The following is a 115,343-nucleotide window of genomic DNA, read 5'->3' on the forward strand; positions in this document are numbered from 1 at the left end:
TACCAATCTTCGTCTCCCTGCAGGTTTTGCCCTCCAGGTGAATGGCAATTACGAAGCGCCAAAAGTTGGCGTTCAGGGTATACAACAGGAAGTGTACTGGCTGGATATTGCCCTCCGCAAAAACCTGTTGAATAACAGGGCTACCCTGGTGCTGAACGTTTCGGATATATTAAATACAAGGAAGTACACCACCGTCTACGATCAGGGTACCTTCCGACAGGATGTATACCGCGACAAAGAAACACGCATTGGCAACGTGACGTTTACTTACAGGTTTGGCAAATCGGAGCAAAAAGCTCCGGCCGGCGGCCGCCGCGGCAAGAATAATGCTCCTGTTCCTCAAAAAGATAGGAATAATTTAAAAACTGATGACAATAGCGAGCAAGCTGGCTTTTGATTTCGCATTATATTTGAAAACGCATAAAAACTAAAGTAAGTATGTATAAGGTGGTGAAGGTTGTTTTAATGGCAGGTATTGTGATGACTGGCGCACACAGCGCACAGGCCCAGTTTGGCGATGTGTTGAACAAGGCCAAAAAAGCTATGAACGATGCCGGTGTTAACACAGGTGGCAGAGGAGGAAGTTATACCAATACCGAAGCGGTAAGTGCGCTGAGGGAAGCGCTGAAAATAGGTACGCAAAACGCATCAGGCAGGTTGTCGACCGTGAACGGATTTTTTGGCAACCAGTTGATCAAGGTACTGATGCCACCTGAAGCTAAGAAAGTAGAGAATACACTTCGCAGCATAGGCATGGGCGACCAGGTGGATAAAGCCATCCTGTCGATGAACCGGGCGGCTGAAGATGCTTCGGGCAAGGCAGTACAAATATTTGTGAACGCTATCACCAGCATGTCGGTAAGCGATGGTATCGCTATCGTACGCGGTGGACAAGGCGCTGCTACCAACTACCTGAAAAACAGGACCACCGGCGAGTTGACCAATGCTTTCCGTCCGATAGTTAATAATTCGCTGAACAAGGTGAACGCAACGAAATACTGGGGCGATGTATTTACTGTTTACAATGCTTTGCCTACAACAAGGCAAAAGGTGAATACCGACCTGGTTGCTTATGTAACCGAGCGTGCCCTGAACGGATTGTTCGTTACCATTGCTGACGAAGAGAACAAGATCAGGACCAATCCGGCGGCGAGGATCACCGATATCTTAAAGAAAGTGTTTGGCGCAGTATAGAGCAAAGCGTCGTAATTTTATATAACAGGGCTTTTTAATTGTCACTTTATTCTAAATGGAAGAGATAATGACACAGGAAACTAACCAGGCTACCGCTTTGACTTCATGGTGGAACGAAGCTTCATTTGCAGGCAAAGAAATGTATTCGCTCAAAGACAACGGCGAACTTGTTTTACACATGGCGCCGGGCGAAGAGCGAACGGTAGCTACGGTTACGGCAGAAAATGCCGACATGGTGCTGAAAGTACTGTCGGACAAATTTTCTGAAGTGGAAGGCAGAATGAAGGAATTGCAAACCGAATGGGATGCAGCCGAGGACAAATTAAAAGTACTGGGTAAAGTAGAACGCATGCGCGAGTACCTGAAGCATACCAATGCCGTAGGTAATTTCAGCGCACTGCTGCAGCCACTGTCTGGTATGGAAAAAACCATTGGCGGACTGGCTGACGAAAACAATAAGCAACGCCTCGAGCTGGCTCAAAAAGCTGAAGAACTGGCCGGCGGCGAAAACTGGAAAGAAACGACGCAGGCATTTAAAGACCTGATAGAGCAGTGGAGAAAGCTGCCTACAGTTGATAAACACCGTAGCGACGAGCTGTGGAACAGGCTGGAAGCTGCCCGTACCAAATTCTACGAGCGCAAACAGCAACACAACGAAGACGTAAATAAAGAAATGCTGGCCAACCTCGACCTGAAACTCGAGCTGGTGGACAAAGCCGAAAAGCTGGCAGCTTCAGAAGACTGGAAGGCCACGACCGAAAGCTTCAAACAGCTGATGGAGGATTGGAAAAAGATCGGTCGCACTACTCCTGAAAAGAACGAAGAGTTGTGGAACCGTTTTATTGCCGCAAAAAACGTTTTCTACGACAGGAAGAAAGGACACTTTGAAACCATACAGGTAGAACAAGAAGGTAATTATAAACTGAAACTCGCCCTGCTGGAAAGAGCAGAGGGGATGAAGGATAGCACCGAATGGGGCAAGACCGCCCAGGCCTTTACCGACCTGATGGAAGAATGGAAAAACATTGGCCGTGTACCTTTGGAAAAAGCAGATGAAATGTGGGGCAGGCTGATAGCTGCCAAAGAGCAATTCTTCAATGCTAAAAAACACCATACGGAGACCATGCGTGTTACGCTCGACGATAACTACGCACAGAAGATGGCTCTGCTGAAACGTGCCGAAGCACTTCAGAATTCAAACCAATGGCGCGAAGCCACAGCCGAACTGAACGAGCTGATGGACGAGTGGAAAAAGATAGGCCCCGTACCCCGTGAGCATAGCAATAAGATATGGGAACAATTCATTGCCGCCCGTAAAAAATTCTTCGAGCGCAAAGATGCTAACCGCGAAAGGCGCCAACAGCGCATGGAGCAGGAAAAAGAATCACGCTCACGCCAAGCCTATGATTTCCGCTACAAGCTGGAAGAAGAACTGAGGGAAGAGGAAGAGCGCCTGGCTGATTTTAAGAATGGCATCGAAAACATCACTCCGGGTCGCAAGGCAGAGGAGCTGCGCGAGCACCTCACAAAACTGATCAAACAAACCGAACATAAGATCGAGCATAAAAAGGAGAAACTGGACGAGATCAACAAGCAGATCGCCCAGCGTGAGGCAGGTGGCCCGGACGCCGCAGCTGAAACTCCAGAACCCGCTGACAACAACATCCCCGGCGAATAAAACACATTATTTACCATACTCAAAAAGCCTGTCTGTGACAGGCTTTTTCTATTTAACTTTACTTCTTTCCGCGTACACATATGGTAGTCAACGAAGATGTTTTCCTGGGCAGGTACAATACCCTCAATGAGCAACAGCGAGCTGCTGTAGACGCTATTTACGGACCGGTAATGGTGATAGCCGGGCCGGGTACGGGTAAAACCGAAGTTCTGTCTATGCGCATTGCCAACCTGCTGCGCAGCGAAGCACAGGTGCAGCCCAGCGAGATACTCTGCCTGACGTATACCGAAGAAGCCACCAATGCAATGCGTAGGCGCCTGGTGCAGGTCATTGGCACTGCGGCGCACAAGGTGAACATCTGCACCTTCCATGGGTTTTGCAACAACGTCATCCAAAGCAACAGCAGCTATTTTAGTCTACGCTCGCTGCAGCCAATTACTGACCTGGAGCGCACAGAGTTGTTGTACGAGATCTTAGAGAAGCTACCATCGGGACACGCACTGCGCAAACTGAGTGGTAATATCTATTACGATGCCAGCCGCCTCAATCGCCTGTTCGATTTTATGAAGCGCGAGAACGTACGATGCGGAGACATTACCAACGCGGTAGACACATACCTTAATAGCCTTCCCGAACGCGAAGAGTACGTGTACAAGCGCGCAGGAAAGGGATATAAAAAAGGCGACCTGAAGCAGGCACTGATTGACGAAGAGACAAAGCGTATGAAAGACACTTGCGCTGCCGCGGAGCTGTTCGACGTTTATGAAGAACGCATGAAGGCGATCGGCAGGTATGATTTCAACGACATGATCATATGGGTGCTGGATGCATTCAAAAACAATGCGGCCCTTTTGCAAAGTTATCAGGAGCGTCACCAGTTCATCCTTGTCGATGAGTTCCAGGATACCAATGGTGCGCAAAGTGAATTGCTACAAATGCTCACGCAGTTCTGGGACGATCCCAACATCTTCGTGGTAGGCGACGACGATCAGTCCATCTACGAATTCCAGGGGGCGCGTATCCGCAATATCATCGACTTCTACCGTCAATACCAGGACGCTATCAAAGTAGTTGTATTGCCGCAAAACTATCGCTCGTCTCAAGCCATTCTCGATAAAGCGACTGCTACTATCGAGAACAATAAACAACGACTGATATACCAGCTGCAGGATCTGAAGCTGGATAAAAATATTATAGCGTCATTAGGCCGTTTCAAAGATGGCAACGATACGGTAATACCGACTATAGTTAGCTATACGAACAACCTGCACGAAGAAGCGGACATTGTTTTGCAGATAGAAAAGCTGCAGCAACAGAAAGTGCCACTGGCCGATGTTGCCGTACTATATGCGCAACACAAGCAGGCTGACAACATCATAAAGCTCCTCGAGCGTAAGGGCATTCCTTACACTGTAAAAAAACCTGTGAACATACTTGAACTCCCGCTCATAAAGCAGGTCATCAATGTATTGCAGTATATAGAAGAAGAACGCAAGGCACCTTTTACCGGTGAGAGCATGCTGTTCGAAATGATGCATGCCCCTTACTATGAAATTGCCCCGACCGATATTGCCTTACTGTCGATCTATATTCAGACGAACCGTCAACGCGACAAAAGCCTTGGCTTCTGGCGCCTGGTGCTAGGCAACGATCTGTTGCTCGAATCGCTGAACCTGAAATCAGCCACCGCTCTTCGCCGCCTCGGCCGGAACATAGACAACTGGGTACAACAACAGCTCAGTCACCCGCTACCATTGCTGGTTGAAAAGATCATCTATGAAAGTGGCATCGTGGCACACCTGGCGCAAGGTAAAGACCATCTTTGGGATATGCAGGTGCTGCACACTTTCTTCGATTTTGTGAAAGAGTGCTTCGATAAGAATGCCAACATCAAAGTAGCCGACCTGCTGATGATGATCGAAAAGATGCAGGACGAAGGCATCTCGCTGCCGGTACAAAAAGTGGTGCAGAATGAGAACGGCGTGCGTTTCTATACAGCACACGGTGCAAAAGGGCACGAGTTTGAATATGTATTCCTGGTAGGTTGCACCAAAAACTTCTGGGAGAACAAACGTGGTGCTAGCAGCGAATTTAAACTACCCGATACACTCACCAGCACCGACGACGATACCGACAAAACATATAAAACAGAAGTTGCCCGCAGGCTGTTTTATGTGGCACTCACCCGTGCTAAAAAACACTTGCATGTTTCGTTTGCAGGCAGCGACAACCAGGGCAAACCGCTGGAGCATTCTGTATTTATAGACGAAATAAGCAGTGCCGAAGAACGCTTACAAAAAGCAGTACCACAACATGAATTGTTGCAGCATATGCAATGGGCTATGGAACCGGTGTCTGATGTGCGAATAGAGCTGGCCAACCATCAATGGATAGAACGACTGTTATCGCAGTTCACGATGAGCTATACCACACTGAGTAAGTTCCTGAATTGCCCGCTGAGTTTCTACTATGAGAGTATACTACGCGTACCGTTTCAGAAAAACGACGCACTGGTATTCGGTAGCGCTGTGCACGCGGCACTCGAGCGTATGTTCGAGATCATGAAAGAGAACAAGGGTTTGTTCCCGCCAAAAGAAGACGTGACCCGCATCTTTGCTGCTGAAATGTACCGCGAACAGGGAAGCTTCACCAAAGTACAGTTCGAGCGCAGAATGGAACAGGGACTTACCGTGCTAAACGAATACTACGATAAATACATCAACGACTTCTGGAAAGAGGTAGAAATAGAACACAAGGTCAGCAGGTTTATGCTGGATGGTGTACCAGTTACTGGTAAAATAGATAAGATAGAAAACCACGAAGACGGCTGCGTGGTTATCGACTATAAGAGCGGCGATCCTGACAAGTCAGCCTCTGCTTATACTTCAGGCCCCAATGAGAAAGACCCGCTGGGTGGAGACTACTGGCGGCAGATGGTATTCTACAAACTGCTGCTCGAAAACAATCCTGACAAGACGTTCAAGTTCAAGACCGGTATTTTCGATTACATCGAGAAAGGAAAGAAAACCAATCAATACAAGCGTGTTGAAGTTCCGGTATTTGCTACCGACGAAGAAATAGTACGTAAGCAGCTGAAAGACGCCTACGTCAGGATCATGAACCACGACTTCGACAAAGGCTGTGGTGAAGAAGATTGTAACTGGTGCAATTTTGCTAAACAGTACCAGCTGGTGCGTCCTGCTGTTGGTGTTGAGCCGGCGGAGATCGATGTTTAAATATTGAAAAAGCAAAGGGGCGGTTATGAATAACCGCCCCTTTTTTATGATGATGACTATTGCACTTGTCCTGTGTTCGTTCCACCTGCTTGCAGCCTTTGCATCATCTGGCGTTCTTCATAACGCTGCTTGGCTACACGTTTACCGCGGAAGAATAGATAGAGATTGAAGAACAGCATTATGCCGAGGTAAATGCTGAACCCACCAATCTTATAGCTTAGTACTTCGATAGCTTCCTGTGTACCGGGTACCCAGGTGTTGATCTTGAGGATGTACAACGCAAAGCCGATGTTGAGTAAGTAGAATCCGATCTTGAACAGCGTATTGGTAGCAACCGCAATTTCCTCTCGCCCGAAGAAAATATCGCGCATGAAGACTAAACCATTCTTAAACAGCGTGTAGGCGACATACCATGTCAGCAACACTACTACTGGCAGATATATAAAATAGGCCGTAACGATAAATTGATTGTTGTTCATAATTGAAACGTTTATTTAGTGAAATAATGCTTGTCGTTTTGAGAGATAATAGATCAGCCACATGTTGAAGTAATGTGTCACCGCCAATATCAGTATCAGCACACCTATATTCGTCCCCAGGCTCGACACCAGCACTTCCACATCAGTCACGTTAGTCCAGAAACGCAACTTTAAAAACGCATACCCTATGTTGAACAGGTAGTACGCCACCAGCAATATCGTGTTCACATAATCAGTCTGCTCAACATTTCCTTTGAACAGTCCAAGAATAAATACCCTCCCGTTGTTGTAAAACAACCTTCCTACGTAAACAATGATATATACCATGATCGTGAGGTAGATCGTGTAGGCGAGGATATTGTAGTTCATGGCTATAAGAACATTTTCATCAACTTTAGTAATAACTCACCTTTAGGTGAAAGGAACAGTTTATCCGCCAGCTGTCCTACCTGGTTGGTAAAGACGCTCAGCTCCTTTACCTGCTTTTTGAATTCCTGCTCTTCTTCGCTCTTGCCGATCTCTTTGCTTGCTGACATCTCTTTGAGCATACCCAATACAGGATCCAGCTCGCGCTGTTTACGTATCGTGCCTATTTTGTGCGACCACTTCCATACATCCTTCTCTGCCACGAAATACTCTTTCCTGTCGCCGGCGATAGTCTTCTTATAAATGATGCCCCAGTCCAGTAGCTGCCTTAAGCTCATGTTGGCATTGCCTCGAGAGATGGTGAGCTCTTCCATGATCGCGTCTGTAGAAAGTGGATTGGGTGCTATCAGCAGCAGCGCCTGTATCTGCGCCATTGTCTTGTTAATGCCCCACTGACTGCCCAGTACGCCCCAAGTTTCTATGAACTGCTTCTTGGCCTCTTCGAATTTCATAACCTAAAGCTACACTACTATTTTGAATTTTCAATATTTTCTGAAAGTTTATTTTTGATCGAAATTTAGACTTGAATATCAGCAATAAAAAAAGCCGGCTTACGCCGGCTTTTCTCTCTGTTATGTGGAGGTTTGGTCTATTTCAGTTTCAGATCCATTGCTACGCGCCGATTCTTCGCACGGCCTGCAGCTGTTTTGTTGCTGGCTACTGGTTTAGCATCACCGAAACCTGCAGCGCTCAACCTGCTCGCATCAATGCCTTTAGAGATGAAGTAATCCCTAACAGCATTTGCACGGTTTTCAGACAGTTCCAGGTTCTTAGTAGCGTTACCTACGTTGTCTGAGTGACCTTCGATGGTCATGTTGTAGTCAGAGTATTCGTTCAGGATAGCTACGATCTCATCAAGGATCTTGTTAGATGTTTTCTTGATAGTTGCTTTACCCAGATCGAACTGGATAGCAGTTGCCGCAAAGGCCAGACGTTTCTTCACCTCAGCTTTCACTTCAGGACAACCTGAGTTAGCAGCGGTACCAGCAACCTGAGGACATTTATCCATGTTATCGGCTATGCCATCGTTGTCTGTATCAGGACAGCCTTGGTTAGCTATAGAACCTGCTGCATTCGGACATTTGTCTTCGTTATCAGCGATACCATCCTGGTCACTGTCAGCGCAACCTTTGAATTGCGCCAGACCAGCCTGGTCAGGACAAGCATCATCCATATTGGCAATACCATCTTTATCGCGGTCAGGGCAACCTTGCATAGCAACTTCACCAGCTTCTTGAGGACAACGGTCTTCAGCATCAGCTACGCCATCCATATCAGCATCAGGGCAACCTTGAGCAGTTTTAGAACCTGCTACGTCAGGGCAATTGTCTTCTTTATCAAGTACACCGTCACCATCTTTATCAGGATCAGGGCAGCCTTTCATTGCCCAAACACCTTTTTCGTGCTCGCACTTGTCACGTTTGTTCGACACCATGTCACCATCGCTGTCCCGTGGGCGTTTTTTGTTGAATGGTACATAAGCGCCCATATAGAAGTTGGCACTGTACCTGCCTCCAAAGCTTGCCACAAGATCATCGCTTCCTACAAAGAAACCACCAACACGAAGACCAAGGCCTACCCTGATATTTTCAGAAAGCATGCTGTAGGTAATAGGAAGGCTTGCTGTGAATATGCGGGTATCCCAACGCGGCGTAACAGTAAACTGGTTATAAAAGCTGTTACCTGCCATGTCATGCCTGCGCATGTTTGCAAAATAAGTTGCGTTTATATATAGGTTGCTTACAGCATGATAGTCAACACCAACTATCAACGTTGTCGGCATACCTACTTTTGTTTCACCAGCGCCACGTTTAGCAGTCATACCGCGCGATTCAAGGTATTGTGCAAATGCAGCAGTATCCTTAATTTTTTCCAATACTTCAGTTCCTGTTATTACTGTAGAGTCAGTGCTGTTTGTATTAAAATCAATCTTGGCGTCCGATTTATATTTAATAGAGCCAAGGTCGCTGATGGAAGCAGAGAAGCGCATTTTATATGGGTTTTTGCTTGCATCCAGGATACCTGTTTTGCCATCCATATCATAACGATAGTCGGCATGGTCAGGCCTCCATTCGTAAACAAAACCCAGGTCAGCCCCAATACCATTGCCCGCACTGCCACCAAAGAATTGGCTGAAGTCCACATCAGCAGTGGAATCTACAAGTATCTGCGATGCATTTTTTTGCGAATAGTGGAAGTCGGTGTTAGTAAGCGTCAAAAACGCGTCGCGGCTTTGTTCGTCTAACCTGTATTTCGCATTGATATTATTACTGAACACGCTGATATAGGCAGCACCCATCAGGTAACGCAGAGTAGCGCCGCCTTTTACCATGTGCTGGCCCTTGTCATAGATCACACCACCATAGGTGAGGCCTATCTCGCTCCAGCCATTCATGGTCCAGTTAAAATCTTTAACCACCAGCTGCTGGTCTTTTGAAAGGTCTGCAACGGCCGAATCCGTAAGTAGCTTGTAAAGGCCTTGGTTGAAATTGTGGAACTGGCTCATAGCTCGCATGCGCGTGGTCAGGGCGATACCATGTTTACCTTTAATATTTACGAAAACGCCTGGTAAACGAACCTCTGCGTAGGGTGCTAATATGCTGAACTTGTCACTTTTACCAAAAGTAAGACCATCCCTTACCGGCTCATCATTTCGGATGGCACTTATTACCTTGGTGAAGTCGACAGCGGCCAGGCTGTTGTCAGCACCAATGTTGGCGTTGAACAGGTCAATGCTGAATTTGTGCCTGCTGTCTGCAGCATTGGCCGGATTCAGGTATAGTGGGTTAGTGCCACCCCAATTGCTGGTAGCAATACCCATGTAGCGTTGTGCCTGGCCTGCCATTGGCAAGGTAGCAGCGAGCGCTAATGCGAGAGTAAATTTCTTCATAATTATTTGGTCGTTTTTGTAAGAGGTATATGTATGATATAGATCGCTATGGGGCAACTGTTATATTCAAACAAATCACCATCTTTGTAACATAGCGCAAAAGAAGTAAATATTTTCCAATTCCGGAAATACATAAATCATTGTCCTTACCGATTTTTGCTCATCATTATCTCAATCGGCAATAAAAAAGCCCTCCCGATCTGGGAGGGCTTTTATGGCATGCAAGATAATTATGCACCTACAGCTACACGCTTGAAAGCGGTAACGGTCAGGTCAGCTTCTACAGATTTCAGGTATTCGGCAACAGATTTACCGTTGTCTTTTACGAAAGCTTGTGGAAGCAGGGTATTTTCTTTGAAGAATTTGTTCAGTTTACCAGCTGCGATCTTTTCAGCCATATCAGCTGCTTTACCTTCAGCCATAACTTGTTCTACTGCGATAGCTTTTTCACGCTCTACCATTTCAGGAGAGATGCTATCAGCATCAACAGCCAGCGGATTCATCGCAGCAATTTGCATAGCTACGTCTTTACCGGCAGCGATCACGTTTTCGTTAGCAGCTTTGTTCAGGCCAACCAGAACACCGATACGGTAACCAGCGTGGATGTAAGGAACAACGGTAGCAGCGGTCATTGTTTCGAAACGGATAACGTCGATCTTCTCACCGATCTTAGCAACCATTTCCAGCAGTTTTTCTGCTACAGTAGCACCTTCCATAGAAGCAGCCTTCAGGTCTTCTACAGTTGTAGCTTTAGTTTGCAGTGCGATATCAGCGATTTGCTGTGCGAAAGCGATGAACTCAGCGTTCTTCGCTACGAAGTCAGTTTCAGAGCTCAGGTTAACGATAACACCGTAAGTGTTGTCGGCTGATGCTTTAGCCAGTACCACGCCTTCTTTAGCTTCGCGGTCGCTACGATTTGCAGCTACTTTCTGGCCTTTTTTACGCAGGTAGTCAATAGCTTTTTCGAAATCGCCATCGCTTTCCATCAGGGCTTTGCGGCAATCCATCATACCAGCGCCTGTTTGTTGGCGCAGTTTGTTCACGTCTGCTGCAGATATTGTTACGCTACTCATTGTAAGTATCCTTTTATAGTTTTATAAAATTCGTTTCGAAATTCAGGATTTAAGCCCAAAGCCCCAACAATGGGGCTTTGAACTTATTGTTATTTTAAGATCAGATCGATCTGAGGTTCAGACTACCTTTTGGTTGCACCTGTGCTTGGGCGTGTACCGCCACCACCAGGACCACGGCCTGCACCTGCAGGACGATTGCCACCACCAGGACGGTTACCAGCACCACCCGGACGGTTGCCACCACGGCCAGCACCACCACCAGCACCCTGGCGACCAGCGCCTGCGCCGGCACCGCGACCACGGCGTTCGCCTCTTTCTTTGTCACCGCCTTCTTCGTCGATGTCAAGACCATGCATCCTTTCAGTACCTTCTTCAGCAGCTTCATCTTCTTCTTTCACCTGAGAACGCTCCTGGAGACCTTCCATGATAGCAGCAGTCAGATATTGAACGATGATAGCGATAGATTTTGTCGCATCGTCGTTTGAAGGGATAGCGAAGTCAACTTTAGTAGGATCGCTGTTGGTATCAACCATAGCGAAAGTCATGATGCCCAGGCGTTTTGCTTCTGCCAGTGCAATGTGCTCGTGGCTGATATCAACCATGAACAGTGCAGCTGGAGTGCGGCCCATTTGAGAGATACCACCCAGTACTTTTTCCATTTTCTCCTTGCTACGGCTCAGGGTCAGGCGCTCTTTCTTAGTTACGCTGTCCATAGTACCGTCTTGCAGCATTTTTTCGATGCTCTGCATCTTCTTAACGCTCTTGCGGATAGTCTGGAAGTTGGTCAGCATACCACCCAGCCAACGTTCTGTAACGAATGGCATGTTTACTTTAGCAGCAGCTTCAGCAACTATTTCTTTAGCCTGTTTTTTAGTAGCTACGAACATGATCTTCTTACCGCTCTTCGCGATAGATTTCAGTGCAGCAGCAGCTTCATCAAGGCCTTCGATCGTTTTGTTCAGGTCAATTATATGGATGCCGTTCTTTTCAGCAAAGATGTACGGCAGCATTTTTGGATTCCACTTTTTCTTCAGGTGGCCAAAATGTACACCAGCTTCCAAAAGTTGCTGGTGCAGGCTTTTATTTTCTTCCATTGTTGTAATTTCTTGTGGTTTAAAAATAAACTGTGTAACCAGCGATTAACGTTTAGAGAACTGGAAGCTACGACGTGCTTTACGCTTACCGAATTTCTTACGCTCTACAGAACGTGGGTCACGGGTCATCAGGCCTTCCTTCTTCAGGGCAGGACGATATTCCGGATTCACTTCGCAAAGAGCACGAGAGATAGCCATTTTAATAGCTTCTGCCTGGCCTTTAGGACCACCACCCTGCACGTTCACAACGATATCAAAGCTGCTAACTGCGTCAACGGCTTTCAAAGGCAGCTCTACCTGATTTTGCAGGTACATCAGCGGAAAATATGCCTTGTATTCTTTGTCGTTTACCGTGATAGTACCGGTGCCTTTGCTCATGTACACACGTGCAACTGCTTCTTTACGGCGACCAACGGCGTTTTTTTGCTTTTCCATTTATTACTTAATGATTTGGAATTTGGAATTGATTACTTCGTGTTAAGGTTTAATTCCTTTGGTTGCTGTGCTTTATGTGGATGCTCAGCACCTTCGTAAACGAAGAGTTTCTTGTACATAGCACGGCCAAGGCGGTTTTTAGGAAGCATACCTTTTACAGCGCGCTCGATAACCACGTTTGGACGACGGCCCAGCAGTTCTTTTGCTGTTTCGCCTTTCTGGCCACCAGGATATCCTGAGTAGGTCAGGTATTCTTTATCTTCCAGTTTGTTGCCGGTAAACTTCACTTTGCCAGAGTTTACAACGATAACATAATCACCAGCGTCGAAGTGTGGCGTATAATAAGCTTTGTGCTTGCCGCGCAGTACTGACGCGATCCTGGTGCACATGCGGCCAACTGTTTGGTTAGTAGCATCTACTACATACCAGTCGCGTTTTACGATCTTCTCGTTGGCTGATTGTGTTTTAAAACTAAGATGTCTCATTTCTTTGGATTGCTTGTTTTCCCGAAAAAAATTTTGGGAATGCAAAGGTACGGGCACCCTTTAAATGCACCAAGAATTTCATTAACTTTTTTCAGGCTATCTTCATAACCAATTGATTTTCAATGAAATTTTTGGAAACTTTTTGTGCGAAGGTATCGAAATAGCCCGTTTTTCAGGCTTCCTGCCCGGCTCTGAAACCCCAAACCGCTATCTTTAGGCTCTTTCAAGCTGCCCATGAGCCAGAATTTTTACCTCGACCAGGCCTTTGACAATGCTACCGTAGCCGCTACGCTTGCAGAAAAAGCCGAGTACGAGAACTGCACTTTTAATAATTGCGACCTGTCCAACACCGACGTGTCCGGTATCATATATATAGACTGCACCTTCACCGGCTGCAACCTGAGTATGGCCAAACTGGTCAAAACCGCCTTTCGCGGGGTGAAGTTTGTGAACTGCAAGATGATGGGCCTGCAGCTGGGCGACTGTAGTGAGTTTGCCCTCGAGTTCAGCTTCGACGGTTGCACGCTCGACCATTCGTCGTTTTACCAGATGAAACTGAAGAAGACCAGCTTTAAAGACTGCCGCATGGTTGAGACCGACCTCACCAGCGCCGACCTGACCGAGGCCGTTTTCAACAACTGCGACCTCTCCGGCACCACCTTCGACAATACCACCCTCGAAAAAGCCGACCTCCGCACCGCCTATAACTATTCCATAGACCCGGAAAAGAACAAGATCAAAAAAGCCAAATTTTCCCTTGCCGGCATCCCCGGCCTGTTAGACAAGTACAACATAGATATCGAAGTATAGGCTTCCTTTCAAAAGCCATGAGTTCCCCATCCCCTCTTGAGAGGGGCGTGCGGCAGGAGTGTGCGCGAGCGGGGTGTGTCTTATAGGTAATTACGTAACTTAAAGTCGTGGACAAAAGCCAGATAGCCATCGACGTCTTCAACAAACGCGCCCAACAGTACCAGGAGAAATTCATGGACGTAAGCGCCTATGCTGTCATGCTCGATGCCTTCTGCGAACAACTACTACCAAATGCAAAACTCCTCGAGCTGGCCTGCGGCCCCGGCAATATCACCAAATACTTATTAAATAAACGTCCCGACCTCCAAATCCTCGCTACCGACTTAGCACCCAACATGCTGGAACTGGCCAAAGCCAACAACCCCGGTATCGAAACAAAACTGTTTGATTGCCGCGACATCAACACACTCGCAGAAAAATACGACGGTATCATGTGCAGCTTCTGCCTGCCTTATCTCTCTAAAGAGGAAGCGATACAACTAACAAAAGACGCGGCCCATCTACTCCATCCTAACGGGCTGCTCTACCTCAGCACCATGGAAGGCGATTACACTAGATCAGCCTGGCAGCAATCTTCCCAGGGTGACGAGTTGTTCATCTACATGCATGAAGCAGATTATTTATTGCAGGCGTTGCATGATCATGGCTTTGATACGGTGGATACACGGAGGGTGATCATTGAGGATGTGACGGATCTTGTTTTGCTGGCAGCGAAGTGGCCTCCTGCCTGCTCGTACTGAGGAAACTTACAAGACTTTTACAAAACTGCTATAGATATTTAGCACCTTTAACCTACCAAACCTATAATATGAAACCTTGCTTTCTCATCGCTTTGCTCCTGCTTGCGTTTATTATGCCTGCACACGCCCAGGGGCCTGACTGGAAATGGGCGATAACAGCAGGCGGTGTAGACGCGGCTACGGACAACGAGGGTAATATCTATCTTACAGGATACGTAATAGACTCAGTTATTATTGGAAGCACCGTGTTAAAAAACTCCGCGGGATATGCCGATATATACCTGGCCAAGATCGATCCTTCAGGTAAAGTAATCTGGGCAAAGACCACTCCCGGAAATAACAATGAGCTGGCATCTGGTATTGCGCTAGACAATGCCGGCAACATTTACCTGAATGCATCGGTAAAGATTTCGACCTTGCCATTTGTTTTTAATGCTACCACCCTGAACACGTTCGGCAGCGATGATTTTCTGTTTGCCAAATACGATAATAACGGCAACCTGCTATGGGCACGAACCGCGGGCGGCCCCGACCTCGATTTCACATTTGCCGATGGTATATCATGCGATGGAGCCGGCAATTTTGTAATTACGGGCAAGTTCGGAACCTACTGCGTTTTCGGAAATGACACCTTGTTTGATTCGGGGACTGAGGATATCGTTATTGCTAAGTATAATACCAACGGAGATGTTGTGTGGGCCAAAAGCGCTGGTGGAAAAAAATCTGACCGTGGCTTTAGCCTGACAAGCGACGCAGCAGGCAATGTGTATGCTACCGGTTACTATACCGACACCGCCTGGTTCGACAACACGATGGTTACTGCAGGTGATGGACTGGCACACACTTATATCGCGAAATACGGTGCAGCGGGGCAATTGCAGTGGGCAAAATCTACAGGAGGAGCATTTGGATCTAACATTGTTGTAGATGCGTCTGCGTTTATTTACCTCACAGGCAAGGCGGGCTCCAGCGATACGTTCGACGGTATCCATGCTACCGGCAACGGTTATTCATTTTTAGCCAAATGCGATAACACAGGCAAAGCCTTATGGGCCTACAGAAGCGGCAGAAACGGCAATGGCTTATCAGATATTGAAGTTGACCCCGACGGCAATATCTATTTTTCTGCAGATAGCATCGTCGTCCAAAAGTTTACTGGCTACGGACAGTCCCTCTGGGAAGTGATCAATCCCAAGCCAGACTATTCGGCTATTCTTACTTCCGATAACAATGGCAACATCTATGCTTCGGGGAATATTCATGCCAATATCTCTATCGGCTCACATACTGTAGCCGCTCCACATTACCTCGCACGGCTTTCACCATTTCCTGCATCAGTTCCCGAGGTTGCAGAGCGCAGTATCAATCTATACCCCAACCCAGCCAACACGCAGCTGCATATCGAAGGCACTACGCTGAAGACCTATTCCATAACCGAAGTGCTTGGCCGAAAAATACTCGAGGGTGAAACGATTGATAATGCAATCGATATTCACACACTGTCGCCGGGTAATTATATCCTTAACTTCCAGTTGGACGGGAAGGAAAGCCATGCAAAGTTTGTGAAGCAGTAATATCATTAAATTATCGTATCTTTGCTATTAATAATCCAGCCTCACAAAACCGGATTATCACCATAACCATGAAAAACTATCCATCTAAAAATTCGTTGCGTTCCAACAATTCTCAAAAAACACAACAAAAAGCAACAATCCACAACATCGGGTTTCCGTCTGTTGTCCTTGCTGCTGACACAAGATCGACAACAACCGACAACAACCGAGCGCAGCGAGACTCTTTGCCACCTTTGAAAAAGACTTCATGACGGCAAAAACTTGCGTTTTAAAAACAGTAACAAAAGGTAACATCTACCCCGGTTAACGCACACAAAACCAGCACATAAGAAAAAATCACGCAAGTGACATTACTATTGCGACTGTTACCCCGTTACTAAAATATCGGTTTGACTGTTCTTTCGGCAGACGAGAGCGTCTCACAATGTATGTTGAAGCAGAATTAGCACCCGGCCTCATTAGCATTCGAAATAAAAACACGTATCAAATGCTAACAAATTCAGCCCCAAAAGCAGCCTGGACAGCATATACCACCAGTAACATAATATGAGGGTGTAACAATTTGCATGAAAACGCACATCTGCCAATTAGTAGTAAATTAGCGCCAAATTTTACCGACCGATGAACAAAGTAGTCGCGAATGCTGACGAAGCGATAAAAGATATACAATCGGGTGCTACCCTGATGCTGGGCGGTTTTGGCCTCTGCGGCATACCCGAGAACTGCATTGCTGCCCTCGTTAAGAAGGGCGTCAACGACCTGACCTGCATTTCCAACAATGCCGGTGTAGACGATTTCGGCATAGGCCTGTTGTTACAGGGCAAACAGGTGAAGAAAATGATCTCTTCATATGTAGGCGAGAACGCTGAATTCGAGCGCCAACTGCTTAGCGGTGAGCTGAAAGTAGAATTAATCCCCCAGGGCACTTTAGCAACGCGCTGCATGGCAGCCGGTTATGGCATGCCTGCGGTGTACCTGCTGGCTGGTGTAGGTACTGAAGTAGCCGAAGGCAAAGAGACCCGCAACTTCAATGGCAAAGACTACCTGCTGGAATACGCTTTCGATGCAGACTTTGCTATTGTAAAAGCATGGAAAGGTGATACACAGGGTAACCTGGTGTTCAAAGAAACTGCCCGCAACTTCAACCCGATGATGGCTATGGCAGGTAAGATCACCATCGCTGAGGTAGAAGAGCTGGTACCTGTTGGTGAACTGGATCCTAACCAGATACACACACCAGGAGTATACGTACACCGCATATTTCAGGGTGCTAACTACGAGAAACGCATTGAACAACGCACTACAAGAAAACGCTCATAATTAATTAGACTAATGCCACTTAATAAAGAACAAATAGCGCAACGTATCGCGCAGGAGCTGCAGGACGGTTTTTACGTGAACCTCGGTATTGGCATACCGACACTTGTAGCCAACTATATTCCACAAGGTGTAAAAGTTGTACTGCAATCTGAAAACGGTTTGCTGGGCATGGGCCCCTTCCCCTTCGAAGGCGAAGAAAACCCTGACCTGATCAATGCGGGTAAGCAAACAATTACGACCGTTCCCGGCTCTGTATTTTTCGACAGCGCCATGAGCTTTGGTATGATCCGCGCCGGCAAAGTGGACCTGACAGTACTGGGCGCTATGGAAGTGGCAGACAACGGCGATATTGCCAACTGGAAGATACCCGGCAAAATGGTGAAGGGCATGGGTGGGGCCATGGACCTGGTAGCTGCCGCAAAGAACATCATCGTAGCCATGCAGCACACCAACCCTAAGGGTGAAAGTAAGCTCCTGCCAAAATGCAGCCTCCCACTGACTGGTGTAAAATGCGTGAAGAAGATCGTTTCAGACCTTGGTGTATTTGATGTTACCCCCGATGGTTTCCGTTGCCTGGAATATGCTCCTGGCGTAACTATAGACGAGATCAAAGCCAAAACCGCGGGCCGACTGACGATTGCTGACGATGTAAAGGAAATGGTTTTCAATGCCTAAGGTGACGATATACCACAACGGAGAGTGCAGTAAGTGTAAAGAGACCAATGAGCTGCTGCAAAGCAGGGGTTATGATATAGACTACCGTTTTTACCTGCTGGAGCCGCCTACGGAAGCTGAACTGCAAGGGGTTTTAGATAAGCTTCGCATGCAGCCTTCCCAGATATTGCGGCGCGGAGAACCGCTGTTTACTGAAAAGTTTGAAGGTAAAGATCTTACGGAAAACGAGTGGTTGAAAGTCATTGTTGACAACCCCATCCTGATGCAAAGGCCGATAGTGATCAACGGAGAAAGGGCCATCATTGCCCGCCCCCCGGAAAAAGTATTGGACATTATATAACCGCGAAACCTGCAACCATTGCAGGTTTTTTCTATTTTTAAGATATGAGGTGGATTTACCTGGTTCTGCTGGTATTGATCTTTTTGCTGGAACGCTGTTATGGCCAGGCCAACAGCGAAGAAATAGCTGTGGGCAGAATTCTTATTTGCCTGCAAAACGGTCAGCAGTCACAATACACCAGCCTGTTCCCGACATTTGACACACTCTGCACTACGCTACGTGAATACAAGGACGAGAACCAGAATGAGATGAGGAAAGTAATGCGTATGCAGCGCGATTCGCAGCAGTTGAAGCAGTTCGACCCGGTGTATAACACCCAAATATCAGACGATTTTGATCGCATACGCGCGAAGGGTCACGATTCTGGCCTCCATTGGACTGATATGGTAATGGCACGCTACGAACTGGAAAAAATGATGCTGCCGCGTGAGTTGATCGGGTTGCCTAAGATCATGCCGTTACGCTTACAGGGCTACATATTTGTGGAAGACATGCTTACCCGTCGCAGGTACGTGGTAGGGGTGAGGGATGTTTTCACTTTTAAAGACAAATGGTATGGCGGCCGGCTGGTAAATGTGTTCGAGGCCGATAACATAGATGAATACCTGGAAAAGTTTGCGCAGGAACGAAGGATAGAAAAAGAACGACTGCTGAACGAGATGTATGGCGTAGCTGAAGTAGCAGAAACAACACCCGTTGCAAAACCTGCGCCCGATCCGCTGGCGCAACAGCAGGACGATGACGATGAACAGGAAAAAGAAAAACCTACCAGGGAAATTGTAGAACGTAAATATTATAAGGGGACTTTTGATGAGACCCCGGTAGAACTTTATATCCGTGGCATGAAAGGACCTTGCCCCGAAACTGTTTGTACCTGGGAGGCTATGTACCGCTTCCAGGACATGGATGAATTCATTAAGCTCGAGGTGTTCAAGGGACCCGATGGCATCTGGCATTTTAACGAGGAACCTGAAGTAGGTGCTATGGAGCTGAAACTGCAGGGTGATAAATTTACCGGCGGATGGATGTCGCTAAAAGACAAGACTGAGTATGAAGTAACTCTGACCGAGCAGAAGGAAGTGCGTGGCAAAAAGCTGATGCAGATGGATACCATCCTGGAAAATGACCTGTTTTCGAACTAGTCTTATATTGCCATAATGAATACTGAACAGTTAGCGTTTCCCCAACACTTACCTTTATCAAAATTGATAAGAAGAGCATATGCAGCACCCGGCTATTAGCACTTTAGGACAACTTATAGAGGCAGGATATACAGCCAAAACGGTAAAGGAGGAAGTGCGTCATAACCTCATCCGCTCGATACAGGAGAAGCAGTCCCCGTTCAAAGGCATATTAGGTTATGAAGATTCGGTTATTCCTGATGTAGAAAGAGCGATCCTGTCGCGTCATAATATTTTATTCCTTGGTTTGCGTGGACAAGCGAAAACCCGCATGGCCCGCGAGATGGTTAGTCTGCTCGACGAATGGATACCGGTAATAGCGGGTAGCGAGATCAATGACAGTCCGTTTGCGCCCATTTCTTTATATGCCCGCAACCTGCTGGCAGAGAAGGGCAATGATACCCCTATTGCCTGGTTGCATCGCAGCGAACGTTATGGCGAGAAACTGGCAACTCCTGATGTTTCTGTAGCCGACCTGATAGGTGACGTAGATCCAATTAAAGCGGCCAACCTGCGTTTAAGTTTTGCAGATGAACAAGTGATACACTACGGTATCATACCACGCTCTCACCGCGGGATATTCGTGATCAATGAGCTGCCTGACCTGCAGGCCAGGATACAGGTATCGCTGTTCAATATTTTGCAGGAAGGTGATATACAGATACGCGGTTTTAAACTTAGGCTACCACTCGATATTCTGTTCGTGTTTACTGCCAATCCCGAAGACTATACCAACCGGGGCAGCATTGTTACACCGCTGAAAGACCGGATAGAAAGCCAGATCATCACACACTATCCGCGCACAGTAGAAGTATCAAAAGCTATTACCGAGCAAGAAGCTGATGTATTGGAAGAACAATTGGAAAAGGTAGATGTTCCGGACCTTGGCAAAATGCTGATAGAGCAGATAGCCATGGAAGCCCGTAAGAGCGAATACGTCGATCAGAAAAGCGGTGTATCTGCACGTCTTACCATATCTGCCTACGAAAACCTTGTAAGCACTGCCGAGCGTCGCGCGTTGAAGTATGGCAGCGACAAAACAATGATGCGGCTCGCCGATTTTGTTGGTGTGATCCCTTCTATTACCGGTAAGATAGAGCTGGTGTACGAAGGTGAACAGGAAGGTGCGCTCAACGTTGCCTACCGCTTGCTGGGATTGGCGATTCGTTCGGTCTTCACCCAATACTTTCCCGATCCGCAAAGTTTCAAAAAGGCTGGTGGACAAAAATCAAAACCTGTTGTTAATCCCTACCAATCAGTGATCGACTGGTTTGGGAAAGGCAATGAGCTGGTGCTCTTACAGGATTCAAATGATGAAACATACCGCCAGAAACTTTATGAAGTAGATGGTCTGTATGCTGCGGTGAAACAATATTATCCTAAAGCCGATGAAGTACAGGCGGCGTTGCTGATGGAGTTCCTGTTGCACGGACTGTCGGAGTTCTCATTGATCAGCAAAAAAGGTGTAGTGTCCGGAGGATACTCCTTTGCAGACATGCTGGGCAGCATGCTCAACATCCATTTGAGCGATGAAGATGATGAAGAAGAAGAGGAGGATTTTTAACGATGCACGACCTATCAATTGAAGTATTCTTCCGCACAGCGCGTAGCGGAGGCAAAGGCGGTCAGAATGTGAACAAGGTAGAGACCATGGCCGAAGCATGGTGGCATATCGATTCCTCACAAGCTGTTACCCAGGAAGAGAAAGAATGGATAAAAGATAAGCTGAAGAATCGTATCAATAAGGAAGGGTATCTTATTGTAAAAAGCAGTGAGACGCGTTCGCAGCTGGAGAATAAGCACATCGCGCTGCATAAACTTCAGGAGCTGGTCACACAGGCTACGATCAAACCAAAGAAACGCAAGCCAACGAAAGTCTCCAAGGCAGCAAAAGAAAGGCGCCTTGAGTCCAAGCGCCGTGATTCTGAAAAAAAGCAAATGAGGCGTAAAGACTGGTAACTAGTCTATACGTTTTATGTCTGCGCCAAGCGCCCGTAAACGCTCGTCGATTCGTTCGTATCCTCGATCGATCTGGTCGATGTTTTGGATGACACTCTTGCCTTGCGCCGATAGAGCAGCGATCAGTAGTGCCACACCAGCACGGATATCCGGAGATACCATTGGTATGCCACGTAGAGGTACCTGCCTGTTGAGGCCAATGACTACCGCACGGTGCGGATCGCAGAGCACGATCTGAGCACCCATTTCTATCAGCTTATCGACAAAGAACAAACGACTTTCAAACATCTTCTGGTGAACCAGCACAGTGCCTTTAGCTTGTGTTGCTACTACCAGCACAATACTTAGTAGATCGGGCGTAAAGCCTGGCCATGGATGATCATAGACAGTGAGTATTGATCCATCGATGAACGTATGAATCTTGTAATTCTCTTGTGCTGGTACATGGATATCATCGCCCTTGATCTCCAGTTGTATGCCTAACCGTTGAAAAGTTTCGGGTATGATGCCGAGGTGTTGAACCCCTGCATTCTTAATAGTGATCTCGCTCTTCGTCATGGCTGCAAGGCCAATAAAGGAACCAACTTCGATCATGTCTGCCAGCATCGTGTGCGTGCAGCCTCTCAGTTTTTTAACTCCTTCAATGGTCAGCATATTCGACCCGATACCGCTGATGCGTGCGCCCATGTTATTGAGCATACGCGCCAGTTGCTGCACATACGGTTCGCAGGCAGCGTTATAAATGGTGGTAATACCTTCGGCCATAACAGCTGCCATAATGATGTTGGCTGTACCTGTTACTGAAGGCTCTTCGAGCATGATATGGGCACCGGCCAAGTGATGCCCATCCAGGCTGAACATATACTCTTCTGCATCGTAATGGAACTTTACACCGAGCCTTTCGAAGCCACGGATATGGGTATCAAGCCTTCTGCGGCCTATTTTATCGCCACCCGGTTGCGGTATATGCGCTTTGCGGAAACGTGCCAGCATTGGGCCTGCAAGCATTACAGCACCACGCAGCTTGCCCGATTTCTTTTTGAAAGTTTTATCGGTAAAGTACTCGGTATTGATATCTCTTGCATGCAGTTTAACTGTATTAGGTGCCGGGCGTTCAACTTTTACGCCCATGTCGCCCAGCAATTCAATAAGCGTGTTGACATCCAGAATATCCGGAACGTTTTTAAATGTTACAGGTTCATCTGTGAGCAGTGCTGCACACAAAACCTGTAAGGCTTCGTTTTTAGCACCTTGAGGCGTAATGATGCCTTTAAGCGGATTACCGCCCCTTATCTCGAAAGCGCCCATCTAAGCTTATTTGTTCTTGTTTTTGAATTTACGGTTTTTATTGTAGTTACCACCACCACCGTAGTTGCCGCCCTGGCCGCCACCGCCGCGTTGGCCACCCTGGCTACCGCCACCACCTTTAAAGTTGCGGTTGCGATTGCCGCCACCCCCTCCCTGGTTTTGCTTAAAGTTACTGCGCGTATCGAAGTATACCTTGTATCCCCCTGGCTCATAATGCAGCTCACCATTGCTCAATTCGGCCAGTTCACTTTTGATCATATCGTCGTGAACAGGCTCTTTATGCCAGTTGGTGTACGCGAGCTTCATGTAATAACCGATGGCCTGTGTGAAGCCTTGCTTTTTCTCGGGGTCTGTTTCTGCCAAAGCTTTTTGTATCAGCGCATCCAGGTTCTTACCCATGTGGCGGTGTTTGATACTGGCTTGCGGATAAGGCAGTACTTCAGGTTTCCTGTATAGCTCTTCCGGTGTTGGTGGAGGATATGGTGCGTCAACGTCCAGTTTAAAGTCGGTCATCTGAACCAGGTGATCCCACAATTTATGCTTGTAGTCTTCAATGGTCTTTAGGTGTGGGTTCAGTGTGCCCATCAGTTCTATGATGGCCTCAGCATTTTTGCGGCGCTTATCGCGGTCTTCAATGGTCATCAGGTACTCTACCATCCTCTGCACATTCCGTCCGTATTCAGGCATCAGCAGTTTGCTGCGCGTAGTATTATATTCCATTACCAGAGTAAAAGTTTAAAATGTTGTAATAAAAAATCATTCCCTCTAACGAGGCGCGTGTAAGCGTATTGTTGGTTGAAAAACAAGTGGCAAGTCTTAAATCCTGGGGGAGGGGTGGACAATATTGCCGGGGTACGCTAAAGCAAATATAGGGATTTATATTTCAAAGCAATATTTGATCTCGAGCAGCCAATGACAGAGCTATTGCCAGATTATTTGCATTTTTACACGATGAACTGGGCCAGCCTCTACAGCGCCAAAAGAACCGGGGACAGACAAGGGAAGACCTTCAATCCGGACCAGGTGCGCAACTCATTTTTAAGGGATTACGACCGTATAATATTCTCTTCGGCCTTTCGCAGGCTGCAGAATAAGACGCAGGTGTTTCCCTTACCGCGTGCAGTTTTTGTGCACAATAGGCTGACGCACAGCCTGGAGGTGGCCTCTGTTGGCCGTTCTTTAGGTAAATCTGCTGGTGATGCCCTAGCTGAGAAATACGGACCGGTCAATGAAACGTTTGCTGAGTTTTATAAATATGAGTTGCCATCTGTAATAGCTGCTGCCTGCTTAGCGCACGATATCGGTAATCCACCTTTTGGGCATTCGGGTGAGGACGCGATACGTACCTATTTTACCACCCTTGAAGGCGATAGCCGGAAGATGGTACACGATGCACTTAGCGAGAACCAGCTGAAAGACCTGGAAAAGTTTGAAGGTAACTCGAATGCATTCAGGATACTTACCAACAATTTCAATGAGATCGATCCCGGAGGATACCGCCTAACATACGCTACCCTTGCCTCGATCGTTAAATACCCCTGTGCATCGGTCGAGGGCTTCAACAAGAGTACCGGACTGATAGCTACGAAGAAATCCGGCTTTTTCGATAGCGAACTAGATGTATACAAGCAAATAGCTGCGGAACTGGAGATACCTAAAACCGAAGGCTTTGAACATGTATACTCTCGACATCCATTCGTTTTCCTGACCGAAGCAGCTGACGACATATGCTACCGTATCATCGATATGGAAGATGCACATCGCCTCCACATCTTAACACTGTATACGATCAAGGAGCTTTTTTACCCATTCTTTGAAAAAGAATCCGAATATTATAACACCCTGGAATATCTCGATAAGAAAGTAAACAGCCTTGTAGACGATAATCAGAAGGTGCAATTCATTCGCGCTAAGTGGATAGGCCTGATGACAGAGAAGCTGTCGAAGGCGTTTATGGATAATGAAGAAGCACTTTTAGCGGGTACTTTGCAAAAGGACCTGATGAAATGCCTGCCTAAACATGAGCAGGAGCTGATTGACCGGATCAATGATTTCTCGTACAAGTATATTTACAATTATAAGTCAGTTGTAGAGATAGAAATTGCAGGTTACAATGTAATAGGTGGTTTGCTGAAAGAGTTTGTGCATGCCGTGTTGTATCATGGCCAAGCCAAGTCGGGCAAACTCCTGCAACTGGTATCAAAACAGTTCCCACTTAAGTTGACAGCAGACAGTTTGTATAGCGATATACAGTCGATAGTTGACTTTATATCTGGCATGACCGATCTGTATGCAATAGACATGTACCGCAAGATCACTGGTATTAACGTGCCTGAAATAAGATAGTATGCACCCGTCGCAGTTAAGAATAGAAGATTTTACCTACAACCTTCCTGATGAGAAGGTGGCGCAGTACCCTTTGGCAGAACGGGATAGTTCGAAACTACTGGTATATAAAAGCGGCCAAATATCAGATTCTTCTTACAGCAAGTTGCCGGATCACCTCCCGTCAAACGCACTCTTGGTATTCAACCAGACCAAGGTTATACACGCGCGGCTGCTGTTTAAGAAAGAAACCGGTGGTGTCATAGAAGTTTTTTGCCTGGAACCGCATCAGCAATATGCTGATGTGCAAACGGCTATGCTGCAAAGTGGCAAGGTTTGGTGGAAATGCATGATTGGCGGCGCCAGCAAGTGGAAATACGGGATGGTGCTGAGTATCCACCATAATGGTCCCGATTTCACCCTGAGCGCAACGATCGTGGAGCGGGAGCAAAGTACGTTCACTCTGGAGCTCACTTGGGATTCGGAACTGACATTTGCTGAAGTCTTACATCATGTTGGTAAGGTACCCTTGCCCCCCTATCTGCATCGCGAAGCTGAGCAAGGCGATGAATCTACTTACCAGACCGTTTACGCCAAAGTAGAAGGCAGCGTCGCGGCCCCTACGGCAGGTCTGCATTTTACCGAGCAGCTGCTCAATAGACTTAGCGAAAAAGGTATCACCAAAGAGTATGTGACCTTGCACGTAGGTGCGGGAACCTTCAAGCCGGTAAAGTCTGAAACCATGAAGGAGCACGAGATGCATGCAGAGTGGATAGATGTGTCTATAGAGACCTTACAGAACCTCATATCTAATCTTGGCAAACATGTCGTCGCCGTAGGAACCACCTCTATGCGCACGTTGGAAAGCTTGTACTGGATAGGTGCTAAGCTGCTACAGGGTTTAACGCCTGATTTCGCGGAAATCGCAGTTCACCAGTGGGATCCCTATGAGTTGACGGCCGATATACCAACTGAAAAGGCGCTTCGGGCGGTTATAGATTACTTGTTACTGGCCAAACAATCCAAACTGGTTACCAGAACACAAATACTCATAGCGCCAGGTTATACACCAAGGGTTGTAAAAGGCCTTATTACCAATTTCCATCAGCCGCAATCTACCCTCTTGCTGCTCGTGGCGGCTCTTATCGGTAATGATTGGCGAAAGGTCTATGATCATGCACTGGCGAACGACTATCGCTTTCTCAGCTATGGAGATGGTTGTTTATTAATGCCTTAAGTCACGATTATTAAGGAATTATTATCTCCGGCGCGTCCGGTAGCTATTTACTAGATTTGTCGGTAAATTTCGACACTTTGACCACGAAAGAGTTTATAGCTGCGGCATTGAAAGAAGATATTGGTTCTGGCGATCATTCTACACTGGCCGCCATTCCGAAAGACGCAAAAGGTAAGGCGGTTCTGAAAGTAAAGGAGAACGGCATATTGGCTGGCGTGGACCTTGCTCAGGAAATATTTCGTTTCCTGGAACCTGATACCAGTTTTTCTATCTATAAACACGACGGCGACGTAGTAGCACATGGCGATGTGGCATTTGAAGTAGCGGCTGACGTTCATACCATTCTACAAGCAGAGCGCCTTACGCTCAATTGCATGCAGCGCATGAGTGGTATTGCAACGCTGACTCGCAAATACGTTGATAAGATCAAAGACTATAAAACCAAAATACTCGACACCCGAAAGACAACTCCGCTATTCCGTACATTTGAAAAGCAGGCAGTGCTTATTGGAGGCGGGCAGAATCACCGGATAGGTCTGTATGATATGGTGATGCTCAAAGACAACCATATCGATTTTTGTGGCGGTATCGAAAAAGCCATAGAGCGCACTAATGAATACCTCAAAGCAAATGAGCTGGATCTGAAGATAGAAGTCGAAACCCGTTCGCTTGACGATGTAAGAAGAATACTGGCGGTAGGTGGCGTACACCGTATTATGCTTGATAATTACAACCCTGAGTTGTTGAAACAAGCTGTAGAACTGATTGCCGGCAAATATGAAACGGAAGCATCGGGGGGTATCAACCTCAACAATATAGTAGACTACGCAAAAACAGGTGTCGATTACATTTCTGTTGGAGCGATCATTCACCACGCAGTAAGCATGGATCTCAGCCTGAAAGCGCAAATTCTATGAGTAAACAGCACCTGGTCTTCGTGATCAATCAAAAGTCGGGAGTAGACAGAAGAAAAAGTGTACAGCAGGCGATAGACAAGAGACTTGATCTGAACAGGTTCAGTTATGAAATAGTTCACACCGAATATCCCAAACACGGAACATTCATTGCCCGTGAAGCTGCTGCAAAAAAAGCTTATGCTGTGGTAGCTGTCGGCGGAGATGGTTCCGTAAACGATATAACCGCCGGGCTTTGGGGCTCAGACACCGCGCTGGCTATTGTTCCTAAAGGTTCGGGTAATGGTATGGCGCGTACGCTGGGCATTCCCCGAAACACCGAGCAAGCCATCGACATTATCAACAAAGGCAACCTTACTAAAATAGATATTGGCTTTGCTAATGGCGTGCCTTTTATCAGCAATGCGGGTGTGGCATTTGACGTGTTGATCTCTAACGAATTTGCTAAAAGCACTCGCCGTGGATTTGCTATTTACAGCTGGTTGGTCACCAAACATCTTTGGATGTACAAAGAGAACGACTGGACCATCAAGATAGACGGCAACGAAGTAAAAGAGAAAGCTTTTATCATCAGTGTCGCCAATGGCAAGCAGTTTGGTTACAATTTCCAGATTGCCCCTGAAGCTAGCTGGACAGATGGGCTTTTCGATATAATCGTGATCCGTAAATTCCCCAAAATGCTTGGCGGACAATTAGTGATAAAGGCAATGAATGGATCGCTCACCCAGAGCAAGTATGTTCAACACTACCGGGGTAAAGAGGTGGTTATTTCTCATCCATTATTGAACATGATGCAGTTGGATGGTGATGCGCGACCTTGTGAACATACCGTGCGGTTCCACCTGGAGCAATGTGCTCAGAAAGTGGTTGTTCCTTAGCTTCTTTTGTGCTTCCAACGCTTGTGCGTCCATAGCCAGTTGGCTGGCTGACTATGCAACTGCTGCACCATGAACTGCACATACTGCTGCATTACGAAACCATTTTCGGTATGGCTCGCGTCTTCAGTCAATAGATGTAAATGGATATTGTAATAACCACGTTTCACCTTATTAATGCCGGCGAATACTACAGCTGCCTTCGCTCTACGGGCAAGCTTTTCAGGGCCGTTAAAGAAAGCCGTTTCGCGGTTCATAAAGTTCAGCCATACTGCATGTTGTAATGCCGAGGGGTTTTGGTCGGCAACCAGTCCAACAATGTACCGGACACCTTCAAGTCGTTGCATTGCTTTTTTCGCTTTCATTGATATCAGCCATGCTCCACTCCTGGTCCTGGCTTTTATCATTAGTTTGTCGAATGCTTCGCTGGTTGCCGGCATATAGAAGCCCACGAATTGCTGAGCCACGTTATATTGGCAAACTACATTGGCCCATTCCCAGTTGAAAGTGTGACCTAGCAGGGCATAGGTGTTCTTTTCTTTAGCGTCTACCTGGTGAAACACTTCCCAGTTGCCAGTTACGCGCTTATTAAGTTCTTTCTGAGAGATAGAAAGTAGTTTGATCGTCTCTATCCACTGGTCGCAGAAATTGCGGTAGAACTCTTTGCGTATAGCCAGCAGTTCCTGTTCGGTCTTCTGCGGAAAGGCATGTTGGAGGTTATCCATAACAATAGCCTTCCGATAACCGACAAGGTGGTATACGATGATATAAAAAAGATCGGACAACAGGTATAATACCTGCAGTGGAAGTAATGATATTGGATAAAGAAGGACTAACAGCAAATAATACATGCCGCCACAATATTACTGTGCTGACTAATGCGACCCTGTAAGGTTATATATCTTCTGGATCTGCTTCAATACGGCTTCAAAATCTATATTCAGATCTTTCAGTAACCCTGTTTTCAGATCAAAGACCCAACCGTGAACAACAGGATAGCCATTCTCCGCATACGATTTCTGAACCACTGCAGTTTTGATCACATTCCTGCACTGTTCCACTACGTTCAATTCTACCAGCCTGTTGTATTTCTCATGCTCGTCCTTTATTCCATCTAGCTCATCTTCGTGGAGGCGGTATACATCCCTGATATTTCGTAACCATGGATTGAGAATACCCATGTCTTTTGGCGTCATGGCAGCCTTTACGCCGCCACAGTTATAATGACCACAAACAATAATGTGTTTTACGTGCAGGTTCGCCACCGCATAGTTGATCACCGACATTACATTCAAATCGATGTTGGCCACAAGGTTGGCAATGTTCCGGTGCACAAACACCTCTCCCGGCTCCAGGCCCATGATCTCATTGGCCGGAACGCGGCTGTCGGAACAGCCTATATACAAGTAATCAGGTTCCTGGTCACTGGCGAGTTTTGCAAGGAAGTCCTTATCAGTTGCCACTTTTTCGGCTACCCATTTCCTGTTGTTCTCGAAGAGCTGTTCGTATGTTGCCATGGTGCAATATTACGCAAGCAGGCTTGAAATAAAGATTTATAATAACCACCATATCCGTTAATTTTACGCCCTCAAATCAAGCAAATGAAACTGGTTACATATTCTAAGCAAGGCACAGAGCAGCTTGCTTTCCTGGTAGACAATTTACTGTACGACACTAATGCAGTTAACGCTGCGTTGCCTACTACAATGAAAGAGCTGCTGAATAACTGGGAGCAGCTTATTGGCACAGCTCGTGAAGCAGAGCAGCAAGTAAAAGCTGGTAAGAGTAGCGTGCAAGGCATGCCGTATGAAACTGCCACCGTGTTAGCGCCAGTCCCTAATCCTACGTCGTGCCGCGATGGCTATGCGTTCAGGCAGCACGTGGCCGCGGCCCGTCGCAACCGTAAGGTAGATATGATAGCTGAATTCGACCAGTATCCTATCTTCTACTTCACCAATCACAACGCCATACAGGGGCCGGGGGAAATACGTTGCATGCCCGATCATTTCCAGAAACTGGATTTTGAACTGGAATCATCGATTGTCTTGTGCAAAAAAGGTAGGAACATCAAAGCTGAAGAAGCGGACGAATATATAGCCGGCTACATGATCATGAATGACATGAGCGCCCGTACACTGCAAATGGAAGAAATGTTACTAAACCTCGGACCTGCAAAAGGAAAGGACTTCAGTACGGTAATAGGCCCAATGCTGGTTACACCAGATGAGCTGGAGCCGTATAAAGTGCCTGCTAAAGAAGGCCATGTTGGTAATAACTACAGCTTGAAAATGCGTTGCTGGGTGAATGGTGTGTTGGTAAGCGAAGGCAATACAGCTGACATGGACTGGACTTATGCTGAGATTGTTGAACGTTGTGCTTATGGTGCTGACATTCTTCCGGGCGATGTTATTGGTAGTGGTACTGTAGGTACAGGTTGTTTCCTCGAGCTGAACGGGACAGGGCTGCTCAACGATCCTAACTACAAAGTGCAATGGCTGCAGCCTGGTGATGTTGTAGAAATGGAGATCGATGGCCTAGGCAAGCTTAAGAATACTATAGTTGCTGAAAACACTGACTGGAGCATTTTGAACCTGAAAAAGAAATAACAACCAATGAGTTTTTCGAAAAGTTCGGTAATAGGTGTAGTGGGTGCGGGCGCTATGGGTGCAGGTATTGCTCAAGTCGCTGCGATGGCCGGGCATTCTGTAGTATTGTATGATACCAACCATGCCGCGCTTGAAAAGGCTAAAGCTAACCTGCAGCAAAGCCTGCAAAAGCTTGTTGAGAAAGGTAAGATCAGCAACGCGCAGGAAATACTTGACCGCTATACCTACGCTACAGAACTAACGGAGTTCGCAACCTGCAAGCTGATCATTGAAGCGATCATTGAAAATCTGGAGGTTAAAAAGAAACTCTTTGGTGCTATTGAGCAAATAGTAAAAGAGGACTGCGTGCTTGCTAGTAACACATCTTCTCTTTCTGTCACGTCGATAGCGGCAGCCTGCCATAGGCCGGACCGCGTATTGGGTTTGCACTTCTTCAATCCGGCACCGCTGATGGCGCTGGTAGAGGTGATTCCAGCCGTACAAACTGACGAGGCTCTTATAACAGAAGCAAAAGAGTTAATGACTGCATGGGGCAAAGTGCCGGTTATTACAAAAGATACTCCTGGCTTTATTGTAAACCGTGTAGCCCGTCCGTTTTATGGCGAAGCAATTCGTATCTATGAAGAAGGCGTTGCTGATATAGCAACGATTGACTGGGCAATGACGTCGCTCGGTGGTTTCAAAATGGGGCCATTTACATTGATGGACTACATTGGGCATGATGTGAACTATGTAGTTACTGAAACTGTTTTCCAATCGTTCTTCTTCGATCCGCGTTATAAACCTTCGTTCTCTCAAAAGCGCTTGCTGGAGGCAGGATGGCTGGGGCGTAAAACCGGACGTGGTTTTTACAATTATACAGAAGGTGCCGTTCTGCCCGAACCAACTAAAGACGAAACGCTTGGCCGTAAAATTGTTGAGCGTATAGTAGTCATGCTGATCAACGAAGCAGTAGAAGCATTGCACCTGAATATCGCATCCGCAAAAGATCTCGACCTCGCGATGACCAAAGGCGTAAATTATCCCAAAGGTTTATTGCAGTGGTGCGACGAATGGGACACGAAAAATGTATTGAATATCCTCGATGGCCTGTATGCAGAATACCACGAAGACCGCTACAGGGCCAGCGCACTGCTTCGCAAAGCAGTAGCTAACGATCAAAAATTATCAGCTTAAATACTTCCGATAAATAGTTGTGGGGCAACACCCATAGCTATTACCAGAGCGCAGGTAAAGCCCAGCAGGACTTTATCTGTGCTGCTGACTTCGGTAGACAGTTCAGGATTACCGTCCTTGAAGTACATAGCCATGATAACGCGGAAGTAGTAGTATACGCTTATCGCTGCCATCAGCAATCCGAAAATTACCAGCCAGAACAGTTGTCCATTTTCTACAGCAGCTAGTAGTACAAAGTACTTAGCCATAAAGCCACCTGTCAGTGGTATACCAGCCAGGGAAAGAATGAATATCGTCGTAAAGAATGCCAGGGCAGGTTCGCGCTTAGCCAGGCCGTTGAAACCATCGTAAGTGTTGTCTTTCAGTTTCATCAGAACGGCAAACACACCGATAGTCGCAACACTATAAGCAACTGCATAAATGGTCATACCCTGCCATGAAGTAGCATTAACTGCTACTACAGCAAACAGCATAAAACCAGCTTGTGCTATAGATGAATAAGCCAGCATACGTTTTACGCTCTGCTGGAATACGGCAGTGACGTTACCTACCAACAAAGTAGCTGCTGCTACGATAGCAAGTATCATCATCCAATGGTTGCTGAGTCCTGCGAACGAAACTGCGAAAAGGCGAAGGAAACCGACGAAAGCACCTGCCTTAACAATAGTAGACATGTAAGCAGTAAACGGAGTAGGAGCGCCGTCATAAACGTCAGGGGTCCACATGTGCATAGGTGCTGCAGAAACCTTGAAGCCAAACGCGATGAGCAGGAACATGATACCTGCCAGTGCCATTGGGTTCAACATGTTAGACTGCATGAAAGTGAAAGCAGTAACATTGAATGAGCCTGTAGCGCCATATAGCAGGGTGATACCCATCATCAGGATGCCTGTTGAGAAAGCACCCATCAGGAAGTATTTCAGAGAAGCTTCACTGCTTTTCAGGTTACGTTTGTCGCTGCCAGCCAGTATGTACTGGGGTATAGACATGATCTCGATGCCGAGGAACAACATCAGCAGGTTGTTATATCCTGCCAACAGGTAGACCCCAACCAGTATGAACGAAATAAGAGCAAAGTATTCAGCAACGTGTACACCCACCTTCCGCACTTCTTTATGCACCAACAGTGCATATAATACAGTGCAGCCGGTCATCAGCATACCGAACCAAAGAGAGTAGCGATCGATGCGCAGCATGTTATTGAACAAGATCTGAGGTTCATCACCAGCTTCCATCAGTTCCCATATGTTCACGCCAAACAGCAGCAGGAAGAGAACGATGGCAAAAGTTACCACAGACTTTTTGTCCTTTACCAGGAAGCCCGCGAACATCAAAAGAACACCTATTATCGTTGCAGCAATAATTGCTTTCATTGCAATTCAAAAATTAAAGTAAAATCAATAACTATGGAACGATCACACTTGCGGCAGTTGCCGTCATATCCAGCAATGGTGCCGGATACACACCCAGAACAATGATCAGCGCTATCACTATGGCCAGTCCTATATATTCGTTAACCGTCAGATCTTTAGAAACTACGGCAGCAACAGCATTGCCATACGCTGTCCGCTGCACCATGTTCAGTGTGTATACTGCACCCAGGATGATACCCAGACCTGCAATAACCATGAACACCATGCTATAGCTCGAAGCCGATTGGAACAAACCGTTGAAAAGCATGAACTCACCGATAAATCCGTTTGTCAGTGGCAGGGCGATATTGGCCAGCGAAATGATCACCAGCGATATTGCCATCAGAGGTGCGGTGATCGCCATGCCACCCAATTTGGTCATATCGCGTGTGCCCCAGCGCTGCTCTACCATGCTTACAATAAGCCAGAGACCAGCGATATTAATACCGTGGTTGAACATTTGCACCATCAGGCCATGAACACCTACCTGCGTCTGTGAGAATGCAGCGGCACTCATCAGTCCCATGTGCGCAATAGAAGAATAAGCTATCAGGCGCTTCAGGTCTGTTTGTACTATCGCCAGGCAAGAAGCGTATACAATTCCGATGATAGAAAGGATAATAACTGTTTCAGACCAGAAGGCAACACCTTCAGGCACTACCGGGATCAGCCAGCGCAGAGTTGCGAACATACCCATCTTCACCATCAGTGCACTCAGTATGATCGTTACCGGCGTTGGAGATTGTTCGTAAGTATCAGGCTGCCAGGTGTGAAACGGGAAGATCGGCATTTTGATAGCGAAGGCTATAAAAATGAGCCAGAACACCCATTGCTGCTGCTCAGCAGGTAACGAAGAACCTGCGCGTACGATATTTGCCCATGAATAAGCATCAGCACCCGGAGTTTGGAGCGACAGGTAGATCAAACCTGCCAGCATCATCAAGCTGCCTACAAACGTATAAACAAAGAACTTAAAGGTAACTGGTACGCGCCTTTCGCCACCCCATTGAGAGCAGAGGAAGTAAACAGGTATCAGGGCCAGTTCCCAGAAGAAGTAGAACAATAATGCGTCGTTTGCCAGGAAAACACCAGTGATACCAGCTTGTGAAAGTAGCATCAGTCCGTAAAAGGCCCCTGGTTTTTCAACTTCTTTATTCCAATTCACAATAAATACTACCAGCATTACAATAGCAGTTAGCAGACACAGCATTGCCCCCATACCATCTGCCATCAAGCTGAGTTGAGTTCCCAGCCTTGGTATCCATTCCATGCTCCACTGTGTAGTATCGCAGCAACTATAAGCACTTAAATAACCAGCAATGCCCAATGTTACCAGAGAGCTGACAAGCGCCAGGGTTTTACCATTATTGCCTGCTGCAAAGCTGAAAATACCAGCTAGCAAAGGCACCACTATGAGAAATATCAAGATCATAACGCTAATGCAATGTTTTGCAGTTGCTGTTTATACTACAGATTCCAGAAAAAACTTAAAGCAAATAATACCGTAATACCGATAACCATCACGAAGATATAGAAACCAACCTGGCCTGTTTGCAACATGCGCATACGGTCGCTACCCCAACGTACTGTTTTACCAACACCGTTTACCATACCGTCAATACCTGCTTTTTCTACGAAGCGGTTGAACGCGTTCGATACGCCGTTCAGCGGACGAACAATGATGATATCGTACAGTTCATCTACATACCATTTGTTTTCCAATACGGCAGCAAAACCTGTGTTCGGAATAAAGTTTGGACGTTTGGTAACACTGTATGCCACGATAATCATAACAATAACCAGCGTTGTCGAAACACCCATCAGCATCCATTCAGTAGCGTGTTCCAGGTGATGAACATTGAAATTGCTCACAACAGGCGCCAGATAGGTATTAAATGTATGATGTTCGCTAATAACTGGAGGCAGGCCAACATAACCACCTACAACCGATAGGATAGCCAGAACGATCAAAGGAATTGTGATAGCTGCGGGGCTTTCGTGTAAATGATGTTCTTGGTCATGTGTACCGCGGAAAGGACCGGTAAATGTCAGGAAGTACAGGCGGAACATATAGAAAGCAGTCATCATTGCACCTGCGAGCGCGAGGTAGAACAGCACGGGGTTGTGCGCGAATGCCGAAGCCAGGATCTCGTCTTTAGAGAAGAAACCAGAGAAGCCAGGAATACCTGCGATAGCCAAACAACCGATCAGGAAAGTGATCTGCGTGATTCGCATATGTTTACCCAGGCCACCCATTTTGCGGATGTCTTGTTCACCGCCCATAGCGTGAATAACACTGCCACTACCGAGGAACAGCAACGCCTTGAAGAACGCATGCGTCATCACGTGGAATACCGCGGTAGTATATGCGCCTACACCGAGTGCCAGGAACATAAAGCCAAGCTGGCTAACAGTAGAATAGGCCAGTACTTTTTTGATATCGTATTGCCTCATAGCGATGGTAGCCGCTAGTAAAGCTGTAGCCAGGCCGATGTAAGCAACAAGATTAAGAGCGAAAGGAGCGAGGTTATAAAGTGCTGAACTGCGAGCGATCATATAGATACCGGCGGTCACCATCGTCGCAGCGTGGATCAGGGCCGATACCGGGGTAGGACCCGCCATTGCGTCTGGAAGCCAGGTGTACAGAGGTATCTGAGCACTCTTACCGGTAGCGCCGATAAAGAAGCAGATAGCGATCCACGTATAAATGCTGTCGCCCGATGACGCGCCTTGCAGCTGGCCGAAGAAATCAGCGTAGGTCAGGGTGCCGAAGTGGAACAGCACCATCAGCATACCCACCAGGAAACCAAGGTCACCAATGCGGTTCATTACGAACGCTTTCTTTGCAGCGTTTGTGTAGTCGCGGTTCTTGAACCAGAAGCCAATGAGCAGGTAAGAACAAAGACCAACACCCTCCCAACCAATGAACATGATCAGGTAGTTGGCGCCCAATACCAGCAAAAGCATTGAGAACACGAACAGGTTCAGGTAGGCGAAATATTTCACCATGCCCTCGTCTTCGTGCATATAAGATGTAGAATACACGTGTATCAGGAAACCAATACCAGTGATAATAAGCAGGAACAAAGACGAAAGTGCATCTACCTGGAAGGCAAATGGGATGATCAGTTTACCCGAACGGATAAAATCGAACAGGTGTACCGTAGTAGCTGTACCTGCATTTTTTACTTCGAAGAAAATACCGAGCGACACCGCAAAAGAAGCCAGGATAGCCAGGCTACCAATAACGCCACCAGCAGTTTTAGGAATTCTCCTCCAACCGATACCATTGATCAGGAAACCGATAAGGGGGAATAAAGGAACTAAGTAAACTAAGTTAGTCAACGCTTAGTGTTTTAATCTGTTCAGAATATTAATGTCTACTGAATGCACTTTCCTGTACATCATCACGATGATTGCCAGGCCCACCGCAACTTCGGCAGCAGCCACCACCATGTTGAAGAATACGAAGATCTGTGCTGAGGAATCGCCGTACATTTTAGAAAATGCAACCAGCAGCAGGTTCACTGCATTCAGCATCATCTCGATGCACATGAAAATGATAATAGCATTGCGGCGCATCAAGGTACCCATGATACCAATGCAAAACAACGCCATGCTTAAAAACAAATAGTATTGTATCGGCATAATTACTTAGTTATTAGTGCTGGCCTCTTCTTTTTTACCAATCACTATCGCACCTATCATTGCACTCAGGAAAAGGACGCTGCTTATTTCAAATGGCAGCACAAACTGGGTAAACAGCGTTTTGCCAAGGTTTTTGATCAATCCGATATCAGTTGATGTTTGCTCCAGTTCACCGCGTGAGGACGATTTCAGCGCAGCCAATACTACCAGGAACAGCACGCCGCCCGAAATAACGCCAGCCAGCTGTACCAACCTGTTTTTCTGCGGTTCGGTGTCTGCATTCAGATTCATCAACATGATAACGAACAGGAACAGTACCATGATAGCGCCCGCGTAAACGATAATGTTTACGATAGCCAGGAACTGTGCGTTCATTAATATATAATGGCCGGAAATGGCAAAGAATGTCAGGATCAGGAACAGTACGCTGTTCACAGGGTTGCGGCTGAGGATTACGCCAAGTGCACAGCTTAGGGCAACAACTGTAAGAAACCAGAATAATACTTCGTAAATGCTCATAAATACTATTTGCCGCTATCCTGTTTTTTAGGATGCTGAATAAGCAGGTCTTCTTTTTTATAAATGAAGTGGTCGCGGGTGTAGCTTACCGGCATAACTGTTTCGCTTAGGTAAACTGCATCTTTCGGACAAGCTTCTTCGCAGTAGCCGCAGAAAATGCAACGCAGCATGTTTATCTCGTACTTCGCAGCATATTTCTCTTCACGATACAGATGTTCTTCTCCCGGTTTGCGTTCAGCTGCTTCCATTGTAATAGCTTCAGCAGGGCAGGCAAGGGCGCAAAGACCGCAGGCTGTACAGCGCTCACGTCCTTCTTCATCACGGTTCAAAACGTGCAGGCCACGGAAAACCGGGCTGAACGGACGCTTTTGTTCCGGATAGTTTACGGTAGCTTTCTTCTTGAATATGTGGCTAAGCGTTATGCTCAAGCCTTTAGCGATCGACGGCAAATAGATCCGCTCGCTGAAAGTCATCGGGCTACGGTCTATCTGTACTGATCTATTTGTTAGTTTCATTCTTAATCCTACGATTTAAATATCCACAGTATCGCAATACCAGTCAGCAGCATGTTTGCCAGCGCCAGGGGTATCAGCGAAGTCCAACCTATGCGCATCAGCTGGTCGTACCTGAAACGAGGCAGGGTCCAGCGAACGAACATGAAAAACAATATAAATCCAACAACTTTAGTCAACAGAACGCCTACGCAGATAAGCGTAAACAGAAGTGGGTGAACCGCTGCTGCTACCTGGTCCATGAACGGGAAGTTATAACCGCCAAAGAAAAGCGTAGACAAGATAGCCGAGCTGATAAACATATTAATGTACTCGGCAAACAGGTAGAAACCAAGCTTCATTGAAGAATACTCCTGGTGGTAACCCATGTTTAGTTCGCTTTCTGCTTCCGGAAGATCGAAAGGAGCGCGGTTCAACTCAGCGAAGGTGCAGATCAGGAATATCAGGAAGCCGAGAGGTTGCTTGAAGAAGTTCCACGTAAAATAGCCGTTATCCCAAAAGCCGTGCTGTTGCGCAACGATCTCCCTAAGAGACAGTGTACCAGTCAGCATCAGCAGGGCGATCAGGCTGATACCCAGAGCCAGCTCGTAAGAGATAGCTTGTGATGCAGCGCGGATACTACTTAACAGGGAAAATTTATTGTTAGAAGCCCAGCCTCCCAGCATCACACCGTAGACACCAAGGCTCACTACACCAAACACAAAGAGGATACCTATATTAATATCTGCAACCTGCAATGATACAACGTGTCCGTTGTCCATTACATAATCTGGCCCCCAGGGAATGATAGCACTGGTCATAGTTGCTGTAAGCATAGCCAGGCATGGCCCTAATATAAACAGGAAACGTGTAGAGCGGTCTGGGATGATCTCTTCTTTAAAGAAGAGTTTCAAACCATCGGCCAATGGTTGCAGCAAACCCAGCGGGCCCGCGCGGTTGGGTCCACGGCGATCCTGCATGACAGCAGCTACCTTACGCTCGGCCCAGGTGGCGTACATCGCAATACCCAGTGAGCCCATCAAAATAACGGTAATGAGAATGATCTTCTCCAGTACGAGCGCTGTATCAACTTGCAGTAACAGCATAATGGCGCAAAAGTAATTAGTTCGTTAAATTTTTACTTGTCTTTCTTTTCGAAGTCGTCCGAGTGGGCAGGGCCGTCAATTTTCGATAGTTCTATCTCTGGCCTATTCACATCGCTCACCCGGTGAATGTCCATCAGCAACTTAGGATCTTTGCCAATTACTTCGGGCAGAACGTTTTGTGGTTTCTTCGCATTCACATAGTGGTTTTGCGATATAACACTTTGGCGGCTCACTTTGGTAGGACCTTCGATCACCCAATCTTTCACTTCCTTCGTATCAAAGCGGCAGGTGTTACAAATCCAGTCTTCTACCTCGTTCCACTCGTCTTTGCGGGCCGTGACACGGTAAACTTCATCGCCACGCATCCAGAGCCTCACTTTACCAGAGCACGTCGGGCAATCGCGATGAGCATCTACAGCTTTGGTAAACCATACACGGTTTTTGAAGCGGAAGGTCTTATCAGTCAGGGCGCCTACCGGGCAAACATCTATCACGTTGCCGATAAACTCGTTGTCCAGTGATTTGCCGAGCAGCGTACTGATCTCAGATTTGTCACCGCGGTCCAGGATACCGTGTTCGCGTCGCTGGGTCAGTTGTTCTGCTGTAAATACGCAACGGTAACACAGGATGCAACGCGTCATGTGCAACTGTATCTTATCTCCAATATCTTCTTTGTCGAATGTTCGGCGGTTGAACTCGTAACGGGTGCCCGCGCTACCGTGTTCGTAGCTCAGATCCTGCAGGTCGCACTCGCCGGCCTGGTCGCACACTGGGCAATCCAGCGGGTGGTTCAGCAGCAGGAATTCTACAACGCCTTTACGCGCATCCAGCACTTTTTCAGAAGTGATGCTTTTCACTTCCATGCCATCCATAACGGTAGTACGGCAGCTGGCTACCAGCTTAGGCATGGGGCGTGGGTCCTTTTCAGAGCCCTTGCTCACCTCTACCAGGCAGGTGCGGCATTTACCACCGCTGCCTTCAAGCTTGCTGTAATAGCACATAGCAGGCGGTGTAACGTCGCCGCCTATCAGGCGTGCTGCATTCAGGATGGAAGTACCTGCAGGCACTTCTACCGTTATATTATCAATTGTTACTTTCAGTTTTGGTGTTTCAGACATAAGTCAAAATCATTCAGATTGTTAAGCTGATGCAGGAACATGGATAGGGTCAGCATAATGTGCCAGGCCATAGTTCCTTCTTTGCGCTTCATCGGGATTTAGCACGTGCCATTCAAATTCATCGCGGAAGTGGCGGATGGCAGCGGCTACCGGCCATGCTGCTGCGTCGCCCAACGGACAGATGGTGTTACCTTCTATCTTACGCTGGATATCCCACAGCAGGTCGATGTCGCTCATCTTTCCTTTTCCGTATTCGAGGTTCTTCAGTATTTTATACATCCAGCCGGTACCTTCACGGCAAGGGCTGCACTGACCGCAACTTTCGTGGTTGTAGAAATGCGCCAGAGACATAGTGTGACGCACCACGCACTGGTCTTCGTCCATTACAATAAAGCCGCCTGAACCCATCATGGTACCAGTTGCGAACCCTCCGTCGGCCAGGCTCTCGTAACTCATGGTACGCGTTTCGCCTTTAGCTGTTTTCAGAAGTAGATTCGCCGGTAATATGGGTACTGATGAACCGCCCGGTATGCACGCTTTCAGGCGTTTACCTTTAGGGATGCCGCCGCAGTATTCATCAGAGAAGATGAATTCTTCAACTGATTGAGTCATGTCGATCTCGTAGATACCCGGCTTGTTGATGTTGCCGCAAGCAGAGATCAGTTTAGTACCTGTTGATCTACCGACACCTATTTTAGCATATTCGTCGCCGCCCATATTGATGATGGGTACCACCGCCGCAAGTGTTTCAACATTATTTACCACAGTAGGGCGCATCCATACACCTTGAACCGCCGGGAATGGTGGTTTGATACGGGGGTTACCTCGTTTACCTTCCAGGCTTTCTATAAGAGCAGTTTCTTCACCACAGATGTAGGCACCAGCACCACGCTGTACATATATTTCGCAATCGAAACCTGAGCCAAGGATGTTCTTTCCAAGAAAGCCATTAGCTTTTGCTTCGCCGATAGCTTCTTCCAGGATGTCCACGATCCAGGCGTACTCTCCACGTATATATATATAGGTAGCGTGGCTACCCAGGGCAAAGCTGCTCACGATCAAGCCTTCGATCAGCAGGTGCGGAAGGAACTCCATCAGATAGCGATCTTTGAAAGTACCGGGCTCTGATTCATCCGCATTACAGACCAGGTGACGGGGAACTCCTTCCGGTTTGGCCAGGAAGCTCCATTTCATACCTGTAGGGAAACCCGCACCACCGCGACCACGAAGACCGCTTTTCTTTACTTCTTCAACGATCTCATCGGGTGTCATTTTAAAGGCCTTCTCCACAGAACGGTAACCACCGTGTTTGCGGTAGGCTTCGTAATAACGAATACCTTCTTTATCTGCGTGCTCTAATAAAAGTTTCATATGACGCTAAACCCCTTGCAGGGCTTTTGTGTTTTTAAATTTTAGTACTCTGTCGACTCAATAATTGCCAACGATTGCCGGTTTTCACCCAAACTTGCAACACATGCAGTTTTAGCTCCAGCACTTTGCCATCCATTACTACTGTGATGTCAGGATTTGTCCTAACGCAGGCAATATTGCCGTAAAACGTAAATACCGGCTCGTACGAGTCTATCCTCTTATAGTCCAGAACTCCGTCACGCAAGTCATTGATCACATCCTGCTTCTTTTCTATCCAGCCATTCGAATGTCCATATTTCAGGTCATCGTGCAGCACCATTTTAAGATAGAACGAGTCTTTCCGGAGCATGGCCTGATCCATAGCTACCATGGTGTTTTTCAAAACCACGGTATCTGACTGTGCGAAAACGGTTCCGCAAACAAAGAGCAAAACTATAATGAGCAGTTGGCGCATACTAGTTATTTAAGGCTGCGCTTTTCCGGCATTCATCAATTATCTGGTCAACTTTTTCTTTGGTGAGGTGTTCTTTATAGTATTTGCCAAGCTGCATCATAGGTGCATATCCGCATGCACCCAAGCATTCTGCCGGCTTCAGTGTAAACAGGCCGTCGGTTGTTGTCTCTCCTTCACCGATGCTCAGTTTTTCTTTAATGTATGCGATTATATCATCGCTGCCATTCAGCATACAGGGCCCTGTACGACAAACTTCAAAAACGTATTTGCCTACGGGCTTCAGGTTGTACATGGTATAGAAGCTGGCTACTTCGTACACCTCAATAGGTAGTATGTTAAGCAATTCTGCCACATAATCCATTACCGGCACATCCAGCCAGCCGTTGTTAGCATCCTGCGCCATGTGAAGCAAAGGGATCAACGCACTTTTTTGCTTTCCATCAGGGTAGCGGGCGATGATCTCATTTACTTTTTGCTGATCCAGTTTGTTCATATTTCAAACCCCTTGAGGGCTTACTTTATTATTAGAATTATTAAGCGTCGAGTTCTCCGGCAATAACGTTCAAGCTACTCAGTGCAATGACCGCATCGCTCAATAAGCCATTTTTGATCATTTCAGGGTAAGCCTGGTAATAGATAAAGCATGGCCTGCGGAAGTGCAACCTGTACGGAGAACGTCCACCATCACTTATTAAGTAGTATCCTAATTCGCCGTTAGCACCTTCTACAGCATGGTAAATCTCGCCGGCTGGTACGTTGATCTCGCCCATCACCATCTTGAAGTGGTAGATCAGCGCTTCCATCTTCGTGTACACATCTTCTTTTGCAGGGAAATGGTAATGGTCTGACTCAGGCGCATAGAACAGGTTTTTTTGAGCAGGATCGTCTTTTTCCAACTGTGCGATCTTAGCCATCGCCTGTTTTACGATGCTAAAGCTTTCCCAGATCTCACCGTTCCGTACCATGAAGCGATCGTACACGTCGCCGGTAGTACCAACAGGTATCTTAAAGTCGAAATCTTCGTAAGAACAGTATGGTTGAGCAACACGGACATCATAGTCAACGCCGGCTGCACGGAGGTTTGGTCCGGTGAAGCCGTAGTTCAGTGCACGTTCAGCACTGATAGGACCTGCACCGATGCAACGCTCCATAAAGATGCGGTTGCGATTGAGCAGCGCCTCGAATTCCTCCATTACCTTCGGGAAACCATCAAGGAACTTGTTGATCTTCTGCCACGCAACTTCTGAGAAATTGCGTTCAAAACCACCAACACGACCCATATTTGTTGTAAGACGTGACCCACAGATCTCTTCGTAGATCTCGTATATAAGCTCGCGCCACTGAAATACATAAGTAAAGGCTGTCAACGCACCGGTGTCTACCGCAATAACTGAGTTGCAGACCAGGTGATCGGCAATACGTGCCAGCTCCATAACCAGCACACGCATGTAGTCTACGCGTTTCGGTGTCTTGATGCCTATTAGCTTTTCGAGCGTCATGTGCCAGCCCATGTTGTTGATAGGTGCTGAGCAATAATTCAGACGATCGGTAAGTGGAGTGATCTGGTAGTACGGACGACGTTCGGCTATTTTTTCGAAAGCACGGTGGATGTAGCCTATGGTAGGCACCGCATCTAGTACTTTCTCTCCGTCTATCTCCAGGATATTTTGGAACACACCGTGCGTGGCCGGGTGCGTAGGACCCAGGTTTAGCGTGGTGGTTTGCTTTTGTAATGACTCTTCAGCAAGCGTGATGTGCTGTTGCTGATGTTTTTGTAATTCAGACATTGCTAGTCCCCCTTTTAGTTATGCTACTGTACCGCCGCGGCCAAACATTTCGTCATCCTTGTCCACACGGGTAGGATCTTCCATTGCGTATTCTTTACGCATCGGGAAGTAATCCATTTCGTCGACATTGAGGATGCGAGTAAGGTTCGGGTGGCCAATAAAGTTTACTCCATAGAAATCATAGCTTTCACGCTCCATCCAGTTAGCGCCCGAAAACAGCGGCGTAGCACTGGCTACATCGGGCCTCTCGATGGGTATATATACTTTAAGGCGTAGACGGATGTTATCAACCAGGTTGTGCAGGTGATATACGATGCACAGTTCTTCGCCTTTCCTGTCAGGGTAGTGAACCGCAGTCAGGTCTGTAAGGAAACGGAACTTCAGTTGCTCGTCGTCGTGCAGGAACTGCAGAATCTGCATGTTCATTTCAGCAGGCGCAGTAACCGCAAGCATTCCAAAGGACTCGTCGAATCCGGCAAGCTGCTCTCCAAATTTCTCCGACAGGCGTTGTTTTACTATTTCGTTGGTCATAAACCTTTCCCCAAAGGGATTTATTATTGTATACCGTAGCTTTCCAGTAACGCTTTATACTGCGGGCTTGTACGCCTGCGCAGGCTTTCATTGTGAACAAGGTCCTGAATTTTCAGGATGCCTTCAAGGATGCCTTCCGGGCGGGGAGGGCAGCCAGAAACATATACATCTACAGGAATAACCTGGTCGATTCCCTGCAGTACAGAATAAGAATCGAATATACCGCCGCTAGAAGCACAAGCGCCAATGGCTACTACCCAGCGCGGTTCTGCCATCTGCAGATACACCTGGCGCAGGATCGGTGCCATCTTCTTAGCGATGGTACCAGCCACCAGCAGAATATCGCATTGGCGTGGCGTAAAACCCATACGTTCTGATCCGAAACGGGCCAGATCGTAGTTGGCACCCATGGTGGCCATGAACTCAATACCACAGCAAGAGGTTGCAAATGGCAGAGGCCACAGAGAATTAGCACGGGCCAAGCCTATCACTTTATCAAAGGATGTAGCAAAAAAACCTTCTCCCTGATAGCCTTCAGGCATCTGGGAGATCTTTACGTTTGTATTAAACTGAACCGGACGAGACATAATAACACCCTCCTAACTTCTTTTGAAGTTTTTAGTCTTTAGGTTAGAAATTAATAATCCACTCATCATCATTAGTCTTCCCATTTCAAAGCGCCTTTCTTGACGATGTATATAAAACCACAAAGAAAGAATGCCACGAACATGACAACAGCGAGGAAACCTTCCGTGCCAAGTTCTTTGAAGTTTACAGCATATGGATAAAAGAAAATAACCTCAACGTCAAACAAAACGAACAGGATAGCCACTAGGAAGTATTTAATGGCCATTGGCTGACGCGCATTACCTACCGATGGGATACCGCTTTCGAAGTTTACGAGTTTGTCCTTGGTCCTTCTTTTTGGTCCAAGTAAGTGGGTTACCCCCATCATTACAATAACAAATCCTATCGCAACCACTAATTGAAGGGCTACAGGGAAATAATTGAAAGGCGTGTTCTGGTCAGCCGCCAGGAGTATAAAGTTCATAAATAGTGTTACTATACCCTCTGTTAAAATTTGGACACAAAGGTAAAGGTATGGGGTGAATTTACAAGTGTCGGAGATAGCACTACAGAGGTATTTTTCCCGGAAAGGGATAGATATATCCCCGTATTCTGAAAATATTGTACTTTAGGCATAATTAATATAATATGAAGCGCATATATACCCTATTGCTGCTTTTGTCATGTACTAGTTTGTATGGACAAGGTTATAACGGATTGGTGGCCCGGTGGCCGTTCAACGGCAATGCCAATGATGTAAGCGGCCATGCACTTCATGGAACTGTGTTCGGGGCAGTCTCGGACACCGGTTACAATGGGCAGCCGAATAATGCCTATAAATTCGATGGCGTTGATGATTACATCTTAGTCAACGCTGACAGCTCACTAAACATATCCGAATTTTCTATTTGTGCCTTAGTTCAGCCGATGGGATTTTACGCTGGGCCTTGTCAGGCTAACACGGTTTTATATCGAAACTACCAGACGGCCAACGACCATTATGGGCTACAATATTATGACAATGCCTACGATGACAATTGCAATGTATTCACACCCACACATGAGGTGTTTGCGGTAAATTCTTCAGGCACCATGCCGTTGCCGACAACGATATGGAACGATACTCAATATATAAATGAGGATCAATGGTATTGCGTTGTTGGTACCTTTTCAAAGGATACCTTGTGTTTATATGTGGATGGTGTTCTAAGAAAGAAACTGCCTTGGGCGAACGAGCCAATAAGCTCGAATAATGGTTTGAGCATTGGTGCCAAATTTCATGGCGGATTAGGATATTTTATGAATGGGCGGATCGATGAACTTAGATTGTACGACAGAGCACTTACAATTAATGAAGTAAATGAGATCAAGTTATTTTGCGATTCGGCAAAGGCACCCGTAAAAGTTGCTGATTGGCACTCGGATCCGAAAATACTAATGTACCCTAATCCGGTAACGGATATACTAAACATTCAAATTCCGTCGGGCCAAGCTAATATTGAAATCCTTGATATTCATGGAAAAAAGACAATGTCTGAAACACATGTTTCAAGCGGCAAGCTAGACCTACGTGATTTGCCAACTGGCCTTTATTTTATCAAACTGACACTTGAGGACCACGTTGTTCTACACAAGTTCCATAAACTATAGCCGGGATGCTCTCTAGGCATAGAACAGAGATATTTCAATTTGCCGAGTATCAGGAATAATTTCTGCATCTTTGCGGGTATAGGTTATAAAATACCTGCTATGTTTAGACTGTTAGGCTCCCTTATATATAAAGTTTTTAGAGTTGAAGTCCGCTATCGCGGTGATTGGAAAAAGGACAATCGGTGGCTGCTGAATTATAATTTCAATACCATTATCGATGTCGGTGCAAACGAAGGCCAGTTTGCAATGAAAATGAGAAAGTTTTTCCCGGCTGCAACAATAATCTCCTTCGAGCCAATACCTGAGGTTTTTGATAAGTTAAATGCAAATTTTGCAGGCGATAGCAGGTTTCTCTCCTACTGTTACGGATTGGGTGAGGAGGAGCAGGAGGCAAGTTTTTTTTTAAATGAGTATAGCCCGTCTTCGTCTCTTTTAAAAATGGCCGATCATACAAAGCATTTTGACGCTGCTGTAAAAGACAAGGAGATAAAAGTGAAGATCGCCCGGCTGGACGACATATTAAAGAAAACCGAGTTAAAGGCGCCGATTTTAGTGAAACTGGACGTTCAAGGTTACGAGGACAAAGTAATAGGCGGTGGGAATAACACTATCAAGTGTGCAGACGTTGTGATCTCCGAGGTGTCCTTCGCCAGCCTTTACCAGGATCAAAAGTTGTTTGACGATATTTATACGGCATTATCACGCCTCGGGTTTAAGTACAAAGGCAATTTTGACCAATTGCGTTCACCTGTAGACAATTCAGTACTTCAGGCTGATGCCATTTTTATTAAAGAAAAGAATTAATGCTGCCAAGGATCTCTGTAATCATCCCTGTATTTAATGGTGAGCACACAATTGAAGCGGCAGTACTAAGTGTTGCAACTCAAACGTATGACAATATTGAGCTGTTGGTGATGGACGGTGGTTCAAAAGACGGTACTGTTTTAATGCTTGAGCGTCTTTCGAAGATTTATCGGCTGCAATACATGTCTGAAAAGGATAAAGGGGTATACGACGCAATGAATAAAGGTATTGCCAGGGCAACAGGTGAATGGATTTTCTTTTTGGGGGCGGATGACGTGTTATACGACAAGGATGTTTTCAAAGATATTTTTTTGGGGGGGGGATTGGATGTCAAAAACCTTGACATAATATATGGAGACGTATTGCTGAAAGAGCAAAACAAAATTTACGGGGGGGCATTCAACAAATGGCGTATCCTTTCTAAAAATATCTCGCATCAGGCTATTTTTTACAACAGAGCTTTATTTGATAAAAACGGCCATTATGATTTGAAATATTCCATTTTAGCTGACTACGTCTTTAATTTAAAATTGTTTGCGGACAAAAGCTTCCGGGCTCAGCACATCAGTAAAATCGTGACTGTGTTTGCGGAAGAAGGATTATCCAGCACGAAAAGAGATATGGCTTTCAAAAAGGATAGGAATAGCCTTATCTGGAGCCAATATTCGCTCTTACATTATTTATATGGCGCGATCATTGTACCGTTTGTCGATTTGATACAAAAGAAAGTACTGGCTGGTGTTCGAAAAAAGATGTCTTAAGATCTTACATCTTCCGACCTAAAAAAATCGTAGGTCAATTTTAAGCCTTCAGCCAACGACTTTTGATGTCTCCATCCCAATGCCTTTATTCTTGAACTGTCCATTAACTTGCGCGGTGTACCATCCGGCTTGGTTGCGTCCATTTTAATATCCCCCTCAAATCCGACCACTTCCTTTACAAGGCTAGCCAGTTCCATAATGCTTACTTCTTCACCGGTGCCGATGTTGATAAACTGTTTTTGGTCATAGTTGAGCATTAGGAAAACGCAGCCGTCGGCTAAGTCGTCAACGTACATAAACTCACGCAATGGCCTCCCAGATCCCCATATTTCAACCACCGGCGTTCCATTAACTTTTGCTTCGTGGAATTTTCTTATCAGTGCGGGAACGACGTGAGAATTTTGGAGGTGATAGTTATCACCCGGGCCATACAAATTTGTCGGCATAGCGGCGATGAAGTTGCACCCGAATTGATCATAATAGCTTTCGCAGAGTTTTATTCCGGCAATTTTAGCTATAGCATACGGCTCGTTCGTGTATTCAAGCGACCCGGTCAACAACGCGTCTTCATTCATAGGTTGGGTTGCAAGCTTTGGATAGATACAGGAGCTACCCAAAAACAAAAGCTTTTTTACATCATATAGTTTAGCAGCATGAATGACGTTGGCTTCAATAATAAGGTTGTCATAAAGAAATTCTCCCCTGTAAGTATTGTTAGCCACAATACCTCCCACCTTCGCAGCAGCCAAAAAAACGTATTCTGGCCTCTCGGTTTCAAAAAACAGGTGAACGGCTTTTTGATCACGGAGGTCAAGCTCTTTGGAAGTTTTGGCTATTATATTGTTATATCCTTTTTCCCGTAGTTTTCTAGTTATTGCAGAACCCGCCATCCCTCTGTGTCCCGCTACATATATCTTACTGCTATGCTCCATTATTCGAACTGATTAAGTGTATTATAACCATGCGTTTTAAGAAGAATTGTTTTTTTGAAAAGTTCGATGTCTGCATCAACCATTTCATTAACCAATTCCTGGAGGCTATATTCCGGTTCCCAATTCAGTTGCTTTTTAGCTTTTGAGGCATCGCCAAGAAGAATGTCAACCTCTGTAGGCCTAAAATAGCGTTCATCTATTTCAACAACCACGTCGCCGGGTTTTAGCGAATCGATTCCTGCTTGAACGCTCGTGACAATACCTCTTTCATTAATTCCTTCTCCCTGGAAAGCGATCTCAATACCCGCACGTGCAAAAGCCAGCTTTACAAAATCACGAACGGAAGTGGTAATTCCGGTGGCGATAACATAGTCTTGCGCAGTGTTCTGTTGCAGCATTAACCACATCGCTTTCACAAAATCTTTGGCGTGCCCCCAATCGCGTTTAGCGTCAAGGTTACCTAGCCATATCTTACTTTTTAGCCCCAAAACAATTTCGGCAACGCCACGGGTTATTTTACGTGTTACGAATGTTTCTCCGCGTACAGGGCTTTCGTGGTTAAATAATATTCCATTGCAGGCATACATTCCATATGCTTCACGATAGTTTACAGTGATCCAATAGGCATACAATTTAGCAACTCCATATGGAGACCGAGGATAAAACGGGGTCGTTTCGGATTGAGGAATTTCACGCACGAGACCATATAACTCGGAAGTTGACGCTTGGTAAACCCTACATTTTTTCTCATATCCTAATATTCGGATTGCCTCTAATATTCTCAATGTGCCTAATCCATCCACATTGCCTACGTACTCGGGCTCGTCGAAACTCACCTGCACGTGGCTCATTGCGCCCAGGTTATATATTTCATCGGGCTTCACCTGTTGGATAATCCTAATGATATTGGTCGAATCTGACAAATCGCCATAATGCAAGACCATTTTAAGGTTAGCCTCATGAGGATCCTGGTACATTCTATCAATTCTCTGGGTATTGATTAAAGATGTTCTTCTTTTTATACCATGCACCTCGTAACCCTTGTGCAGTAAGAACTCTGCCAGATAGGATCCGTCTTGGCCAGTGATACCGGTAATTAAGGCTTTCTTCATTAAAGCGTTTTTCGCAAATGTAATCGATTTTGCTTTCTAGGTATTGGCCTTATATTAGTCATCTTTGATGCCCGTGATATTATAACTTTGCAACACCTGGCGCTCTCTATCGATTCTTAAATAATGCTTGTATCTGTTATTATAATAAACTACAATACATTCAGGGTGACCTGTGAATGTATTGAAAGCGTTATGCGCCACACGACCCGTGTTGCGTACGAGATAATTTTGGTCGACAATGCATCAACAGAAACCGACCCATTGGAGTTTCAAAAGAGATTTCCAAGCATAACACTAATTCGCAATCACGAAAATAGCGGTTTCGCGAAGGGAAACAATCTGGGTATTGCGCATGCGTCTGGAAATATTCTGCTATTATTAAACTCCGATACAATGCTGACAGAAGACAGTATCAGCGTGGCAGCCGAAGAATTAAGCAGAAATAAACAGCTTGGCGCGCTTGGTGTTCATCTTACTTACCAGGATGGACAGTATCAGAACAATGCCAGAAAATTTAGAAGTATTCGCAATGAATTGTTAGATCTATTTAGACCCCTACTTTTTCTTTTGCCTTATAGGAGACGCGCCTCTCTAATGTTAAATCAATATTTTAAAGGGGATTTTGACACGGTTGTGGATTGGGTTTCGGGTGCCTTTATGATGTTTACACAAGAGTTAGTGGCGCAACTTCCGGAAAGAAAGCTTGACGAACGTTTTTTCATGTATGGAGAAGACCAGCTGTGGTGTTATCAGATTGCTCAGTTGGGGTATGATAACATGTTTATTGGAAGCACCAGCGTAATTCACATTGCGAACGCAAGCACCGAGCCGGCTAAGCAGCTTAGGCTATTAAAACTAAACACCTCGCGTGAACTTGAGATCATGCGCTATCGCAAAGGAGCATCATTATATTACTATGTATTCAAAGCTATATTTTGCGCTAAAGAGGGTTTGCGTTACCTGATCAAATCGCTAGTATTTAGGCTATTTAAATATCGTATTAGGTAAGCACATGGGAATAGTATTTCGCCAATCGATAAAGTCGTCCCTGGTTATATTTTTTGGTGCTTTTTTAGGGGCGGTAAGTAACCTCATTTACCCATACGTGCTTTCGCAAACACAATTAGGCTTTTTTACCAATATCATATACTGGAGTGCCTTATTGCAGGTATTTATGTTGTTGGGCACAGGATCGGTATTGGCCGTGTTTATTCAAAAATATCCGGAGGACGACGAGAAGCGAAAGGTGCTGATCACAATAGGTATGCTAGCCACATTTTTAACGACTGTGATGTTTTCAGTGGGTTATCTCTTTTGTAAGGAATATATCATCTCACAATATCAGCCAGCCGATCAGACATTGGTCAGGGAATACTTCTACTGGACGCCGTTGCTACTACTTCTTATGAGCTTAGGTACTCTGTTCGAAATGTATCTTCTTTCTCAAACAAAAACAGCGATCTCTGCTTTTTCAAAAGAAGTACTGGTCAGACTTGTTAACCTTGCGCTGATTGGACTGTTGGCAACAGGTGCTTTAAGTTTTAAAGCATTTATCATCACTAATATTTTCGTGTATTTACTCCCGGCAATCATGCTTATGTATGTTTCTTCTACGACATCCGGGTTTGGGATTAGTACAAACTGGAAGGTGTTTAGCAGAACGGAATATGCGGAGATATTGAGGTTTGCCTGGTATCATTTGCTACTCGGCGTGTCGCTCAATATCATGGGTTATTTGGACACACTCATGCTTGCTACGCTGGACACACGCGGGATGGAAACTGTGGCGCCTTACCGAATAGCGGTCTTTATTATAAGCGTAGCTATTATTCCTTACAGGGCAATGTCGACATCGTCAATTTCGACACTTAACAAGGCATATATCGACAATGATATACCGCATTTGAGAAATTTGTTCCAGCGGGCGGGCAGTAATATCCTGCTTGTAACTGCGGGTGTTTTCTTGCTTATAGTGTGTAACCTGGATAATATCGTCAAGATTTTGCCAGCTGGCTATGATGTAGTGAAACCGATCGTTTTAATATTAGCGTTGGGCCGTCTGTTGGACATTGCCACCGGCGTTAATAGTGAACTCATTAACCTATCAAAATATTATAAATTTAATTTTAAAGTATCCGCTCTTCTTATAATACTATTATACAGCTTCAATAGGCTGTTAATTCCATCATGGGGTATTCATGGCGCTGCCTGGAGTGCTACAATTACACTGGTGCTTTTTAATCTGGCAAAAACGTTCTTTTTATGGCGCACAATGAACCTTCACCCTTTCACTCGCAATAATATTCTGATTCTTTTAATTGCCCTGTGCGTGGGAGTTGTTGGCTATATTCTTCCAGTTTTCGTAAATGTCGGTAGCGCGATCACCACAGCGTGTGTTGATCTGCTGATTAGAAGCTCCATTATAGGTGGCCTTTACTTCCTCCTTTTGATGTGGGTTAAGCCGTCGGAAGATCTTAAAACCTATCTGGCCTCTGTAAAAAGGGACAGAAGGCTTTTCTAGCCTTTGTTTGTCACGAAACTGACATAATCACATTTTCCCAACATTTTGGGCCCTATACACGTCTTAACAAAGGGCTGATACATTAAAAAGGTCTAATTTTACTTAAATTTTAATTAAAAATTTTAATCTATATATATCCCTTATGAAGCGACATTTACAAAGTGTTGTAGTTCTGCTGTTTTGTTTGTTGGGAACGTCAGCTAAAGCCTCCCACTTTTATGGCGCTGATCTTAACTACACCCATGTAAGCGGGAATACATATACGATAACCTTCACCGTGTATGCGGACTGTAACCTGTCAAACCCACCATTTTTATCTCTTCCTAGCGCCACTCCTGAAATTGAGATATGGGACGGAACAACACAGATAAATTCAATAATTCTCGCCATTCAAAGTCCAAGTTCAGGCACTGAGGTAACACCGGTGTGCGCAACGCAGCTGAACAATACAACTTGTGTGTCAACTACAGGTACCATTCCTGGAGTAAAAAAGTTTGTTTATACCGGCACCGTAAGCTTGGGTTGGACGTCGACCAACTGGCGCTTTTTATTTAATGGTATAATGGGTAGCAGCCAGGCCGGGCGTAGTAATACGATCACTAATATTCAGATTCCGGCAATGAGTGGCAGTCTTATGGGGCTGGAAGCTACATTAAACAACTCGGGTGGGCCTAACTCCTCTCCTACCTACACAACAATACCCACTCCATTCTTTTGCATCAATAAGGCAGCTAGCTATAATCCTGGTACTGTTGACGCAAACAATGACGCACTCACATATAGCCTTGTTCCCGGTATCGAGGTGACTACATCCAGCACCGTAACCTACTTGACCGGCTATTCGGCTACGGCACCTTTGGCTGCCGCCACCGGTACATTCAATTTCAACACAACAAACGGCCAATTGAATTTTACACCTAATCTTGTACAACGTTCGCTTGTTGTTACTAAGGTTTCTGAATTCAGAGGCTCAACCCTTGTGGGTACTAGTATGCGCGAGATGACGTTTGTTGTCCTTAATAACTGCAACAACAATCCTCCCGGCGGTGGTATCAGCAATGTATCGGGCGGCACACTTGTCAACTCAACGACTGTATCAGTTTGCCAGGGACAGGGCAGCTTTGCTTTTAGTATTAATCCGACCGACCTGGATGGAAATAGCATTAATGTATCAGCATCAGGTATCCCGACAGGAGCATCGTTTACAATAACAAATAATAATACTATAGCACCCATAGGCAGTTTTTCATGGAACCTTGTTGGGGTAACCCCAGGTACCTATAACTTTTTTATTACTTACACGGACGATGGCTGCCCACTGTCAAGCAAACAAACACAGGCGTATACCATCAACGTGTTGCCTCAACCTAAAATAACGTTCGGCCTGGTGTCGGCGGCTACCTGTACTAAGAAGGCCAAATTCAATGTTACGCCGTCAATAGCACCGTCTCCCTGGGTGCTGACTGTATTGCAGGGCACTACCACTGTTCACACTATTACGGGTATTACCGCCACACAATTGGATAGCCTGGATCCCGGCACGTATACTCTGAGAATATCATCCACCAATACGTGTATCAAAGATACGACGATCACCATTGCTCCTCCGCCGGTCATAATTCCATCGGTGTCAATGGTAAAACCCATCTGTTTTGGTGGTAATGATGGTAGCATCACAATAACAGCGAGCGGCGGCCTTGCGCCTTTTCAATACGCCATTGGTGCAGGGACTTTTTCTTCAACAAATACCTTTACAGGCTTAGCGGCAGGTACATATACTTTACATATTAAGGATGCCAACGACTGTTTAAAAGATACAACCGTTCAATTATTAGATCCATTGGCGATAACGGCGGCAGTTACCTTTACGTCTCCACCCTGCAACTTTTATAATAGTGGAGTGATTACGGTTACTGCAAACAATGGTACTGCTCCGTACCAGTATGCGTTGAACACCGGCAGTTTTAGCACTACCAATACTTTCACAGGTCTCTACTCCGGCAACTACACCTTACATATAAAGGATGCGAATAACTGTCTAAAGGATACGATCGTTAATCTACCGGATTCTATCGCAGTGCACGCTACTGCGGTGCTTACACATATACTTTGTCACGGTGATAGCACTGGTGCGATTACGATAACCGCCAATTCTGCTACACCTCCATATTTGTATAAGCTGGGAGGCGGTACATTAGGTACAACAAATACATTCCCAAACCTTTGGGCGGGAAACCATACGATACATATCGAGGATTCCAATAAATGTTATCTCGACACGATAATTACCCTTAATGAACCTACGGCGATTACCAGTACTTCAGTTGTGACAAATGTGTCGTGCTTTGGTCTGTCAGACGGATCTGTTACGATCACGGCCGCAGGCGGCACCAGCCCGTATAATTATGCCCTTGGAGCCGGACCCTATGGCTCTACAGGTGTTTTTGGCGGACTTGCAGCAGGTAGCTATACCATTCATATTAAAGACGCAAATGGCTGCCTGAAGGATACCACGATCACGGTCACCCAGCCAGCTGTATTAGCATTTAACAACATTGCAAAGCAGGAGCCGAATTGCTTCAGTTTCTCCGATGGGTCGATAACAATTACAGCTGCCGGTGGAACAACTCCATATACCTATGCAATAGATGCCGGACTTTTTAACAGCAGTAACGTCTTTTCAAGTCTCGCTGCGGGAACATATGTATTGCATATAAAGGACGACCACGGTTGTGCAGTCGATTCTACAGTTACTTTAACACAGCCACCGGCCGTACAGGCCTTTGCACAAGTCACTAACTCAGTTTGTGCTACACTAAGCAATGGTAAAGTCGTCCTGAGTGCCACAGGTGGTGTTCCGCCATACCAATATGCGGTTGGTTTGGGAGCGTATTCATCAACGCCGACTTTTACCGGTCTTGCGGCAGGCACTTATTTTTTTCACATAAGGGATAGCCGTAACTGTCAGAAAGACACTGGCATTACCATAATCGATTCGTTTGTATTGAAGATGACTGCTTCTGTAACGAACGTATCCTGTTTTGGGGATAGCACTGGATCAATAACAGTAACAGCAAGTGGCGGTACCTCTCCCTACACGTATGCTAAAGGCATATTTGGTACATACAATTCTTCTAATGTATTCCCCACCTTAAAGGCCCTTACTTATCTCATTAAGATAAAGGATGCCAACGGCTGTATCAAAGACAGCAATATTGCAGTGACTGAACCACCAATCCTTAAAGCCTTTATCACGCCTCAGAACGTTTCTTGTTTTGGGTTTAATGATGGTAAGATCACAGTGAATGGTACAGGTGGTACAACACCATACTCATACGCCATGGGAGCCGGAACGTTTGGAAGCCTGAATCTTTTCCAGACCCTGCCAATAGGTACTTATTTAGTGCATGTAAAAGACGGCAAAGGTTGCATGTTTGATACGTCTATAATACTCACACAGCCCCCTGCCATGGGCATCGCATTATCTGTCGCTGACGTTTTATGCTTTGGCGATAGCACTGGCCAGGTAACAGTGACCGGATCAGGCGGTGTCTTGCCATATGACTATCGTTGGGATTACGGTGTTTATCAAGTGAGTAACATATTGACCAAAATAAACTCAGGTCCTCACGTGATTCGCGTGCGAGATGCCAATGGATGCTTTAAGGACAGCAATATCGTGGTGAATCAACCGACGAAGCTCGAGATAACTGAGTTGACAATAGTGCACCCGACTTGCGAGGGCTTCACAGATGGCCGAATAACAATTGCAGCGGCAGGAGGCATTACACCTTATCAATATGCCGCGGGTGGCAATACGTTCACTGGAAGTGCTGCAAAAACAAATCTTGGCGCAGGAAGCCAGGTAGTTCAAGTGAAGGACAATAACGGCTGTATAAAAGACACCGTCGTGGTACTTACCGGTTATCCGGCGATCATTCTGGACGAGATCACTCCTAAAGATGTAAGTTGCTTTGGGATGCAGGATGGCACCATCGAGGTGTCAGCTCATGGAGGCGTGCAGCCTCTTGCCTATTCAATAGGCAGTATGATACCTGATGAAAAAATATTTAGGAATCTAAAACCGTCGTCTTACACTGTTACCGTAACCGATAGCAAGAATTGTACAAAAGACACGACTGTTTCTGTAGGCTCACCTGATAAAATAGTTATAGCACTGACCGCCAATAAAAACGATTGCGAAGGATTTGACGACGGTGGTGCAATCGTTTCAAAGGTTATTGGTGGTACGCTGCCTTATAACTATGCCTGGAATACCAAACCAGAACGCTTCAGTGCGGATCTGACGGGAGTAGCAAATGGCACATATCGTCTTGCGATCATTGACGCTAATGATTGTACTGATACCGCTGAGGCAACTATTCTTTATGATAATTGCTGCAAACCATTCATTCCTGATGCCTTTACACCCAATAATGACGGAAAGAATGATAAGGCACGTATTCTGTTTAAAGGCGATATGACCCTTAAGATCTTCTCTATATTCAATAGGTTTGGCGAGGTTGTATTTACTACTGCCAACATCAACGACGGGTGGGATGGCATATACAATGGAGAACCGCAGGATATTGGCACATATAACTATTATGTTAAGGCGATATGCGGTAACGGTGGCAATAATGAGGTGGAGTATAAAGGCACAATTACCCTTATAAGGTAGGCTGTTATATATTTACATTTTAAATTTAAAAAACTCATCATTTTAAAAAGGCAGGGCAGATTGTTGTAAAAACTTTATTTTTGCTCCCCTTCAAATTTCTAAAATGGAATACAGAGAAATCGTTGCCGTAACAGGATTGGGTGGTCTTTTTCAACTGCTCGCGACAAAAAGTGATGGTGCTATCGTGCGTAACCTTAGCGACAAGTCAACTAAGTTTATTTCAGCTCGTTTGCACAATGTAACCCCGCTGGAAAGCATCGAGGTGTACACCACAGGTGACAACGTTCGCTTACACGAGGTGTTTAAAAAGATGCAGGACAACGAAGGCAGCATTGCTATCGTTGACGGCAAAACTGCCGATAATGCTGCTATCAAAAACTATTTCAAATCGATCTTCCCTGATTTTGATGAGGAGCGCGTGTACGTAAGCGACATGAAGAAGATGCTGAAATGGTATGACCTGTTGAAAGGAAACGATCTGCTGAAATTTGAAGAGGTTGCTGAAGAAGCACTGGTTGAAGAAGCTATAGAAGCTCCCGCAAAAGCAAGCAAGGCAAAGGCGACTGCAGCTGCGGAAGCAACGGCTGAAGAGGGCCCGGCAGAAAAGCCTGCAAAGAAAGCGCGTGCAAAGAAAGCAGCTGAACCAGCTGAAGCTGGCGAAGAAAAGCCTGCAAAGAAAACAGCGCGTAAAAAGAAAACAGAAGAATAGTATATATACCTATTTAAGAATAGCCGGCTTATACAAGCCGGCTATTTTTTTTGCGCAGGCGAAAGATCTTTCAGGCTACTTTTGCTTTAAACTCCCCAGCTACAACTATGACGCGCACCTCGTTGATCATTTTTTTCAGTTTTCTCGTTCAAACCGTATTCGCACAAAGCCCCAAACGTGAGTTTAGGGCAGCATGGATTGCAACTGTATCTAATATCGACTGGCCTTCCAAGCCTGGGTTACCGGCCAACCAACAACAACAAGAATTTATCCGGCGGCTCGACCAACTGCAGTCTGTAGGATGCAATGCGGTAATCGTGCAGGTGCGGCCGGCGGCTGATGCATTCTACGAGTCGGCTTTCGAGCCATGGAGCCGGTATCTCACTGGCAAGCAAGGGCTGCCACCTAGCCCATATTACGACCCCCTGCAGTTCATGATCAACGAAACGCACAAGCGCAATATGGAATTTCACGCCTGGTTTAATCCTTACCGGGTGCTGACTGACAGCAAAAAGAATCCCAACCCTCCCGGCCATGTATCGCGTACGCATCCCGACTGGTTAATTTCATACGGTGGAAAGACGCAGTTTGATCCGGGTATTCCGGAAGTAAGGGAGTATGTGCTCAGCATCATCATGGATGTGGTAAAACGTTACGATATTGACGCAGTGCATCTTGACGACTATTTCTATCCCTATCGTATAGCAGGTCAGGAGTTTGGCGATGCAAAAAGTTATGCCCGCTATAAGGGCAACCTGACCAATAAAGATGACTGGCGCCGCAATAATGTAAGCATGTTTATATTGGCTCTTCACAACCAGGTTAGAGCTGTAAAACCCTATGTGAAGATCGGCATCAGCCCATTTGGGGTTTGGCGCAATGCCAGCAAAGATCCGGAGGGGTCGCCAACTAGAGGCGGCCAAACAAACTATGACGATCTGTATGCCGACGTATTGTTTTGGATGAAGAAAGGATGGATCGATTATTTGCTGCCGCAATTGTATTGGGAACATGGACACAGGGCCGCCGCGTTTGAAGTGTTATTGCCTTGGTGGGAACGGCATAGCTATGGCAGGCATGTGTACTATGGTCTGGGCCTCTATCGGATGGTAGACGCAACGAGCGGCGTTTGGTCGGGTACCCGGGAATTGTTGTCTCAGATACACGACATAAGGCGCCTCGCTAACAATCCGGGATACTCTCTGTATAGTAGTTCTAATTTCGACAAAATTCGCGTTCCTATAAAAGACAGCCTGGCGAAGTATACAGCATATCCGGCATTCCCGCCGCAAATGAAATGGTTAGATAGCATAGCGCCGCAGCCACCAGTGTTGAAGCTGGCAAAATCAAAAAGCGGTAATCTACTGGAATGGAAAGTGCCGAAAAATGACGATGCCGTTTGTTTCGCTGTATACAAGTTCATCAATAACGAACCTATCAACCTGGAGCGTACAGACCGCATCATCAAAGTACAGTCTGCACCGGCTCTGCTGGACTTCAATATGGATGACGTGCCGACTGTAAAATATGCGGTAACTGCCTTTGATCGGTTATGGAATGAGAGCCCTCCAAGTAATGTGATAGAAATTTCACGCAAGCATTGATATTTTTGAGCTGGAAAGGCCTTGAGAATGGATTATTTATAAACGTTTTGTATCTTCAAAGCCGCTAAATTTCTTTTTCATGAAGATTACCTGGTTGTACGCCGCTGTTTTAGGCCTGTTCTCTGTTGCAATGGTTGCCTGCGATAAAGACGATGACAATGTTACCGTACCCGGCAACAATCCTGTTATTGGCGGTAAAGGCGGCCTCGCTACATTGAAGATCACAGCGATGGACGATACCTTGGCTATTGACAGTTGTAAAATATACATAAAGTATAACGCTATACAGATGCCAACCTCGTTTGACGACTCAGCTGTTTGCACTTTCAGTGACCAAAAACCTCCGGTTGTAACATTCCCTGGCCTGAAAAAGGGCAGCTATTATTTGTATGCAAAAGGTTGGAATATCTATGAGTCTCAGACTGTTCACGGTGGTATCCCCTATACCATCGTTAATGACACAATGGCAACGTATACACTACAAATACCGGTTCAACCAATTAAATAAAAAATTTTCAATTATTTATATGCCCGCTTCTCACTGAAGTGGGCATTTTTCTTTTATGTGAATTACCTGTGCATTTTTACAGTGCGTTAACATAGCCATCTTACTATTGGCATGCTAATTTGCTAACTTTGGTTAAACGGTTGAATATGTTTGATGACGATTACCTGGACGAAGATTGGAGCTCGATGGATGATTTGCTTCGCAGGTATGAGGAGGTGAAAAATGGTGAGGCTGCTAACATACTGGACGAAGAAGAGTTTGAACGTGTGATCGAGTATTATTCCCAGAACAGCAACGAAGAGCAGGCCTTGCTCGCCTGTGATATTGCCCGCACTTATTATCCTTTTTCCGGCTCTGTATTGCTTTTAAAAGCAGAAATATTGACCCAGTCCCAGAAATACGGACAGGCTCTGAAAGCGCTGGACGAAATGGAACAGTACGATCAGAATAATCTCGACGGCGCTCTGTTGCGATCAGATATTTTGCTCGGTCAGTTTAAGTACGATCAGGCCGCATTGTGGCTCGAGCAAAAATCAAAAGAATTTGGTGGCAAAGAGAAGATAGAGATATTGCTGGAGCTATCTGATGTATACGATGAATGTGAAGAGTTCGATGCCGTGTTTGACACGTTGAAACGTGTGATCAAGATCGACAAGCGCAACGAAGAGGCGCTTCAGAAAATATGCTTCTGGGCTGAGTTTACTGAACGGCTGGAAGAAAGCGTAACACTTCATACGCAGTTGACTGAGGAAGATCCTTACAATGCGCTGGCCTGGTTTAACCTCGGCGCTGCATACCAAGGACTGAAGTTGTATGAAAAGGCTATCGATTCATATGAGTTCTGCGTAGCGATCGATGAGAAATTCGAGTTTGCTTACAGGAACATGGCCGATGCTTACATGCGATTGAAATGGTATGAACGCGCCATAGAAGTGTTAGAAAAACACCTGGAGATAGCCAAACCTGAAGACGTCATCTTCGAGGCTATGGGTTTTTGCTGGGAGAAGCAGAAGAACTTTCAGCGCGCAAGATATTATTACCGCCAGGCATCGCAATTGAGTCCGCAGGACGATTCTATCTTTTTCAAGATAGGCGAAACGTACGCCCGCGAAAAACAATGGGAGAAGGCCGTTAAGTCGTATTCTGTAGCATTGCACCTGAATAAAGACAACGCATCGTACTGCATGGCTATTGGCAACTGCCTTATGGAAATGGATGTAAAAAGCGAAGCCTTGGTATGCTACCTGAACGCCGTACGCCTGAAACCCGGCAATAAGACTACCTGGGTTGCTTTGGTAAAAGGTCTTTACTTATCCGGGTACTACGACGAAGGACTTACGCAGATCGAAGTAGCTCGTGAGCATTGCGGTGATAAGCCTGACTTCAGGTATTACCAGGCGGCTTTATTGTTCGAAATGGGCAAAAGCAAGGAAGGATTGGTACAACTGGAACGCGCGCTTAAACTCGCGCCAAACAGGGTTAAGTTGTTTACTGATCTGAATCCGGAATATCTGCGGAGAAGTTCAGTATCTGATCTAATAGCTAAGTATAAAACAAAAAAGAAGTAACGCTATTGTGGCGAGATCTTCACTCGTTTCAGATCGATAAGATTCATGGGATTCGCCGTCATTCCGCTGATCCTGTTCTGAGTGAAGTGAAGTAGCTGATCATAGTATAAAGGAACTAAGGGAGCCTGGCTAATAGCCAGGCTATCTAGTTTTTTGTACAGTTCCCATCGGGTGGTATCGGGAGTATTCATGCTTTCGTCATACAATCGATCGAAAGCAGCATTATTGAATCTTGTATAGTTTGGAGGAGCAGGCATACGGCTGTTGAATACGGTAAGATATGTTTCTGCATCGGGATAATCGGCTATCCACTGGGCCCGGAAAAACATGGCCTGTGAACGGCTCATTTCCTGTTTCAGGATATTGGGTTGTATCACTTCTACCTGTATCGGTATGCCTACTTCCTGTAGCTGCGTGGCAACGAAATTGATAACGTCAGACCAATTGTCGGGCGTAAGTATTTTGATCGGCGTGAGACCCTTTCCATTCGGGAATCCAGCCTTTTTTAGCAGGTCTATGGACTTTGCCGGATCGTAGGTATAGCCATAGCGGCCTGAAGTATCATAACCCGGCATACCTGCGGGAATGAAGCCAGAAGTTGCAGGTATACCAATACCATTGCGGAAATAAGTAACGATTTTTTCTCTGTCTATAGCATAATTGATCGCCTGACGAACGAGTACGTTTTTTATCGAACTAGTTTTAATAACAGGACTGGTGCTATCGGTCAAAAAGCCGAGATATTCCGTATCGAGATAAGTGCCTTTGCGAAGCTTGAATTTCCCTTTGAATTCATTTTTTAGCTCTCCATTCTTTGAAAGGATCAAGTCTTTAAATGATCCGTCCAATCCGTTTACGAAGTCCAGCTTGCCTTGTAAGAAAAGGAAGAATTCAGTGGCTTTACTGTCCACACAGCTAATATGCACGGCGTCTATATAAGGAAGTCTCTTACCTGTGTTGTCTTTTTCCCAGTATTGGGGATTCTTATGCAGGATAATGATGTTGCCTTCGTCCCAATGCTTTAGCTGAAAAGGGCCGGTGCCACAAGGGTGTGAACGGAAATCTTTGCCCCAGTGCTCAGCAACCTCGCGAGGAACAATGCTGCAATAAGGCATACTTAAGATAGCGGGCAGCGGCCTGAATGGGGCGATGAGTTTAATTTGTACAGTCGTATCATTTACTGCGACAAATGGTTCTTGTCCAGCTACCCGGCCATTGAATATCCAGGCTCCTGTCGATGCAACTTTAGGATCAATAAGCCTGTTGAAACTATAAACAACATCATCGGCTGTCATCTTCCTGCCCTTGCCTGACGGGAACTGCGGAGCGTTGTGAAAATAGACATCATTGCGCAAATAAAAGGTGTACACCAGCCCGCTAGGGTCTACTTCCCAGCTTTTAGCCAGTGATGGCACAAGGTGCAGGTTTGAGTCTGTTTCAACCAGCGTATTATAGAGCATGTGACTGGCCCACATCATGTACAACGCTTTAGCAAAGGCCGGGTCCATTGATTCAAGCACACCGCTTGACAAGTTCAGGTAAAAGATATTTTCCGCCTGTTGTTTTTGGGCTGACCGGCAGCTCTGGAAGGCTGAGCTTGAAATAAAGCACAGCCAAAGGAGCGCAGCAAATATTTTGACCCGGTTATACATTCCCTGCAAATTAGCGGAATAGCCTTTAATTTTGACGAAAACCAAACTAATGCCAACAAAGCTCTCTGTCAACATCAATAAGATCGCAACATTACGCAACAGCAGAGGAGGTAATAATCCTGACGTGCTGCAAGTAGCGATAGATTGCCAGAAGTTTGGTGCCGATGGCATTACTGTTCATCCCCGTCCCGACGAGAGACATATCAGGTATAGCGATGTACATGCTATCAAGCCGATCATCACTACTGAGTTTAACATAGAGGGCAATCCGCTGGAGGACAAGTTTGTAGACCTTGTCTTAGCTGTAAAACCTGCCCAAGTAACCCTGGTACCCGATGATCCCGGACAATTGACATCCAATCATGGTTGGGATACGATCAATAAGCAGGATTACCTCAGAACTATCATTTCCACTTTCAAGAAAGCCGGCATCAGGGTATCGATATTTGTAGATCCGGTAGAGAATCTGGTGGCTGCGGCAGCAGATACCGGTACTGACAGAATAGAACTTTATACTGAAGCCTACGCAAAGACCTTTCATAAGAATCCCGAAGAGGCCATTGCGGATTATGTAAAAGCTGCGGTGGTGGCCCAACAGAAGAACCTCGGTTTGAACGCTGGTCACGATCTTGATTTAAAAAACTTAGCATACTTTGCAAAGAATATTCCCGGATTGTTAGAGGTTTCTATCGGTCATGCCTTGATCTCTGACGCCTTGTATTATGGCTTGGAGAACACAATACAGCTATACAAGCGACAGTTACATATATCATCTAACAAATAATTAACAGGAAAATCATATCTTCGGTTAACGAGCACTTAACAATGTGTTTAAAGTTGTTATAACTTTGCTGCCGCAATGCCTAAATGTTAATAAATGAGACATTTAGGGTGTTGTATTAAGTTCCTTTATTTATTTAAGTGATTAGAGTGATGTCGAGGAGTCTGTACAGTTTTTTGTGCTTGGTGGCTATTCTTTTGCCCGGTTTAACAATAGCACAACCGGTAGCCAGTTTTTCTGCCAATGTAGTTTCAGGGTGTTCCCCAATCGTTGTTCAATTTACCGATCAGAGTACTGGAGGCCCATCTTCCTGGACATGGAATCTTGGTAACGGAAGTAATTCGACGCTTCAAAATCCGTCGACTACTTATATCAATCCTGGTACGTATACCATTACATTGACCGTTTCAAATGCAGGTGGAACTAACACCAAAACAGTAACCAACTACATTACTGTATTTGCTTCGCCCGTAGTGAATTTCACCGCAGACTCCACTCCTTCGTGTCCACCGAAGTCAGTTCTATTTAACAACCTTACGATTCCGGGCGCAAGCGGCACGACAACTTATTTATGGGATTTCGGCAATGGCCAAACCTCAAATGCAGTCAATCCGATCTTTACTTACAATTCAGTATCTAATTATACAATCACTTTATTGGCTACTAATAGTAACGGATGTAGCAACTCGCTTACGAAACCAGGCTACATTCAACTGACCGCTAAGCCACAAGCTGCTTTTACAGCTTCATCTATTATTGGTTGTTCAGCTCCTTTTACTACTACATTTAATAATTCCAGTACGAGTGCCATTTCTTACAATTGGGATTTTGGCGACGGACAAACTTCAACCCTGACAAATCCGAGCCATACTTATAATACTTCGGGTAATTATAACGTCCGCCTTATATCCACAAATGCAGCTGGTTGTAAGGACACAATGCTAAAAACCGCTTATGTTTCGGTTGGTACTATGCAGGCATTGTTTAACGTGAGCGATAGTACTGTGTGTGCTAACGAAGTAGTGAATTTTTTAAACACATCTACACCTTCTTCTGCAACTGTAACCTGGCTGTTTGGCGATGGCAACAGTTCATCGGTTGGTACGCCAACCCATGGTTATACTGCAGCCGGCACTTATACTGCAAAGCTGGTCATCACACAGAATGGATGTTCAGATACAGCACAAAAAACGATCGTAGTATCAGCTAAACCAACAAGCCAATTTACGGTTAACAATACGCAAAGCTGTACGTTGCCTTTTACCACGCAGTTTACCAACGGATCTTCAGGCGCATCATCGTACCTGTGGATATTTGGAGATGGTACAACGTCTACTCAACAGAGCCCGTCAAAAACCTATAATGCGGCCGGACAGTTTACCGTAAAACTCGTGTCATACAATGCTACGGGTTGTACCGACACTTATACAGTTAACAACCTGATCAAGATTCAGCCTTTAACTGCTGGATTGTTTAACAACGTTACTCTAGATCCAGCGCTTGGATGCGCACCGGCAACTACAACCTTTTTTGGTGGTACGTCGCCTTCCCTTTTGTTTGGCGTGACAAGTTATGCATGGAATTTTGGTAACGGCAATACAACTACAACCGCTGTGTCCTCGGCTTTGCAAACATTCAATACAGCAGGTACGTATACTGTATCATTAACCTATAATACTATACCCGGCTGCTCGTTTACCAAGCAAACAACATTCACTATCGGAGCAAAACCAACCGCTTCTTTTTCGCCGGGACCAGATACGGTGTGCCCGAATACTGCAGTGTCTTTTACAAATACTTCAACAGGTGCTTCTTCTTATAAGTGGTATTTCGGAGACGGAGATTCCAGCACCGTGACCAATCCAAGTCATGCCTATCAATTAGCCGGTAATTTCGCTGTTACTCTTGTTGCGTTCAACGGTACTTGCAGCGACACGTTTATCATTCCTAATAGAGTACATGTCGAATATCCTACTGCCTGGTTTATTCCATCGTTTAATTGTAGTAACCGGCTGCAGTTTACATTTACTGATGGTTCTATTGGAGGCTATACCTACTCATGGAATTTTGGTGATGGTCAAACCTCAACACAAGTTGGTACCGTTACCCACACATTCGCATCATACGGAACTTATCACGTACTGCTCACAATAACCAATACCGCTACCGGCTGCAGCGATTTTTACGGGATGAATGTCTACGCATATCCTTTAACTGCACAGTTCAGCGCAAATGATACAGCTATTTGTAAAGGGAATGTGACGGTATTCACTGCAACGGCAGTTCCACATGCGGCAAATTATGCATGGTATCCCGGCGACGGAGGCCTTACGTACAGTGGTTTCCATGTTAACTCTTACACATATTTGACTTCGGGTATCTATAATGTAAAGCTGGTAGTAACCGATTCGAACGGATGTAAGGATAGCCTTAGCAAGCCAAACTACATGCACGTAGGTGGACCAAATCCAAACTTTACGGCAACGCCGGTTTCCGGTTGTGCGCCGCTAAATGTTACTCTTACCGATCAGTCAACATCGGGTGTGGGAGCGATCAATAACCGCACATGGCAATTTGGAGACAATACTTCACAAACGACGACATCTTCATTCGTATCGCATACATATCCCGCCGGAACGTATACCGTTAAGCTCAAGGTTGCCGACGTTCTCGGTTGCCAGGATTCGATCACTAAAGTGAACCATATTACTGCATACACAGCCTTCGCATCGTTCTCATCACTCGATACAAATGTGTGTATTGGACAGCTGGTAAATTTTGTCAACGGCTCTAATTCGGCCAGCGGCACATGGTATTTTGGAGATGGGCAAACGTCAACGTCTTATGCCGCCAGCCACGCATACAGCGCGCCGGGCAACTACACTGTTAAGTTGATTGTTGATGCCAATGGCTGTAAGGATTCAATGATTCGAACCACTTATATCAAGGTTCAGCCGTTGAACGTCAACTTTTCTATGAGCGACAGCTTTGAGGCCTGTCCACCATTAACTGTAAATTTTGCAGCGGGAGCCGGACTTACTAACTATAGTTGGTCATTTGGAAACAATAGTCAGTCAACAATAGCAAATCCTACTACAATATATACCTACCCTGGCGTTTACACTATTAAGCTTAAAGCGCAGAATTCAGTTGGCTGTGCCGATTCAGCGACTAAAACGGTTACTGTTCTCGGTCCAACGGGTACACTGTCTTACACCCCTATCAGTGGGTGTAAGCCGCTCACAGTTTCATTCACATCTACCAATAGCAATACCCAATCGCTGATTTGGGATATGAGTAATGGTGTTACTCAAAGTACTCCCGCATCATCGGGACTTACTTATACATATACGCAGGCAGGTAAGTTTGTGCCCAAATTGATTTTAAGCGATGGCGCATCATGTCTTGTGCCGATAACCGGAGCTGATACTATCCGTGTAGATTCACTCGGTGCTGATTTCACATTTGCTCCGGGTGCCTTGTGCCAAACTGGTACCATCCAGTTTATCGACACTGTTTACTACTCTTTGTCGGCTGCCAGCACGCATAGCTGGACCTTTGGTGACGGCGGAATCAGTACTGCACATAATCCGTCGCATACATATATGGCGCCGGGCACTTACCAGGTAAAGTTGGTGCTTGCCAATAATTCAGGTTGTAGCGATACTGTGATCAAAACAGTAACGGTGCATGCACAGCCTACTGTGAACGCTGGCAACAATATTGCCATTTGCCAGGGACAAACAACACCGGTGCAATTGCTGGCAACGGGTGCAACATCTTATGTGTGGAGCCCTGCTACCAATTTGTCGTGCACTACTTGCGCTAACCCCACTACAATTCCGGCAGCGACAACTACTTATACCGTTATCGGTACAGACAATAACGGTTGCAAGGATACGAATACGGTTACTGTAACTGTTGATCCGCTGCCATCGGTGACTGCAGGCCTTAACCAGGCTATCTGTCTTGGCGACTCTGCTCAGATCCAGGCAACCGGGGCAACCACATATTCATGGTCTCCAGCTACGGGATTGTCATGTACTAACTGCGCGAACCCCAAAGCGAGTCCGGCGGTAACAACACAATATGTTGTTACCGGTATTAATAGTAATGGATGTTCTGATACCGGCATTGTTACGGTAGCTGTAAATGGTTTACCCAACGTATCGGCGGGCGCTAATAACATAATATGTGCAGGAGATTCTACGCAGCTGCAAGCATCTGGAGCTGTGTCTTATACATGGAGCCCTGTTACAGGTCTGTCTTGCGTTAGTTGTTCCAATCCTAAGACTAGTCCGGCAACAACTACAACTTATGTGGTTACAGGAACAAATGCCAGTGGCTGTGTTGACACAGGTATAGTTACCGTTACGGTTAATTCACTGCCGAATGTTACAGCAAGTAACAATCAAAGCATTTGTATCGGTGGCTCAGCTCAATTGCAGGCTTCTGGTGCTACTTCGTTCAGCTGGAGTCCGGCAACAGGGTTGTCGTGTACAACTTGTGCTAATCCTACCGCTACACCAACTACAACTACAACGTACGTAGTTACTGGTACTAACGCGTCTGGTTGTATAGATACAGCACATGTAACGGTAACCGTTAACGCACTGCCAACTGTCAGCGCGGGAGCTGATCAGAGTATTTGCATCGGTTCATCAGCTCAGCTGCAAGCCACAGGAGCTACTACATATGTATGGTCGCCTGCGACAGGCTTATCGTGCACTACTTGCTCTAACCCTGTCGCTAATCCTACTGCAACTACGACCTATACTGTTACCGGTACAAATGCCAACGGTTGTGTGAATACAAGCCAGGTAACTATAACCGTTAAACCGCAGCCAACTGTTGGTGCAGGTGCCAACACATCAGTATGTGTTGGTAAATCTACACAGCTGCAGGCAACCGGGGCAGCTACATTTGTGTGGTCGCCAACGAGCGGGTTGTCATGTACTACATGCCCTAATCCAACTGCGGCGCCAACTGCAACAACAACATATGCGGTGATCGGTACTGGAGCTAACGGATGTACGGATACCGCACAGGTAACGGTAACTGTTGATCCGTTGCCAACCGTAAGCGCAGGCCCTAATCAAAATATTTGTGCAGGCAGTTCAACGCAACTACAGGCATCTGGTACTGCGACCTATGTATGGAGCCCGGCGACCGGCCTGTCATGTACTACATGTGCAAATCCTGTAGCAACACCTGCAACAACCACAATTTATACAGTTACTGGTGCCAATGCTAATGGTTGTACAAATACTTCCACTGTAACGATAACAGTTAACGCAATACCTGTAGTGACGGCGACTGCTACTAACAAAACAATATGCGCCGGTACATCAACACCACTGCAAGCTTCAGGAGCTACTTCTTATAGCTGGACACCAGCGACAGGACTTTCCTGCATAAGCTGTCCCAATCCTGTAGCGACACCTGGATCGACTACTACCTACGTGGTGACAGGCATGGTAAACGGCTGCCAGGACACGGCTCATGTGACTATAAATGTATTGCCGAAGCCAAATGTTAGTGCAGGCAACAATGCTGGCATATGTGTCGGAAATTCGGTTACGCTTCACGGAACCGGCGCGCAAAACTATGTATGGTCTCCGGCTAAGGGATTGTCATGCACATCGTGCCCTGATCCTGTAGCCAACCCATCCGCTACTACCACATACACATTGACAGGTACTGACGCAAATGGATGTACAAACAATGCATCGGTAACTGTTACTATTCATCCTGTTCCTAATATTGATGCCGGTGAAGACAAGACAGTTTGTGCCGGTTCTTCAGTTAAGTTGGTGGCGAATGGCGGCGCCAGTTATATGTGGTCACCTGGCCAAACTCTTGACTGCACCAACTGTAGTTCACCCATAGCTAAGCCAGTTGCGAACAGCACGTATAAGGTAGTCGGCATCGATGCTTTTGGTTGTTCTGACTCTGACGAGATCAATGTTACGGTGATAGAAAAACAACCAGTAAGTGTTGGTCCTGACGCATCGATATGTGAAGGCGGTTCTGCCCAACTCTCAGCGACTGGTGGCACTTCATATCTATGGTTCCCGTCTTACGGATTGAGCTCAGACAAGCAAGCTATGACAACGGCCTCACCTGCGTCAACTACAACTTATAATGTCATCATAAAACAAGGTGATTGTTTTGCCGATACGGCTGAGGTAATGGTTGAGGTTCATGGTTTGCCAACCGTGGATGCCGGACCTGATCAGAATGCCGTGGCGGGTAACCCTGTTCAGCTTAATGCTGAAGGCACCGGCATAGCTAGCTACTTATGGTCGCCCGGCGACAAGCTGAACTGTGTCGATTGCAAAAGTCCGATTGCCAATGCGCTGCGTACTACTACGTATAGAGTTGCAGTCAAAAATCAGTGGGGCTGTGAAGCAAATGATGAGGTTACAATTAATGTTACCTGCGATGCAACTCAGCTATTCGTTCCGAACACTTTTACGCCAAATGGTGATGGAATTAATGATAAGTTTTTTCCTCAAGGGAAAGGCCTAACTTCGATAAAGCGTTTCAGGGTATTCAATCGTTGGGGCGAAATGATGTTCGAAGCAAATAATATTCCGTTGAACGATGAAAATTTTGGATGGGACGGCTCACGCAATTTGACACCGCTTAAACCAGACGTATTTGTCTACATCATTAATGCGACATGCGAATCAGGTGAACCGATTGAGATAAAAGGAGACGTTTCTCTTGTAAGATAATATCAGTGTTGTTTGACTTTAATTTTTAGTGAAAATGAAAAAAGCTTTAGCCTGTTTAGGCATTGTGTGTAGTTCTTTAATGTCATTGCATTCTGCCGCACAAGACATCCATTTCTCGCAGTTCTATGAAAACGCAATGATGCGCAATCCTGCGTTGACCGGTATTTTCAGCGGAGACTATAAAGCCGGTGTTAACTATCGACAGCAATGGAGCAATATATCCGTGCCGTTCACTACGATTCTGGCTTCAGCCGAGAGTAGGATATTGATCAACCGCAACGTAGGCGACTATCTTAGCTATGGCGTAACTGCAACATACGACAAGGCAGGCTCGATTAGTTTCAATAGCTTCCAGGTAATACCAGCCCTCAACTTCAATAAAGCCATTGAAGACAATCACAATTCCTACTTGTCATTAGGCTTCGCGGGCGGATATATTCAACGGTCAATAGACTTAAGCAAGGCGACTTTCGGTAGCCAGTATGTGAATGGTAACTACGACCCGGGCAACTCTTCACGAGAGAACCTGACAAATACGGTGATTAAAAATTACGACCTGTCGGCTGGCTTGAGTTTCAATAGTGCAGCTGGCCCTAACCACGAGGTAACCTATTATGTGGGTGTTGCCGGATTCCACGTCACGAAGCCGAAACATGCGTTTAATGACCAGGAAACTCTTATCAGGCTTGCTCCTAAATACACGGCCAATATGGGTTTTAGGTGGGCAATCAATGAAGTATACGGCTTTACTATGCACGCGAACTACTTGAATCAAACACCTTACAAAGAGTTTATGATCGGTGGTTTGCTAAGCTGGAAAAGCATTCAGCAATACAATGCAAAACCATTTACTCTTCACGTAGGTACATTTGTTCGCTTCAAAGATGCGCTGATCCCTACGGTAAAAATGGACTATAAGTCATATTCTGTGACGATGTCTTACGATATAAACACATCAGGTCTCCGTCCAGCTAGTGAGGGAATGGGAGGCTTTGAAATATCTCTCTATACGCGAGGTTTGTTTGGTAATATCAATGATCCCGGCAACCAGACCAGGTGCCCGAGATTTGAACAGCTGCTGCCTTCGTCGCTACAATACGACTAATTAAAAAAGCCCGGATAAACCGGGCTTTTTTAATTAGTTCTTCTGATCAGGATTGTTGTAGGCAAATTTGAATCCTATACCGTGGATCGTCTGTAACTCTACTCCTTCCTCACCTTTAATATATTTTCTGACCTTAGTAATGAACACGTCCATACTTCTACCCAGGAAGTAATCTTCACGCCCCCACACATTCAAAAGGATCTCTTCTCTTTTCAACACGCGGTTTGCATTAATGCACAGATACCTGATAAGGTCTGCCTCACGTTGCGTAAGCTGGTGTTCTACATTGCCATTATGCAAAAGCAGGTTGGTATAGTCGAAATTAAGACTGCCTATTTTGAAATGTTTAGGAACACCGTCATCTTTCTTCATCGTGCGCTTCAGGAATACCTCCAGTCGCAGCAACAGCTCCTGCATGTTGAATGGCTTCGTGATGTAGTCATCGGCACCGCTCTTAAAGCCGGCGATCTTATCATCATCCATCGACTTAGATGTCAGCAGGAGAATGGGAATTTTTTCGTTCTGTTTCCGGATATCATTGGCCAACGCCATACCATCCTTCTTCGGCAACACTACATCCAGCAGGCAAATGTCAAAGCTGCGTTTGGTAAACTGCTGCCAGGCACTTTCACCATCTGGACAGTGAACAACATCGTAACCATTGTTCTGTAAACTGTCCTTGATCACGTAACTCAACGTAGGATCGTCCTCAACCAACAATATTTTCGCTTTATTTCCAGCCATAAACGATTAACCTTTTGACACAGATTACAGCATAAAAGTAATACTATGTTCTAATATCAACTATTTTAACCGCCTGAATATTTCTAAAAAGGCGATTTTTTTGCAATATAAAAAAACCTATCAATCTTATACCTATACTCGTCAGAAACTTAGCCAACCCTGTCAGGGTTAGCGGCTATGAAGTCTGCCCAACTAGTAGCTTTTTTCTTTGGGGTACTTATTTTTTTAACTGGCGGCGCTACTGGTATCCTGCTTTGGTAATGGTGGCACATGGCAACCGCGAGTGCGTCGGTAGCATCCATGAACCGAACATCGTCTTCAAATTTAAGTATCTGGTGCAAAATATGCCACACTTGCTCTTTTGTGGCGTTTCCTCGGCCAGTAACAGACTGTTTTACCTTTCTTGGCGCATATTCTACGGCCTGTAAACCGTGCATCATTGCCGCTGCCATGGCCACGCCCTGGGCGCGGCCTAGCTTCAACATACTTTGAACGTTTTTGCCAAAAAAAGGCGCCTCAATTGCAACCGCAGAAGGTTTATGCAATTTGATCAGGCTTTCCATTTTTTTGAAGATAAGCTCAAGCCGTTCAGCATGATCTTTATTCTTTGCAAGTTGAAGTACCCCCATTTCCACAACTGAAACCTTATTTTTGTCTACAGCAATAAGGCCGTAACCCATAACGAGCGTTCCTGGATCTATGCCGAGTATGATATTGGAAGCGGGTTGCAAAAGAAGATTGATTGAACAAAGCTAGTAAAATATGGCTCAATTATGCACTAGGCGCAGCCTTTTCTGCATTGCTCATATGGTTGATCTATCTTCAACTCCGATCGCACTCTGCCCTCTCTAATCTTCGATCTGTTTGGGAAAGTTCAGACCGTCGCTTCCTGGTACTTTGCATTGCTATGATGCCCTTAAATCTTGCCCTGGAATCCTTAAAATGGCGTTTGTTAGTTAATTCCGCTACTTCGATTTCCTATGCTAAAGCCGTTCGAAGTGTTCTGGCAGGCATTTCACTATCGGTAATAACACCAAATAGAATTGGAGAATATCCTGGGCGGCTAATGTATCTCCGCGAGAAAAACACATTTAGGCTAGTCAGTGTTTCAGTTCTGGGAGTGGTGGCTCAAATGCTCACCATGTTTCTCTTTGGGTTTCTGGGACTTCTTTTTTACAACATTCGGTTTGGCAACTGGATAACAATAATTATCCTGTTAGCTTGTTTTGCACTGACTGTAGCCATAGCTGCATTGTATTGGAGATTTGAAAAATGGGCGCCCTTTATAGAGCGGATAAAATGGCTGCGCCGTTTTCACGTTTATGGCCAGCTGCTGAAACGATTCTCTACAAAACAACAATTAACGATACTATGCATTTCCATGCTGCGGTTTTGTATTTATACGGCACAGTATTTGGTTCTTTTGAAATGGATGAATATTGACCTGCCAGTTTTAGATGGCTTTTTAATGTCTTCTTTATTTTTCTGGTCTATTGCCGTTATCCCTAATATTGCGCTTGCCGAATTGCCTCAAAGGGGGCAGATAGCAATGTTTATCTTCGGTAATTATTCAGAAAACCTGGTAGGGATTCTATCGGCCACCGCGGGCGTTTGGATGATCAACTTGATATTGCCGGCGCTGATCGGTAGTTTGTTTTGGCTTAAAATAAGATTCTTTAAGTAACGTTTTGTTGATATGGTTTTTGGCAAAAAGGTAGATATTTGTTTCATGGGTCAGGTGTTCAAAATCTTTATTATCACAATCGTTTCTTTGCTGATCGCGAAACCATCCCGTGCGCAGGCCGATTTTTGCGGGATAAAGAACACCAGTTTCCAGCATGGGGAAAAGTTAGAGTTCAAGGTTTATTATAATATGGGCAGGCTTTGGGTCGGTGCCGGTCTGGCTTCTTTTGAAACGAAACTGGAGAACCACGCTAATAATAAGAAGGTTTTCCATGTGGTGGGTGATGGCAAGACGCTTAAGTCCTATGAATGGTTCTACAAAGTACGGGACAGGTACGAAACGTTCATTGATGCTGAGACTATGTTGCCGGTTAAATTTGTAAGAAACGTAAATGAGGGTGGTTTTAAGATCTACAACAACGTTACCTTCAACCAGAACATCGGTCAGGCTGTGTCTACTAATGGTGTGTTCAAGGTCCCACCTTGTATACAAGACGTGCTCTCAGCCATATTTTATGCTCGAAATATAGATTACTCACAATACAAACCCGGTGACAAGATCCCCTTTACCATGTTCCTTGATGATGAAGTATTTAGTCTCTACATCAGGTATATGGGCAAGGAAAAGATCACAACCAAATACGGAACTTTTAATACGATAAAAATAAGTCCCCTTCTCATTGAGGGCACCATTTTCAAAGGTGGGGAGAAGATGATGGTTTGGGTAAGCGACGATGCAAACCATCTGCCGGTACGGGTAGATAGCCCCATCCTTGTCGGCAGCGTTAAAGTAGACCTGGTGGGTTATGAAAAACTCCGTAATCCCCTGACCAGCCTCATTAAGAAGCAGAAGTAAGGCTGCTGAGGGCATATTTCCTCTTTTCTTTTTATATTTTTGCACCCTTTATCACAGATATTCAACAGGACATGATCTCACTGGGGGGTAAACCACTTGATCTTGCGGCGTTTGAGCAAATCATTTTGCAGCAAAAACCGGTCACCGTCACTGCAGCCACTATGGAAAATGTGCGCGGCTGTTACGAGTTTTTGAAGGAGTTTTCGCAGGATAAGCTCATATATGGTATTAATACGGGATTTGGACCTATGGCCCAATATCGTATCGACGACAATGACCGCAGGCAACTGCAGTACAACCTTATTCGCAGCCATAGCTCGGGTATGGGCCAATTGCTGTCTCCCTTGAATTGCCGTGCAACTATGCTGGCCAGGTTGAATACTTTGCTGCTAGGCTATTCGGGCATTCACCCGGAAATGATCCTGTTAATGACTGCGCTGATCAACAACGAGGCCTATCCTTGTATCTATGCTCATGGTGGTGTAGGTGCTAGTGGCGACCTTGTGCAGTTGGCGCATCTTGCTTTGGGTCTGATCAGCGAAGGAGACTTTTGGTTCAAAGGAGAAGTAGTGGCCGCTACTAAGGTTTTTGAAACTTTGAAGCTGAAACCGCTCGAGATCCACATCCGCGAGGGTCTGGGTACGCTCAACGGCACGTCTGCAATGACCGGTATAGGCGCTATCAATGTGCTGCATGCCCGCAAGCTGATGACCGGCCAGATACTGTTCTCTCTCATGGTGAATGAGATCATGGAGGCATATGACGACCATTTCTCTGATGAATTAAACAAGGTCAAACTGCATCCTGGTCAACAAATGGTGGCCAAGGCCATGCGGGCGATCTCTAAGAAAAGCGGACTGCTGCGCAAACGCCACGAACACCTGTACGATAAGAAAGTAACTGAAGAAGTGATAGACGATAAAGTACAGGAATACTATTCGCTGCGCTGTGTGCCGCAAATACTTGGTCCGGTATATGACACGATCGAGAATACGGCGCGGGTAATCACCAGTGAGCTGAATTCGGTGAATGATAACCCGATCATCGACCGGGCCAACAAGAATATTTTCCATGGTGGTAATTTCCATGGAGACTATATTTCGTTGGAGATGGATAAGCTGAAAATTGCTGTTACCAAACTGTCGATGCTGGCTGAAAGACAGCTCAACTTCTTGCTAAACAGCCATCTTAACCAAAAACTTCCGCCGTTCATTAACCTTGGCAGACTTGGACTGAACTTCGGTATACAGGGTATGCAGTATCCTGCAGTGTCTAATGTGGCGGAAAGCCAGGCATTGAGTACGCCGATGTATATCCACAGCATTCCCAACAACAACGACAACCAGGACATAGTGAGCATGGGTTGCAATGCTGCCCAGATGTGTGCACGCGTTATTGAGAACTCGTTCGAGGTATTGTCGGTACATGGGCTGGCTATCATACAGGCCATCGATTTCAAAGAATATAAAGAGCGGTTGTCGCCTGCTACGCGCTGGATGTATGACGAGCTGAGCGCTTTGGCGCCTTCTTTCAAAGAAGATAGCCCATCATCTGAAAGGCTGGCTAAGATCAAAAGCTGGCTCATGGAAACGGAGGTTGGCGAAAAGATGAAGAAGCTGTTAGGCTTCGACAACTGGCAACTCATAGAACTAGAACATAAACCATAGAATAAAATCACTAGGATGAAATACGCATTAGTAACAGGCGGTTCGCGGGGAATAGGTCGCGCTTGCTGCCTGAAGCTCGCCGAACTCGGTTACAATATCCTGATCAACTATAAAGGCAACAGGGCAGCAGCAGAAGAAACTGCTTCATTGATAGAGCCGTTCGGAGTAAAAACCGAGCTGCTGGCTTTCGACGTGGCCGACAAAGACAGCGTACAAGAAGAACTTGGTGGCTGGATAGACGCCAACAAAGACAACCTGATCGAAGTGCTGGTCAACAATGCCGGTATCAGGCAGGACACTCTGCTTATGTCGATGACCGACGAGCAATGGGGTTCTGTACTGGATACATCGCTGCGGGGCATGTACAACGTGACTAAGCAGGTGCTCAATCCAATGCTGCTGAACCGCTACGGCCGTATCATCAATATGGTGTCACTTAGTGGTCTCAAAGGCATGCCGGGCCAGGTAAACTACTCAGCTGCAAAGGCTGGTATGATAGGCGCTACCAAGGCGCTGGCTCAAGAGATCGCCAAACGCAATATCACTGTGAACGCAATAGCTCCCGGTTTCATCAAAACCGATATGACCGAGGAACTGAATGAAAAAGAACTGATCAACCTGATACCAATGAAGCGCTTTGGTGTGCCTGAAGAAGTAGCCGAACTGGTGGGCTTCTTTGCTTCCAAGAATTCGTCGTACATAACAGGACAGGTTGTTTCCATAAATGGTGGTTTGTACACCTAAAAAATGATTTGAGATGAGTCGTGTAGTCATAACTGGTTTAGGCATTTATTCTTCACTCGGTAAAAGCAAGGAAGAGGTTACAAAATCTCTATTCGAAGGCAAGTCAGGTATCATTCTCGATCTCAAACGGAAAGAGATGGGTTACCGTTCCGGCCTTACGGGTTTTGTTGAGCGTCCGCAACTCAAAGGCTTGCTCGACCGCCGCTCGCGTATCATGATGCCCGAGCACGCAGAGTTTGCCTACATGGCTACCATCGAAGCTTTGGCACAAGCCGGTATTACTACCGAATACCTGGAACAAAACGAAACAGGTATTATTTATGGCAACGACAGCTGCGCACAACCTGTTATCGAAGCGATTGACCTGATACGTGAGAAGAAGGATACCATGATGGTAGGCTCCGGCTCCGTATTCCAGGTGCTCAATTCTACTGTTACCATGAACCTCGCAACCATCTTTAAGTTGCGTGGTGTCAACTTCTCTATCAGCGCGGCATGCGCGAGCGGCTCGCATTCTATAGGTCTTGGCTACCTGTTCATTAAACAAGGCCTGCAAGACCGCGTTATCTGTGGTGGTGCGCAGGAAGTAAACATCTACTCGATGCCCAACTTCGATGCGCTAGGTACCTTCTCGCTAAGAGAGGATGAACCGGCTAAAGCATCTCGTCCGTTCGATAGGGACCGCGATGGTCTGGTGCCCGGTGGCGGTGCGGCTACCGTCATCCTCGAGAGCCTTGAGTCCGCTCAGGCACGTGGTGCAACCATTCTCGGCGAGGTTATCGGCTACGGCTTCTCGTCGAACGGTCAGCATATCTCTAACCCTAGTGTCGAAGGACAGGTTCGCTCCATCGGCCGTACGCTGGCTGATGCCGGGGTTAAGGCTTCAGACATCCAATATATCAATGCCCACGCTACCTCAACACCTGCTGGCGACGGCAGCGAAGCCGAAGCTATCTTCGAAGTGTTTGGCGGCAATGTGCCCGTCAGCTCCACCAAGTCTATGACCGGCCACGAGTGCTGGATGGCTGGCGCCAGCGAGGTTGTTTACTCGATGCTGATGATGCAGAACGGCTTCATCGCACCTAACATCAACTTCGAGAATCCCGACGAACATTCTGCCAAGATCAATATAGTACCGGAAACGCTGAAGAAAGACTTCAACTTGTTCCTGTCCAACTCTTTCGGCTTCGGAGGCACTAACTCCTCGCTAATTGTCCGCCGCTGGGAGTAGATACGCGATCTTCTCTTAAATTTGAGATCCTGAAAAACTTAGGATTCATGAGAAGATACTTACTACTGCTTGTCCTGTCGATCACTGTTTGTTCACAACTCGCCTCTGCACAAGAGAAGCGTTGGATCAAGCAACAGATCACCCGTTTGTCGTCTAACAGCTTTCATGGCCGTGGCTATGTGAGCAAAGGTGGCGAGAAAGCGGCTGCCTTTATTCAACAGCACTTCCGCGAGTTTGGCCTGGTTCCGTTTGATACCGACAGTACTTATCTCCAGAAGTATTTCATGGCAGTTAATACCTTTCCTGGCAATATCTACCTGCGTTTGAACAAGAAGGAACTTGTTCCGGGCGAAGACTATCTTATCGATGCCGCCAGCACACCTTACTTCACCGAAAAGATCAAGCTCAAAAAGATCGATCTTAAGAATGTAAAGGACAGTGCTTCGTGGGCCAAAGTCAAAAGACAGATCAAGCCCGGGCGCGTATACATTCTGAAAAACTCTGACACAGTATCCAAATACATGAAGCTGTCGCTTCGCACCTTTGCCAACCAGTTTCTCGACAATGTGCTGATCGTACCCAAACATGGCAAGCTCACCTGGCTGGTAAGGCAGGACACAATACCCGCTACCATCATTTATGTTGAGGATACTGTAATGCCTAAGCGCGTGAACAAGGCCGCGATCACCATCGAGAGCAAGTACGAGCCCAATTTTAAGAACTTCAACGTGCTGGGTTATGTACCCGGCACTGAAAAACCAGATAGCTTCATCGTATTCACCGCCCACTACGACCACCTAGGCCAAATGGGCCGTCGTACCATGTTCCCCGGTGCGCATGACAACGCTAGTGGTACTGCCTTTGTCCTCTCGCTCGCCAAGTACTTCGCTGAGCATCCGCAGAAGTATTCTGTTGCCTTCATGCTCTTCAGCGGTGAAGAGGCAGGGCTGGTAGGATCGAGACACTATGCCAAATCACCGGTGTTCCCGCTGGAGCAGATACGCTTTGTAGTGAACCTTGACATGGTTGGCGCCGCTACCGACGGTATCACCGTTGTGAATGCCGACACCAGGAAGAAGGAGTTCGACCTGATGAACCGCATCAATCTCAAAAAAGCATACCTGCCCAAGCTTTCAGAACGTAGCCAAACGCAAAACAGCGATCACTACTCGTTCAGCGAGCAGGGTGTGCCTGCGATCTTTATTTATGGCAGTGGCTCTAAGAACTACTACCACGATGTATTCGACGAAGCCAAAGAACTCTCGCTGGAGAACATCGACGCGCTTTCTAGACTGCTGATCGAGTTCACCGGTGAACTGAGCAACGGTAAATAAATCACTACTTTTAAACAAAATCGCAACGCAATGAAACAGGCTATTGCCGCTTTATGCATTTCCGCTACTTTGTTCACCTCCTGCGGGTCGGGCGGCGAAGTGGGTAGCTCCACCGCTACCGCCGAACAATCGGATGCCCAGAAATTCCTCGATGCTTACACACAGGAATATGTGAAGCTCTATACCAATTCCAGCGAGGCCCAGTGGAAGTCGAACACCGAGATAGTGGAAGGAGACTCGACCAACACTGTGAATGCCCGCATTGCCGATGAGGCCATGGCGGCATTTACCGGCAGCACAAAAAACATAGACAGCGCCCGCAAATACCTTGCGATGAAGGACCAGCTGACACCGATACAGGCAAAGCAGTTTGAACTGATCCTATACGCTGCCGCCAACAACCCACAGACGGTAGAGCAGCTAGTGAAACAACGCATCGCCGCCGAGAACAACCAGACACGCCAGCTATACAGCTTCCAGTACATGCTCAACGGCAAGAAGGTGAGCACCAACAATATTGACGACATCCTCAAAAAAGAGAACGATGTCAACAAACGCCTGGCTGCATGGACGGCCAGCAAGGAAGTTGGCAAGACCCTCAAGACCGGCCTCGTGAACCTGCGTAACCTGCGTAACCAAACGGTGCAAGCGTTGGGTTACGACGACTACTTTACTTACCAGGTGAGCGACTATGGCATGACCAGCCCGGAGATGATGCAGACCATGGACCGCCTCATGAACGAGCTGTACCCGCTGTACCGCGAGCTGCACACCTGGATGCGCTACGAGCTGGCTGCTAAGTACAAACAACCTGTACCACAATACCTGCCCGCACACTGGCTGCCTAACCGCTGGGGCCAGGACTGGAGTCCCGTGGTTGAAGTAAAAGGCATCAACCTGGATAGCGTGCTGCGCACCAAGACCCCTGAGTGGATAGTGAAGGAAGGCGAGAAACTGTATACCAGCATCGGCTTCCCGGCGCTGCCTGCTACCTTCTGGAGCAAGTCAAGCCTGTATCCTTACAAGCCTGATTCCAACGTCAAAAAGAACAACCACGCATCGGCATGGCACATGGACCTGAACAAGGATGTGCGTAGCCTGATGAGTGTGGAACCAAACGCGGAATGGTTTGAAACTGCCAACCACGAGCTGGGACATATTTATTACTATATGACCTACACCAACCCTGACGTTCCGCCACTGCTGCGTGGTGGCGCCAACCGTGCTTACCACGAGGCCATTGGTACGATGATGGGACTTGCCGCTATGCAAAAGCCTTACCTGGTGGGCCGCGGCCTGGTGCCTGCCAATGTGCAGGTAGATAGTGTTCAAAGCCTGCTGAAGGAAGCGCTGAACTCGGTTGTGTTCATCTTCTTCTCTTCGGGCACTATGAGCAACTTCGAAAAGGCGCTTTATGTGGATAGCCTGCAGCCCGACCAGTTCAATGCGCGCTGGTGGGAGCTGGCCAAGAAATACCAGGGTATCGTGCCGCCCACTAACCGGGGCGAAGAATACTGCGATGCAGCTACCAAAACACATATCAACGACGACGCGGCGCAGTATTATGACTACGCCCTTTCTTACGTGATCCTGTACCAGTTGCACAACCACATTGCTAAAGAGATACTGAAGCAGGACCCGCGCGCTACCAACTACTACGGTCAGAAGGGTATCGGCGAGTTCCTGAAGAAGATCACTTACCCCGGCGCCTCTAAAGACTGGCGTACGGTGCTGAAAGAATCGACCGGCGAAGAGCTGAATGCCAAGGCCATGCTCGAATACTTCCAGCCGCTGGTGAGCTGGCTGCAGGAGCAGAACAAGGGCAGGAGCTATACGCTGCCTGCAACATTGTAGTTTGACATCCTCCAAACCTCCCTTTGAAAAGAGGCTTTTAAAAAACTTAGTCCCGCTTCGGCGGGACTTTTTTGCGTCCACTCGTTAACCTTTTGGAAATTGTAGATATAACTACTTATCCTTTTTCAACAGCTTTTGGCTGATGCTTTACCGGGAAGTTGCAGGAGTTGGCTATGAAGCACTTTTGGTGTGCTATATCGTGCAGCTGGTTCGCCTTGTCGATCATAGAGGCATCTTTTACAGTGACTACCGGATACAGCGTCACTTCAGCAAAATGTCCGCCGCCGCCGGGGACTTCTACCATAGTGCCTTTGGCGTTGTCTTCGTAATCTGTCACTACCACACCGGCATCGGCGCATAGGTGCAGGTACCAGAGCATGTGACAGGACGAAAGTGAGTATACAAGCATATCTTCAGGATTATGCCTGCTGCCATCACCACGGAAGGGGGTGTCGGAAGAGCAGGCTATATCTACTTTCCCCATCACTGAGAAAGTATGATGACGATCATATTCATCGTAACGGCTGGTACCTGTGCCTTTGTTACCTGTCCAGGTTACCGTTGTGCTGTATTGGTGTTGTTTGCTCATAGTTGGTTTGCTTCAGACAGTTGTGTAATGTAGTTAGTTTAAAGTTCGCTGTATTCAAAATTGCAGTGGTTGCAGGCGAGTCTTTCATCTCGCTGAAAGCGGTCGGTATTGATGGCTCAGCATAATGCGTCCTCAAATGCAGCTGGTACCACATATTGCTATGCCATTTCCCATGCTTATACCCAATATTCCTAAACAGCCCGATCTCTTCAAATCCTACTGCTTTATGAAACGCACAACTATTCTCATTAGTTGATAACACACCGGCATAAACATTGAAGAAGCCTTGCAGTTTGAGTATATCGAACAGTGTTTCGTATAGTACCCGCGCTAAACCTTTGCCATGGTAGTGGCGGTCTATATAAATAGTTGATTCCGGCGACCATTGGTAGGCTGTGCGGTCGCGATGCTTGTGCGCATAAGCATAGCCAACAATGCGATCATCTATTTCGCAGACCAGCCATGGGAAGCCTGAGATCACAGCTCGTATACGACTTTCAAATTCTTCTACGGAAGGTACATCGTACTCAAAGGTGTAGGCGGTATTCTCTACATAATATTTGTAGACGTTGAGCATTCCTGCGGCATCAGCGGCGGCAGCTAATCGTATGGTGTATTGATTGTTCATAGCATGAGTTGAAATAAAAAGCCCCGCACAAGGCGGGGCTCAAAATTATTAGCGCAGGTACAGCAGCTCACGATATTTTGGCAGCGGCCAAAGTTTATCGTCTACTATCAGTTCCAGTTTATCTACATGGTAGCGAATGGTATCAAACTTCGTCTTGATATTGTCGCAGTACATTTTGCTACGCTTGTGCATGTCTGTCTCATTGTTCGCTTTCTTCCTTTCAGCGATCATTGCTTCTACAGCGTCGTTAATGTTCTGGATATGTCCGCTTACGATAGTCACCAGGTTCAGCTGTGCTTTGTAGCTTGTTTCAGGCAATCCAACTTCCTTCAGTCCTTTCACGTTGTTGATCAGAACGTTCTGGTAGTTGATAGCAGCAGGCAGAATGTGGTTGGTAGCGATATAACCGAGGATACGCGCTTCGATCTGCACTTTTTTCACATACTCTTCCAGCATGATCTCGTGGCGTGCTTCCAGCTCACGTTTGCTGAAGATACCGTTGTTGAAGAACACGTTCTTCGAGCTTTCGCTTGCGTAGGCATCCAGCGCTTCAGGAGTTGTTTTGAAGTTGCTCAGGCCGCGACGCTTAGCTTCTTCAGCCCATGCCTCGCTGTAGTTGTCACCTTCGAAACGGATCTTCTTAGACTGTGCGATATAATCACGCAGCACGTGCATGATAGCGATCTCTTTCTTCTCGCCTTTTTCGATCAGCGCGTCTACTTCTACTTTGAATTTCTTCAGGCTTTCAGCCATGATCGTGTTCAGCACCATCATTGGCAGACCGCAGTTAGCAGTAGAACCTACGGCGCGGAATTCGAACTTGTTACCGGTGAAGGCAAAGGGGCTGGTACGGTTGCGGTCAGTATTATCCATCAGCAATTCTGGTATTTGCTTATGGATATCGAGCTTCAGAATTACTTCGTCCTGCTCGCTAAACTTACCTTTTACGCGTTCTTCGATCTCGTCGAGAACTTCTGTCAGGTATTTACCTATATATACTGATATGATAGCCGGAGGCGCTTCGTTAGCACCTAGGCGGTGATCATTATTAGCAGATGCAATAGAAGCACGCATCAGGTCGGCATGGTCATGTACCGCTTTGATGGCATTCACGAAGAACGTGAGGAACATCAGGTTGGTACGTGGAGTTTTGCCCGGAGCCAGCAGGTTCACACCTGTGTCTGTAGCAAGGCTCCAGTTATTGTGCTTACCGCTACCATTCACACCGGCAAATGGTTTTTCATGCAGCAATACTTTCAGCTTGTGGCGTTTAGCAACCTTTGTCATCACGTCCATCAACAGCGAGTTGTGGTCAACTGCGATGTTCACTTCTTCAAATATAGGAGCGCACTCGAACTGGCCGGGAGCTACCTCGTTGTGACGTGTGCGCAGGGGAATACCCAGTTTATAAGACTCTTGTTCGAAGTCTTGCATGAACGCATAAACGCGGTCAGGGATAGAACCGAAGTAGTGGTCTTCCAGCTGCTGGCCTTTTGCTGGAGCATGGCCTATCAGGGTGCGGCCGCACATTACCAGGTCAGGGCGGGCGTTAGCCAGTGTTTCGTCGATAACGAAATACTCTTGTTCCCAACCGAGGGTAGCTGTTACTTTAGTAACGTTCTTATCAAAATAGTTGCACACGTCAACCGCAGCTTTATCCAGTGCCGAGATAGATTTCAGCAAGGGAGCTTTGTGATCGAGTGATTCACCATTGTAGGCAATAAATATGGTAGGAATGCAAATGGTTTTGCCATGACCGCTTTCCATAATGAAAGCAGGCGATGAAGGATCCCATGCGGTATAACCGCGGGCTTCGAAAGTGGCACGGATACCACCGTTAGGGAAACTTGATGCATCGGGTTCCTGTTGTATCAGCGCATCTCCGTCGAAAAGTTCGATAGCAGTACCGTCGCCTTTTATGGTGAAGAAAGAGTCGTGCTTTTCGGCAGTAGTGCCTGTCAGCGGCTGAAACCAGTGCGTGAAATGGGTAACACCCCGTTCTTCGGCCCAGGCTTTCATACCTGCCGCCACCTGGTCTGCCATCTTGCGCTCTATCTTAGCTCCGGATTTGATCGAGCTCATCAGGCTTTTGTAAGCCTCGTCGCTCAGATACTCACGCATCACCCTGCCGGTGAACACGTTGCTGTTGAACATAGCCGTGATCTTCTTACCATTATAATGGGAGATCTTTTTTTCTTCGGCCGCCAGTTCTTGTAATGCGAGATAGCGTAGTGATGACATCAGATTAAATTTTACGCAAATCTAATGATTTTTCTACTAGTCGGACAAATTTTTCTGCAATCTTCATTAAAAATTAAATATTGCAGAAATTACATTTCGTTTAGAAGGGATGAAATATTTCTGAATGAACTACATATGACAGGCTGAAATCAGCTTCCAGTGTGCCTTTGGCCTTGACCTTCATCTTTTCGCCAGTTAATTGACAATAAATATTAATATCAATATCACTGCCGTTTTCTTCAACTCCGGTTACAGGAAGGTGGTCTATGAATTCGATGCCGCGACGGCCCTGCCATTTATATACTGCCTCCTTGGCGCTCCAGGCGAGGGTGATCAGCTTAGAGTCGTTTCGGAAGAAGGCCTGCTCTTCAGGAGACAGGAACTTGTTCTGCAGCTTTTCCATCTTCGGATGCCAGACCTGGATGTCGATGCCGCACTCAACATAAGGACTAACCACCGCTGCCACATATGGCCAGGAATGAGATATAGAGAAATAGTACTGGTTATCGTCTATTCGCGGCTTATCGTGCTCGTCTGGACGGATGTTTAGTATGGGAAAGTCCTCTTTCAGGTGTTTGAGGAGGAATCTGCCCGCCAGCCGTTCCATGCGGCGCTTGTCGTTCTTTATATCCAGCTCGCCCATGCCAGTGCGCTCCAGGAAGAAGCTTTCCGGCTCTTCGATCTTCCATATCGCCGCGAGGCTGTATGGATCGCTGCTCCATTCACGATAAAGTGGCATGGCTGCAAAATTACGGCATCAATCCACAGATAATAAACATTAGCTAAAAGCTACTTCGCCGCATCGGCTAATTGCCATTATATTTGTCGCCATATATGATACTCTCCGACAAACGCATACTGGAAGAAATGGAAAAGGGTACTATCAAGATAGAACCTTATAAAAGGGAATGTCTTGGTAGCAATAGCTACGATGTGCACCTGGGTTCTACACTGGCTACCTATCGTGAGCACATACTGGATGCGAAGAAACACAATACTATCGACACGTTCGAGATACCTGACGAAGGTTTTGTGCTGTACCCGCACGTGTTCTACCTGGGTGTAACGGCTGAGTATACAGAGAGCCATGCGCACGTGCCTTTCCTGGAAGGTAAGTCGAGTACAGGCCGCTTGGGTATTGATATACATGCTACTGCAGGTAAAGGTGACGTAGGTTTCTGCGGCAACTGGACGCTGGAGATATCTGTAAAGCAGCCGGTGAAGATCTACAAAGGCATGCCTATCGGGCAGCTCATCTATTTCCCTGTGGATGGTGAGATAGAAGTGAAGTACAACCAGAAGAAGAATGCCAAATACAGCGGCCAGCCTAACAAGCCGATAGAGAGCATGATGTGGAAGAACGAATTCTGATCACACGACAACATAGAACTAAAAAGCACCGCGATGGCGGTGCTTTTGTTTTTTTATTTCATTCCTAAAACGTTCAGTCGCTGGCGGCCGCGGTAGTTGATGGGGACATTGAGGTATATCCCCTTACCGGCTTTGACATAGCCTGCGAGTCTTACATCCACTTCTTTATTAGAGAGGATCGAATAGGCATTGGCGAAAATGTTACCCAGATTAGCTCTCAACCTAACCGGCAGCAGGAAGGTGTCATTAGCCGGCACGTCAAAACTATTAGTAATGGTCGTCTTGCCTATCTCGCGCTCGTTGATGAATACATTGATATCTGCGTCCTTTAGCTTCAAGCCGAAGTTATTTGGATTATAAAATTGGATGTCCATCCCAACATCGGGTGTGAGGCTGAGGGTGAACAGGCGAAAGTTCTTCACGTCCTGGTAAGTGAGTGCCTTTGGTGGGGGACCGCAGGAAATTAGGTTCAGTCCTACAAAAATGAGCAGTGCAAATAATACGGTTCTTTTCATACGTGTGTTCTGAATTGACGTTGAAGTCAAATTTGTTACTAAATGTTACAAAATGTATTTAGAACTGTACCATAAAAATCAAGCCCCCGTAGCTATTGGCTGCGGGGGCTTTATATGTTTTGATCTGTTTCAATTCATTATCCTTTCTTCCTTGCTATCGCTTTTTCAGCAGCAGCAATGATGTTCTCTTTGGTCAGACCGTATTTTTTCAGCAGGTCTACCGGTTTACCGCTTTCGCCGAATGTATCCATTACAGCTACATATTCGTGCGGTACAGGATGGTTGCGCGAAGCGACATTAGCTACGCTATCACCAAGGCCACCGTTGATCTGGTGTTCTTCGGCAGTAACGATAGCGCCTGTTTTGCGGATAGATTTCACGATGGCCTCTTCATCCAGCGGTTTGATGGTGTGGATGTTGATCAGCTCGACAGAGATACCTTTTTCAGCCAGGGCTTTGGCAGCTTCTACAGCTATCCAAACCATGTGGCCGCAAGCAAAGATGCTCACGTCAGTACCTTCGGCCAGCACTTGTGCTTTGCCTATTTTGAAATCTTCTTCTTTAGTAAAGTTTGGCCATTTCGGGCGACCGAAACGCAGGTACACCGGACCGTCATGCTCAGCAATAGCGATGGTAGCCGCTTTGGTCTGGTTGAAATCGCAAGGAACGATCACTGTCATACCCGGCAGCATCTTCATCATACCGATATCTTCCAGCACCTGGTGGGTTGCACCATCTTCGCCCAGCGTAAGGCCTGCGTGCGAAGCGCAGATCTTTACGTTCTTGCCGCTGTAGGCAATAGACTGGCGGATCTGGTCGTAAACGCGTGAAGTAGAGAAGTTGGCAAACGTAGTAGTGTATGGGATCTTGCCGCCGATGGTGAGGCCTGCTGCCACGCCCATCATGTTAGCTTCAGCGATACCGCACTGCACGAAACGCTCAGGAAATTCTTTGATGAACTCGTTGAGCTTCAGCGAGCCAGCCAGGTCGGCCGACAGGGCAACTACGTTAGGATTGCGGCGGCCGGCTTCGGCTATACCTTCACCAAACCCACCGCGGGTCTCTTTCTCGTTTAATATTTTGATATCTTCTAATGACATGAAAACAGAATGAGGCGCAAAAATAAGGTTATTTTTTAGTTGACCGTTGTTCCTACTTTGTTAATGAGTAACCCCAGTCTTTAAGCCAGCCGAGTATCTTCTCTTTATAGTCGCCCTGTATGATGATGAGGCCGTCTTTGGCGCTGCCGCCGGTGCCGCATTTGGTTTTCAGCTGCTTGCCGAGGGCTTCCAGGTCTTCAGTAGTGCCGATGAAGCCTTCCACAAGGGTCACCACCTTGCCTGCGCGCTGTTTGGTATCCAGCTTTACACGCAGTTTTTGCTTCTCTTTTGGCAGGGTCTCGCCGGCAGGTCCTTCTTCAAAGTCGTTGTAATAGTCCTGGTTGGTGCTGTAAACTAAGCCGTCTGTTCTTCCTTTATTCTTCTTGCTCATTGACCCGAATTATTTATAAACGCAAGGTAAGTAATTTGCATGTTTCAGTACTGACGGGGTTTCCCCGGAAATAAAATGTTACAAATTGTTTGCTGGGATTGGAGTTTCATTCTGCTTTATGTAGCCTTTCTCTAACGCCCAATGGGTATAAAACCGAACAATGGAAGTATCAAAGTCATTAGATATTTTGCCGGGCGCAGCTATTCCGGATATTCTTTGCAAGGCATCCATTTTCGCTTGGTAAACGTTGTAACCGTGATACTTTCTGCTCAATGATTCTCTCTGGTCAAATGGTTTCTGCAACAAAAAAGAAACATACCCCGTGTCATTCTCGTCCAATTCGTAGCAGCCGATTACAATGCGATCTACATTTTTCGAATAGACATAAGCATGTTTGTCAATGCGCTTACAGCTCGCAAACCAAATCATCATCAGCAGCAGGATAACGCGTAACGAAGCCATGGGTCAATCTATTTTCGAGTTAAACGTACGGCAAGTAATTCGCATGTTTCAATATTGACGGTGTTTTCGGGGAAATAAAATGTTGCAATTTGTTTGCTGCCGTGTTGGTTTTATTTCTTTTGCCGGTCTTTTTTGAGTTGGCCCATGTAAAAGATGAGGTTGATGCCAAGACTCATTACTGCTACCCAGAATATTCGGGATGCCGTAAAGGCTTCAGCGATCTCTCCTGTTACCAGGTCGAAAATGATCTCTATGACCATCATCACCACGAAGGTGGCCAGCCACAATACCCAAAACGACGTCTGCTTCATAACTCAACTTACATAGCAAATATACATAAAATATATCTAACCGCAAAATTTGAACCTGCATCAGATATATTTAACTTTATCGGCATGAAGACCCTTTTTGCCCTTATCTTTTTCATTTTGTTTTTGCTTCCACATGGTTACGGTGCCAACCTTGGGGTCGACAGTATTAGAATATCCCCAACAACCATCACAAAAAACGATTCGGTTCAGATCAGATTATACACTCACACTGGCACGATGGGTTACCAGTCTTATTTAAATTATAGCGTAACTCCCGGAAACATTTGGATAACAAGCTGCTATAAAGTTAATGCTGTTGCACTTATTACCTGGTTTGCTGATACCTTAAACATCGGAAAGCTAGCTGACGGCAACTACCAGATCAACTTTTTAAGCTATGTCGCAGGCGATACCCAATGCACCTATATCTTTGACAGCACTAAAGTAACTGACTCGATTGTGGTGCACGCACCTGAAAGTATTGATAGCTATTCCTTGAATCAAACAGTTTATCCCAATCCCACTTTCGGCGATGTAAATATTTCCTTACCAGCCGAAATGGAAATAATACAGATCTCTTTGCAAGACGTGACCGGTAGAATTATCAAAACTGCGACTGGAAGTACGCTTTCGATTGCTGAATTGCCGACGGGGCTTTATATTCTGCAAGCGCAGACTAATAAGGGCAGGTTTATTGAAAAACTCAGAAAGGAATAGTGCATGAAGGCTTTGTTTGCACCAATGCTAACCCTTTCTATTTGCCTTCTGGCTGTGCCGCAAACTTATGGCCAGACTTGCGCCGCAACAATCGTTTACGACACCCTTCACAAAGGACCGGAAATGCGCTACTGGGTTATAGGCGAGGACCCGGAAATTGTGCTGCCACGTGTTGTGTTAGCGAATAAAGAGGTCGCGACAAAGATCAATGAAAGGCTAAACATTGAAGGCGTGACCGGTCATACTGTACAAGAACTCCTGGAACTGAATAAGAAAATAGAAGCTGAGTGGGCCGATACTACCCAGAGCGATAATGATGAATGGCTGGACGATGGTGTTATCAATATCTATTCAGAAATAAAGAAAAACAGCGACTGCGTTCTTTCGTTGCAGGTGTATGTAACAGAAATAGCTGCAGTGGTATCTGCTATGGAAGGCGCTTACCCGACGAGGTATCAATTCCTGAATTTCGATTTGAAAACCGGGGAGCAGATCGTGCTGGACAGTCTTATCAAAAAAGAAAAGATGGCTGAACTTCTTCGTCTTGCCAATAAAGGGTTGATGAAGAACTACCGTAAAGGGGAAAAGGAATTTGGCAAAGAAGCGGAACACGCTTATCGAAGCTCAAACGTTGACCTGCTGTTTAAAGAAGAGAACCTGCGCGACTTCTATATAACCGACAAAGGGCTCTATGTCTATTATGACTTTCACTTCTTCCGCTGCGACCAACAATGGGAGCCTGACAACTTTATTTTTATCAGTAAGGCGCAGCTTGAATCTCTGCTGAGAAAACACCAGTATGGGTTATGATAGTTTCTCTTTCCGTTTCAATCCAAAGTTCACCAAATACACCCCGCTAAAGATGAGTGCTGTTGACAGCAGCTTCACCCAGGTCAGCTCTTCGCCAATGACGATGATGGAGATGACGGCAGCGAAGATGGGCTGCAGGTAAATGTAGGCGCCGGCTGTAGATGGCGGCAGGTGCCTGAGGGCATAGATATTCCAGAGGTAGGTAAAGAAGGTAACGCAGATAACGATGAAGGCGACAGAGAGGTAATCGTTGACCGTGAACAGCGACCAGTCGATGCGGGAAAACTGTGGCCAGCCAAAAGGCAACACAAACAGAAAACCGAAGAAGAATACCCAGCGTATCACCACTATAGGGCGGTAACGTTGCATCAGCGGTTTGATCATGACAAGGTAGATAGCGTAAGAGGCTGCGTTGAGAAATACGAACAGGTCGCCGAGTGCAGAGTTGCCGGTCAGGGTCAGTTCTTTACCGGCGCTCATCAATAGTCCGGCGCCGCCAATACCGAGGGCGAGGCCCAGTGCCTTATCCCAGGTAATGCGTTGCTTGAGTACGAAGAACGATATCACCGTTATCAGCAGCGGCGTGCTCATCATGATGAGGGAAGCGTGAATAGGAAAGGTGAGATTGAGGCCGAGGAAGAATAGCATCTGGTTGAGGGCAACACCAAACAGGCCACCCAGCACCAGTATCGGCCAGTCCTTCTTTGCGATCTTAGCGCGAAACTTCTCGCCACCGAAAAAGCTGAGCCAGAACAGTACCATCACCACGCTGACACGGATGAAGATAAAGCCCAATGGCTCGATCAGCCGGGGCATGATGCCCTTGGCTACCGTAAAGCCGGCACCGTAAAACAGATTGGCGCCCAGCAGGGCCAAATGCGCTTTCAGCTTGTCATTCACGCCGCGAAGGTACTGCAATGTGACAATTAGGCAATTCTATGGCTGTTCAATAGTTTTGCATGTTATGAGCAACAACCCCAGCGAAAAGGAAGTAGAATCAGTGATCGCCATGTCGGCGTTCGACCGTTATCAATACCTGGTAAAGCAGGCTGCTGAAAGCGAAGAACTGTATTCGCTGAAAAAAGGCGATGAATGGGCACTGGCGGACGTGGAAGACAATGTATTGTTCTCGCTCTGGCCGGCAGCGGTATATGCCACACGTGAAGCAACAAGCGGATGGGCAGGGTACGAGGCTAAAGCCATCAGCCTGGAAGAATTTGAGAATACGCTGCTCCCGCTTATAACCAAAGCAGGCTGTATGTTCAATGTGTTCTCGGTAGACGGCAAGCTGGGCTTTATTGTAGACCGGGAAGAATTTCTACGTGACCTTGGCGAAGAACTGGAGAAGTACGAGTAGTTACCTCACTACTATCTTATCCAGCTTTCGTAAGTAGGCCTTATCGATAGTAGCGCCTAAGCCGATTCCATCTGGCAGTTCGATCTTACCATTTCCTGTATAACAGATACCACCCAGCACATGGTCTTCTTTGTGCATGATGGCGGTGTCGAAATCGAAGTACTGTATCGCATCGCTGACGGTAGCGAGGTGAGATGCTGCAGTAAATGCCAAGCGCGACTCGAGGAAACCACCCAGTTGTATTTTGATGCCGGTAGCCTCGGCCAGTTTGATTATTTTCAGCGCTTTAAAGATGCCGGAAGATTTGCCGAGTTTGATGTTGAAGAACTGGCAGGCTTTAAGTTCAATAAGCCTCAAGGCGTCATGATGGTCGCCGCACGATTCATCGGCCATGATGGGAATAGGACTATGTTGCTGCACCAGCGGCAGGTTCATAAAATCCCAGCGCGGTATCGGCTCTTCGCAAAACAGTATGTTATACGGCGATAGTTCGGTCAACACTTTGATGGCGCTCTTTTCATTCCAGCCCTGGTTGGCGTCTATAACCAACGGTATGCCCCCGCCTATTTTTTGCCTGATCGCTTTGATCCTGCGCACATCATCCGCAGGCGTGCCACCCAGCTTTACTTTGATGATCTCGTAACCCCAGTCTTTTATCTGCTGCGCATCGACTGCCATCTTTTTCGCATCGCCGAAAGACACGGTATAGTCAGTAGTCAGTGTTCGCTTTTTCCCTTTCAGGAATTTGTACAGCGGTTTGCCCGCATGCTGCGCAGCAATATCATACAGCGCCATGTCGAAAGCGCTTTTGATGCTGGCATTGCCATAGATGATGGAGTCCATCAACCGCGAGCAGGCCTCTATGTTGAGCGGGTGCTTACCCATAAGCCCTTTAGCTAAGTATTTGCCAACTGCCAGGCAGGTATCATAGCTTTCACCATTTATAGACATGAACGGACTGCATTCGCCGTGACCCACTAATCCCTCACTCGTCCTGATAAGCACTAGTACATTGTCGGCATAGTTGAAGGTACCCAGCGATATGGTGAATGCTTCTTTAAGTTTTATCCTGGAATGGTAAAGTTCTATCCTGTCTATGGTCATGTGTAGGCGGGTTGTAACTACAAGTTACTAAATACTGCGCGGATAGGGGTGATTGGGAACTGTTGCGTTTTGTTGTTGAAAGTAAAAACAGTGAACATGACACAACAAGCAAGATCGAAATTCATCATTACCCTTTGCTTATTTATGCTGATGGCGGCCGGCGCATTTGCACAAGCTGACACGATATACCTACACAACGGCGACGTGGTGATAGGCAAAGTGCACAGGATAGCAGAGAAGACAGTACAGTTCAGCTACGAGAACGAAGACGCGCAGCAGAGCTATGGCAAATACGCGATAGACAGGATAGCATTCGGCAGGAGCGGCCGCGTACAATACATCAGCGATAAGATTCGTGTGTTCAACCGCGGCGACTGGGAGCGCGTGATTGTTATCGACAATACAGATGAAGTTGCAGGACTAACACGCAGGGGTGAAGTAAAAGGCAAAACAGCTTTCATCAACTACCGCACCGGTGAGGGCAGTGATAAGACCGCGCTGAAGAAACTAAAAATGGACGCAGCAGAATTGGGTTGCGCGTTCGTGTACATAACAGTTGACAAGGATATAGACAGGAAAAGCGACGAAGGCGGTGGTTTCGGCCAGCTGCAATCAATCAAGAAAGGATTTGGATATAGCTACTAGACTGGGGCGGTTTAGTAAACAAAAATGCCGGAGGGTTAAGCTCCGGCATTTGCATTTTTAATAAACTTCTTAGATCACTACCACTTCGTAGAAGTCATCTGTACATAGATATTTGTTAGACAGTTCCTTCAGTTCTTTTGCAGTAATGGTCTTGTAAATATTCACGTTGCGGTTGAAATGTTCCACATCGAGGTCGTTCAGTATCAGCGTACGCCAGCGTTGTATAATAGAGAACGGACCATCGAGGTCGCCAAGCAGATTGCCCAGCAGGTAGTTTTTCACCAGCAGCAGTTCTTCTTCCGGAGCCATTTTTTCGCACAGCGCTTTCATCTCTTTGTAGATCTCTTTCACAGCAGGCTCTACCACGTCGCGGCCAACTTCTGTGTGAATGATGAGCGAACCGCTTTGCAGGTAAGGAGACAATGAGCTGTATATACCATAGGTATATCCTTTATCCTCGCGGATGTTGCTCATCAGCCTCGAACCAAAATAACCACCAAACAACGTGTTCAACACCACCATCGGCGCAAAGTCCGGATCATGACGGGTCGGGAACACCCGGCCTATGCGGATAGCGCCCTGTACACCGTTAGGATCGTTGATGAGCTGCATCTTTTTATCGGAGGGGGCAGGTGCAGCAAACGTATCCTGGGTTAATGGCTCAGGATGCAAGGCATCACGGCCAAATACATCGTCTACAGCTTTCACTTCTTTGGCTCCTACCTTACCCGCCATGAAGATCTTCATGTTGGCCAGGTTGTAGCACACTTTATGAAAGGCCACCACATCTTCTCGGTTGATCGCTTCTATCTTTTCCTTCTTAGAATATCTACCATAAGGGTGTGCCTCGCCAAACAGCAACGCATCTATGCGCTGGTTGGCCACGAAGTCGCACTCGCGCTCGTGCACCAACAGGCGCTGGATGGTGTTCTGCTTATAGATCGCCATTTCCGTTTCCGGGAATGTAGCCTCAGTGATGATCTCGTTGACGATGGGCAACAACGCAGGCAAGTGCTTGGTAAGCGTATACAGCGTGATCATGCTGTAATCGTTGTGCGCATTTGCCTTCAGTGAAGCTCCGTAAAATTCCAGCGCTTCGTTTATCTGGTGGGCAGTGCGTTTTGACGTGCCTGTCTTCAGCAAGCCGGCTACGGCGTGAGAGACTGCAGGTTTTTTCTCCCACCACAGTCCACCGGGAAATACCCAGTCGATCTCCACCACATCCTGCACACCGGCATTGAGCCAGTATAGCACGAGGCCATTACTTAATTGCTCCTGGTTTATAGGCGGCAGTTTGTATTCAAATTCAACTGCATCATGTATGGCCGGGGCTTTAGAACGATCGTCTACCATTAGGTTGCTTTTTATCAAAGATAACGGAACTAAAAAATCAGTCCTTCACAAATAATGCTCGTAATTCTCCCGCATCTTCGGGCTTCATCTTACCCCCGAGTATCAGTCGTATCTGGCGGCGGCGCAGTGCCCCGTCAAACATTTTCTTTTCCTCTTCGGTCTGTGGCAGTATCTCAGGCACTCTACGTGGACGACTATTGGGGTCGAGCGCTACAAATGTGAGATAAGCCTCATTGCTAAGGTATTTATACTGAGCGCTAAGGTCTTCGCCCCATACACGCAGGAACACCTCCATCGAAGTGTTGAACGCGCGGGTCAGCTTGGCCTCGATGGTCAGCAGGTTGCCCAGTTTTATGGGGTTGTTGAACGACACGTTATCTACAGAGGCAGTGACTACGGGGCAGTTGCAATGCTTCATGGCGGATATCGCCGCAGCGATATCCATCCAGTGCATCAGGCGTCCTCCCATCAGGTTGCCTAAAGTGTTGGTATCGTTGGGCAATACCAGTTCCGACATTATGATATGCGTATCCTGCGGATGCTTAGGTTGCATAGAACAGTTTTATAAGACGTGGTAAAGTTAGGGTGTTTAGCCTACCGTTTTATTTGCCGGTTAAGTTCATGCGTGCGCCCAGTATCATCCAGCGGCCAGGCAGGGGAACTGTACCCAGTTCTTTGTACTGCGTATCCAGTATGTTGTTCACATCAGCATACACTTCCCATTTAGCTGCACGGTAAGCTACGCGTGCATCCAGCAGGGTATAGTCGTTAGCATTGATACGGTAGAGGTAACGGCCGGTCAGGTTCACCACGAAGTGCTCAGCAATAACGTTTTGCAAACCAACAATGGCCTGGTGGCGCAGCGCTTCGATCGCGTATTTAGATATCTCGTTCGCAGGAGCTTCGATCGTTGGCTCAAGGTAAGTGTAAGATGCATTTACCGAAGAGTTGAAACCAGACAGGTTAAGCGCCTTACTCCACTGGTAGCGGGCCTGCAGTGTCACACCGGTAGTATTGATGTTCTGGAAGTTGCGTGGCTGCCATGGGTCAGCTTCAGTAGCGCGTATCCAATCGATGAAATCAGTTATGTGACGGTAGAAGTACGCACCTTGTACAAACAACAGCGGTGTGTTGTATTGAACACCAGCTTCAGCGTACTGTGCATACTCAGATTGCAGGTCTGCATTACCAATGTTAGCAGGGCCTTTGTAGAACAGGTCGGTGTATGTTGGCAGACGTTGTCCGGCAGCGGCAGTAGCAAACAGTTTTACATTCTTAGACAGTTTGTATCCTGCATCCAGTCCGGGGAAGAGTTGCCAGCCGTAGTCGCTATTGTAGTTAGCATAAAGACCTACACCTGCATTCAGTTTTTCAGAGAACGTGTGTTTGTACTCTGCATAGATACCTGTGTTGCTGCGGTCGCGTTTGCCGAGGTTAGTGCTGCGGATATCATCGCTACGGTATTCAACACCCAGACCGGCAACGCCATTCTTCAGTTTCAGGCTGCTTTGGATCTCACCTGTCCATACGTTGGTCTCGTGGAAGTTGTGGTAAACAGCAGGCTTTTGTTTGATGTAGATGTAATCATCGCTATTATAGCGATAGCTTGCACGCGGAGTGATGGTGAGCTTTTGTGTAGGCTTGTAGGTATATGCCAGGCTACCTACTGCAGTTTTTACTGTTTCGGTTGAGTTGATGTCGCCGGGAGCAGCGTAGTACGCATTTGCGCCGAAGGTGTTGTAGATATAACCACCGGTAGCGTCAATGCTGTTTTTCTCGTTCAGCACGATGTTGTTCTGGTAGAACAACCTGTAAGCATTGTAGTCCGTATTATAACGGTAGCCATTACCACGGTCGTTGGCAACAGAAAGTACGTGTGCTTGTTTTTTGATGTGCCATGCACCTGACGCCTGCACACCCCAGTTGTAGTAAGTATCGCCGGTTGCTGTGTCCGTTTTAAAGCTGCTACCTGCATATGCTTGTGCGCTTACTTCATCTTTCTGTGGAATACGTGTAACGATGTTGATAACACCAGCCAGTGCATTCACTCCGTATTTGCTGGCAGCAGGTCCGCGAACGATCTCGATGTGATCGATTGCAGAAATAGGGATTGGGATATTGAGCGCGTGGTGGCCTGTTTGCGGGTCAGACATTTTTACGCCGTTGATGAGGACAAGTACCTGGTCGAAAGTGCTACCGTCGATAGAGATATCGCCTTGCGTACCGAAAGGACCGCGTTGACGCATGTCTACGCCTGCGGCGTATGCCAGCAGTTCATTTACTGAGCGCACAGGCAGAGATTTGATCTGTGCATTGTCGATGATCTGGATGTTGCGGTTTTGTTTGGCAACAGTGGTTGCGATCCTGTTCTCACGAACGATGACCGAGTCTAGTGCCGTTTGTGCTTTGATACATGGTGAAACCAACATTGCGGCAAAGCCTGCAATAATTTGCTTTTTCATTGTGTGTTTGATTTTGCGCCGCAAAGATATAGGGGACTTTTTCGCTGAAAAAAGGCTTTAAATCTTTACATATAACCGCAATGCACTATGGCATGTGTAGAAGCTTAAGGATCAGCAACGTTTACCTGATATAATCCTTGTATGATTTTATTAAATATGGTTGGGTTGTATCAAAATGGAAGTAAAATTGATTCAATTGATCAATTCTCCATATATCAGTGGTCACTAAATGCTTTGTGTCAACTTCCACTCTATTCCCTTCACCGGGCTTTAGAATGATGAATTGTCTTTGCACCGGATCGCCGTTCAATGCAGATAGCATAATGGATTCAACGGGTATGCCCCAATCTAACATCCAAATAGGTTCTACATGGTCTTCGTCTTTTAGCAATGCAAGTTTTGTTAGGTTGTCGCGATGCATTTGTTGCAGCACCTTGTTGAGCGCACCCACGCGGTTGGTGAATTTTTGTGACGACACGCCAATGTATGCCAGGCGCACAATGAAGATCAGCGCTACAAATAATACTATCTGCTTCTCCTTCAGCTGTGGCAATACAAAATATACAAACGGCGCTGCAGCGATAATGGCAGCGGCCATCAGCTCGCCTTCCGTATAGAATGCCAGGTAGCCCTTGAAGGTCATGCATACCGCAATGAAATAAGCAAGGAAGAACATGGCTGTGTATGCTGCCAGCAAAAGCTTTCGCCGTTTCAGCAATGCAACAATGCCCGCCACAAATAATATAGGAACGATCCAGAAATTTTTGACGGTGTGCTTTAAAAGCTCCAAAGCCATATCTGAAGTGAATGCTTCCGCAATTGATCTCAGTGAAAAACCTCCCACGCCTTCCATCATAGAGCTGTCGTAGCTGGCGTTGGTTTTACTGATGATGAGTTTTGCAAAGACAAGTGTTGCAACAATGATCGTCAACGCCAGCGTTTGTTGACGGGAGTATGGCCATGAAGACTTATCGATCAGGAAGAAGCCCCACAAGAAAACAAAGGGTATCAGCACAAGAGGGTGTGTGATGATAGCAAGACCGCCGAAGAATAATAGCACCAGCGCGGTCGCCACAAACGATCGTTGTTTGCGGGGAGAGAATATATATCCAAAGCATAGAAACATCCAGGCAATGCCCTGGTGTACTTCGTTGTTGGTCCAGTAAAAAGTATCGCTGGCAAAGAGGGTGTAGTAAAATCCTATGAGCACGGCGAGCCCGTAAGTCTTGAATCGGAAGACCAGCACTGCTGCTATGAGGAAATAAAATAAGTTGAAGCTGAGCGAGTATAGTATTAATACAGTTTGCAGCGGCAGGTGCAGCTTGCTGGCCAACAACGGAACACTCTGCGTAATGAATGCACCATAGCGGAATTGCTGTATCTGCAGGGTTTGCTCATTGATGATGCGAAAGGCGATGTGCGGTGCATCACAGAGCAGCATACGTTCTTTCCAAAACACCAAAGCACCGATCACCAGCACCGCTAATGTGCCGAGCGAGAGTAAGGCCGCCATTCTGAGCTTTGGATTTTCCATGCAGCTATAAACGGACAATAATACAATTAAGTATGAAAAAAGCGGTTGCTGTTGCAACCGCTTCTCTTGTATTATTTGCTCAAGTGCATGCTTCGTTCTTTATACAGGGTGCGGAACCATGGGTCGCGCAAGTCTTTGATAAAGCGGATGGCTTCGCCAGTGCTCTTCATTTCAGGGCCCAGCTCTTTGTTCACGTTCGGGAATTTGTTGAAGCTGAACACCGGTTCTTTCACCGCGTAACCTTTCAGGTTGTGCTCCATCTTGAAGTCTTTCAGCTTAGCCTCGCCCATCATCACTTTGGTAGCGATGTTCAGGTAAGGTATGCCGTAAGCTTTAGCGATGAACGGAGTGGTACGGCTGGCGCGTGGGTTAGCCTCGATCACAAATACTTTACCATCTTTGATGGCAAACTGTATGTTGATCAGGCCTTTCACTTTCAGGCGCAGCGCGATCTTCTTAGCATAGTCTACCATTTCATCTACCTCGAACTGTCCCAGGTTGAATGAAGGCAGTACCGCATGGCTGTCACCACTGTGGATACCGGCAGGCTCAATGTGCTCCATGATGCCCATGATGTGTACATCTTCACCGTCGCAAATAGCATCTACTTCTGCTTCCTGGCAGCGGTCGAGGAAGTGGTCGATCAGAATTTTGTTACCTGGCAGGTGTTTCAGCAGGCTCACTACGCTCTTCTCCAGTTCTTCGTCGTTAATTACGATACGCATACGCTGACCACCCAATACGTATGAAGGGCGAACCAGCACAGGGTAGCCAACTTCCTGAGCTACTTCGATAGCTTCGTCAGTAGTATAGGCAGTACCGTAGTTAGGATAAGGGATACCGAGCTCTTTCAGCAGGTCACTGAAACGGCCGCGGTCTTCCGCGATATCCATGTCATCGAAAGAAGTACCAATGATGCGGATGCCTTTTTCGGTCAGGCGCTTAGCCATTTTCAAGGCTGTCTGCCCACCCAGCTGTACGATAACACCGTAAGGTTTTTCGTGCTCGATGATCTCCCACAGGTGTTCCCAGTAAACCGGCTCGAAGTACAGCTTGTCGGCAATATCGAAGTCGGTAGAAACAGTCTCAGGGTTGCAGTTCACCATGATCGACTCATAACCGCAGTCGCGGATGGCCATCAGGCCGTGCGTGCAGCAGTAGTCGAATTCAATGCCCTGGCCGATACGGTTAGGACCTGAACCCAGTACGATGATCTTTTTCTTTTCCGTCAGCTTGCTTTCGTTGAACATCAGGTTGCCTTGCGTAGAAGGTGCAAACGATGTCGGTTCGAAAGTGCTGTAATAATATGGAGTCTTCGCTTCAAACTCCGCAGCGCAGGTATCCACCATTTTGAATACGCGGCGTATGTCGTGCGATTTCCTGAATTCGTAAACTTCTTCTGCAGTGCAGTCTTTCACCAGTTCTGCTATCTGATCGTCGCTGAAGCCCATTTGTTTGGCTTCGCACAGCAGATCAACAGGCAGTTTTTCCAGGTGTTTATGCTCGCGGATGCGGTTCTCCATGGTCACGATATCCTGTATCTGGTACAAGAACCAGCGGTCGATAAGTGTGATCTCACGGATAGTTTTGATAGAGATACCGGCAGCCAGCGCTTCTTTGATGCGGAAGATGCGATCCCATGTCGGGCGCTTCAGCGATTCCAGCAGTTCTTCCGGCTTCAGGCGGGCAGTGCTGATGAACGACAGACCTGTAGCGTTGTTCTCCAGGCTCTGGCAGGCTTTCTGCAGCGCTTCGGGGAAGGTACGACCGATGGCCATTACCTCACCAACCGATTTCATTTGCAGACCCAGTGTGTCGTCAGCGCCTTTAAATTTATCGAAGTTCCAGCGCGGCATTTTTACGATAACGTAATCCAGCGCAGGTTCAAAATAAGCAGATGTTGTTTTGGTGATCTGGTTCTTCAGTTCATCCAGTGTGTAACCGATGGCCAGCTTGGCAGCGATCTTGGCGATGGGATAACCCGTAGCCTTAGATGCCAGTGCCGAAGAACGGCTCACGCGCGGGTTGATCTCGATAGCGATGATCTCTTCCGTCTCAGGGTTCAGTGCGAACTGCACGTTACAACCACCCGAGAAGTTACCGAGGTCGCGCATCATCATGATAGCAGTATTGCGCATCAGCTGAAAAGCTGTGTCGCTTAGCGTCATGGCAGGTGCGACGGTGATGCTATCGCCCGTATGGATACCCATCGGGTCGAAGTTCTCCACCGTACATATAATTACTACGTTGTCGGCAGCATCGCGCAGAAGCTCCAGCTCGAATTCTTTCCAGCCAAGTACTGCTTGTTCTACCAGTACCTCGTGTATGGGCGAAGCCGTCAGACCACGATCCAGCGCGGCTTCCAGCTCTTCTTTATGCATTACGAAACCGCCACCGGTACCACCCAGTGTGAATGAAGGGCGGATAACGATAGGCAGACCTATTTCCTGTGCAAACTCTTTACCTTCCAGCAGCGAGTTGGCAGTTTTGGCAGTAGCTACAGGTACACCTAGCTCGATCATCCACTGGCGGAACAGCTCACGGTCTTCCGCTTTATCGATGGCTTTGATATCAACACCTATCAGTCGAACATTATATTCCTTCCAGATACCCAGCTCGTCCACCTCTTTAGCAAGGTTGAGTGCTGTTTGTCCACCCATGGTAGGCAGTACGGCATCAATGTCGTTCTCCTTCAATATCTGTTCGATACTTTCTACTGTCAGCGGCAGCAGGTACACTTTGTCGGCTACTATCGGGTCGGTCATGATGGTAGCTGGGTTAGAGTTGATCAGGATAACCTTGATCCCTTCTTCCCTCAGGCTACGTGCGGCTTGAGAACCGGAATAGTCAAATTCGCAGGCCTGGCCAATAATAATGGGACCTGAACCGATAATAAGTACTGATTTTATGGAATTGTCGCGCGGCATATCTTGTAAAAAAATATAAAAGTAAAAGTCGATGGACTTTTGGGCGCGATGAGCAGATATAAAAATCGGGCTCAACGCCCGAGGCGCAAAAGTAGGGAAAAACGGCGAATAATCGGACGTAAAATTTGCCGCGGTTTGGCGAAAAAATAAAACCCCGGAATTCCGGGGTTTTATAGTTAGTTACTGATCTTGGCTGCTTTAACCAGCTCCTGCGAGCTTTCGTATTGGTATAGCGAGGTCCCTCCTTCTACCATGCATATCAGCAGGTCGTTGGTCGGTATCACATCATAATAGGTATCGTCGTGAAATTCCTTTACCAGCTGCGGATTGGTGGGGGAAGTGATATCATACACATTCATCCCGGCAGCCCCGTTGCAGACATAGAGCCTGTTGCCTTTCACCCCCAGTCCGTACGGACTATGCATGGTGATAGTCCTTTCCAGCACCGGCGACATGATATAAGTAATATCATAGACCATCAGGGCGCTTACGGTACCTCCACAAGTATTACCGCTACGCACCGTTACGTAAGCATAGTTGTCTTTGGCCACCACCGGGTCGCAGGCCCGCACATGCGATGCCTGCCCCAATTGCTCAGGGTTAGCGGCATCGGATATAGAATATATATACATGGCGTTGCGTGAGCCGATGAATAGCTTATCTCCATAGGCATAGATGGTCTCTATATTGTCTCCGAGATTTGTAGTGCTTTTTATCTGGGGCTTGGCAGCATCAGCCAGCGAGTAGCTGTACAGCTTCATGTCATCTACAACATACAGATAGTTTTGAGCGATGGTGAAACGGGCCAGTGAGCCCCCTTGTCCGGATCCGCCATCGGCAGGCATAACTGCATCTCCGCCCGATTTGTTGCACGCACCGAATAGGACGGCGGTTGCTGCACAGATGTATATGAGTCTTTTCATAATTATTTGGTTTTTAAGGGTTATCGTTTGCATTTGGGGTGTTCTACTTCCTGGCGCTGCCAGCCTATTACTGTTCCTTTGGTGGCGTCTACGCATTCAAACCAGCCCGACTCAGGTGGATATTGCTGGTTCACCAGGTTGAATACTCCTTTCATGCGGCCGATCTCTTTCACCGACGATGTATTATTACTTATGTCTATCACTACCAAGTCGTTAAGGTTATTGGCGTACATGTAGCTGTTCATAATGGCCATCTCCTGCGCACCCACAATGTTGATAAATCCAACTTTCTGCGGGTTTGAAGGTTGCGAGATATCGATGACGTGTACTCCTTTACCGGATTCTACCTGGTAGAGCATGGTGCCCCGGGTGTATATCTTGCCCCCGTCTTCGATAGCACGCGCGGTGGTGACGGAAATAGTGGAAGCTTCTTTATCGGAGCTGTAGATCGGCGCCCAGCCATCAGCCTTGGCCGGGATAGGACCATTATTGCTTTTGTCGCACGCGGCGAAAAGCAACAGAACCGGCAGTGCGATCCGCCAGGAATAGAGTTTTATCATAATTTTTGGATTTGGAAACATCAATATGTAGTAATCCTTAGCTCAAACAAATACTGTGCTATTTTTTTAGAATACATGTTTTTTTCCGCTTTTTGAAAACGACGATTGACCATCAGGCGATTGAGTACGGCCGCTAACCGAAACAAACTTATGAGTTTCAGTAACAATTCTGTTATCTTTACGGGGCTAGAAAAATTTCGATAATCATCGATTATCGGTCGTTTTTTTTCGCATTTTTGCCAATATTTTTCCAAAAACACAGCAGCAGCAAGAAATCTTATATGGGATTGTTCAATTTCTTAACTCAGGAGATAGCAATAGACCTCGGTACAGCCAACACCCTGATCATCCATAATGACCAGGTAGTAGTAGACGAACCATCGATCGTAGCCATTGACCGTACCACTAATAAAATAGTGGCGGTTGGGAAAAAGGCAATGATGATGCACGAAAAGACGCACGAGAACCTGAAGACGATACGTCCCCTGAAAGACGGTGTGATCGCCGACTTCAACGCTGCTGAAGGTATGCTGCGCGAAATGATCAAACTCGTGTATCCTAAAAAACCGCTGTTTCCACCTAGCTGGAGGATGGTTATCTGTATCCCATCGAGCATCACCGAAGTAGAGAAACGCGCCGTGCGTGACTCTGCTGAGCAGGCTGGTGCTAAAGAAGTGTACATGATACACGAACCGATGGCTGCTGCACTCGGTATCGGCATCGACGTAGAAGAACCTACCGGTAATATGATCATCGACATTGGTGGTGGTACTACCGGTATTTCTGTAATAGCATTGGCAGGTATCGTTTGCGACCAGTCTATCCGTATTGCAGGTGATGAATTCACTGCTGACATTATGGAGGCTATGCGCCGCTACCACAGCCTGATGATAGGCGAGCGTACTGCTGAGCAGATCAAAATACACGTAGGTTCTGCACTGAAAGACCTGGACAATCCACCAGATGATATTGCTGTAAACGGTCGTGACCTGGTAACAGGTATCCCTAAGCAGATCATGGTGTCTTACCAGGAAGTTGCAGAAGCACTGGATAAATCGATATTCAAAATTGAAGAGGCCATCCTGAAAGCACTGGAAAGCACTCCGCCGGAGCTGGCTGCCGACATCTACCGTCGTGGTTTGTACCTGACAGGTGGCGGTGCACTGCTGCGCGGCCTCGACAAACGCATTTCGCACAAGATAAAACTGCCTGTGCACGTGGCTGACGATCCTCTGCGCGCGGTGGTACGTGGTACAGGCATGGCGCTGAAGAACATCGCGAAGATGCCGTTCCTGATGAAGTAAGTCGTAATTAGTAATTGCCATAAAGCCAGGTGCGGAACTTAATCCTGTTCATACGTAGGTTTTTCAACCTCATATTATTCCTGATACTGGAAATAATATGCATCATTCTTATAGGCCGCACTAATACACTGCAGGGTAACGACCTGATGAGTTCTGCTAACTCGGCCATAGGCCTGATGTACAAAAAGCAGAACGATGTGGTGTATTATTTCGGGCTGAAGGCGATGAATGACAGCCTGCTGGCCGAGAATATCAAACTCAGAACCCAGATGGCCCAGTACCTGATGTACGATACATTGAAGGATACAGCAGTCAGGAGAGCCATTCCCGGAGATTCAGCTACTGTAGTTAAGTATGCTGATTACTTCTACCGCACTGCGCGCGTTATCAACAACTCTGTTAGCTCTGAGAATAATTATATCACACTGAACCGCGGTGCCGCACACGGCATTGAGCGGAACATGGCAGTTATCTCAGGCACTGGTGTTGTAGGTAAAGTAGTACACGTATCAGAAAACTATTCGAGCGTACTTTCTGTACTGAGCGTAAAACAACAGGTGAGTGCCAAGCTGAAAGATGGTACCGTAGGTTACGTAAGCTGGAGCGGCGAACGCCCTGACGCGCTGGTGATGAAGGACGTGCCGCAGCAGATAAAAGTGAAGAAAGGCGACTCTGTATTTACAACAAGTTATTCGTTCTTCCCGCAGGATGTGCTGGTAGGCACGGTTGTGAAAACAGAACCTATCAAAAAGAACAACCTGCAACTGCTGCACCTGCGTACGGCAACCAACTTCCGCAATGTGCAGTATGTATATGTGGTAGAGAACAAGATGATGCCGGAGAGAAAGAAACTCGAGGACTCAGTTAAAAAAATAAAGTAATGAGCATCCCGTTAAGAAACTTTATACGCTTTTGCTTTATTGTACTTATCCAGGTACTCATCCTGAATAAGATAACGCTGCGCTGGTGGTCACAACCAGCTGGGTTCCCTGTGTTCATTCCCTATATCTATCCACTGTTCATTTTATTGCTGCCTTTCGAAACTCCGGTTTGGGGGTTGCTGATACTCGGCTTTTTCACAGGTCTTACAATCGACTCTTTCATGAACAGTGCGGGCATGCACGCCTGTGCTACGGTACTAATAGCTTATCTGCGTACCAATGTGCTGAACGCACTACTGCCTAAAAACTTATCTGAATACGCCAGCCAGTCGCCATCTGTGAAGAACATGGGCTGGGTGCCGTTCCTGGTGTATAGCTCGTTCCTTGTGGTACTGCACCATTCGGTATTTTTTGCGGTAGAGTTGTGGAGTGTGAGCAATATTGCATACCTGCTGCTAAAGATCCTTGCCTCGAGCGCGACGACGATATTGTTTATCGTTGCTTACCTGCTGCTATTTACCCGCCAGACAGCTTTAAAAAACTAGGAAACGCATTTCATCAGAGCATTCCACAGGTTTTCGGCAGATCGGTCCCAGTTGAATTTTTTAACTTGTTCGGGAGCTGCTGCTATCAATTTAGAGCGCAGCGTTTCGTCTTTATAGAGCATTTGCATTTTCTCTGCAATGTCTTTGTAGTCGGTAGGATCTACCAATAATGCCGCATTACCCGCAACCTCAGGCATAGACGATGTATTGCTAACGATACCCGGCACGTTGCATTGCAGCGCTTCGAGAATAGGAATACCAAAGCCCTCGAACAACGATGCATACACCAGGGCATAGGCAGCACCCATTACGCGCGATAGCTCTTCCACCTCCATGTAGCCAACCCACTTCACATCGTCCTTGAATGGCATCGTATCGCGCATTTCTATCACCTCATCGTATTTCCAGGCAAGGCGGCCGACGATAACCAGCTTCATATTGCTGCGCTGCTTTTTCTTGAATTCGATAAAAGCTTTCAGCAGGTTAACGATGTTCTTACGTGGGTGTAAGGCGCCGGCAAATACGAAGTACTCGCAACCATCCGCATATTTAGTCTTTACTGCCTCTTTTTCATCTAAGCTCAGCGGGCGGTATTCCATGTGGGCTCCATTGTACACGACGTCTATCTTGCTTTCGCTGACATCGTAGCGATGAGCAATATCCTGTTTTGAATAATTGGAAACGGTGACAATGCGTTTTGCCTTTTGTGCAAAACGTGGAGAGTAATATCTCCAGTACAACCTGTCGCGCAGTTTGAAGTGTTTCGGATAATGCTCAAATGCGAGGTCGTGTATCACCAGGCAGGTAGGCACATTAGTGCTGAGCGATGAAAACCCGTCAGGCGACAGGAAAACATCAGCTTTGTATTTCTTCAGCAGGTAGGGCACCGACCACTCGAACCACATGTAAAACAAAAGCGGGTGACGTGCCTGCGGAGGAGCTACTACCGCCGTTACATTGGGTGCAAAAATGAAAGAATGGTCGTACGGTCTATCGAAGAAAAAGATAAACTCATGTTCGGGATGTTTCCTCACCATACGCTCCAGTGTCTGGTGCGTAAACCAACCTATGCCCTCCAGCTTCCCCTTTAGTAACAGTCTTGTATTAACGGCAATGCGCATAGCAATGGTGGCAAAAATATAATTTTAGCGAAAACCGGCCCAAAATGTTTGCCTGCTAGTTCTCATTACCCGAAGAATGCGGCAGTTCTTTTGCCTCTCGTTTAATAATAAACACCGCCGTCTCATATGGCTCAATACCGCCGCCCAGGTTCAGGGCGTAGACCTTGGTGAACTCAGCCCCGAAATAGAGGATCATGGCAGTATAATACACCCATGTTAGAATAATAATGATGGCGGCAGCCGCACCGTAAGTTGTACTGATTGTCGAATTGCCCAGGTAAAAGCCTATTACGAACTTACCTATCAAAAAGAGAATTCCTGTAAAACAGGCGCCAATAAGGGCATCTTTCCACCTGATCTTCGCATCGGGCAATACCTTGTAAATAACAGCGAACAGAAACGTAATGATCATAAAAAGTATCACGCTGTTCACTATCCGAAAGACCATTACTGCAACCTCATCAAACATACGCAATAACCTGTCTGTTAGCGCAACTGTCAACGTATTGATGGTAAGCGTTACCATCATCAGAAATCCTATCCCGATTATAAGCGAAAAAGAAAGCAGCCTGTTCTTCAAAAACTTCAGCCAGCTCTTTTTAGGCTTTGCCTTTATCGACCATATAAAATTGACTGACTCTTGTATATCGGCAAATACGCCCGTCGCGCCGAATATCAGCACTACGATACCAATAACACTGAACTTGGCAGCAGACCCGCTGCGCATATTATTTATGATGCTGAGTATTTGCGTAGCGGCTTCACTCCCCACTAAGGTTTTTACCTGGAAATATATCTTATCGGTCACTTCGGCCTGCTCAAAGAATAAGCCGGCAAAAGACACGACCACCAGCAATAATGGACCGATAGCAAATACCGTATAGTAAGCCAATGACGCGCTTAGCTTTACCACATTGTCATCTACACATTCATGTCCTGCCTCGACAAGTAACTTGAAATATTTTTTGATCATACCGTGAAAGACGTCTGTATCAGCAGTATGAAAGCTTATGCCAACAGGATGGCGCGCACTCATTTTCAATAGAATATGCCCGGCGGTATTAGTTCCATGTGTAAATTATTCCTCAGCGGTTGTTTATGTTTCAGAGAAAAAACAAAGTGTAATGGTCTGATTTTTTTGCGCACATATTGGGACTGTATTTATTTAACCCATAAAACATACAATCATGGCTCGTAAGTATTCTCCCAAAGCCTCGAAAAAGGTGGAGGACGTGATGCATGAAATGAAAAAGGGCAAGCTGAAAAGCGGCCGCTCGGGCAAAAAAGTGACCAGCCGTAAACAGGCAGTAGCCATCGGCTTATCAGAAGCACGTAAAGCCGGCGCCAAAGTACCGAAGAAAGCTGCCGCCAAGAAGAAAACTGCTGCTAAAAAGACAGCAAAGAAAAAAACGGCAACTAAACGGCCATTGTTAAGGAAGACCGCTACAAAGAAAACCACTGCAAGAAAAAAAGTAGCGCCTAAAAAAGCAGCAGCTAAGAAAAAATCACTAAGATCAACTCCTGCTAAGAAGACAGCAAGCCGTAAACGAACTACAGCAAAAAGGGCAACAGTTCGCAGGAATGCAGGCGCTAAGAAAACTGTAGCTCCTAAAAAAACGGCGGCTCGAAAAAAAGCAGCAACTAAAAAGGTAGCTGCTAAGAAAAAGTCTCTGAAAAGAACGGCTTCTAAGAAAACAGCAGTTAAAAAGACGACGGCAAGAAAAAAAGCAGCTCCTAAAAAAGCAGCTGCGAAAAAGAAATCGCTGAAGAAAACTGCTTCTAAGAAAACAGTAAGTCGTAAACGGGCAACAGCAAAAAGGTCGACTGTTAGAAATGCAGGGCCTAAGAAAACTGCGGCCAAAAAGACGACGCGAAAAAAAGCAACAGCTAAAAGATCAACGAAGAAGTCTAAATAACACGAAAGCCTGCAGTTTGCAGGCTTTCTCTTTTAGTATTGCGGGCTCACCGGTTTGGTGGCCATGATCTCATCTATTTTGGTCATTACCTCGGGAGTAAGTTTTGGTAGCAGCTCCAGCGCTTCGAGGTTTTGCTTCAACTGTTCTTCTTTAGTAGCACCAAGAATTGCCGTGGTCACATTAGGATTCCGGACGCACCAGGCAATGGATAACGCTGAAAGATTGGTACCGAGCTCATTGGCAAATGAGCCCAGCTGCTTCACGCGTTGTATGCGCTCTTCGCTCAGCGTGCGGTCTTTCAACCAGTCGAAGCCTTCGAGCGCAAGACGTGAGTCTGCAGGAACGCCATCATTGTATTTCCCGGTTAGCAGGCCTGAAGCCAGGGGACTCCAGATAGTAGTGCCCATTCCAATATTTTTGATGATGGTGGAGTAGTCTACTTCCATCTTGTAGCGTTCAAACAGGTTGTACTGTGGTTGCTCTACCGCAGGGCCTATAAGACGATACTCACGAGCCACCATATGCGCTTCCATGATCTCTGCTCCACTCCATTCGCTGGTACCCCAGTACAATATCTTGCCTTGTTGTATCAGTGTATTCATGGTCCATACTACTTCTTCTATAGGCACATTCTTATCAGGGCGATGACAGAAGAATATATCGAGATAGTCGAGCTGCAGTCGCTGAAGCGCTTCTTCGCAGGCCTCAATAAGATGCTTGCGGCTGAGGCCTGTCTGATTAGGTTTGTTCTTATCTCCGCGCCACCCGAAGAAAGCTTTGCTCGATACTATATACGACGAGCGCTCCCAGTTCTTCGATTTCAACACACGCCCCATCATTTTCTCAGATTCGCCACGAGCGTACACTTCAGCATTGTCAAAGAAGTTGACACCATTGTCGTAAGCTATGCCCATAAGCCTGTCAGAAATTCCGTCATCTATCTGTTTGGCAAATGTTACCCACGATCCGAAAGAAAGCACGCTGAGCTGTAAGCCGGTTTTACCCATTCTCCTGTATTCCATAAATATTCTTTTTGCGATTACAAATATGTCCCCGTTTTACGGTTTCAACTATAACGATTGTCTATAAACGAAAAAGCGCCTTTCGGCGCTTTCCTGTTAAATAAGATATACTACCAGCCCATCCCTGAGCTTGGGTTCGAACCAGGTACTTTTCGGAGGCATTACGTTACCGCTGTCAGCTATAGTGAACAGTTGCTGAATGCTAACCGGGTAGCAAGAAAAAGCCGCAGCCATGTCTTTGCTGTTCACTCGCTTTTCCAATTCACCCAGCCCACGGATACCGCCCACGAAATCCACACGTTTATCCGTACGCGGATCGTTGATGTTGAGCAGCTTTGATAAAATATTGTTTTGCAGGATGCTTACGTCCAGGATACCGATTGGGTCGCTGGTAAAAGAGCCAGGCTTTGCCGTAAGCTTATACCATTTGCCGTCCACATACATTCCAAACTCATGCGGTTGCTGTGGTTTAACCTCGGTGTCCGTTGGTGCGGACACTTCGAAATCTTCCTTCAGCGCTTCAACAAAAGCATCTGCTGTCATACCGTTCAGGTCTTTTACCACGCGGTTGTAATCCAGGATGGCCAATTGGCTTGCGGGGAAGATACAGGTAATGAAGTAGTTGAACGATTCATCGCCTGTTACTGACATGCCAGCGTCGCGCAACTCCTGGCAGACTTTGCCTGCAGAGGCAGCTCGATGGTGGCCATCGGCGATATAGGTAGCGGGCACCTGCTCATCGAACACGCGGGTAAGAGAAGCAACTTTTGCATAGTCGTTTACCACCCACAGCGTATGACGTACATTGTCTTCTGCTACGAAATCGTATTCAGGTTCATGATTCTTCTTCCAGTCTTCTATGATCTTGTCCGCATCTTCAGTGTCGTTGTAAGCAAGGAACACAACGCCGGTTTGGGCGCGGGTGTATTTGATATGGTTGATGCGATCCAGCTCTTTTTCAGGGCGGGTGAACTCGTGCTTTTTGATAACGCCGGTGAAATAATCGTCGAGTGAAGAACCGCAGATCAACCCAGTTTGCGAACGGCCGTTCATCACTAGTTCGTATATGTAATACACCGGTTCATCATCCTGGAACAGGACTTTGTCCGCAACAAACTGGTCAAGGTTTTCCTTAGCACGTTCGTACACCTGGGTGCTGTGCACATCTACACTTTCAGGAAGGTCTATTTCAGAACGGGTAACATGATAAAAATGGTACGGCTCTTTTTTGTATGCACGTGCTTCAGCCACGCTTACTACATCGTAAGGCAGTGTAGCAACTTTAGGAGCCATTTCTTTTGTTGGCCTTAACCCTTTAAAGGGGATGATCTTTGCCATATAAACTATCTAGCTTTTAAATATTCGTGTTCGAATTCCTGCATCACGCTCACCATCTTTTCTACAGCGGTCAAAGGTATAGCATTGTATAAAGAAACCCTAAAGCTTCCCACATAGCGGTGACCGTCGATACCGGTAATGTTTTGTTTGCTACAAAACTCAGTGAACGCAGTATCTATCTCTTTATTTTCAGTCCCGAAGCATACGTTCATTTTGCTTCGGTCTTCTTTCTTGATATTGGAATGGAAAATTGAATTTCGTTCGATCTCATTGTATAAGAGTGCAGCCTTGCGATTGTTTTCAGTCTCGATCACATCTATACCTTTTTGTTTTATCCATCTTAGCGTAAGCAACGAGGTATAAACGCCAAATACTGCAGCGGTATTCAACAAAGATCTTGCATCGGCATGAGCCTTGTAGTCCAGCATTGGCGGCAGCTTGCGTTTTATGTTGCCCAGCAAGTATTTATTCACTGCCACCAGCGTTATCCCCGCCGCACCAATATTTTTTTGCGCCACAGCATAAAACATGGCACAATTGCTATAGTCTGTTTTGCGACTGAGAATGTCGCTGCTCATATCGGCGATCAGCGGGACATTTGTTTTCGGGACATTTGGAAACTGCGTACCATATATAGTATTGTTGGTGGTGAAGTGCAGGTATGAAAGATCCTCCGGTATAGAAGCGGGCCATTCAGGCAGGTGGCGGTAATGATCGCTTTCAGAAGAAGACAGTGTTATGGCATTGCCATAGTGGGCAGCGTATTCGGCTGCATTGTGCGCCCAAAATCCACTGTCGATAAAGCCTGCGCTTTCATGCTCTCCCAAAAAGTTCATTGGGATCATGGCAAACTGCAGGCGGCCTCCGCCTTGTAGCCATAGTACTTCGTAATCGTCACCCAGGCCGCACAACTCTTTTACCAACGTACGCGATTCATCATTGATCGCTTCGAAATATTTTCCCCTGTGTTGCAGCTCCAGGATGGATAATCCTGTATTGTTGTAATTGATGATCGCCTCCGACGCTTCCTGCAATACCTCGGGAGGCAGGGCAGCAGGGCCTGAGCTGAAATTTATCTTCTTATTTCCGCTCATGTTTTTCCTCCTCTACGCTGGTGATACCACCGCTTACAGCAAACTTCATAGCCTCGGCAGCAGTCATTTTGGTTACCGCTTTTATGCTCTTTGTTTCCACTATGATCACATACCCGGAAACCGCGTAAGCATGCGGCAGGTATACGGCTACTTTATTGGCCATGCCTAAAAAAGCCATATCCTTCTGCGTCATAAATCCGATACGCCATATCTCGGGGTTGTGATTGGTGCACACCCAAACCGGTTTATTGAAACGCTTCTTATCGCCCACAAACGAGCCCATCACGTCTTTTATGGAAGAGTAGATGTATTTGATACCGGGTATATGCTGCAACAGGTGGTCGAACGCATCGAACAACATACGGCCGAGGAAGAACCTTGTACCCATGTAGCCGATAAAAGTCACCAGCGTGATAACAATCAGAAATCCCAACCCTCTTGGCAATACAGCAATAGGCACCAAAGTATCGATCCTGTCGAACACCACATAGATCACATACCCTGTGATCATGATCGGGCTTAAGATCAGCAAACCCTGCAGAAACGAGCGAAATAGTACGGTGGCGAGACGACGCATTTACAAAAAAATGACTGGCGCAAAGTTACATGATTGATACAGGTAAAACTATATTTGTTGCACAGACAAAGAATAACCAGGAAATGATGAGGCGCTCGCTGCTACTTGCTTCGGTTTTATATATGATGTCCCTTGGTGTTCAGGCCCAAACAAATGATAAATGGGCAGGAGGGGGCCTGGACGTCAATATTATAGGTGGCAAAGTGGTGAAGCATACTGCAAAATTCAGGGCAGATGTACCTGACCATTCGGGAGGATTTGAGCTGAATTATGTGCGGCAAACAGATGGTCGCAAGGACTGGCAACAGCGCAGGAGGTATCCGTTGGTGGGGTTTGGCTTTGCTTATACCAATTACGGTATGGATTCTATCTACGGCAAATGCCTGAGTATTTATCCCAATTTACAGATACCCGTTATAAGGGCAGGCAATTTCGAATGGACCTTCAAAGCTGGATTTGGGTTGGGGTACGCGACCAAACGATTTGAGCGTTTCGGATCGTGGGACACCCTGAACACCGCCATAGGCAGCCATTTCAACAACTACTCTTACTTCGCCACAGATTTTCGCTACCATGTAAATAATAACCTGGACATACAGGCAGGGTTCAATTTTTCGCACATGTCCAATGCGGCTTTCCGCCAGCCAAACCTTGGCATTAACATGTACGGCGCGCATATTGGAGCAAGGTATTACCCCGTTACCTCACGGCCAGAGCGCATTTCAACAGCATTGACCCCTTTAAAAAACAGGTGGCTGGGACAGATCCGCCTCGGGATTTCCGGAACAGAGCTTAGTGTGGCAGACGGTCCGTTATATCCAGTGTACCTGGTTTCGGCATATGCCAGCAAGCGCTACCTGAGCAAAAACAAGGCTTTTGCCGGAATCGACTATTCTTACCATGAGCATATCTACGCCTTTCAGAGGAACAACGAAATAAACGTTGGCAATGAAAAGGCCAATTCATGGAAAGGAAGCATCTTTTTTGGAAATGAGTTTCTCTACGGCCGCGTCGGGATAATGCTTCAAGTGGGTATTTATTACAAGCAAGCCGTACTCGCTGGCGACCCTTACTATGAGAAGTTGGGCGGCAATTTCTATATTATTCAAAGCGAAACAGGCATCCTGAAAGAGCTGTTTGCCAGCGTTCTTCTCAAAACTCACCAAACCCAGGCAGAACTTGTAGAACTTGGCATCGGCGCCAGCTTCTAGATCAACCCTTCGCGGATAAGATCATGCAGATGCAGCATTCCAGTGTACTTGCCTTCATT

106 protein-coding genes (2 of these 106 only partly in view) are annotated in these 115,343 nt (G+C 46.5%); 49 read left to right on the forward strand and 57 right to left on the reverse strand.

What is annotated here, in order from left to right:
• From P2W83_RS06060 to P2W83_RS06075, 4 genes are all read left to right on the forward strand, one after another.
• A protein-coding gene (locus P2W83_RS06060; protein ID WP_276132809.1) for a TonB-dependent receptor domain-containing protein crosses the window boundary here: on the forward strand, positions 1–397 show its end. Its footprint begins 2,066 nt before the window's first position; the window shows 397 of its 2,463 coding nt (coding positions 2,067–2,463); its start codon lies beyond the left edge, outside the window; it ends in the stop codon at positions 395–397.
• 41 nt (positions 398–438) lie between these two features.
• Positions 439–1,194: a DUF4197 domain-containing protein gene (locus P2W83_RS06065; protein ID WP_276132810.1), complete on the forward strand. Its 756-nt coding sequence runs from the start codon at positions 439–441 to the stop codon at positions 1,192–1,194.
• Between the two features lie 55 nt (positions 1,195–1,249).
• Positions 1,250–2,872 (forward strand): DUF349 domain-containing protein, encoded by a 1,623-nt coding sequence (locus tag P2W83_RS06070; protein WP_276132811.1) that lies wholly within the window; start codon positions 1,250–1,252, stop codon positions 2,870–2,872.
• A gap of 80 nt (positions 2,873–2,952) precedes the next feature.
• Positions 2,953–6,108 (forward strand): ATP-dependent helicase, encoded by a 3,156-nt coding sequence (locus tag P2W83_RS06075; RefSeq protein WP_276132812.1) that lies wholly within the window; start codon positions 2,953–2,955, stop codon positions 6,106–6,108.
• Between the two features lie 56 nt (positions 6,109–6,164).
• Here the strand turns inward: P2W83_RS06075 and P2W83_RS06080 are convergent, their stop codons facing one another.
• The 8 genes from P2W83_RS06080 to rplM form a co-directional block, all read right to left on the reverse strand.
• Complete coding sequence (locus P2W83_RS06080; protein ID WP_276132813.1) at positions 6,165–6,587, reverse strand: hypothetical protein; 423 nt, start codon at positions 6,585–6,587, stop codon at positions 6,165–6,167.
• 15 nt (positions 6,588–6,602) lie between these two features.
• Positions 6,603–6,956, reverse strand: a complete 354-nt coding sequence (locus P2W83_RS06085; protein ID WP_276132814.1) for a hypothetical protein — start codon at positions 6,954–6,956, stop codon at positions 6,603–6,605.
• A gap of 2 nt (positions 6,957–6,958) precedes the next feature.
• Positions 6,959–7,465, reverse strand: coding sequence for a GbsR/MarR family transcriptional regulator (locus tag P2W83_RS06090; protein WP_276132815.1), 507 nt, complete (start codon positions 7,463–7,465; stop codon positions 6,959–6,961).
• A gap of 137 nt (positions 7,466–7,602) precedes the next feature.
• Positions 7,603–9,903, reverse strand: coding sequence for a DUF5723 family protein (locus P2W83_RS06095; protein WP_276132816.1), 2,301 nt, complete (start codon positions 9,901–9,903; stop codon positions 7,603–7,605).
• A gap of 230 nt (positions 9,904–10,133) precedes the next feature.
• A complete protein-coding gene (tsf, locus tag P2W83_RS06100) occupies positions 10,134–10,976 on the reverse strand; it encodes a translation elongation factor Ts (protein ID WP_276132817.1) in 843 nt (280 codons plus the stop codon).
• A 122-nt stretch (positions 10,977–11,098) separates the two neighbouring features.
• Entirely contained in the window at positions 11,099–12,070 is a 972-nt protein-coding gene (rpsB, locus tag P2W83_RS06105) for a 30S ribosomal protein S2 (RefSeq protein WP_276132818.1), read from the reverse strand.
• Positions 12,071–12,115: 45 nt separating this feature from the next.
• Positions 12,116–12,505, reverse strand: a complete 390-nt coding sequence (gene rpsI, locus P2W83_RS06110) for a 30S ribosomal protein S9 (protein ID WP_276132819.1) — start codon at positions 12,503–12,505, stop codon at positions 12,116–12,118.
• Between the two features lie 32 nt (positions 12,506–12,537).
• Positions 12,538–12,990, reverse strand: a complete 453-nt coding sequence (rplM, locus tag P2W83_RS06115) for a 50S ribosomal protein L13 (RefSeq protein ID WP_276132820.1) — start codon at positions 12,988–12,990, stop codon at positions 12,538–12,540.
• Between the two features lie 234 nt (positions 12,991–13,224).
• Here rplM and P2W83_RS06120 point away from each other — a divergent pair, with 234 nt between their 5' ends.
• The 9 genes from P2W83_RS06120 (at position 13,225) to arfB (ending at position 21,589) form a co-directional block, all read left to right on the forward strand.
• On the forward strand, positions 13,225–13,800 hold the full coding sequence (locus P2W83_RS06120; protein WP_276132821.1) for a pentapeptide repeat-containing protein: 576 nt from the start codon (positions 13,225–13,227) through the stop codon (positions 13,798–13,800).
• Between the two features lie 107 nt (positions 13,801–13,907).
• Entirely contained in the window at positions 13,908–14,540 is a 633-nt protein-coding gene (locus P2W83_RS06125; protein ID WP_276132822.1) for a class I SAM-dependent DNA methyltransferase, read from the forward strand.
• Between the two features lie 68 nt (positions 14,541–14,608).
• A complete protein-coding gene (locus P2W83_RS06130) occupies positions 14,609–16,114 on the forward strand; it encodes a T9SS type A sorting domain-containing protein (RefSeq protein ID WP_276132823.1) in 1,506 nt (501 codons plus the stop codon).
• A gap of 621 nt (positions 16,115–16,735) precedes the next feature.
• The gene (locus P2W83_RS06135) at positions 16,736–17,434 is read left to right on the forward strand and encodes a CoA transferase subunit A (RefSeq protein ID WP_276132824.1); all 699 of its coding nucleotides are present in this window, start codon (positions 16,736–16,738) and stop codon (positions 17,432–17,434) included.
• 12 nt (positions 17,435–17,446) lie between these two features.
• Positions 17,447–18,109 (forward strand): CoA transferase subunit B, encoded by a 663-nt coding sequence (locus P2W83_RS06140; protein ID WP_276132825.1) that lies wholly within the window; start codon positions 17,447–17,449, stop codon positions 18,107–18,109.
• The gene (locus tag P2W83_RS06145; RefSeq protein WP_276132826.1) at positions 18,102–18,449 is read left to right on the forward strand and encodes an ArsC/Spx/MgsR family protein; all 348 of its coding nucleotides are present in this window, start codon (positions 18,102–18,104) and stop codon (positions 18,447–18,449) included. Before P2W83_RS06140 ends, P2W83_RS06145 begins: the two co-directional genes overlap by 8 nt.
• Before the next feature lie 44 nt (positions 18,450–18,493).
• Complete coding sequence (locus P2W83_RS06150) at positions 18,494–19,591, forward strand: hypothetical protein (RefSeq protein WP_276132827.1); 1,098 nt, start codon at positions 18,494–18,496, stop codon at positions 19,589–19,591.
• A 79-nt stretch (positions 19,592–19,670) separates the two neighbouring features.
• Complete coding sequence (locus P2W83_RS06155; RefSeq protein WP_276132828.1) at positions 19,671–21,194, forward strand: P-loop NTPase family protein; 1,524 nt, start codon at positions 19,671–19,673, stop codon at positions 21,192–21,194.
• Positions 21,195–21,196: 2 nt separating this feature from the next.
• Complete coding sequence (arfB, locus tag P2W83_RS06160) at positions 21,197–21,589, forward strand: alternative ribosome rescue aminoacyl-tRNA hydrolase ArfB (protein ID WP_276132829.1); 393 nt, start codon at positions 21,197–21,199, stop codon at positions 21,587–21,589.
• Here arfB and murA read toward each other — a convergent pair whose 3' ends face one another.
• Both murA and P2W83_RS06170 read right to left on the reverse strand, forming a co-directional pair.
• Positions 21,590–22,897 (reverse strand): UDP-N-acetylglucosamine 1-carboxyvinyltransferase, encoded by a 1,308-nt coding sequence (gene murA, locus P2W83_RS06165; RefSeq protein WP_276132830.1) that lies wholly within the window; start codon positions 22,895–22,897, stop codon positions 21,590–21,592.
• A gap of 6 nt (positions 22,898–22,903) precedes the next feature.
• Entirely contained in the window at positions 22,904–23,617 is a 714-nt protein-coding gene (locus tag P2W83_RS06170; RefSeq protein WP_276132831.1) for a DUF4290 domain-containing protein, read from the reverse strand.
• Positions 23,618–23,809: 192 nt separating this feature from the next.
• On the opposite strand from P2W83_RS06170, the gene P2W83_RS06175 reads away from it, so the two are divergent.
• The 4 genes from P2W83_RS06175 to P2W83_RS06190 all read left to right on the forward strand — a co-directional run bounded on the left by P2W83_RS06175 (position 23,810) and on the right by P2W83_RS06190 (position 28,251).
• Positions 23,810–25,243, forward strand: a complete 1,434-nt coding sequence (locus tag P2W83_RS06175) for a deoxyguanosinetriphosphate triphosphohydrolase (protein ID WP_276132832.1) — start codon at positions 23,810–23,812, stop codon at positions 25,241–25,243.
• A 1-nt stretch (position 25,244) separates the two neighbouring features.
• A complete protein-coding gene (locus P2W83_RS06180) occupies positions 25,245–26,459 on the forward strand; it encodes an S-adenosylmethionine:tRNA ribosyltransferase-isomerase (protein ID WP_276132833.1) in 1,215 nt (404 codons plus the stop codon).
• 77 nt (positions 26,460–26,536) lie between these two features.
• On the forward strand, positions 26,537–27,376 hold the full coding sequence (gene nadC / locus P2W83_RS06185; RefSeq protein WP_276132834.1) for a carboxylating nicotinate-nucleotide diphosphorylase: 840 nt from the start codon (positions 26,537–26,539) through the stop codon (positions 27,374–27,376).
• Positions 27,373–28,251 (forward strand): diacylglycerol/lipid kinase family protein, encoded by an 879-nt coding sequence (locus tag P2W83_RS06190; RefSeq protein ID WP_276132835.1) that lies wholly within the window; start codon positions 27,373–27,375, stop codon positions 28,249–28,251. The genes nadC and P2W83_RS06190 overlap by 4 nt, the downstream gene beginning before the upstream one ends.
• Here the strand turns inward: P2W83_RS06190 and P2W83_RS06195 are convergent.
• Both P2W83_RS06195 and P2W83_RS06200 read right to left on the reverse strand, forming a co-directional pair.
• Positions 28,248–29,099 carry a lysophospholipid acyltransferase family protein gene (locus P2W83_RS06195; protein ID WP_276132836.1) on the reverse strand — a complete coding sequence of 284 codons (852 nt, stop codon included), beginning with the start codon at positions 29,097–29,099 and terminating at the stop codon, positions 28,248–28,250. The genes P2W83_RS06190 and P2W83_RS06195 overlap by 4 nt on opposite strands.
• A gap of 24 nt (positions 29,100–29,123) precedes the next feature.
• On the reverse strand, positions 29,124–29,765 hold the full coding sequence (locus P2W83_RS06200) for a carbonic anhydrase (protein ID WP_276132837.1): 642 nt from the start codon (positions 29,763–29,765) through the stop codon (positions 29,124–29,126).
• An 84-nt stretch (positions 29,766–29,849) separates the two neighbouring features.
• Here P2W83_RS06200 and P2W83_RS06205 point away from each other — a divergent pair, with 84 nt between their 5' ends.
• A complete protein-coding gene (locus P2W83_RS06205) occupies positions 29,850–30,854 on the forward strand; it encodes a fumarylacetoacetate hydrolase family protein (RefSeq protein ID WP_276132838.1) in 1,005 nt (334 codons plus the stop codon).
• Between the two features lie 6 nt (positions 30,855–30,860).
• Positions 30,861–32,030, forward strand: coding sequence for a 3-hydroxyacyl-CoA dehydrogenase NAD-binding domain-containing protein (locus tag P2W83_RS06210; RefSeq protein WP_276132839.1), 1,170 nt, complete (start codon positions 30,861–30,863; stop codon positions 32,028–32,030).
• Here P2W83_RS06210 and P2W83_RS06215 read toward each other — a convergent pair.
• The 15 genes from P2W83_RS06215 to P2W83_RS06285 all read right to left on the reverse strand — a co-directional run bounded on the left by P2W83_RS06215 (position 32,027) and on the right by P2W83_RS06285 (position 45,518).
• Positions 32,027–33,403, reverse strand: coding sequence for an NADH-quinone oxidoreductase subunit N (locus tag P2W83_RS06215; RefSeq protein WP_276132840.1), 1,377 nt, complete (start codon positions 33,401–33,403; stop codon positions 32,027–32,029). The genes P2W83_RS06210 and P2W83_RS06215 overlap by 4 nt on opposite strands.
• Before the next feature lie 31 nt (positions 33,404–33,434).
• Entirely contained in the window at positions 33,435–34,874 is a 1,440-nt protein-coding gene (locus P2W83_RS06220) for a complex I subunit 4 family protein (RefSeq protein ID WP_276132841.1), read from the reverse strand.
• 35 nt (positions 34,875–34,909) lie between these two features.
• The gene (nuoL, locus tag P2W83_RS06225; protein ID WP_276132842.1) at positions 34,910–36,787 is read right to left on the reverse strand and encodes an NADH-quinone oxidoreductase subunit L; all 1,878 of its coding nucleotides are present in this window, start codon (positions 36,785–36,787) and stop codon (positions 34,910–34,912) included.
• Positions 36,788–36,790: 3 nt separating this feature from the next.
• Positions 36,791–37,090 (reverse strand): NADH-quinone oxidoreductase subunit NuoK, encoded by a 300-nt coding sequence (gene nuoK, locus P2W83_RS06230; protein ID WP_276132843.1) that lies wholly within the window; start codon positions 37,088–37,090, stop codon positions 36,791–36,793.
• 6 nt (positions 37,091–37,096) lie between these two features.
• Positions 37,097–37,609, reverse strand: a complete 513-nt coding sequence (locus P2W83_RS06235) for an NADH-quinone oxidoreductase subunit J family protein (RefSeq protein WP_276132844.1) — start codon at positions 37,607–37,609, stop codon at positions 37,097–37,099.
• Between the two features lie 5 nt (positions 37,610–37,614).
• Positions 37,615–38,124, reverse strand: coding sequence for an NADH-quinone oxidoreductase subunit NuoI (gene nuoI, locus P2W83_RS06240; protein ID WP_276132845.1), 510 nt, complete (start codon positions 38,122–38,124; stop codon positions 37,615–37,617).
• Positions 38,125–38,132: 8 nt separating this feature from the next.
• Positions 38,133–39,206 (reverse strand): NADH-quinone oxidoreductase subunit NuoH, encoded by a 1,074-nt coding sequence (nuoH, locus tag P2W83_RS06245; RefSeq protein ID WP_276132846.1) that lies wholly within the window; start codon positions 39,204–39,206, stop codon positions 38,133–38,135.
• A 32-nt stretch (positions 39,207–39,238) separates the two neighbouring features.
• Entirely contained in the window at positions 39,239–40,324 is a 1,086-nt protein-coding gene (locus P2W83_RS06250; RefSeq protein ID WP_276132847.1) for an NADH-quinone oxidoreductase subunit G, read from the reverse strand.
• Positions 40,325–40,345: 21 nt separating this feature from the next.
• Positions 40,346–41,695: an NADH-quinone oxidoreductase subunit NuoF gene (gene nuoF / locus P2W83_RS06255; RefSeq protein WP_276132848.1), complete on the reverse strand. Its 1,350-nt coding sequence runs from the start codon at positions 41,693–41,695 to the stop codon at positions 40,346–40,348.
• Between the two features lie 34 nt (positions 41,696–41,729).
• Positions 41,730–42,149 carry a nuclear transport factor 2 family protein gene (locus P2W83_RS06260; protein WP_276132849.1) on the reverse strand — a complete coding sequence of 140 codons (420 nt, stop codon included), beginning with the start codon at positions 42,147–42,149 and terminating at the stop codon, positions 41,730–41,732.
• A 1-nt stretch (position 42,150) separates the two neighbouring features.
• Entirely contained in the window at positions 42,151–42,642 is a 492-nt protein-coding gene (locus P2W83_RS06265; protein ID WP_276132850.1) for an NADH-quinone oxidoreductase subunit NuoE family protein, read from the reverse strand.
• 40 nt (positions 42,643–42,682) lie between these two features.
• Positions 42,683–43,936: an NADH-quinone oxidoreductase subunit D gene (locus P2W83_RS06270; protein ID WP_276132851.1), complete on the reverse strand. Its 1,254-nt coding sequence runs from the start codon at positions 43,934–43,936 to the stop codon at positions 42,683–42,685.
• 18 nt (positions 43,937–43,954) lie between these two features.
• Positions 43,955–44,467, reverse strand: coding sequence for an NADH-quinone oxidoreductase subunit C (locus tag P2W83_RS06275; RefSeq protein ID WP_276132852.1), 513 nt, complete (start codon positions 44,465–44,467; stop codon positions 43,955–43,957).
• 23 nt (positions 44,468–44,490) lie between these two features.
• Positions 44,491–45,054: an NADH-quinone oxidoreductase subunit B gene (locus tag P2W83_RS06280; RefSeq protein ID WP_276132853.1), complete on the reverse strand. Its 564-nt coding sequence runs from the start codon at positions 45,052–45,054 to the stop codon at positions 44,491–44,493.
• Positions 45,055–45,125: 71 nt separating this feature from the next.
• Positions 45,126–45,518, reverse strand: coding sequence for an NADH-quinone oxidoreductase subunit A (locus P2W83_RS06285; RefSeq protein WP_276132854.1), 393 nt, complete (start codon positions 45,516–45,518; stop codon positions 45,126–45,128).
• Between the two features lie 164 nt (positions 45,519–45,682).
• Here P2W83_RS06285 and P2W83_RS06290 point away from each other — a divergent pair, with 164 nt between their 5' ends.
• From P2W83_RS06290 to P2W83_RS06300, 3 genes are all read left to right on the forward strand, one after another.
• The gene (locus P2W83_RS06290) at positions 45,683–46,684 is read left to right on the forward strand and encodes a T9SS type A sorting domain-containing protein (RefSeq protein WP_276132855.1); all 1,002 of its coding nucleotides are present in this window, start codon (positions 45,683–45,685) and stop codon (positions 46,682–46,684) included.
• A 99-nt stretch (positions 46,685–46,783) separates the two neighbouring features.
• Positions 46,784–47,488 carry an FkbM family methyltransferase gene (locus P2W83_RS06295; RefSeq protein WP_276132856.1) on the forward strand — a complete coding sequence of 235 codons (705 nt, stop codon included), beginning with the start codon at positions 46,784–46,786 and terminating at the stop codon, positions 47,486–47,488.
• A complete protein-coding gene (locus P2W83_RS06300; RefSeq protein WP_276132857.1) occupies positions 47,488–48,249 on the forward strand; it encodes a glycosyltransferase family 2 protein in 762 nt (253 codons plus the stop codon). Before P2W83_RS06295 ends, P2W83_RS06300 begins: the two co-directional genes overlap by 1 nt.
• Here P2W83_RS06300 and P2W83_RS06305 read toward each other — a convergent pair.
• Positions 48,246–49,181 carry a GDP-L-fucose synthase family protein gene (locus P2W83_RS06305; protein ID WP_276132858.1) on the reverse strand — a complete coding sequence of 312 codons (936 nt, stop codon included), beginning with the start codon at positions 49,179–49,181 and terminating at the stop codon, positions 48,246–48,248. The two genes, P2W83_RS06300 and P2W83_RS06305, sit on opposite strands and share 4 nt — an antisense overlap.
• The gene (gmd, locus tag P2W83_RS06310; protein WP_276132859.1) at positions 49,181–50,293 is read right to left on the reverse strand and encodes a GDP-mannose 4,6-dehydratase; all 1,113 of its coding nucleotides are present in this window, start codon (positions 50,291–50,293) and stop codon (positions 49,181–49,183) included. The genes P2W83_RS06305 and gmd overlap by 1 nt, the downstream gene beginning before the upstream one ends.
• A 123-nt stretch (positions 50,294–50,416) precedes the next feature.
• Here gmd and P2W83_RS06315 point away from each other — a divergent pair, with 123 nt between their 5' ends.
• The 7 genes from P2W83_RS06315 to P2W83_RS06345 all read left to right on the forward strand — a co-directional run bounded on the left by P2W83_RS06315 (position 50,417) and on the right by P2W83_RS06345 (position 61,884).
• Positions 50,417–51,301 carry a glycosyltransferase family 2 protein gene (locus P2W83_RS06315; RefSeq protein WP_276132860.1) on the forward strand — a complete coding sequence of 295 codons (885 nt, stop codon included), beginning with the start codon at positions 50,417–50,419 and terminating at the stop codon, positions 51,299–51,301.
• Positions 51,302–51,305: 4 nt separating this feature from the next.
• Positions 51,306–52,814 (forward strand): oligosaccharide flippase family protein, encoded by a 1,509-nt coding sequence (locus tag P2W83_RS06320; RefSeq protein WP_276132861.1) that lies wholly within the window; start codon positions 51,306–51,308, stop codon positions 52,812–52,814.
• Between the two features lie 142 nt (positions 52,815–52,956).
• Entirely contained in the window at positions 52,957–57,495 is a 4,539-nt protein-coding gene (locus P2W83_RS06325) for a T9SS type B sorting domain-containing protein (protein WP_276132862.1), read from the forward strand.
• Between the two features lie 103 nt (positions 57,496–57,598).
• Positions 57,599–58,204 carry a DUF5606 family protein gene (locus tag P2W83_RS06330; protein ID WP_276132863.1) on the forward strand — a complete coding sequence of 202 codons (606 nt, stop codon included), beginning with the start codon at positions 57,599–57,601 and terminating at the stop codon, positions 58,202–58,204.
• 107 nt (positions 58,205–58,311) lie between these two features.
• Positions 58,312–59,808 (forward strand): glycoside hydrolase family 10-like protein, encoded by a 1,497-nt coding sequence (locus P2W83_RS06335; RefSeq protein ID WP_276132864.1) that lies wholly within the window; start codon positions 58,312–58,314, stop codon positions 59,806–59,808.
• A gap of 79 nt (positions 59,809–59,887) precedes the next feature.
• Complete coding sequence (locus tag P2W83_RS06340; RefSeq protein ID WP_276132865.1) at positions 59,888–60,316, forward strand: hypothetical protein; 429 nt, start codon at positions 59,888–59,890, stop codon at positions 60,314–60,316.
• Between the two features lie 146 nt (positions 60,317–60,462).
• Positions 60,463–61,884 (forward strand): tetratricopeptide repeat protein, encoded by a 1,422-nt coding sequence (locus tag P2W83_RS06345; RefSeq protein WP_276132866.1) that lies wholly within the window; start codon positions 60,463–60,465, stop codon positions 61,882–61,884.
• A 2-nt stretch (positions 61,885–61,886) separates the two neighbouring features.
• Here the strand turns inward: P2W83_RS06345 and P2W83_RS06350 are convergent, their stop codons facing one another.
• Positions 61,887–63,536, reverse strand: a complete 1,650-nt coding sequence (locus P2W83_RS06350; RefSeq protein ID WP_276132867.1) for an ABC transporter substrate-binding protein — start codon at positions 63,534–63,536, stop codon at positions 61,887–61,889.
• 49 nt (positions 63,537–63,585) lie between these two features.
• Here P2W83_RS06350 and P2W83_RS06355 point away from each other — a divergent pair, with 49 nt between their 5' ends.
• The 3 genes from P2W83_RS06355 (at position 63,586) to P2W83_RS06365 (ending at position 72,162) form a co-directional block, all read left to right on the forward strand.
• Positions 63,586–64,320 (forward strand): pyridoxine 5'-phosphate synthase, encoded by a 735-nt coding sequence (locus P2W83_RS06355; protein WP_276132868.1) that lies wholly within the window; start codon positions 63,586–63,588, stop codon positions 64,318–64,320.
• A gap of 182 nt (positions 64,321–64,502) precedes the next feature.
• Entirely contained in the window at positions 64,503–71,057 is a 6,555-nt protein-coding gene (locus P2W83_RS06360) for a PKD domain-containing protein (RefSeq protein WP_276132869.1), read from the forward strand.
• Positions 71,058–71,091: 34 nt separating this feature from the next.
• Positions 71,092–72,162: a PorP/SprF family type IX secretion system membrane protein gene (locus tag P2W83_RS06365; protein WP_276132870.1), complete on the forward strand. Its 1,071-nt coding sequence runs from the start codon at positions 71,092–71,094 to the stop codon at positions 72,160–72,162.
• A 33-nt stretch (positions 72,163–72,195) separates the two neighbouring features.
• Here P2W83_RS06365 and P2W83_RS06370 read toward each other — a convergent pair whose 3' ends face one another.
• Together P2W83_RS06370 and ruvC are read right to left on the reverse strand one after the other, a co-directional pair.
• On the reverse strand, positions 72,196–72,906 hold the full coding sequence (locus tag P2W83_RS06370) for a response regulator transcription factor (protein WP_276132871.1): 711 nt from the start codon (positions 72,904–72,906) through the stop codon (positions 72,196–72,198).
• Between the two features lie 149 nt (positions 72,907–73,055).
• On the reverse strand, positions 73,056–73,637 hold the full coding sequence (gene ruvC / locus P2W83_RS06375; protein ID WP_276132872.1) for a crossover junction endodeoxyribonuclease RuvC: 582 nt from the start codon (positions 73,635–73,637) through the stop codon (positions 73,056–73,058).
• An 11-nt stretch (positions 73,638–73,648) separates the two neighbouring features.
• On the opposite strand from ruvC, the gene P2W83_RS06380 reads away from it, so the two are divergent.
• From P2W83_RS06380 to P2W83_RS06410, 7 genes are all read left to right on the forward strand, one after another.
• A complete protein-coding gene (locus P2W83_RS06380; protein WP_276132873.1) occupies positions 73,649–74,590 on the forward strand; it encodes a lysylphosphatidylglycerol synthase transmembrane domain-containing protein in 942 nt (313 codons plus the stop codon).
• Between the two features lie 12 nt (positions 74,591–74,602).
• Positions 74,603–75,445, forward strand: coding sequence for a DUF3108 domain-containing protein (locus P2W83_RS06385; protein ID WP_276132874.1), 843 nt, complete (start codon positions 74,603–74,605; stop codon positions 75,443–75,445).
• A 71-nt stretch (positions 75,446–75,516) separates the two neighbouring features.
• The gene (gene flxA / locus P2W83_RS06390) at positions 75,517–77,112 is read left to right on the forward strand and encodes a flexirubin biosynthesis tyrosine ammonia-lyase FlxA (protein ID WP_276132875.1); all 1,596 of its coding nucleotides are present in this window, start codon (positions 75,517–75,519) and stop codon (positions 77,110–77,112) included.
• A gap of 15 nt (positions 77,113–77,127) precedes the next feature.
• Complete coding sequence (flxB, locus tag P2W83_RS06395) at positions 77,128–77,856, forward strand: flexirubin biosynthesis SDR family reductase FlxB (protein ID WP_276132876.1); 729 nt, start codon at positions 77,128–77,130, stop codon at positions 77,854–77,856.
• 13 nt (positions 77,857–77,869) lie between these two features.
• On the forward strand, positions 77,870–79,087 hold the full coding sequence (locus P2W83_RS06400; RefSeq protein WP_276132877.1) for a beta-ketoacyl-[acyl-carrier-protein] synthase family protein: 1,218 nt from the start codon (positions 77,870–77,872) through the stop codon (positions 79,085–79,087).
• Positions 79,088–79,134: 47 nt separating this feature from the next.
• A complete protein-coding gene (locus P2W83_RS06405; RefSeq protein WP_276132878.1) occupies positions 79,135–80,421 on the forward strand; it encodes a M28 family metallopeptidase in 1,287 nt (428 codons plus the stop codon).
• Positions 80,422–80,451: 30 nt separating this feature from the next.
• Positions 80,452–82,275 carry a M2 family metallopeptidase gene (locus P2W83_RS06410; RefSeq protein WP_276132879.1) on the forward strand — a complete coding sequence of 608 codons (1,824 nt, stop codon included), beginning with the start codon at positions 80,452–80,454 and terminating at the stop codon, positions 82,273–82,275.
• A 115-nt stretch (positions 82,276–82,390) separates the two neighbouring features.
• On the opposite strand, the gene P2W83_RS06415 is transcribed toward P2W83_RS06410, so the two are convergent.
• From P2W83_RS06415 to P2W83_RS06430, 4 genes are all read right to left on the reverse strand, one after another.
• Positions 82,391–82,864: an OsmC family protein gene (locus tag P2W83_RS06415; RefSeq protein ID WP_276132880.1), complete on the reverse strand. Its 474-nt coding sequence runs from the start codon at positions 82,862–82,864 to the stop codon at positions 82,391–82,393.
• Positions 82,818–83,492, reverse strand: coding sequence for a GNAT family N-acetyltransferase (locus P2W83_RS06420; protein WP_276132881.1), 675 nt, complete (start codon positions 83,490–83,492; stop codon positions 82,818–82,820). The genes P2W83_RS06415 and P2W83_RS06420 overlap by 47 nt, the downstream gene beginning before the upstream one ends.
• A gap of 48 nt (positions 83,493–83,540) precedes the next feature.
• Entirely contained in the window at positions 83,541–85,733 is a 2,193-nt protein-coding gene (locus tag P2W83_RS06425) for a glutamine synthetase III family protein (RefSeq protein WP_276132882.1), read from the reverse strand.
• Between the two features lie 100 nt (positions 85,734–85,833).
• A complete protein-coding gene (locus P2W83_RS06430; RefSeq protein WP_276132883.1) occupies positions 85,834–86,472 on the reverse strand; it encodes a 4'-phosphopantetheinyl transferase family protein in 639 nt (212 codons plus the stop codon).
• A gap of 95 nt (positions 86,473–86,567) precedes the next feature.
• Between P2W83_RS06430 and dcd the strand changes: the two genes are divergently transcribed.
• Positions 86,568–87,104 carry a dCTP deaminase gene (gene dcd / locus P2W83_RS06435; protein WP_276132884.1) on the forward strand — a complete coding sequence of 179 codons (537 nt, stop codon included), beginning with the start codon at positions 86,568–86,570 and terminating at the stop codon, positions 87,102–87,104.
• Positions 87,105–87,157: 53 nt separating this feature from the next.
• On the opposite strand, the gene P2W83_RS06440 is transcribed toward dcd, so the two are convergent.
• From P2W83_RS06440 to P2W83_RS06460, 5 genes are all read right to left on the reverse strand, one after another.
• Positions 87,158–87,619 (reverse strand): LEA/WHy family protein, encoded by a 462-nt coding sequence (locus tag P2W83_RS06440; protein WP_276132885.1) that lies wholly within the window; start codon positions 87,617–87,619, stop codon positions 87,158–87,160.
• A gap of 137 nt (positions 87,620–87,756) precedes the next feature.
• Complete coding sequence (locus P2W83_RS06445; RefSeq protein ID WP_276132886.1) at positions 87,757–88,719, reverse strand: transketolase family protein; 963 nt, start codon at positions 88,717–88,719, stop codon at positions 87,757–87,759.
• A 52-nt stretch (positions 88,720–88,771) separates the two neighbouring features.
• On the reverse strand, positions 88,772–89,110 hold the full coding sequence (locus P2W83_RS06450) for a translation initiation factor (RefSeq protein WP_276132887.1): 339 nt from the start codon (positions 89,108–89,110) through the stop codon (positions 88,772–88,774).
• A gap of 78 nt (positions 89,111–89,188) precedes the next feature.
• Entirely contained in the window at positions 89,189–89,572 is a 384-nt protein-coding gene (locus P2W83_RS06455) for a hypothetical protein (RefSeq protein WP_276132888.1), read from the reverse strand.
• Positions 89,573–89,682: 110 nt separating this feature from the next.
• Complete coding sequence (locus tag P2W83_RS06460; RefSeq protein ID WP_276132889.1) at positions 89,683–89,883, reverse strand: hypothetical protein; 201 nt, start codon at positions 89,881–89,883, stop codon at positions 89,683–89,685.
• Positions 89,884–89,967: 84 nt separating this feature from the next.
• Here P2W83_RS06460 and P2W83_RS06465 point away from each other — a divergent pair, with 84 nt between their 5' ends.
• Together P2W83_RS06465 and P2W83_RS06470 are read left to right on the forward strand one after the other, a co-directional pair.
• On the forward strand, positions 89,968–90,600 hold the full coding sequence (locus P2W83_RS06465) for a T9SS type A sorting domain-containing protein (RefSeq protein ID WP_276132890.1): 633 nt from the start codon (positions 89,968–89,970) through the stop codon (positions 90,598–90,600).
• Between the two features lie 3 nt (positions 90,601–90,603).
• A complete protein-coding gene (locus P2W83_RS06470) occupies positions 90,604–91,410 on the forward strand; it encodes a hypothetical protein (protein WP_276132891.1) in 807 nt (268 codons plus the stop codon).
• On the opposite strand, the gene P2W83_RS06475 is transcribed toward P2W83_RS06470, so the two are convergent.
• Positions 91,405–92,328, reverse strand: a complete 924-nt coding sequence (locus P2W83_RS06475; RefSeq protein WP_276132892.1) for a DMT family transporter — start codon at positions 92,326–92,328, stop codon at positions 91,405–91,407. The two genes, P2W83_RS06470 and P2W83_RS06475, sit on opposite strands and share 6 nt — an antisense overlap.
• 46 nt (positions 92,329–92,374) lie before the next feature.
• On the opposite strand from P2W83_RS06475, the gene P2W83_RS06480 reads away from it, so the two are divergent.
• Positions 92,375–92,767, forward strand: a complete 393-nt coding sequence (locus P2W83_RS06480; protein ID WP_276132893.1) for a DUF2750 domain-containing protein — start codon at positions 92,375–92,377, stop codon at positions 92,765–92,767.
• On the opposite strand, the gene P2W83_RS06485 is transcribed toward P2W83_RS06480, so the two are convergent.
• Positions 92,768–93,871, reverse strand: a complete 1,104-nt coding sequence (locus tag P2W83_RS06485) for a mandelate racemase/muconate lactonizing enzyme family protein (RefSeq protein ID WP_276132894.1) — start codon at positions 93,869–93,871, stop codon at positions 92,768–92,770.
• Between the two features lie 96 nt (positions 93,872–93,967).
• Between P2W83_RS06485 and P2W83_RS06490 the strand changes: the two genes are divergently transcribed.
• Positions 93,968–94,516, forward strand: a complete 549-nt coding sequence (locus tag P2W83_RS06490) for a hypothetical protein (protein WP_276132895.1) — start codon at positions 93,968–93,970, stop codon at positions 94,514–94,516.
• Between the two features lie 69 nt (positions 94,517–94,585).
• Here the strand turns inward: P2W83_RS06490 and P2W83_RS06495 are convergent, their stop codons facing one another.
• The 7 genes from P2W83_RS06495 to P2W83_RS06525 all read right to left on the reverse strand — a co-directional run bounded on the left by P2W83_RS06495 (position 94,586) and on the right by P2W83_RS06525 (position 104,275).
• On the reverse strand, positions 94,586–95,869 hold the full coding sequence (locus tag P2W83_RS06495; protein WP_276132896.1) for a M16 family metallopeptidase: 1,284 nt from the start codon (positions 95,867–95,869) through the stop codon (positions 94,586–94,588).
• Positions 95,870–95,906: 37 nt separating this feature from the next.
• Positions 95,907–96,422: an acyl-CoA thioesterase gene (locus P2W83_RS06500; protein WP_276132897.1), complete on the reverse strand. Its 516-nt coding sequence runs from the start codon at positions 96,420–96,422 to the stop codon at positions 95,907–95,909.
• 49 nt (positions 96,423–96,471) lie between these two features.
• Positions 96,472–98,331: a TonB-dependent receptor plug domain-containing protein gene (locus P2W83_RS06505; protein WP_276132898.1), complete on the reverse strand. Its 1,860-nt coding sequence runs from the start codon at positions 98,329–98,331 to the stop codon at positions 96,472–96,474.
• 121 nt (positions 98,332–98,452) lie between these two features.
• Positions 98,453–99,844: a hypothetical protein gene (locus P2W83_RS06510; RefSeq protein ID WP_276132899.1), complete on the reverse strand. Its 1,392-nt coding sequence runs from the start codon at positions 99,842–99,844 to the stop codon at positions 98,453–98,455.
• 92 nt (positions 99,845–99,936) lie between these two features.
• Positions 99,937–102,792 carry a carbamoyl-phosphate synthase large subunit gene (carB, locus tag P2W83_RS06515; protein WP_276132900.1) on the reverse strand — a complete coding sequence of 952 codons (2,856 nt, stop codon included), beginning with the start codon at positions 102,790–102,792 and terminating at the stop codon, positions 99,937–99,939.
• A gap of 176 nt (positions 102,793–102,968) precedes the next feature.
• Positions 102,969–103,715 (reverse strand): LVIVD repeat-containing protein, encoded by a 747-nt coding sequence (locus P2W83_RS06520; RefSeq protein WP_276132901.1) that lies wholly within the window; start codon positions 103,713–103,715, stop codon positions 102,969–102,971.
• Positions 103,716–103,735: 20 nt separating this feature from the next.
• Positions 103,736–104,275, reverse strand: a complete 540-nt coding sequence (locus tag P2W83_RS06525; protein ID WP_276132902.1) for an LVIVD repeat-containing protein — start codon at positions 104,273–104,275, stop codon at positions 103,736–103,738.
• Between the two features lie 281 nt (positions 104,276–104,556).
• On the opposite strand from P2W83_RS06525, the gene P2W83_RS06530 reads away from it, so the two are divergent.
• The 3 genes from P2W83_RS06530 to mreD are packed head-to-tail and all read left to right on the forward strand — an operon-like array spanning position 104,557 to position 107,005.
• A complete protein-coding gene (locus P2W83_RS06530; RefSeq protein WP_276132903.1) occupies positions 104,557–105,579 on the forward strand; it encodes a rod shape-determining protein in 1,023 nt (340 codons plus the stop codon).
• Between the two features lie 29 nt (positions 105,580–105,608).
• A complete protein-coding gene (gene mreC / locus P2W83_RS06535; protein WP_276132904.1) occupies positions 105,609–106,460 on the forward strand; it encodes a rod shape-determining protein MreC in 852 nt (283 codons plus the stop codon).
• Positions 106,460–107,005 carry a rod shape-determining protein MreD gene (mreD, locus tag P2W83_RS06540; protein ID WP_276132905.1) on the forward strand — a complete coding sequence of 182 codons (546 nt, stop codon included), beginning with the start codon at positions 106,460–106,462 and terminating at the stop codon, positions 107,003–107,005. Before mreC ends, mreD begins: the two co-directional genes overlap by 1 nt.
• On the opposite strand, the gene P2W83_RS06545 is transcribed toward mreD, so the two are convergent.
• Positions 107,002–108,126, reverse strand: a complete 1,125-nt coding sequence (locus P2W83_RS06545; RefSeq protein ID WP_276132906.1) for a glycosyltransferase family 4 protein — start codon at positions 108,124–108,126, stop codon at positions 107,002–107,004. The two genes, mreD and P2W83_RS06545, sit on opposite strands and share 4 nt — an antisense overlap.
• A 55-nt stretch (positions 108,127–108,181) precedes the next feature.
• Entirely contained in the window at positions 108,182–109,162 is a 981-nt protein-coding gene (locus P2W83_RS06550) for a YihY/virulence factor BrkB family protein (protein WP_276132907.1), read from the reverse strand.
• Between the two features lie 151 nt (positions 109,163–109,313).
• Between P2W83_RS06550 and P2W83_RS06555 the strand changes: the two genes are divergently transcribed.
• A complete protein-coding gene (locus P2W83_RS06555; protein WP_276132908.1) occupies positions 109,314–110,042 on the forward strand; it encodes a DUF6496 domain-containing protein in 729 nt (242 codons plus the stop codon).
• 32 nt (positions 110,043–110,074) lie between these two features.
• Here P2W83_RS06555 and P2W83_RS06560 read toward each other — a convergent pair whose 3' ends face one another.
• The 4 genes from P2W83_RS06560 to P2W83_RS06575 all read right to left on the reverse strand — a co-directional run bounded on the left by P2W83_RS06560 (position 110,075) and on the right by P2W83_RS06575 (position 114,073).
• Positions 110,075–111,064 (reverse strand): potassium channel beta subunit family protein, encoded by a 990-nt coding sequence (locus P2W83_RS06560; protein WP_276132909.1) that lies wholly within the window; start codon positions 111,062–111,064, stop codon positions 110,075–110,077.
• Positions 111,065–111,160: 96 nt separating this feature from the next.
• On the reverse strand, positions 111,161–112,402 hold the full coding sequence (locus P2W83_RS06565) for a DUF1015 domain-containing protein (RefSeq protein WP_276132910.1): 1,242 nt from the start codon (positions 112,400–112,402) through the stop codon (positions 111,161–111,163).
• Positions 112,403–112,407: 5 nt separating this feature from the next.
• A complete protein-coding gene (gene serC, locus P2W83_RS06570) occupies positions 112,408–113,496 on the reverse strand; it encodes a 3-phosphoserine/phosphohydroxythreonine transaminase (RefSeq protein ID WP_276132911.1) in 1,089 nt (362 codons plus the stop codon).
• On the reverse strand, positions 113,483–114,073 hold the full coding sequence (locus tag P2W83_RS06575) for a DUF502 domain-containing protein (RefSeq protein WP_276132912.1): 591 nt from the start codon (positions 114,071–114,073) through the stop codon (positions 113,483–113,485). Before P2W83_RS06575 ends, serC begins: the two co-directional genes overlap by 14 nt.
• A 29-nt stretch (positions 114,074–114,102) precedes the next feature.
• On the opposite strand from P2W83_RS06575, the gene P2W83_RS06580 reads away from it, so the two are divergent.
• On the forward strand, positions 114,103–115,284 hold the full coding sequence (locus P2W83_RS06580) for an acyloxyacyl hydrolase (RefSeq protein ID WP_276132913.1): 1,182 nt from the start codon (positions 114,103–114,105) through the stop codon (positions 115,282–115,284).
• Here the strand turns inward: P2W83_RS06580 and P2W83_RS06585 are convergent.
• On the reverse strand, positions 115,281–115,343 hold the final stretch of the coding sequence (locus P2W83_RS06585) for a KpsF/GutQ family sugar-phosphate isomerase (RefSeq protein WP_276132914.1). 906 nt of this gene lie beyond the right edge of the window; only the last 63 of its 969 coding nucleotides appear in the window; its start codon lies off the right edge, out of view; its stop codon occupies positions 115,281–115,283. The genes P2W83_RS06580 and P2W83_RS06585 overlap by 4 nt on opposite strands.

The sequence above is a fragment of the Polluticoccus soli genome (genome assembly GCF_029269745.1).
GTDB lineage: Bacteria > Bacteroidota > Bacteroidia > Chitinophagales > Chitinophagaceae > Polluticoccus > Polluticoccus soli.

Bases quoted from the DNA above. Each gene is read 5' to 3' on its own strand.
- P2W83_RS06545 (WP_276132906.1), bottom strand. From the start codon at position 108,126: ATGCGCATTGCCGTTAATACAAGACTGTTACTAAAGGGGAAGCTGGAG.
- P2W83_RS06200 (WP_276132837.1), bottom strand. From the start codon at position 29,765: ATGGCAACATACGAACAGCTCTTCGAGAACAACAGGAAATGGGTAGCC.
- P2W83_RS06270 (WP_276132851.1), bottom strand. From the start codon at position 43,936: ATGTCTGAATTACAAAAACATCAGCAACAGCACATCACGCTTGCTGAA.
- P2W83_RS06290 (WP_276132855.1), top strand. From the start codon at position 45,683: ATGAAGCGCATATATACCCTATTGCTGCTTTTGTCATGTACTAGTTTG.
- P2W83_RS06580 (WP_276132913.1), top strand. From the start codon at position 114,103: ATGATTGATACAGGTAAAACTATATTTGTTGCACAGACAAAGAATAAC.
- nuoK (WP_276132843.1), bottom strand. From the start codon at position 37,090: ATGCCGATACAATACTATTTGTTTTTAAGCATGGCGTTGTTTTGCATT.
- P2W83_RS06180 (WP_276132833.1), top strand. From the start codon at position 25,245: ATGCACCCGTCGCAGTTAAGAATAGAAGATTTTACCTACAACCTTCCT.
- P2W83_RS06555 (WP_276132908.1), top strand. From the start codon at position 109,314: ATGGCTCGTAAGTATTCTCCCAAAGCCTCGAAAAAGGTGGAGGACGTG.
- P2W83_RS06150 (WP_276132827.1), top strand. From the start codon at position 18,494: ATGAGGTGGATTTACCTGGTTCTGCTGGTATTGATCTTTTTGCTGGAA.
- P2W83_RS06295 (WP_276132856.1), top strand. From the start codon at position 46,784: ATGTTTAGACTGTTAGGCTCCCTTATATATAAAGTTTTTAGAGTTGAA.
- P2W83_RS06135 (WP_276132824.1), top strand. From the start codon at position 16,736: ATGAACAAAGTAGTCGCGAATGCTGACGAAGCGATAAAAGATATACAA.
- P2W83_RS06430 (WP_276132883.1), bottom strand. From the start codon at position 86,472: ATGCCACTTTATCGTGAATGGAGCAGCGATCCATACAGCCTCGCGGCG.
- P2W83_RS06195 (WP_276132836.1), bottom strand. From the start codon at position 29,099: ATGTATTATTTGCTGTTAGTCCTTCTTTATCCAATATCATTACTTCCA.
- P2W83_RS06520 (WP_276132901.1), bottom strand. From the start codon at position 103,715: ATGAAAAGACTCATATACATCTGTGCAGCAACCGCCGTCCTATTCGGT.
- P2W83_RS06575 (WP_276132912.1), bottom strand. From the start codon at position 114,073: ATGCGTCGTCTCGCCACCGTACTATTTCGCTCGTTTCTGCAGGGTTTG.
- P2W83_RS06470 (WP_276132891.1), top strand. From the start codon at position 90,604: ATGAAGGCTTTGTTTGCACCAATGCTAACCCTTTCTATTTGCCTTCTG.
- P2W83_RS06355 (WP_276132868.1), top strand. From the start codon at position 63,586: ATGCCAACAAAGCTCTCTGTCAACATCAATAAGATCGCAACATTACGC.
- P2W83_RS06495 (WP_276132896.1), bottom strand. From the start codon at position 95,869: ATGGTAGACGATCGTTCTAAAGCCCCGGCCATACATGATGCAGTTGAA.
- P2W83_RS06155 (WP_276132828.1), top strand. From the start codon at position 19,671: ATGCAGCACCCGGCTATTAGCACTTTAGGACAACTTATAGAGGCAGGA.
- carB (WP_276132900.1), bottom strand. From the start codon at position 102,792: ATGCCGCGCGACAATTCCATAAAATCAGTACTTATTATCGGTTCAGGT.
- P2W83_RS06385 (WP_276132874.1), top strand. From the start codon at position 74,603: ATGGTTTTTGGCAAAAAGGTAGATATTTGTTTCATGGGTCAGGTGTTC.
- P2W83_RS06275 (WP_276132852.1), bottom strand. From the start codon at position 44,467: ATGACCAACGAAATAGTAAAACAACGCCTGTCGGAGAAATTTGGAGAG.
- P2W83_RS06450 (WP_276132887.1), bottom strand. From the start codon at position 89,110: ATGAGCAAGAAGAATAAAGGAAGAACAGACGGCTTAGTTTACAGCACC.
- P2W83_RS06500 (WP_276132897.1), bottom strand. From the start codon at position 96,422: ATGCAACCTAAGCATCCGCAGGATACGCATATCATAATGTCGGAACTG.
- flxB (WP_276132876.1), top strand. From the start codon at position 77,128: ATGAAATACGCATTAGTAACAGGCGGTTCGCGGGGAATAGGTCGCGCT.
- P2W83_RS06505 (WP_276132898.1), bottom strand. From the start codon at position 98,331: ATGAAAAAGCAAATTATTGCAGGCTTTGCCGCAATGTTGGTTTCACCA.
- flxA (WP_276132875.1), top strand. From the start codon at position 75,517: ATGATCTCACTGGGGGGTAAACCACTTGATCTTGCGGCGTTTGAGCAA.
- P2W83_RS06140 (WP_276132825.1), top strand. From the start codon at position 17,447: ATGCCACTTAATAAAGAACAAATAGCGCAACGTATCGCGCAGGAGCTG.
- rplM (WP_276132820.1), bottom strand. From the start codon at position 12,990: ATGAGACATCTTAGTTTTAAAACACAATCAGCCAACGAGAAGATCGTA.
- P2W83_RS06070 (WP_276132811.1), top strand. From the start codon at position 1,250: ATGGAAGAGATAATGACACAGGAAACTAACCAGGCTACCGCTTTGACT.
- gmd (WP_276132859.1), bottom strand. From the start codon at position 50,293: ATGAAGAAAGCCTTAATTACCGGTATCACTGGCCAAGACGGATCCTAT.
- P2W83_RS06340 (WP_276132865.1), top strand. From the start codon at position 59,888: ATGAAGATTACCTGGTTGTACGCCGCTGTTTTAGGCCTGTTCTCTGTT.
- nuoI (WP_276132845.1), bottom strand. From the start codon at position 38,124: ATGAAACTAACAAATAGATCAGTACAGATAGACCGTAGCCCGATGACT.
- P2W83_RS06315 (WP_276132860.1), top strand. From the start codon at position 50,417: ATGCTTGTATCTGTTATTATAATAAACTACAATACATTCAGGGTGACC.
- serC (WP_276132911.1), bottom strand. From the start codon at position 113,496: ATGAGCGGAAATAAGAAGATAAATTTCAGCTCAGGCCCTGCTGCCCTG.
- P2W83_RS06410 (WP_276132879.1), top strand. From the start codon at position 80,452: ATGAAACAGGCTATTGCCGCTTTATGCATTTCCGCTACTTTGTTCACC.
- P2W83_RS06095 (WP_276132816.1), bottom strand. From the start codon at position 9,903: ATGAAGAAATTTACTCTCGCATTAGCGCTCGCTGCTACCTTGCCAATG.
- P2W83_RS06250 (WP_276132847.1), bottom strand. From the start codon at position 40,324: ATGTCTGAAACACCAAAACTGAAAGTAACAATTGATAATATAACGGTA.
- P2W83_RS06220 (WP_276132841.1), bottom strand. From the start codon at position 34,874: ATGATCTTGATATTTCTCATAGTGGTGCCTTTGCTAGCTGGTATTTTC.
- P2W83_RS06080 (WP_276132813.1), bottom strand. From the start codon at position 6,587: ATGAACAACAATCAATTTATCGTTACGGCCTATTTTATATATCTGCCA.
- P2W83_RS06560 (WP_276132909.1), bottom strand. From the start codon at position 111,064: ATGGAATACAGGAGAATGGGTAAAACCGGCTTACAGCTCAGCGTGCTT.
- P2W83_RS06510 (WP_276132899.1), bottom strand. From the start codon at position 99,844: ATGGCGGCCTTACTCTCGCTCGGCACATTAGCGGTGCTGGTGATCGGT.
- P2W83_RS06330 (WP_276132863.1), top strand. From the start codon at position 57,599: ATGGAATACAGAGAAATCGTTGCCGTAACAGGATTGGGTGGTCTTTTT.
- P2W83_RS06335 (WP_276132864.1), top strand. From the start codon at position 58,312: ATGACGCGCACCTCGTTGATCATTTTTTTCAGTTTTCTCGTTCAAACC.
- tsf (WP_276132817.1), bottom strand. From the start codon at position 10,976: ATGAGTAGCGTAACAATATCTGCAGCAGACGTGAACAAACTGCGCCAA.
- dcd (WP_276132884.1), top strand. From the start codon at position 86,568: ATGATACTCTCCGACAAACGCATACTGGAAGAAATGGAAAAGGGTACT.
- P2W83_RS06235 (WP_276132844.1), bottom strand. From the start codon at position 37,609: ATGAGCATTTACGAAGTATTATTCTGGTTTCTTACAGTTGTTGCCCTA.
- P2W83_RS06280 (WP_276132853.1), bottom strand. From the start codon at position 45,054: ATGTCTCGTCCGGTTCAGTTTAATACAAACGTAAAGATCTCCCAGATG.
- P2W83_RS06415 (WP_276132880.1), bottom strand. From the start codon at position 82,864: ATGAGCAAACAACACCAATACAGCACAACGGTAACCTGGACAGGTAAC.
- P2W83_RS06210 (WP_276132839.1), top strand. From the start codon at position 30,861: ATGAGTTTTTCGAAAAGTTCGGTAATAGGTGTAGTGGGTGCGGGCGCT.
- arfB (WP_276132829.1), top strand. From the start codon at position 21,197: ATGCACGACCTATCAATTGAAGTATTCTTCCGCACAGCGCGTAGCGGA.
- P2W83_RS06425 (WP_276132882.1), bottom strand. From the start codon at position 85,733: ATGTCATCACTACGCTATCTCGCATTACAAGAACTGGCGGCCGAAGAA.
- nuoH (WP_276132846.1), bottom strand. From the start codon at position 39,206: ATGCTGTTACTGCAAGTTGATACAGCGCTCGTACTGGAGAAGATCATT.
- P2W83_RS06465 (WP_276132890.1), top strand. From the start codon at position 89,968: ATGAAGACCCTTTTTGCCCTTATCTTTTTCATTTTGTTTTTGCTTCCA.
- P2W83_RS06325 (WP_276132862.1), top strand. From the start codon at position 52,957: ATGAAGCGACATTTACAAAGTGTTGTAGTTCTGCTGTTTTGTTTGTTG.
- P2W83_RS06420 (WP_276132881.1), bottom strand. From the start codon at position 83,492: ATGAACAATCAATACACCATACGATTAGCTGCCGCCGCTGATGCCGCA.
- nuoF (WP_276132848.1), bottom strand. From the start codon at position 41,695: ATGAAACTTTTATTAGAGCACGCAGATAAAGAAGGTATTCGTTATTAC.
- P2W83_RS06400 (WP_276132877.1), top strand. From the start codon at position 77,870: ATGAGTCGTGTAGTCATAACTGGTTTAGGCATTTATTCTTCACTCGGT.
- P2W83_RS06205 (WP_276132838.1), top strand. From the start codon at position 29,850: ATGAAACTGGTTACATATTCTAAGCAAGGCACAGAGCAGCTTGCTTTC.
- P2W83_RS06145 (WP_276132826.1), top strand. From the start codon at position 18,102: ATGCCTAAGGTGACGATATACCACAACGGAGAGTGCAGTAAGTGTAAA.
- P2W83_RS06350 (WP_276132867.1), bottom strand. From the start codon at position 63,536: ATGTATAACCGGGTCAAAATATTTGCTGCGCTCCTTTGGCTGTGCTTT.
- P2W83_RS06345 (WP_276132866.1), top strand. From the start codon at position 60,463: ATGTTTGATGACGATTACCTGGACGAAGATTGGAGCTCGATGGATGAT.
- P2W83_RS06215 (WP_276132840.1), bottom strand. From the start codon at position 33,403: ATGAAAGCAATTATTGCTGCAACGATAATAGGTGTTCTTTTGATGTTC.
- P2W83_RS06525 (WP_276132902.1), bottom strand. From the start codon at position 104,275: ATGATAAAACTCTATTCCTGGCGGATCGCACTGCCGGTTCTGTTGCTT.
- mreD (WP_276132905.1), top strand. From the start codon at position 106,460: ATGAGCATCCCGTTAAGAAACTTTATACGCTTTTGCTTTATTGTACTT.
- P2W83_RS06480 (WP_276132893.1), top strand. From the start codon at position 92,375: ATGAGCAACAACCCCAGCGAAAAGGAAGTAGAATCAGTGATCGCCATG.
- P2W83_RS06120 (WP_276132821.1), top strand. From the start codon at position 13,225: ATGAGCCAGAATTTTTACCTCGACCAGGCCTTTGACAATGCTACCGTA.
- P2W83_RS06300 (WP_276132857.1), top strand. From the start codon at position 47,488: ATGCTGCCAAGGATCTCTGTAATCATCCCTGTATTTAATGGTGAGCAC.
- P2W83_RS06175 (WP_276132832.1), top strand. From the start codon at position 23,810: ATGACAGAGCTATTGCCAGATTATTTGCATTTTTACACGATGAACTGG.
- P2W83_RS06190 (WP_276132835.1), top strand. From the start codon at position 27,373: ATGAGTAAACAGCACCTGGTCTTCGTGATCAATCAAAAGTCGGGAGTA.
- P2W83_RS06485 (WP_276132894.1), bottom strand. From the start codon at position 93,871: ATGACCATAGACAGGATAGAACTTTACCATTCCAGGATAAAACTTAAA.
- P2W83_RS06405 (WP_276132878.1), top strand. From the start codon at position 79,135: ATGAGAAGATACTTACTACTGCTTGTCCTGTCGATCACTGTTTGTTCA.
- murA (WP_276132830.1), bottom strand. From the start codon at position 22,897: ATGGGCGCTTTCGAGATAAGGGGCGGTAATCCGCTTAAAGGCATCATT.
- P2W83_RS06370 (WP_276132871.1), bottom strand. From the start codon at position 72,906: ATGGCTGGAAATAAAGCGAAAATATTGTTGGTTGAGGACGATCCTACG.
- rpsI (WP_276132819.1), bottom strand. From the start codon at position 12,505: ATGGAAAAGCAAAAAAACGCCGTTGGTCGCCGTAAAGAAGCAGTTGCA.
- P2W83_RS06565 (WP_276132910.1), bottom strand. From the start codon at position 112,402: ATGGCAAAGATCATCCCCTTTAAAGGGTTAAGGCCAACAAAAGAAATG.
- rpsB (WP_276132818.1), bottom strand. From the start codon at position 12,070: ATGGAAGAAAATAAAAGCCTGCACCAGCAACTTTTGGAAGCTGGTGTA.
- P2W83_RS06440 (WP_276132885.1), bottom strand. From the start codon at position 87,619: ATGAAAAGAACCGTATTATTTGCACTGCTCATTTTTGTAGGACTGAAC.
- P2W83_RS06065 (WP_276132810.1), top strand. From the start codon at position 439: ATGTATAAGGTGGTGAAGGTTGTTTTAATGGCAGGTATTGTGATGACT.
- P2W83_RS06130 (WP_276132823.1), top strand. From the start codon at position 14,609: ATGAAACCTTGCTTTCTCATCGCTTTGCTCCTGCTTGCGTTTATTATG.
- P2W83_RS06460 (WP_276132889.1), bottom strand. From the start codon at position 89,883: ATGAAGCAGACGTCGTTTTGGGTATTGTGGCTGGCCACCTTCGTGGTG.
- P2W83_RS06085 (WP_276132814.1), bottom strand. From the start codon at position 6,956: ATGAACTACAATATCCTCGCCTACACGATCTACCTCACGATCATGGTA.
- P2W83_RS06365 (WP_276132870.1), top strand. From the start codon at position 71,092: ATGAAAAAAGCTTTAGCCTGTTTAGGCATTGTGTGTAGTTCTTTAATG.
- P2W83_RS06305 (WP_276132858.1), bottom strand. From the start codon at position 49,181: ATGGAGCATAGCAGTAAGATATATGTAGCGGGACACAGAGGGATGGCG.
- P2W83_RS06550 (WP_276132907.1), bottom strand. From the start codon at position 109,162: ATGAGTGCGCGCCATCCTGTTGGCATAAGCTTTCATACTGCTGATACA.
- P2W83_RS06320 (WP_276132861.1), top strand. From the start codon at position 51,306: ATGGGAATAGTATTTCGCCAATCGATAAAGTCGTCCCTGGTTATATTT.
- P2W83_RS06260 (WP_276132849.1), bottom strand. From the start codon at position 42,149: ATGCGCCAACTGCTCATTATAGTTTTGCTCTTTGTTTGCGGAACCGTT.
- P2W83_RS06170 (WP_276132831.1), bottom strand. From the start codon at position 23,617: ATGGAATATAATACTACGCGCAGCAAACTGCTGATGCCTGAATACGGA.
- P2W83_RS06530 (WP_276132903.1), top strand. From the start codon at position 104,557: ATGGGATTGTTCAATTTCTTAACTCAGGAGATAGCAATAGACCTCGGT.
- P2W83_RS06265 (WP_276132850.1), bottom strand. From the start codon at position 42,642: ATGAACAAACTGGATCAGCAAAAAGTAAATGAGATCATCGCCCGCTAC.
- P2W83_RS06490 (WP_276132895.1), top strand. From the start codon at position 93,968: ATGACACAACAAGCAAGATCGAAATTCATCATTACCCTTTGCTTATTT.
- P2W83_RS06075 (WP_276132812.1), top strand. From the start codon at position 2,953: ATGGTAGTCAACGAAGATGTTTTCCTGGGCAGGTACAATACCCTCAAT.
- P2W83_RS06090 (WP_276132815.1), bottom strand. From the start codon at position 7,465: ATGAAATTCGAAGAGGCCAAGAAGCAGTTCATAGAAACTTGGGGCGTA.
- P2W83_RS06455 (WP_276132888.1), bottom strand. From the start codon at position 89,572: ATGGCTTCGTTACGCGTTATCCTGCTGCTGATGATGATTTGGTTTGCG.
- P2W83_RS06285 (WP_276132854.1), bottom strand. From the start codon at position 45,518: ATGAACTTTATACTCCTGGCGGCTGACCAGAACACGCCTTTCAATTAT.
- P2W83_RS06445 (WP_276132886.1), bottom strand. From the start codon at position 88,719: ATGTCATTAGAAGATATCAAAATATTAAACGAGAAAGAGACCCGCGGT.